The organism is Burkholderia sp. Bp9143, from assembly GCF_003853645.1.
Classification (GTDB): Bacteria; Pseudomonadota; Gammaproteobacteria; order Burkholderiales; family Burkholderiaceae; genus Burkholderia.
Genome location: NZ_QTPO01000007.1, coordinates 1 through 112,173, shown reverse-complemented (window position 1 = coordinate 112,173; position 112,173 = coordinate 1). Strand labels below are relative to the sequence as shown.

Annotated in this window: 104 protein-coding genes and 3 pseudogenes (1 of these 107 only partly in view); 50 read left to right on the top strand and 57 right to left on the bottom strand. The window is 68.2% G+C overall.

The features are described 5' to 3' along the window. The 7 genes from DIE23_RS07210 to DIE23_RS07180 all read left to right on the top strand — a co-directional run. Positions 1-926, top strand: the 3' portion of a protein-coding gene (locus DIE23_RS07210; protein ID WP_124611472.1) for an MFS transporter. It extends 277 nt beyond the left edge of the window; the window shows 926 of its 1,203 coding nt (coding positions 278-1,203); the start codon falls outside the window, past its left edge; its stop codon occupies positions 924-926. Between the two features lie 29 nt (positions 927-955). Further along, positions 956-1,279, top strand: a complete 324-nt coding sequence (locus DIE23_RS07205; RefSeq protein WP_124611471.1) for a MoaF-related domain-containing protein — start codon at positions 956-958, stop codon at positions 1,277-1,279. A gap of 16 nt (positions 1,280-1,295) precedes the next feature. Continuing rightward, entirely contained in the window at positions 1,296-2,240 is a 945-nt protein-coding gene (locus DIE23_RS07200) for an LLM class oxidoreductase (RefSeq protein ID WP_124611470.1), read from the top strand. A 146-nt stretch (positions 2,241-2,386) separates the two neighbouring features. After that, positions 2,387-3,193 (top strand): 2,5-didehydrogluconate reductase DkgB, encoded by an 807-nt coding sequence (dkgB, locus tag DIE23_RS07195; protein WP_124611469.1) that lies wholly within the window; start codon positions 2,387-2,389, stop codon positions 3,191-3,193. A gap of 69 nt (positions 3,194-3,262) precedes the next feature. Continuing rightward, entirely contained in the window at positions 3,263-4,378 is a 1,116-nt protein-coding gene (locus tag DIE23_RS07190) for an alkene reductase (RefSeq protein ID WP_124611468.1), read from the top strand. 29 nt (positions 4,379-4,407) lie between these two features. Then, positions 4,408-5,412, top strand: a complete 1,005-nt coding sequence (locus tag DIE23_RS07185; RefSeq protein WP_124611467.1) for an aldo/keto reductase — start codon at positions 4,408-4,410, stop codon at positions 5,410-5,412. 138 nt (positions 5,413-5,550) lie between these two features. Continuing rightward, positions 5,551-6,087, top strand: a complete 537-nt coding sequence (locus DIE23_RS07180; RefSeq protein WP_124611466.1) for a DUF3455 domain-containing protein — start codon at positions 5,551-5,553, stop codon at positions 6,085-6,087. 136 nt (positions 6,088-6,223) lie between these two features. On the opposite strand, the pseudogene DIE23_RS07175 reads toward DIE23_RS07180, so the two are convergent. Next, positions 6,224-6,469: pseudogene (locus DIE23_RS07175) on the bottom strand (O-methyltransferase); the annotation flags it as partial. 475 nt (positions 6,470-6,944) lie between these two features. Between DIE23_RS07175 and DIE23_RS07170 the strand changes: the two are divergent. The 5 genes from DIE23_RS07170 to DIE23_RS07150 all read left to right on the top strand — a co-directional run bounded on the left by DIE23_RS07170 (position 6,945) and on the right by DIE23_RS07150 (position 12,708). Then, positions 6,945-8,333, top strand: a complete 1,389-nt coding sequence (locus DIE23_RS07170; protein ID WP_124611465.1) for an NCS2 family permease — start codon at positions 6,945-6,947, stop codon at positions 8,331-8,333. Between the two features lie 239 nt (positions 8,334-8,572). Beyond that, the gene (locus DIE23_RS07165) at positions 8,573-9,166 is read left to right on the top strand and encodes a hypothetical protein (RefSeq protein ID WP_124611464.1); all 594 of its coding nucleotides are present in this window, start codon (positions 8,573-8,575) and stop codon (positions 9,164-9,166) included. A gap of 238 nt (positions 9,167-9,404) precedes the next feature. Further along, complete coding sequence (locus DIE23_RS07160) at positions 9,405-10,325, top strand: LysR substrate-binding domain-containing protein (RefSeq protein WP_185646399.1); 921 nt, start codon at positions 9,405-9,407, stop codon at positions 10,323-10,325. Positions 10,326-10,551: 226 nt separating this feature from the next. Then, the gene (locus tag DIE23_RS07155) at positions 10,552-11,334 is read left to right on the top strand and encodes an ABC transporter substrate-binding protein (protein WP_124611463.1); all 783 of its coding nucleotides are present in this window, start codon (positions 10,552-10,554) and stop codon (positions 11,332-11,334) included. A 258-nt stretch (positions 11,335-11,592) separates the two neighbouring features. Then, positions 11,593-12,708: a succinylglutamate desuccinylase/aspartoacylase family protein gene (locus DIE23_RS07150; protein ID WP_124611462.1), complete on the top strand. Its 1,116-nt coding sequence runs from the start codon at positions 11,593-11,595 to the stop codon at positions 12,706-12,708. 127 nt (positions 12,709-12,835) lie between these two features. Here DIE23_RS07150 and DIE23_RS07145 read toward each other — a convergent pair whose 3' ends face one another. Then, positions 12,836-13,642, bottom strand: a complete 807-nt coding sequence (locus DIE23_RS07145) for a MetQ/NlpA family ABC transporter substrate-binding protein (RefSeq protein ID WP_011659720.1) — start codon at positions 13,640-13,642, stop codon at positions 12,836-12,838. Between the two features lie 307 nt (positions 13,643-13,949). On the opposite strand from DIE23_RS07145, the gene DIE23_RS07140 reads away from it, so the two are divergent. The 9 genes from DIE23_RS07140 to DIE23_RS07100 all read left to right on the top strand — a co-directional run bounded on the left by DIE23_RS07140 (position 13,950) and on the right by DIE23_RS07100 (position 22,907). Next, positions 13,950-15,110: a porin gene (locus DIE23_RS07140; RefSeq protein ID WP_124611461.1), complete on the top strand. Its 1,161-nt coding sequence runs from the start codon at positions 13,950-13,952 to the stop codon at positions 15,108-15,110. A 220-nt stretch (positions 15,111-15,330) separates the two neighbouring features. After that, positions 15,331-15,591 (top strand): DUF2866 domain-containing protein, encoded by a 261-nt coding sequence (locus DIE23_RS07135; protein WP_011548992.1) that lies wholly within the window; start codon positions 15,331-15,333, stop codon positions 15,589-15,591. Between the two features lie 123 nt (positions 15,592-15,714). Continuing rightward, a complete protein-coding gene (locus DIE23_RS07130; protein ID WP_124611460.1) occupies positions 15,715-16,098 on the top strand; it encodes a DUF6232 family protein in 384 nt (127 codons plus the stop codon). 71 nt (positions 16,099-16,169) lie between these two features. Continuing rightward, a complete protein-coding gene (locus DIE23_RS07125; protein ID WP_124611459.1) occupies positions 16,170-16,397 on the top strand; it encodes a hypothetical protein in 228 nt (75 codons plus the stop codon). 238 nt (positions 16,398-16,635) lie between these two features. Beyond that, positions 16,636-18,909, top strand: a complete 2,274-nt coding sequence (locus DIE23_RS07120) for a TonB-dependent hemoglobin/transferrin/lactoferrin family receptor (RefSeq protein WP_124611458.1) — start codon at positions 16,636-16,638, stop codon at positions 18,907-18,909. A 49-nt stretch (positions 18,910-18,958) separates the two neighbouring features. Continuing rightward, positions 18,959-20,050: a hemin-degrading factor gene (locus DIE23_RS07115; protein ID WP_124611457.1), complete on the top strand. Its 1,092-nt coding sequence runs from the start codon at positions 18,959-18,961 to the stop codon at positions 20,048-20,050. Then, positions 20,047-20,955, top strand: a complete 909-nt coding sequence (locus DIE23_RS07110; RefSeq protein WP_124611456.1) for a hemin ABC transporter substrate-binding protein — start codon at positions 20,047-20,049, stop codon at positions 20,953-20,955. The genes DIE23_RS07115 and DIE23_RS07110 overlap by 4 nt, the downstream gene beginning before the upstream one ends. Before the next feature lie 15 nt (positions 20,956-20,970). Beyond that, positions 20,971-22,059, top strand: coding sequence for an iron ABC transporter permease (locus tag DIE23_RS07105; RefSeq protein WP_124611455.1), 1,089 nt, complete (start codon positions 20,971-20,973; stop codon positions 22,057-22,059). Positions 22,060-22,076: 17 nt separating this feature from the next. Further along, positions 22,077-22,907: a heme ABC transporter ATP-binding protein gene (locus DIE23_RS07100; RefSeq protein ID WP_124611454.1), complete on the top strand. Its 831-nt coding sequence runs from the start codon at positions 22,077-22,079 to the stop codon at positions 22,905-22,907. A gap of 62 nt (positions 22,908-22,969) precedes the next feature. Here the strand turns inward: DIE23_RS07100 and DIE23_RS07095 are convergent, their stop codons facing one another. From DIE23_RS07095 to DIE23_RS07075, 4 genes are all read right to left on the bottom strand, one after another. Then, the gene (locus DIE23_RS07095; RefSeq protein WP_124611453.1) at positions 22,970-23,581 is read right to left on the bottom strand and encodes a trimeric intracellular cation channel family protein; all 612 of its coding nucleotides are present in this window, start codon (positions 23,579-23,581) and stop codon (positions 22,970-22,972) included. 8 nt (positions 23,582-23,589) lie between these two features. Next, on the bottom strand, positions 23,590-25,704 hold the full coding sequence (locus DIE23_RS07090; protein ID WP_124611452.1) for a penicillin-binding protein 1A: 2,115 nt from the start codon (positions 25,702-25,704) through the stop codon (positions 23,590-23,592). Positions 25,705-26,020: 316 nt separating this feature from the next. After that, positions 26,021-26,506 carry a tautomerase family protein gene (locus DIE23_RS07080; protein ID WP_260435986.1) on the bottom strand — a complete coding sequence of 162 codons (486 nt, stop codon included), beginning with the start codon at positions 26,504-26,506 and terminating at the stop codon, positions 26,021-26,023. A 72-nt stretch (positions 26,507-26,578) separates the two neighbouring features. Next, positions 26,579-27,583 carry a catalase family peroxidase gene (locus DIE23_RS07075; protein ID WP_124611451.1) on the bottom strand — a complete coding sequence of 335 codons (1,005 nt, stop codon included), beginning with the start codon at positions 27,581-27,583 and terminating at the stop codon, positions 26,579-26,581. 102 nt (positions 27,584-27,685) lie between these two features. Here DIE23_RS07075 and DIE23_RS07070 point away from each other — a divergent pair, with 102 nt between their 5' ends. Then, a complete protein-coding gene (locus DIE23_RS07070; protein ID WP_260435985.1) occupies positions 27,686-28,339 on the top strand; it encodes a metalloregulator ArsR/SmtB family transcription factor in 654 nt (217 codons plus the stop codon). 116 nt (positions 28,340-28,455) lie between these two features. Here the strand turns inward: DIE23_RS07070 and DIE23_RS07065 are convergent, their stop codons facing one another. From DIE23_RS07065 to DIE23_RS07045, 5 genes are all read right to left on the bottom strand, one after another. Continuing rightward, the gene (locus DIE23_RS07065; protein ID WP_059608096.1) at positions 28,456-29,292 is read right to left on the bottom strand and encodes a bifunctional allantoicase/(S)-ureidoglycine aminohydrolase; all 837 of its coding nucleotides are present in this window, start codon (positions 29,290-29,292) and stop codon (positions 28,456-28,458) included. 729 nt (positions 29,293-30,021) lie between these two features. After that, positions 30,022-30,462, bottom strand: coding sequence for a hypothetical protein (locus DIE23_RS07055; RefSeq protein WP_124497245.1), 441 nt, complete (start codon positions 30,460-30,462; stop codon positions 30,022-30,024). 374 nt (positions 30,463-30,836) lie between these two features. Further along, positions 30,837-31,496, bottom strand: a complete 660-nt coding sequence (locus DIE23_RS07050) for an isoprenylcysteine carboxylmethyltransferase family protein (RefSeq protein WP_124611449.1) — start codon at positions 31,494-31,496, stop codon at positions 30,837-30,839. 166 nt (positions 31,497-31,662) lie between these two features. Continuing rightward, complete coding sequence (locus DIE23_RS39430; RefSeq protein WP_014900893.1) at positions 31,663-31,827, bottom strand: hypothetical protein; 165 nt, start codon at positions 31,825-31,827, stop codon at positions 31,663-31,665. 255 nt (positions 31,828-32,082) lie between these two features. Next, positions 32,083-32,502, bottom strand: coding sequence for an HIT family protein (locus tag DIE23_RS07045; protein ID WP_124611448.1), 420 nt, complete (start codon positions 32,500-32,502; stop codon positions 32,083-32,085). A gap of 288 nt (positions 32,503-32,790) precedes the next feature. Between DIE23_RS07045 and DIE23_RS07040 the strand changes: the two genes are divergently transcribed. Then, a complete protein-coding gene (locus DIE23_RS07040) occupies positions 32,791-33,969 on the top strand; it encodes a hypothetical protein (RefSeq protein ID WP_185646398.1) in 1,179 nt (392 codons plus the stop codon). Positions 33,970-34,165: 196 nt separating this feature from the next. Beyond that, positions 34,166-35,569 carry a serine hydrolase gene (locus DIE23_RS07035; RefSeq protein ID WP_124611447.1) on the top strand — a complete coding sequence of 468 codons (1,404 nt, stop codon included), beginning with the start codon at positions 34,166-34,168 and terminating at the stop codon, positions 35,567-35,569. Between the two features lie 63 nt (positions 35,570-35,632). Here DIE23_RS07035 and DIE23_RS07030 read toward each other — a convergent pair whose 3' ends face one another. From DIE23_RS07030 to DIE23_RS07015, 4 genes are all read right to left on the bottom strand, one after another. Then, positions 35,633-36,256 carry a glutathione S-transferase family protein gene (locus DIE23_RS07030; RefSeq protein WP_124611446.1) on the bottom strand — a complete coding sequence of 208 codons (624 nt, stop codon included), beginning with the start codon at positions 36,254-36,256 and terminating at the stop codon, positions 35,633-35,635. A gap of 141 nt (positions 36,257-36,397) precedes the next feature. Next, positions 36,398-36,868 (bottom strand): DUF2269 domain-containing protein, encoded by a 471-nt coding sequence (locus DIE23_RS07025; protein ID WP_124611445.1) that lies wholly within the window; start codon positions 36,866-36,868, stop codon positions 36,398-36,400. After that, on the bottom strand, positions 36,865-38,124 hold the full coding sequence (locus DIE23_RS07020) for an SDR family oxidoreductase (RefSeq protein WP_124611444.1): 1,260 nt from the start codon (positions 38,122-38,124) through the stop codon (positions 36,865-36,867). The genes DIE23_RS07025 and DIE23_RS07020 overlap by 4 nt, the downstream gene beginning before the upstream one ends. Positions 38,125-38,265: 141 nt before the next feature. Continuing rightward, a complete protein-coding gene (locus DIE23_RS07015) occupies positions 38,266-38,799 on the bottom strand; it encodes a GbsR/MarR family transcriptional regulator (protein ID WP_006760784.1) in 534 nt (177 codons plus the stop codon). A 204-nt stretch (positions 38,800-39,003) separates the two neighbouring features. Between DIE23_RS07015 and fabV the strand changes: the two genes are divergently transcribed. After that, on the top strand, positions 39,004-40,206 hold the full coding sequence (fabV, locus tag DIE23_RS07010) for an enoyl-ACP reductase FabV (protein ID WP_124611443.1): 1,203 nt from the start codon (positions 39,004-39,006) through the stop codon (positions 40,204-40,206). Between the two features lie 59 nt (positions 40,207-40,265). Here the strand turns inward: fabV and DIE23_RS07005 are convergent, their stop codons facing one another. After that, on the bottom strand, positions 40,266-40,970 hold the full coding sequence (locus DIE23_RS07005) for an SDR family oxidoreductase (RefSeq protein ID WP_124611442.1): 705 nt from the start codon (positions 40,968-40,970) through the stop codon (positions 40,266-40,268). A gap of 343 nt (positions 40,971-41,313) precedes the next feature. On the opposite strand from DIE23_RS07005, the gene DIE23_RS07000 reads away from it, so the two are divergent. Further along, positions 41,314-41,898, top strand: a complete 585-nt coding sequence (locus DIE23_RS07000; protein ID WP_124611441.1) for a TetR/AcrR family transcriptional regulator — start codon at positions 41,314-41,316, stop codon at positions 41,896-41,898. 31 nt (positions 41,899-41,929) lie between these two features. Here DIE23_RS07000 and DIE23_RS06995 read toward each other — a convergent pair whose 3' ends face one another. Together DIE23_RS06995 and DIE23_RS06990 are read right to left on the bottom strand one after the other, a co-directional pair. Then, on the bottom strand, positions 41,930-42,508 hold the full coding sequence (locus tag DIE23_RS06995; RefSeq protein ID WP_124611440.1) for a hypothetical protein: 579 nt from the start codon (positions 42,506-42,508) through the stop codon (positions 41,930-41,932). Between the two features lie 134 nt (positions 42,509-42,642). Further along, a complete protein-coding gene (locus DIE23_RS06990) occupies positions 42,643-43,173 on the bottom strand; it encodes a GNAT family N-acetyltransferase (RefSeq protein ID WP_124611439.1) in 531 nt (176 codons plus the stop codon). A 195-nt stretch (positions 43,174-43,368) separates the two neighbouring features. Here DIE23_RS06990 and DIE23_RS06985 point away from each other — a divergent pair, with 195 nt between their 5' ends. The 3 genes from DIE23_RS06985 (at position 43,369) to DIE23_RS06975 (ending at position 44,792) form a co-directional block, all read left to right on the top strand. Next, entirely contained in the window at positions 43,369-43,746 is a 378-nt protein-coding gene (locus DIE23_RS06985; RefSeq protein WP_124611552.1) for a helix-turn-helix transcriptional regulator, read from the top strand. After that, the gene (locus tag DIE23_RS06980) at positions 43,709-44,194 is read left to right on the top strand and encodes an SRPBCC family protein (protein WP_124611438.1); all 486 of its coding nucleotides are present in this window, start codon (positions 43,709-43,711) and stop codon (positions 44,192-44,194) included. The genes DIE23_RS06985 and DIE23_RS06980 overlap by 38 nt, the downstream gene beginning before the upstream one ends. 121 nt (positions 44,195-44,315) lie before the next feature. Continuing rightward, the gene (locus tag DIE23_RS06975) at positions 44,316-44,792 is read left to right on the top strand and encodes an SRPBCC family protein (RefSeq protein ID WP_124611437.1); all 477 of its coding nucleotides are present in this window, start codon (positions 44,316-44,318) and stop codon (positions 44,790-44,792) included. Between the two features lie 32 nt (positions 44,793-44,824). On the opposite strand, the gene DIE23_RS06970 is transcribed toward DIE23_RS06975, so the two are convergent. The 4 genes from DIE23_RS06970 to DIE23_RS06955 form a co-directional block, all read right to left on the bottom strand. Then, positions 44,825-45,949, bottom strand: coding sequence for an amidohydrolase (locus DIE23_RS06970; RefSeq protein ID WP_124611436.1), 1,125 nt, complete (start codon positions 45,947-45,949; stop codon positions 44,825-44,827). Between the two features lies 1 nt (position 45,950). Next, a complete protein-coding gene (locus DIE23_RS06965) occupies positions 45,951-47,258 on the bottom strand; it encodes an MFS transporter (protein ID WP_124611435.1) in 1,308 nt (435 codons plus the stop codon). Between the two features lie 83 nt (positions 47,259-47,341). After that, positions 47,342-48,637 carry a CaiB/BaiF CoA-transferase family protein gene (locus tag DIE23_RS06960; protein ID WP_124611434.1) on the bottom strand — a complete coding sequence of 432 codons (1,296 nt, stop codon included), beginning with the start codon at positions 48,635-48,637 and terminating at the stop codon, positions 47,342-47,344. Further along, on the bottom strand, positions 48,634-49,620 hold the full coding sequence (locus tag DIE23_RS06955) for a hydroxymethylglutaryl-CoA lyase (RefSeq protein WP_124611433.1): 987 nt from the start codon (positions 49,618-49,620) through the stop codon (positions 48,634-48,636). Before DIE23_RS06955 ends, DIE23_RS06960 begins: the two co-directional genes overlap by 4 nt. Before the next feature lie 174 nt (positions 49,621-49,794). Here DIE23_RS06955 and DIE23_RS06950 point away from each other — a divergent pair, with 174 nt between their 5' ends. Together DIE23_RS06950 and DIE23_RS06945 are read left to right on the top strand one after the other, a co-directional pair. Beyond that, positions 49,795-50,616: an IclR family transcriptional regulator gene (locus DIE23_RS06950; protein ID WP_124611432.1), complete on the top strand. Its 822-nt coding sequence runs from the start codon at positions 49,795-49,797 to the stop codon at positions 50,614-50,616. Between the two features lie 135 nt (positions 50,617-50,751). After that, entirely contained in the window at positions 50,752-51,390 is a 639-nt protein-coding gene (locus DIE23_RS06945; RefSeq protein ID WP_124611431.1) for a 2-hydroxychromene-2-carboxylate isomerase, read from the top strand. A gap of 18 nt (positions 51,391-51,408) precedes the next feature. Here DIE23_RS06945 and DIE23_RS06940 read toward each other — a convergent pair whose 3' ends face one another. Next, the gene (locus DIE23_RS06940; RefSeq protein ID WP_124611430.1) at positions 51,409-52,392 is read right to left on the bottom strand and encodes a LysR family transcriptional regulator; all 984 of its coding nucleotides are present in this window, start codon (positions 52,390-52,392) and stop codon (positions 51,409-51,411) included. A 100-nt stretch (positions 52,393-52,492) separates the two neighbouring features. Here DIE23_RS06940 and DIE23_RS06935 point away from each other — a divergent pair, with 100 nt between their 5' ends. Both DIE23_RS06935 and DIE23_RS06930 read left to right on the top strand, forming a co-directional pair. Beyond that, positions 52,493-53,725 (top strand): MFS transporter, encoded by a 1,233-nt coding sequence (locus DIE23_RS06935; protein WP_124611429.1) that lies wholly within the window; start codon positions 52,493-52,495, stop codon positions 53,723-53,725. 429 nt (positions 53,726-54,154) lie between these two features. Then, positions 54,155-54,850, top strand: a complete 696-nt coding sequence (locus DIE23_RS06930; RefSeq protein ID WP_124611428.1) for a phosphatase PAP2 family protein — start codon at positions 54,155-54,157, stop codon at positions 54,848-54,850. A 136-nt stretch (positions 54,851-54,986) separates the two neighbouring features. On the opposite strand, the gene DIE23_RS06925 is transcribed toward DIE23_RS06930, so the two are convergent. The 3 genes from DIE23_RS06925 to DIE23_RS06915 all read right to left on the bottom strand — a co-directional run bounded on the left by DIE23_RS06925 (position 54,987) and on the right by DIE23_RS06915 (position 57,605). After that, a complete protein-coding gene (locus DIE23_RS06925) occupies positions 54,987-55,646 on the bottom strand; it encodes a glutathione S-transferase family protein (RefSeq protein ID WP_124611427.1) in 660 nt (219 codons plus the stop codon). Positions 55,647-55,770: 124 nt separating this feature from the next. Further along, positions 55,771-56,841 (bottom strand): MBL fold metallo-hydrolase, encoded by a 1,071-nt coding sequence (locus DIE23_RS06920; protein ID WP_124611426.1) that lies wholly within the window; start codon positions 56,839-56,841, stop codon positions 55,771-55,773. Between the two features lie 110 nt (positions 56,842-56,951). Beyond that, positions 56,952-57,605 carry a peroxiredoxin gene (locus DIE23_RS06915; RefSeq protein ID WP_124611425.1) on the bottom strand — a complete coding sequence of 218 codons (654 nt, stop codon included), beginning with the start codon at positions 57,603-57,605 and terminating at the stop codon, positions 56,952-56,954. 239 nt (positions 57,606-57,844) lie between these two features. Between DIE23_RS06915 and DIE23_RS06910 the strand changes: the two genes are divergently transcribed. Together DIE23_RS06910 and DIE23_RS06905 are read left to right on the top strand one after the other, a co-directional pair. Beyond that, positions 57,845-58,750 (top strand): HTH-type transcriptional regulator ArgP, encoded by a 906-nt coding sequence (locus DIE23_RS06910; protein ID WP_124611424.1) that lies wholly within the window; start codon positions 57,845-57,847, stop codon positions 58,748-58,750. Between the two features lie 159 nt (positions 58,751-58,909). Then, the gene (locus DIE23_RS06905; protein WP_057925608.1) at positions 58,910-59,122 is read left to right on the top strand and encodes a DUF1059 domain-containing protein; all 213 of its coding nucleotides are present in this window, start codon (positions 58,910-58,912) and stop codon (positions 59,120-59,122) included. Between the two features lie 114 nt (positions 59,123-59,236). Here the strand turns inward: DIE23_RS06905 and ltaE are convergent, their stop codons facing one another. From ltaE to DIE23_RS06890, 3 genes are all read right to left on the bottom strand, one after another. Beyond that, positions 59,237-60,250 carry a low-specificity L-threonine aldolase gene (gene ltaE / locus DIE23_RS06900; protein WP_124611423.1) on the bottom strand — a complete coding sequence of 338 codons (1,014 nt, stop codon included), beginning with the start codon at positions 60,248-60,250 and terminating at the stop codon, positions 59,237-59,239. 212 nt (positions 60,251-60,462) lie between these two features. Further along, on the bottom strand, positions 60,463-60,990 hold the full coding sequence (locus DIE23_RS06895) for a YMGG-like glycine zipper-containing protein (protein ID WP_124611422.1): 528 nt from the start codon (positions 60,988-60,990) through the stop codon (positions 60,463-60,465). Between the two features lie 13 nt (positions 60,991-61,003). Beyond that, on the bottom strand, positions 61,004-61,330 hold the full coding sequence (locus tag DIE23_RS06890; RefSeq protein WP_124611421.1) for a hypothetical protein: 327 nt from the start codon (positions 61,328-61,330) through the stop codon (positions 61,004-61,006). Positions 61,331-61,821: 491 nt separating this feature from the next. Between DIE23_RS06890 and DIE23_RS06885 the strand changes: the two genes are divergently transcribed. The 3 genes from DIE23_RS06885 to DIE23_RS06875 are packed head-to-tail and all read left to right on the top strand — an operon-like array spanning position 61,822 to position 64,431. Then, positions 61,822-63,234: a cytochrome ubiquinol oxidase subunit I gene (locus DIE23_RS06885; RefSeq protein WP_124611420.1), complete on the top strand. Its 1,413-nt coding sequence runs from the start codon at positions 61,822-61,824 to the stop codon at positions 63,232-63,234. A gap of 29 nt (positions 63,235-63,263) precedes the next feature. After that, positions 63,264-64,271 (top strand): cytochrome d ubiquinol oxidase subunit II, encoded by a 1,008-nt coding sequence (gene cydB / locus DIE23_RS06880; protein WP_124611419.1) that lies wholly within the window; start codon positions 63,264-63,266, stop codon positions 64,269-64,271. Further along, the gene (locus DIE23_RS06875; RefSeq protein WP_124611418.1) at positions 64,243-64,431 is read left to right on the top strand and encodes a hypothetical protein; all 189 of its coding nucleotides are present in this window, start codon (positions 64,243-64,245) and stop codon (positions 64,429-64,431) included. The genes cydB and DIE23_RS06875 overlap by 29 nt, the downstream gene beginning before the upstream one ends. A 123-nt stretch (positions 64,432-64,554) precedes the next feature. Here the strand turns inward: DIE23_RS06875 and DIE23_RS06870 are convergent, their stop codons facing one another. From DIE23_RS06870 to DIE23_RS06845, 6 genes are all read right to left on the bottom strand, one after another. Further along, positions 64,555-64,749 (bottom strand): YqaE/Pmp3 family membrane protein, encoded by a 195-nt coding sequence (locus DIE23_RS06870; RefSeq protein ID WP_014900862.1) that lies wholly within the window; start codon positions 64,747-64,749, stop codon positions 64,555-64,557. 130 nt (positions 64,750-64,879) lie between these two features. Further along, positions 64,880-65,335: a TIGR00725 family protein gene (locus tag DIE23_RS06865; RefSeq protein WP_124611551.1), complete on the bottom strand. Its 456-nt coding sequence runs from the start codon at positions 65,333-65,335 to the stop codon at positions 64,880-64,882. Positions 65,336-65,405: 70 nt separating this feature from the next. Next, positions 65,406-66,236, bottom strand: a complete 831-nt coding sequence (locus DIE23_RS06860; protein ID WP_124611417.1) for an ABC transporter permease — start codon at positions 66,234-66,236, stop codon at positions 65,406-65,408. A gap of 10 nt (positions 66,237-66,246) precedes the next feature. After that, a complete protein-coding gene (locus DIE23_RS06855) occupies positions 66,247-67,335 on the bottom strand; it encodes an extracellular solute-binding protein (RefSeq protein ID WP_124611416.1) in 1,089 nt (362 codons plus the stop codon). Positions 67,336-67,361: 26 nt separating this feature from the next. Beyond that, complete coding sequence (locus DIE23_RS06850; RefSeq protein WP_124611415.1) at positions 67,362-68,405, bottom strand: ABC transporter ATP-binding protein; 1,044 nt, start codon at positions 68,403-68,405, stop codon at positions 67,362-67,364. Between the two features lie 7 nt (positions 68,406-68,412). Then, positions 68,413-69,264, bottom strand: coding sequence for an ABC transporter permease (locus DIE23_RS06845; protein WP_124611414.1), 852 nt, complete (start codon positions 69,262-69,264; stop codon positions 68,413-68,415). Positions 69,265-69,424: 160 nt separating this feature from the next. On the opposite strand from DIE23_RS06845, the gene DIE23_RS06840 reads away from it, so the two are divergent. After that, positions 69,425-70,321 carry a LysR substrate-binding domain-containing protein gene (locus DIE23_RS06840; RefSeq protein WP_124611413.1) on the top strand — a complete coding sequence of 299 codons (897 nt, stop codon included), beginning with the start codon at positions 69,425-69,427 and terminating at the stop codon, positions 70,319-70,321. A gap of 96 nt (positions 70,322-70,417) precedes the next feature. Here the strand turns inward: DIE23_RS06840 and DIE23_RS06835 are convergent, their stop codons facing one another. Beyond that, on the bottom strand, positions 70,418-72,094 hold the full coding sequence (locus DIE23_RS06835; RefSeq protein WP_124611412.1) for an alkaline phosphatase family protein: 1,677 nt from the start codon (positions 72,092-72,094) through the stop codon (positions 70,418-70,420). A gap of 251 nt (positions 72,095-72,345) precedes the next feature. Here DIE23_RS06835 and DIE23_RS06830 point away from each other — a divergent pair, with 251 nt between their 5' ends. Further along, the gene (locus DIE23_RS06830) at positions 72,346-72,567 is read left to right on the top strand and encodes a hypothetical protein (RefSeq protein WP_124611411.1); all 222 of its coding nucleotides are present in this window, start codon (positions 72,346-72,348) and stop codon (positions 72,565-72,567) included. A gap of 65 nt (positions 72,568-72,632) precedes the next feature. Here DIE23_RS06830 and DIE23_RS06825 read toward each other — a convergent pair whose 3' ends face one another. Further along, positions 72,633-76,439, bottom strand: coding sequence for a DUF748 domain-containing protein (locus DIE23_RS06825; RefSeq protein ID WP_124611410.1), 3,807 nt, complete (start codon positions 76,437-76,439; stop codon positions 72,633-72,635). Between the two features lie 152 nt (positions 76,440-76,591). Further along, the gene (locus DIE23_RS06820; protein ID WP_124611409.1) at positions 76,592-78,031 is read right to left on the bottom strand and encodes a DUF1254 domain-containing protein; all 1,440 of its coding nucleotides are present in this window, start codon (positions 78,029-78,031) and stop codon (positions 76,592-76,594) included. A gap of 379 nt (positions 78,032-78,410) precedes the next feature. On the opposite strand from DIE23_RS06820, the gene DIE23_RS06815 reads away from it, so the two are divergent. Further along, the gene (locus DIE23_RS06815) at positions 78,411-81,260 is read left to right on the top strand and encodes a heavy metal translocating P-type ATPase (protein WP_124611408.1); all 2,850 of its coding nucleotides are present in this window, start codon (positions 78,411-78,413) and stop codon (positions 81,258-81,260) included. A 60-nt stretch (positions 81,261-81,320) separates the two neighbouring features. Here DIE23_RS06815 and DIE23_RS40020 read toward each other — a convergent pair whose 3' ends face one another. Further along, positions 81,321-81,557 (bottom strand): hypothetical protein, encoded by a 237-nt coding sequence (locus DIE23_RS40020; protein WP_124611407.1) that lies wholly within the window; start codon positions 81,555-81,557, stop codon positions 81,321-81,323. Here DIE23_RS40020 and DIE23_RS39425 point away from each other — a divergent pair. Further along, on the top strand, positions 81,484-81,747 hold the full coding sequence (locus DIE23_RS39425; RefSeq protein ID WP_185646396.1) for a hypothetical protein: 264 nt from the start codon (positions 81,484-81,486) through the stop codon (positions 81,745-81,747). The genes DIE23_RS40020 and DIE23_RS39425 overlap by 74 nt on opposite strands. 430 nt (positions 81,748-82,177) lie before the next feature. On the opposite strand, the gene DIE23_RS06800 is transcribed toward DIE23_RS39425, so the two are convergent. The 4 genes and pseudogenes from DIE23_RS06800 to DIE23_RS06790 form a co-directional block, all read right to left on the bottom strand. Further along, positions 82,178-82,657 carry an N-acetyltransferase gene (locus DIE23_RS06800; protein WP_124611406.1) on the bottom strand — a complete coding sequence of 160 codons (480 nt, stop codon included), beginning with the start codon at positions 82,655-82,657 and terminating at the stop codon, positions 82,178-82,180. A 159-nt stretch (positions 82,658-82,816) separates the two neighbouring features. Continuing rightward, positions 82,817-82,972, bottom strand: a complete 156-nt coding sequence (locus tag DIE23_RS39420; protein WP_185646395.1) for a hypothetical protein — start codon at positions 82,970-82,972, stop codon at positions 82,817-82,819. A gap of 175 nt (positions 82,973-83,147) precedes the next feature. Further along, positions 83,148-84,575 (bottom strand): flagellar hook-length control protein FliK, encoded by a 1,428-nt coding sequence (locus DIE23_RS06795; RefSeq protein WP_124611405.1) that lies wholly within the window; start codon positions 84,573-84,575, stop codon positions 83,148-83,150. A gap of 218 nt (positions 84,576-84,793) precedes the next feature. Beyond that, positions 84,794-85,067: pseudogene (locus tag DIE23_RS06790) on the bottom strand (MgtC/SapB family protein); the annotation flags it as partial. Between the two features lie 113 nt (positions 85,068-85,180). Between DIE23_RS06790 and DIE23_RS06785 the strand changes: the two are divergent. Further along, on the top strand, positions 85,181-86,290 hold the full coding sequence (locus DIE23_RS06785) for an AGE family epimerase/isomerase (protein WP_124611404.1): 1,110 nt from the start codon (positions 85,181-85,183) through the stop codon (positions 86,288-86,290). Here DIE23_RS06785 and DIE23_RS06780 read toward each other — a convergent pair. Then, on the bottom strand, positions 86,263-87,891 hold the full coding sequence (locus DIE23_RS06780) for a methyl-accepting chemotaxis protein (RefSeq protein WP_124611403.1): 1,629 nt from the start codon (positions 87,889-87,891) through the stop codon (positions 86,263-86,265). The genes DIE23_RS06785 and DIE23_RS06780 overlap by 28 nt on opposite strands. 259 nt (positions 87,892-88,150) lie before the next feature. Between DIE23_RS06780 and DIE23_RS06775 the strand changes: the two genes are divergently transcribed. Then, positions 88,151-88,594 (top strand): PaaI family thioesterase, encoded by a 444-nt coding sequence (locus DIE23_RS06775; RefSeq protein ID WP_096507802.1) that lies wholly within the window; start codon positions 88,151-88,153, stop codon positions 88,592-88,594. 70 nt (positions 88,595-88,664) lie between these two features. Here DIE23_RS06775 and DIE23_RS06770 read toward each other — a convergent pair whose 3' ends face one another. From DIE23_RS06770 to prpB, 5 genes are all read right to left on the bottom strand, one after another. Continuing rightward, a complete protein-coding gene (locus DIE23_RS06770; RefSeq protein WP_124611402.1) occupies positions 88,665-89,717 on the bottom strand; it encodes a CaiB/BaiF CoA-transferase family protein in 1,053 nt (350 codons plus the stop codon). A gap of 262 nt (positions 89,718-89,979) precedes the next feature. After that, positions 89,980-91,170 carry a 2-methylaconitate cis-trans isomerase PrpF gene (prpF, locus tag DIE23_RS06765; RefSeq protein WP_124611401.1) on the bottom strand — a complete coding sequence of 397 codons (1,191 nt, stop codon included), beginning with the start codon at positions 91,168-91,170 and terminating at the stop codon, positions 89,980-89,982. Between the two features lie 26 nt (positions 91,171-91,196). After that, the gene (gene acnD / locus DIE23_RS06760) at positions 91,197-93,791 is read right to left on the bottom strand and encodes a Fe/S-dependent 2-methylisocitrate dehydratase AcnD (RefSeq protein WP_124611400.1); all 2,595 of its coding nucleotides are present in this window, start codon (positions 93,789-93,791) and stop codon (positions 91,197-91,199) included. A gap of 82 nt (positions 93,792-93,873) precedes the next feature. Then, complete coding sequence (gene prpC, locus DIE23_RS06755; RefSeq protein ID WP_124611399.1) at positions 93,874-95,046, bottom strand: 2-methylcitrate synthase; 1,173 nt, start codon at positions 95,044-95,046, stop codon at positions 93,874-93,876. 251 nt (positions 95,047-95,297) lie between these two features. Beyond that, complete coding sequence (prpB, locus tag DIE23_RS06750) at positions 95,298-96,191, bottom strand: methylisocitrate lyase (RefSeq protein ID WP_124611398.1); 894 nt, start codon at positions 96,189-96,191, stop codon at positions 95,298-95,300. Positions 96,192-96,361: 170 nt separating this feature from the next. Between prpB and prpR the strand changes: the two genes are divergently transcribed. Then, on the top strand, positions 96,362-98,344 hold the full coding sequence (gene prpR / locus DIE23_RS06745; RefSeq protein ID WP_124611397.1) for a propionate catabolism operon regulatory protein PrpR: 1,983 nt from the start codon (positions 96,362-96,364) through the stop codon (positions 98,342-98,344). A 51-nt stretch (positions 98,345-98,395) separates the two neighbouring features. Here prpR and DIE23_RS06740 read toward each other — a convergent pair whose 3' ends face one another. Further along, positions 98,396-99,043: an ABATE domain-containing protein gene (locus DIE23_RS06740; RefSeq protein WP_124611396.1), complete on the bottom strand. Its 648-nt coding sequence runs from the start codon at positions 99,041-99,043 to the stop codon at positions 98,396-98,398. Positions 99,044-99,299: 256 nt separating this feature from the next. On the opposite strand from DIE23_RS06740, the gene DIE23_RS06735 reads away from it, so the two are divergent. Then, a complete protein-coding gene (locus DIE23_RS06735; protein ID WP_124611395.1) occupies positions 99,300-99,683 on the top strand; it encodes a VOC family protein in 384 nt (127 codons plus the stop codon). A gap of 184 nt (positions 99,684-99,867) precedes the next feature. Here the strand turns inward: DIE23_RS06735 and DIE23_RS06730 are convergent, their stop codons facing one another. Then, entirely contained in the window at positions 99,868-100,716 is an 849-nt protein-coding gene (locus DIE23_RS06730; RefSeq protein ID WP_124611394.1) for an ureidoglycolate lyase, read from the bottom strand. 657 nt (positions 100,717-101,373) lie between these two features. Here DIE23_RS06730 and DIE23_RS06720 point away from each other — a divergent pair. Both DIE23_RS06720 and DIE23_RS06715 read left to right on the top strand, forming a co-directional pair. Continuing rightward, complete coding sequence (locus DIE23_RS06720) at positions 101,374-102,198, top strand: IclR family transcriptional regulator (protein WP_185646394.1); 825 nt, start codon at positions 101,374-101,376, stop codon at positions 102,196-102,198. A 248-nt stretch (positions 102,199-102,446) separates the two neighbouring features. Beyond that, a complete protein-coding gene (locus DIE23_RS06715; protein ID WP_124611393.1) occupies positions 102,447-102,998 on the top strand; it encodes a hypothetical protein in 552 nt (183 codons plus the stop codon). Positions 102,999-103,676: 678 nt separating this feature from the next. Here DIE23_RS06715 and DIE23_RS06710 read toward each other — a convergent pair. The 5 genes from DIE23_RS06710 to DIE23_RS06690 form a co-directional block, all read right to left on the bottom strand. Beyond that, positions 103,677-106,034: a GNAT family N-acetyltransferase gene (locus tag DIE23_RS06710; RefSeq protein ID WP_124611392.1), complete on the bottom strand. Its 2,358-nt coding sequence runs from the start codon at positions 106,032-106,034 to the stop codon at positions 103,677-103,679. 570 nt (positions 106,035-106,604) lie between these two features. Beyond that, entirely contained in the window at positions 106,605-106,901 is a 297-nt protein-coding gene (locus tag DIE23_RS06705; protein ID WP_124611391.1) for an H-NS family nucleoid-associated regulatory protein, read from the bottom strand. Between the two features lie 103 nt (positions 106,902-107,004). Then, positions 107,005-107,289 (bottom strand): hypothetical protein, encoded by a 285-nt coding sequence (locus DIE23_RS40700; RefSeq protein WP_311767808.1) that lies wholly within the window; start codon positions 107,287-107,289, stop codon positions 107,005-107,007. Positions 107,290-107,351: 62 nt separating this feature from the next. Continuing rightward, positions 107,352-107,891, bottom strand: a complete 540-nt coding sequence (locus DIE23_RS06695) for a BON domain-containing protein (RefSeq protein WP_124611390.1) — start codon at positions 107,889-107,891, stop codon at positions 107,352-107,354. 66 nt (positions 107,892-107,957) lie between these two features. After that, a complete protein-coding gene (locus tag DIE23_RS06690) occupies positions 107,958-109,454 on the bottom strand; it encodes a sigma-54-dependent Fis family transcriptional regulator (RefSeq protein WP_124611389.1) in 1,497 nt (498 codons plus the stop codon). A 326-nt stretch (positions 109,455-109,780) separates the two neighbouring features. On the opposite strand from DIE23_RS06690, the gene DIE23_RS06685 reads away from it, so the two are divergent. Continuing rightward, positions 109,781-111,184 carry a GntP family permease gene (locus DIE23_RS06685; RefSeq protein WP_059680258.1) on the top strand — a complete coding sequence of 468 codons (1,404 nt, stop codon included), beginning with the start codon at positions 109,781-109,783 and terminating at the stop codon, positions 111,182-111,184. A 178-nt stretch (positions 111,185-111,362) separates the two neighbouring features. Beyond that, on the top strand, positions 111,363-111,614 hold the full coding sequence (locus DIE23_RS06680) for a DUF4148 domain-containing protein (protein WP_124611388.1): 252 nt from the start codon (positions 111,363-111,365) through the stop codon (positions 111,612-111,614). A gap of 48 nt (positions 111,615-111,662) precedes the next feature. On the opposite strand, the pseudogene DIE23_RS06675 reads toward DIE23_RS06680, so the two are convergent. Continuing rightward, positions 111,663-112,067: pseudogene (locus DIE23_RS06675) on the bottom strand (thioredoxin family protein); the annotation flags it as partial. Positions 112,068-112,173: the final 106 nt, after the last annotated feature.

The window sequence follows — 112,173 nt, the reverse complement described above, 5'->3', positions numbered from 1 at the left end:
CGCTGATCGTCGCGCGCATCCTCACCGGCCTCGCGCACGGCGTGTTCTTCTCCGTCGGCTCGATCATCGCGACCACGCTCGTGCCGAAGGACAAGGCCGCCAGCGCGATCGCGACGATGTTCAGCGGAATGACCGTCGCATTCGTCGCCGGCATTCCGCTCGGCACCTTCATCGGCCAGCACTTCGGCTGGCGCGCGACGTTCCTGATCGTCGCGCTGTTCGGCCTCGTCGCCTTCCTCGGCGCGCTGGCGTTCGTGCCGCGCGGCCTCCCGCGGACGCCGCCGGCGCCGCTCGCCCGCCAGTTCCGCGTGCTCGCCCAGCCGCGCCTGCTGCTCGTCTATGCGATGACGGCGGTCGGCTACGGCGGCTCGCTGATCGCGTTCACCTACATGGCACCGCTGCTCGAACAGATCGCCGGCTTCACGCCGTCGCAGGTCAGTCTCGTGCTCGTCGGCTACGGCGTGTCGGTCGCGTTCGGCAACGTGTGGGGCGGCAAGCTCGCCGACAGCGTCGGCCCGGTCAAGGCGCTCAAGCGGATCTTCCTGCTGCTCGCGATCGTGCTGCTCGCGCTGACCTTCACGGTGCACGTGAAGTGGCTCGCGGTGCTGACGATGCTCGCATGGGGCGCCGTCGCATTCGGCAACGTGCCGGGCCTGCAGGTGTACGTCGTCAAGCAGGCACGCCACTTCGCGCCGGACGCCACCGACGTCGCGTCGGGCTTCAACATCGCCGCGTTCAACCTCGGCGTCGCCGGCGGCTCGTCGCTCGGCGGCCTGATCGTCGCGAACGCCGGCCTCGGCCATACGCCGTGGATCGCCGCCGTCGTCACGCTCGGCGCGTTCGCGCTGACCGCACTGAGCGGCCGCCTCGACCGCGGCCAGGGCCTGCCCGAACGTACGGCAGAACCCGTCGAACTCGCACATTGATCGTCACTTTCCTGCAGGAGCGCATCAGCATGAACGCATCGAACCGACGTCCGCCGTTCGCCGGCAAGACATTCGAAGTCCATTACGACGGCCTCACCGCCCTCAACGCGTATGACGAGGACGGCCTCCACATGCGCTACGAGATCACCGAAGGCGCGTACGCCGGCGCGAAGGGCGAAGTCGCATATACGTGGCAGCACGTCGCCGGCGAGACCTACGCGATCTCATGGCAGGAAGCCGATCGCGCAACCGTCGTGCACATCGACGATTTCGCCGCCGGCACGTCGCGCTCGTTCTTCACCGCGGCGTCGCTCGATTTCTATCGGCTCGAAGGCAGCCTGCGCGCACGCTGAACGGAGAGACCCGACCATGTCCACTTCACTCAACACGCTCGCCGACGGCGGCTTCAGCATCGGCATCGAACTGCCGCTCGACAACGACTGGTCGCCGGGCGGCGATGCGAAGCGCCAGCATGACGGCCGCCGCCCCGGCGTGCCCGACCTGGAATTCCACGCGGCGCTCGCGCAACTGGCCGACACGCTCGGCTTCCGCGCGCTCTGGGTACGCGACGTGCCGGTGTACGACCCGTCGTTCGGCGACGCCGCGCAGGTGTTCGAGACCTTCTCGTATCTCGGCTACCTCGCCGGCATCACGCGCGACATCCTTCTCGGCACGGCGGCCGTCGTACTGCCGCTGCGCGAACCGCTGCTGACGCTGAAATCGGCCGCGACGATCCAGGAACTGAGCCGTGGCCGCCTGCTGCTCGGCGTCGCGAGCGGCGACCGGCCGGTCGAATATCCGCTGTTCGGCCGCGACTTCGCGTCACGCGGCGCGAATTTCCGCGACCAGATCGCGCTGCTGCGCGACGGCGCGCGCGGGCACCTGCCGTCCGGCCTCGACGTCCTGCCCGCCGCGCGCTCGCCGGTGCCGCTGCTCGTCGCGGGCCTCGCTCAGCAGACGCCCGCGTGGATCGGCGAACACATGGACGGCTGCCTCGCATATCCGGGCACGCCGGCCGATCACCTGCAGCGCGCCGCGAACTGGCGCGCGGTGGCCGGCAACAAGCCGTACGTGAGCTTCATCCATCTCGACCTCGCGGAAGATCCGCACGAACCGCTGCAGCGACACCGCTTCGGCGCGCGCGCCGGGCGCGTCGCGCTGACGGAGGAACTCGCGGCGATGCGCGACGCCGGCGTGCAGCACATCGGCCTGCATTTCCGCCGCAACCGCCGTCCGCTCGACGAGACGATGGCCGAGATCGCAGCGGACGTGCTGCCGGTGTTCCGGGCGAACCCGCAAGCCCGCGTCGCATAGCCGGCAGTCTCCGTCGAACCGGCGAATCGCCGACCTATATTTGACTTCAAATCAAATATTTTTGACCTCTGGAGGCGTTTATCTCATCAGTCTCGCGCGCCAGAATGACTTCCATACCGCAATCGTTCCCCCTTCAGGAGCCCATGATGAGCAACATTCCCGCATTCGGCCTCGGCACCTTCCGCCTGAAGGACCAGGTCGTCATCGACTCGGTCCGTAACGGTCTCGAGGTCGGCTACCGCGCGATCGACACCGCGCAGATCTACGGCAACGAAGCCGAGGTCGGCGAAGCGATCGCCGCGTCGGGCGTGCGCCGCGAAGACCTGTTCCTCACGACGAAGATCTGGGTCGACAACTACGCACCGGAAAAGCTGGTCGCCAGCCTCGAGGAAAGCCTGCGCAAGCTGCGCACCGACTACGTCGACCTGACGCTGATCCACTGGCCGGCCCCGGACAACGGCGTGTCGGTACAGGCGTTCATGACCGCGCTGGCCGATGCGAAGGCGAAGGGCCTCACGCGCCAGATCGGGATCTCGAACTTCAACATCGAACTGACGAAGGAAGCGATCGCGGTGGTCGGCAAGGATGCGATCGCGACGAACCAGATCGAACTGAGCCCGTACCTGCAGAACCGCAAGCTGGTCGAGTTCCTCAACGCCGAAGGCATCCACGTGACGTCGTACATGACGCTCGCGTACGGCAAGGTGCTCGGCGACCCGGTGATCGGCGCGATCGCGAAACGTCACGACGCGACGCCGGCGCAAGTTGCACTCGCGTGGGCACTGCAGCTCGGCTACTCGGTGATTCCGTCGTCGACCAAGCGCGAGAACCTCGCCAGCAACCTGCTCGCGCAGACGCTGCACCTGACCGACGAAGACATGGCGCAGATCGCCGCGCTCGAGCGCAACGGCCGCGAAGTCGACCCGGCCGGCCTCGCGCCGAAGTGGGACTAAGCGCGCCGCCCGCCATTCTCCATTTGATCCGCCGTGGCCCGAAGGCCGCGGCACCGACAGGACACCACCATGACCCAGGACCCGCTGTTCCAACCGCTGCAATTCGGCGCGCTGACGCTGCCGAACCGCATCGTGATGCCACCGATGACGCGTTCGCGCGCGAGCCAGCCCGGCGACGAAGCCAACGAACTGATGGCCGCGTATTACGCGCAGCGCGCGAGCGCGGGCCTGATCGTCACCGAAGGCACCTACATCGCGCCGCTCGGCAAGGGCTACGCATGGACGCCCGGCATTCACACGCCGTCGCAGGTCGCCGGCTGGCGCAAGGTGACGGATGCCGTCCACGCCGCGCACGGCCGCATCTTCGCGCAGCTGTGGCACGTCGGCCGACTGAGCCACACGAGCCTGCTCGGCGGCCGGCAACCCGTGTCGTCGTCGCCGATCCAGGCGAAGGGCGTGAACGTGTTCATCGCCGGTGAAGACGGCAGCACGCCGGGCTTCGTGCAGGCGTCCGAGCCGCGCGCGCTGACGACCGACGAAATCCGCGAGGTCGTCGATCAATACCGCGCCGCCGCTCGCCACGCGATCGAGGCCGGCTTCGACGGCGTCGAGCTGCACGGCGCGAACGGGTATCTCGTGAACCAGTTCATCGACTCGAACGCGAACACGCGCACCGACGCCTACGGCGGCTCGCTCGAGAACCGGCTGCGCTTCCTGCGCGAAGTCACGCAGGCGCTGATCGAAGGCACCGGCGACGCGTCGCGCGTCGGCATCCGCCTCGCACCGCTGACCACGCTGAACGGCTGCGTCGACGCCGATCCGGAAGCGACCTACCTCGCCGCGGCGAAGTTGCTCGGCGAAATCGGCGTCGGCTACCTGCACATCGCGGAAGCCGACTGGGATGACGCGCCGCTGATGCCGGTCGAATTCAAGCAGCGACTGCGCGCCGCCTACTCCGGCGTGCTGATCTACGCCGGCGCGTACACCGCCGAGCGCGCACGCGCGGCGATCGCCGACGGCTGGGCCGACCTCATCGCCTTCGGCCGCCCGTTCGTCGCGAACCCCGACCTGCCCGAGCGCCTGCGCACCGGCGCCGCGCTCACGCCGCACGACCGCAACACGCTGTTCGGCGGCGGCGCGGCAGGCTTGACCGACTATCCGACGCTCGCTCAGGCCGCGGCCTGAGCGGGCAGTCCAGCCACCCGAGACTGCTCATGAGAATCACGCTCCCCTCCCGCCTGGGTTTCGGCACCGCGCCGCTGGGCAACATGTATCGGGACATCCCGAACGACGAAGCGCTGGCCACGGTCGACGCGGCGTGGGACGCCGGCATCCGCTACTTCGACGCCGCGCCGCTGTACGGCGCCGGCCTCGCCGAGCTGCGCCTCGGCGAAGCGCTCGCCGGCCGGCCGCGCGATGAATATTCGCTCGGCACCAAGGTCGGCCGGCTCGTGCTCGACGAACACGAGGATGCATCGCAACGCGATCTCGGCGAGAAGGGTGGGCTGTTCCGCCACGGGCTGCCGAACAAGATCGTCTACGACTATACGGAAGACGGCACGCTGCGCTCGATCGAGGCGAGCCTCGAGCGGCTGCGCACCGACCGCCTCGACACGGTGTGGATCCACGATCCGGCGATCGACTTCCACGGCGAGCGCTGGCTCGACGTGTTCGACGTCGCGATGTCGGGTGCGGCCAAGGCGCTCACGCGGCTGCGCGACGAGAAGGTCATCAAGGGCTGGGGCCTCGGCGTGAACCGGATCGAGCCGTGCCAGCTCGCGCTCGAGCGCTCGGACCCGGACGGCTTCCTGCTGGCCGGCCGCTACACGCTGCTCGACCATGCGGGCGCACTCGACCGGCTGATGCCGGAAAGCGCCGCGCGCGGGCTCGGCATCATCGTCGGCGGTCCGTACAACTCCGGCGTACTCGCCGGCGGCACCCACTTCGAATACCAGCCGGCCACGCAGGACATGCTCGATCGCGTCGCGCGCATCCGGCAGATGTGCGAACGGTTCGGTGTCGACGTGCGCGCGGTGGCGCTGCAGTTCCCGCTCGCGCACCCGGCCGTCGCGGCCGTGATCCCCGGTGCGAGCCGGCCCGATCGCATCGACGAGAACCTGCGTCTCGCGGCGGCGCCGATCCCCGCGGCATTGTGGGACGCGCTGAAGGCCGCACGCCTGATCGCGGAACACGCACCGACTCCGGCCGGCGCGATCTGAGCTTCAAGGATTGAATCGGACAGGCGCGGCGACTATCGCCGCGATTGCCATTTGCACATTGCGGCCAGCGCGATTGGCGTCTAGCGTTTACGGGTTCGTCGACGGTTGCCCGTCACCCGACCTGAAAGGATGCCCGCCATGCGAAGCCGCTCCCTGAAAAACACCACGTTGCCGGCCGCCGTGGCCTGCGTTGCGCTGGCCGTCTGCACCGTCTCGGCCCGCGCCGACGAAGCTGCCGGCCTGGCACCGCCCCAGCCGGCCGCGCCCGTGCTGTCGACGACCGCGGCCGGCGTGCAGGTCTACACGTGCGACTACGATGCCGGACACAAGCTCGCCTGGGTGTTCCAGCACCCGGAAGCGATGCTGTTCGATGCCGGCGGCACGCTCGTCGTCCGGCATGGCGCAGGGCCATCGTGGGAAGCGACCGACGGCAGCCGGATCACCGGCAAGAAGCTCGCGGAAGCACCAGGCGCGCACCCGGGCAGCATTCCGCAACTCCTGCTCGCCGCGACGCCGGCGGCAACGGACGCGAAGGCCACGACCGGCGCGCTCGCCGGCGTGCGCTTCGTGCAGCGGCTCGATACCGCGGGCGGCACGCCACCGGAGGCGACGTGTTCGACCGAGCATGCGGTCGGCCGCTTTCCGTATTTCGCACGCTACGTGTTCCTGAAGTAACGCACGACGACGGCTGCCCGGATCCAGGGCGTTGCCGCCGCATCCATTCGATCAGTGATCCTTCGTTTTTACGATATCGCTCCGGCTGCGATGCAATGACTCAACCTCGGCGAATCCGCATCGACAGTTCGACATCGCCGCCGAGCAGCAGCAAGTCGACCGTGTCCGGAAGATCGGCGGCCAGCGTGCGCAACGCATCGCCTTCGCGGATCTCCGCGAGATCGGCCAGCCCGGCGGCCGCCAGGTTCACGCGCGCCCGCGCGACCGTCGACGCTTCGAATTCGCTCGTGATCAACCGGCCGCCGCCGTGGTCGCGCAGCGCGGCCGCGAGGTGCCGTGTCGAAATGCCGAACGACGTACCGAACTCGACGATCGCGCGCGCGGCCCCGGCATCATCCGGATGCAGGTTTCGCGCGGCGGCCGTTTTCACGTACCTGCGCAGCCTCGATGAAAGACACTCGTAAGATTCAACGCATCACCCGCCCCCGCCCGGCCCGTCGATCCCGCATTCAAATAATCGCCTTAACGGATTCGAACTAGGCGTATACACGCGTTCCACGACGACGAAGCCCGGTTGCACGCCGATATAAGCGCTGCGACATGCGCTGCATGCTCTTCCCCCAATGGGACGTGATGGGCCGTTCGCCTAACCTTCGCTACGGCAAAGCACACGTGACAGGTCGACCGCACCACGCGTCGTACGACGCGACACCCTCGCGCCCGCCTCGAAGCGCGTACGACGACACGGATCACGTCAAGCGTCCCCACGACGTTGCCGATTATTTCAACCAGATACGAGACACCCTGATGACGGTCCGCTACAGGCCGTTTCAGCATGCTGATAAAGGAGCAAGCTCATGAGTGATACCCCGGTGCAGCCGACGGTCGGCGTCGGCGCGGAAGAAACGGACCTCGGCACCACGGGAGTCATCGACCGGTACTTCGGCATTTCGTCGCGCGGCAGCACGCAGCGCCGCGAAATCGTCGCGGGCGTGACCACGTTCCTCGCGATGGTCTATTCCGTGTTCGTCGTGCCCGGCATGTTCGGCAAGGCCGGCTTCGACACGAGCGCGGTATTCGTCGCGGTCTGCCTCACCACCGCCTTCGGTTCGCTGCTGATGGGCCTGTGGGCGAAGCTGCCGATCGCGATCGGCTGCGCGATTTCGCTGACGGCGTTCACCGCGTTCGGCCTCGTGCTCGGCAAGGGCCTGCATCCGAGCGTCGCGCTCGGCGCCGTGTTCCTGATGGGCCTCGTGTTCACGGGCATCTCGGTCACCGGCGTGCGTTCGTGGATCCTGCGCAACCTGCCCGCGGGCGTCGCGCACGGCACCGGGATCGGCATCGGCCTGTTCCTGCTGCTGATCGCGTCGAACGATGTCGGCCTCGTGATCAAGAACCCGGGTGCCGGCCTGCCGGTCTCGCTCGGCCAGATCACCGCGTTCCCCGTCATCATGTCGGTCGTCGGCCTCGCTGCGATCTTCGGGCTCGAGAAGCGTCGCGTGCCGGGCGGCATCCTGCTCGTCGTGGTCGCGATCTCGCTGATCGGTCTCGCGTTCGATCCGGCCGTGAAGTACCGCGGCGTCTTCGCGCTGCCGTCGCTGAGCGCGCCGGGCCACGCATCGCTGATCGGCGCGATGGACATCAAGGGCGCGCTGTCGATGGCCGTGCTGCCGAGCGTGCTGGCGCTCGTGATGACCGCCGTGTTCGACGCGACCGGCACGATCCGCGCGGTCGCGGGCCAGGCGGGCCAGCTCGACGAGAACGGCCGCATCATCAACGGCGGCCGCGCGCTGACCGCCGATTCCGTCAGCTCGATCTTCTCCGGCTTCCTCGGCGGCGCGCCGGCCGCGGCCTACATCGAATCGAGCGTCGGCGTGGCCGCCGGTGCGAAGACGGGCCTCGCGGCCGCGGTGGTCGGCCTGCTGTTCCTGGTCGTGATGTTCTTCTCGCCGCTCGCGGGCCTCGTGCCGTCGTACGCAACGGCGCCCGCGCTGATGTACGTCGGCCTGCTGATGCTCGGCAGCGTGAGCAAGCTGCACATGGACGACATGGTCGATGCGATGTCGGGCCTCGTGTGCGCGGTGTTCATCGTGCTGACCGCGAACATCGTGACGGGCATCATGCTCGGTTTCTCGACGCTCGTGATCGGCCGCGTCGCCAGCGGAGAATTCCGCAAGCTCAACGTCGGCACCGTGCTCATCGCGGCCGTGCTCGTCACGTTCTATCTCGGCGGCTGGGCGATCTGACCGCGGATCATGCGCGACGTCGCTTGCGAAAAGGGCGGCGCGCATCGGGACGACACCGTCTCCTCCACCATCGTCATTGATGGTCTCCAGGCCTGGAAACACATGTTTCCAGGCCTTTTTTGTCGGTGCGGCAGGGGTTCCGCCGTGTTGTCCGGCCGAGTCGGAAAGCCGCGGCCGCATGCGTCGCGTAACGAATCCACACGCGGTGCTACGATCTTGCTTTGTCCTCCGGAACCCTCATGAATCCGTTCGGCATCGCCTGCGAATCAGACACGCGGAACGCGGCGCGCAAGCCGCCGTTCATCCCGTCGTTCGGGTTCGTCGAAGTTCATGAATCACGGCCGATCGACGCGTCGCCGTCGCGCATCATCGACACCGTGGCCGCGCTCGACATGCGCGCCGACCCGGTCATCGACGCGCTGCTTGCCGTGCGCGAATCGCCGGCGGCCATCGCCCGCGCGCTGCGCAACCGCCCCGCTCAAGCCGGGCGCGCCCGCTTCGGCTTCGATACGTTCACGCTGCTGCATCGCGACGACACGTCGTTGTCGCTGGGGCTCGTCGGCCGCTTCTGGCGCCCGGCCCCCGACGTGCGGACGATCGACGACGCCGCGGCGTTCGTCCGGCACGACGATCCGAATGACGCGAAGCTGGTGCTGCGGTTCGAGGTCGTCGGACTGCCCGCCGGCACGCGACTGCTGCGCACCGAAACCTTCGTGCACTGTCCGAGCACGCGCACGCGGCTGCTGTTCCTGCCGTACTGGCTCGCGATCCGGCTTGCGAGCGGCTGGATCCGTCGCCGCACGCTCGCGGCCGTCGAACTGGCGCTCGCCTGATACGCGGGGTCGCCGTCCGACATCGGCGGGATACGCCGCATCGCGATGGACATCGGCAGCGCCACGAACACGCACGCGCCGTCATCTGCAATCCTGATCGGTCAGCCGTCGGTCGCGACGAAACGATTCCGTGCACTGCTCCGCGATTTTTGTTCCACCCCGCGCCCGCCGTCGCGTCGCGCTACCCTATCGATCTTCGCGCCGGCGCCCCGGCTCGCCGCCAGATCCGAACCGATCGATGACTCGCATCCGAAACCACCTGAACATCGCGCAGCTCCAGGCGTTCGTCTCCGCCGCGCATCACAAGAGCCTGCGCGCCGCCGCGCGCGAACTCGGCGTCACCCAGCCCGCGATCACGCATACGATCCGCGAACTCGAAACGGCACTGAACGCCGAACTGCTCGTGCGCAGCGTGCGCGGCGTCGAGCTGACCGCGTGCGGCCATGCGCTGCTGCCGCGCGCCGAGCAACTGCTCGGCGACATACGCCGCACCGTCGAGGCCGTCGAGCAGGTGAAAGGGGAAATGTCGGGGCGCGTCGCGGTCGGCACGATGCCGTCGATCGCGCTGACCGCGCTGCCGCACGCGGTCACGGCCTTCCGCCGGTCGATGCCGAACGTCAGCCTGCATCTGGAGGAAGTGACGGTGCCCGACGCGCTCGCGCAACTGCGCAACGGCACGCTCGACATCGCTGCGATGCACCATGTGCCCGCGCTCGACCGCGATTTCACGCAGGTGCCGCTGCTGTCGACCGAATTCACCGTCGTGATGCGCGAAGGCCACCCGCTCGCGCACGCGCGCCGGTTAGAGGAATTGCTCGACGCCGAGTGGATCGTCACGGTCGGCGCCGAGCAGTTCCCGCACAGCGTGATGATCGCGATGTTCGAGGCGCGCGGGCTGCCGCTGCCGAAACGCCTGCTGCGCTCGCCGATGTCGTTCGCGGTGACGCTCGGGCTCGTCGCCCGCTCCGACGTGATCGGCTGCTTCACGCGCCCGCTGGCCGCGATGGTGGCGCCGCTCGGGATCCGCACGGCCGAACTCGACGAAAGCATGCCGCGCTTCGACCTGTCGATCATCGCGCGCCGCGACCTGCTGCCGACGCCCGCCGTATCGCAATTCGTCACCTGCCTGCAGCGCGCGGTCAACGAAACGCTCGGTTGAATCGTTCCTTCCTCTGAAACGGTCGCGCGGCGCACGCGCGGCCGTCGGGTCCGGTATCGGGGCATGTCCTAGGCGCCCTGCCGGTATTTTGTCTTGATAATCTTGCGCACGTCGCGCGCCCGCATCGGGCAGCGAAACGGACAGTCCGACGCGAAGCCGCGCCGGACCGAAGGCTTACTGCGCGGCACAACCGCGCACCCATCGAACAAAACGAGGAGTCACCGAAGTGAAAAAGATTCTTGCGGCTGTGACCGTGGCCCTGCTCGCCGTATCGGCCGGCACGGCATACGCGAAGGACTGGACGACCGTGCGCTTCGGCGTCGACGCGAGCTACCCGCCTTTCGAATCGAAAGATGCGAGCGGCAAGGTGGTCGGCTTCGACGTCGATCTCGGCAACGAGATCTGCCGCCGCATGAAAGCGAAGTGCGTGTGGATCGAAAACGACTTCGACGGGATGATCCCCGCACTGAAGGCACGCAAGTTCGACGGCGTCCTGTCGTCGATGTCGATGACGCCGGCGCGCCAGGAACAGATCGCGTTCTCGGAGAAGCTGTTCAACACGCCGACGCGCCTCGTCGCGAAGAAGGGCGCGGGCCTCCTGCCGACGGCCGAATCGCTGAAGGGCAAGTCGGTCGGCGTCGAGCAGGGCACGATCCAGGAAACCTACGCGAAGACCTACTGGGCAGCCAAGGGTGTGAAGGTCGTGCCGTACCAGAACCAGGACCAGGTCTACGCCGACCTGATCGCGGGCCGTCTGGACGCCGCGCTGCAGGACGCGGTGCAGGCCGATATCGGCTTCCTGAAGACGCCGCGCGGCGCGGGCTTCGATTTCGCGGGCAAGGACATCGACGATCCGAAGACGCTCGGCAACGGCGCCGGCATCGGCCTGCGCAAGGAAGACGGCGACCTGAAGGCGAAGATCGACGGCGCGATCGCCGGCATGCGCAAGGACGGCACGTACGAAAAGATCGCGAAGAAGTACTTCGATTTCGACGTGTACGGCAAGTAACATCGCGCAACGCGCGCTTCGCATACGCGCAGACGGGCTCCGCAAGGAGCCCGTTTTTTTTGCTCGCAGGCGACCGAAAGCTGCGAAAAACGCATGAACGAAGGGCCGCGCCGAGGTTATTTTTTACGTTCCAACCCGATGATTCATAAAGAAAAATAACGCGCCGGGCGTGCGGTTTGATAGGTTCGCGGAAGGCAACGTACAATCGATCTTCCACGCATACCGGATCACTCGCGGCTGCGCCGCCCTCCCCTCATCATGCAAACGCAGACCCATCCGCTGATTTCCCCCGCCGTCGGCACCGAACGCCAGATCACGAGCTTCCACTACGGCCCGCGCGGCGGCAAGAAGGTCTACATCCAGTCGTCGCTGCACGCGGACGAACTGCCCGGCATGCTGGTCGCCGCGCTGCTGCGCCGCAAGATCGCCGCGCTCGAGACGGCCGGCAAGCTGCGCGGCGAAGTGGTCATCGTCCCCGTGCCGAACCCGATCGGCCTGTCGCAACACGTGTTCGGCGATCACCTCGGCCGCTTCGAGCTCGGCTCGATGCAGAACTTCAACCGCAATTTCTACGATCTCGCGGCGCTCGTGCTGCCGCGCATCGAAGGCCGCCTGACGAACGACGCGCAGCGCAACCTCGCCGCGGTACGCGCCGCGATGCGCGAAGCGCTCGACGAACAGAAGCCGCGCACCGAACTCGAATCGCAGCGCCTCGCGCTGCAGAAGCTGTCGTTCGACGCCGACATCGTGCTTGACCTGCATTGCGACAGCGACGCGGTGATGCACCTGTATACGAACCCCGATCTGTGGGAAGACGTCGAGCCGCTGTCGCGCTATCTGGATGCGCAGGCGTCGCTGCTCGCGCTGAATTCGGTCGGCAATCCGTTCGACGAGATCCACAGCTTCTGCTGGTCGGATCTGCGCGGCCGGTTCGGCGATCGCTTCCCGATCCCGAACGGCGCGATTTCCGTCACGGTCGAACTGCGCAGCGAGCGCGACGTGTCGTACGAACTCGCGGAGAAGGACTCGCAGGCGATCGTCGAATACCTGACCGAGCGCGGCGTCATCGACGGCACGCCCGCGCCGCTGCCGCCGCTCGCGCATCCGGCCACGCCGCTCGCGGGCACCGATCCGCTCGTCGCGCCGGTGTCGGGCGTGATCGTGTTCCGCACGCCGGTCGGCGCGTGGATCGAGGCCGGCCAGGACGTGGCCGACATCGTCGATCCGCTGACCGATCGCGTGATCACGCTGAAGAGCAGCGTGGCGGGCGTGCTGTACGCGCGCCAGATCGTGCGCTTCGCGACCGCCGGGATGGAAGTCGCGCGGATCGCCGGCGCGACGCCGATCCGCACCGGGTCGCTGCTGTCGGCCTGAGCCGCCTGAGCGGCCGGCCCGCGTGCCGCATCACGGCGCGCACCAACGAAATCGCCCGCTTGCGCGGGCGATTTGCTTTTCGGCCTGGCGGGATACCCGGCAACGCGGCCAGGCCAACGGCTGGCGTTCAGAACGCCGGCACGATCGCGCCGCCGAATTTCTGGTCGATGAACTTGCGCACGTCGTCCGATTCATAGGCCGCGACGAGTTTCTTCACCCACGGCTTGTCCTTGTCCTGCGCGCGCACCGCGATCAGGTTCGCGTACGGCCCGCGCAGGTCCTCGATCGCGATCGCATCCTTCGCCGGCGTGAGCCCGGCCTTCACCGCGTAGTCGGTGTTGATCGACGCGGCGTCGAGGTCGGGCAGCGCGCGCGGCAGTTGCGCGGCGTCGAGTTCGACAATCCTGATCTTCTTCGGATTTTCGGCGACGTCGAGCGGCGTCGCATTGACGCCGTTCGTGCCGGCGCCCGCCTTCAGCTTGATCACCCCGTATTTCTGCAGCAGCAGCAGCGCGCGGTTGCCGTTCGACGGATCGTTCTGGATTCCGACCTTCGCGCCGGCCGGCAGGTCCTTCAGCGACTTGAGCTTCTTCGAATAGAAGCCCATCGGCGCCGTGTAGGTCAGCCCGACGTTGACGATCCTGTAGCCGCGCTGCTTGATCTGGCTGTCGAGAAACGGCTGGTGCTGGAAACCGTTCGCATCGAGGTCGCCCGCATCGAGCGCCGCGTTCGGCTGCACGTAGTCGTTGAATTCGATGACCTTGATCGCGAGGCCCTCGCGAGCGGCGACTTTCGTCACCTCGGTCCAGATCTGCGCGTCGGGGCCGCTCATCGTGCCGATCTTCAGCGTCTGCGGGTCGGCGTGCGCGCCGGGCGCGGCAAAGGCCAGCGCCGCGGCAAGCGCGCCGAGGCCGGTCAGGATCGAACGTCGCATGGTGTCCTCTTGTCCCGTGTCGTTGTTGAAGCGCGCATCGTGGCACGGGGCCGGAACGGCACCAACCAAGCTTATTTCATCTGCATATTCCTGATCCCGATCGACTCTCAGGCGGAATCGGTATAACTCCCTGCTGTACAACCGGGCAGAATTCAGTGTCGCGTGGGCACCACAGATTCGTCATATGACAAAGGCTGTCACATTCATTACGTGGCCCGCCGATAAAGTTGCGACCGGTCCGTGAAAGCGCCCACAGAGAGCGCCGGAACCGCAACTGGACACGCCATTTATTCGCTCGGAGAATCCTTTGAACAAGAAACTGTTGACCATCGCCATCCTCGCAGCAACGGCCGGCACGGCGCACGCACAAAGCAGCGTGACCCTGTACGGTGTCATCGATGCCGGTATCAGCTACGTGAACCACAGCAAGACCGCGAACGGCGGCAGCGGCAAGCTGTTCAAGTACGACGACGGCGTGGCCCAGGGCAGCCGTTGGGGCCTGCGCGGCACCGAAGACCTCGGTGGCGGCCTGAAGGCGATCTTCGTGCTCGAAAACGGCTTCAACAGCGGCAACGGCACGATCGGCCAGGGTGGCGCGATCTTCGGCCGTCAAGCCTACGTCGGCCTGAGCCAGTCGCAATACGGCACGGTCACGTTCGGCCGCCAGTACTCGTTCTCGACCGACATCCTCGGCTCGAACTACTCGACGGGCGGCAACACGGTCGCGGGCAACTACGCGTACCACGTGAACGACATCGACCAGCTCACGTCGAGCCGCATCAACAACTCGGTGAAGTTCCAGAGCGCGAACTACGCCGGCTTCACGTTCGGCGCGTTGTACGGCTTCTCGAACTCGACCGACTTCGCCGGCGCACCGGCGACGACGACGGGCACCACGACGACGGCCGGTTCGTCGCGCGCATACAGCTTCGGCCTGAACTACGCGAACGGCCCGTTCGCACTCGGTGCCGCATACACGGACATCCGCTTCCCGAGCCAGTCGACGCCGGCATTCTCGACGTCGATCGCGAACATCGCGCTGACGAACATCCGCGACCTGCGCACGTACGGCGTCGGCGGCCGCTACATCTTCGGCCCGGCAACGGCATGGCTGCTCTGGACGCGCACGCAGTTCACCCCGATCGCCGCGGGTGCATCGGGCACGTTCTACAACGCCTATGAAGCAGGTGTGAAGTACGCGATCACGCCGGCCCTGTCGGCAGCAGCGGGCTACACGTACACGAACGCGACGCAAAGCGGCAGCTCCGCGCACTGGAACCAGGGCAACCTGGGCCTCGACTACGCGCTCAGCAAGCGTACGGACGTGTACGGCCTGGTCGTCTACCAGAAGGCGTCGGGCAACAACGTGCAGGCGCAGATCGGTTCGAGCACGAGCTACTTCAGCACGTCGGGCAACGGTTCGTCGAACCAGCTGGCCGCGCGCGTCGGTATCCGTCACAAGTTCTAAAGCATCCGCTTAACTATCCGCTCACTTCGCGGATGACGACGGCAAGAAGCGCCCCGCTCCCCGCGGGGCGCTTTTTTATGTGCTTTTAAGTTTCGCTTAATTCTGGGCTGAGAGGATGCTCTCACCCCCCCTGTTGGCCGCCTGAGCATCGGCGGCTTTTTTTTTGAGTCCCACTACGGCACCGCCATCAACTGCCCACAAGACAGGATCGGAGGCCAAGATGATCGAAGATACCGTTTTCAGCCATCTGCACGCGATTCTGACGTGCCAACATTCGCTACCGGTCCAGAGCTGCCGCGTGTCGGTGGAAATGCAGCGCCCATGGGGCCGTCCGTACCGGCTCGTCGAATGGACGATGCATCTCGACGCGCCCGCGCGGCGCCAGATCGTGCCGGCCGAATCGACCGACGAAGAGATCGCCGAGGTCGTCGCGTCGCACGTGCCCGGCCGCCTGTACGGCGACGGCCGGCTGCAGTTCTGATCCCCCTTTACGGGCCTCGCTGCCCGCGTCGCAACCGGCCCGCACGCATCGTGCGGCACTCGGTCTCGTTTGACGCGGCAACGAAGTCTGCTACGCTGCGCGTTTTCGTCCACGCAACACACGATGGAAAACGCATTCAACGAACGCGGCGTGATGGTCACGCGCAACGGCCTGTCGGCCGCCGGGCAGGTCTTCCCGCTGCGTGACATCCGCAACGTCGACGTCGTCAAGATCCCGAAGAATCGCCTCGTGCCGTCGCTGATCTCGCTGATCGGCGTGGTCAGCGCCATCGCCGGCGGCATCGGCGGATCGAGCGCCGCGCTGGTCGTCGGCGTGATGCTCGCCGTCGTCGGCTATCTCGCCTGGACCACGCAGGACGTCACGTACCGGCTGATGGTCGAGATGCCCGACGGCAAGCGCGAAGCGCTGTCGAGCGTCGACGCCGAATTCGTCGAGCGCGTCGCGCAGGTCGTGCGCGATGCACGGACGGCGACGGCCGCCGGCTGATTTCCGCTGCGCACGCCGACCACCTACTATGCAATGAGCGGCACGCTGCCGCGTCGTTCGAGGAGGTCGGCATGAACGCCCAATCGCTATCCGGCATGCTGCACGCGCAGGAACTGCTGCTCGTCTCGATGATCCGCGCGCTGCCGCCCGACACACGCTGCGCGCTCGTCGACATCTACGCCGAACAGCTCGCGTTCGCCGAGCAGGCCGGTTTCGAAGGTCACGGCGATCGCGCGACGCACGACGCGTTCATCGCGCATGCGCGCAACCTGCTGATTCGTATCGAATCGCTGGCCTAGGCCCGGCCCGCTTCTCCCGAATTTCCCCCCGCGCGGCTCGCCCGATCCGCGCGGTCAACGCGCGTCCCGATACGCCGCGTCTCGCCCTTGTATTGATAATAATTCTCATTTACACTGCAAGACTTATCAATTGCCTTTCAATTCGCCGTTCGCCGCCTGTCGCGCGCGAACGGGCCAGCCAGGTGAACGCGTCACCCAGCCAGCCTTCGGGCTCGTTATCGTCAATGGGAGACCACCTGTGCATTGCTATCCGCTGGCGCGGCGGCCGATCTGTGCCGCGCTGTTCGGCGCATTCGGCCTGTCCGCCGCCCCGGCTTACGCCGATTCGTCGCCGCAAGGCGCCAACCCGCCACCTGCTGTCCTGACCACCGCCGCCGCGTCCACGCGCGGCGATGCGGCGCTGCTCGACCCCGTCACCGTCACGGCCACCCGCACCGCCACCGCCGCGAGCCGCACGGCCGCGTCCGTGTCGGTGATCACCGACGACGATCTCGAGGAACAGCAGGCCACCAACATCAAGGACGCGCTGCGCTACGAGCCGGGCGTCACGGTGCGCCGCACCGCGTACCGCCCCGGCAGCGCCGCGCTCGGCGGCGGCCGCGACGGCGATTCGAGCATCAACATCCGCGGCCTCGAAGGCAATCGCGTGCTGCTGATGGAAGACGGCATCCGCCTGCCGAACGCGTTCTCGTTCGGGCCGCTCGAAGCCGGCCGCGGCGACTATGCGGATCTCGACATGCTCAAGCGCATCGAGATCCTGCGCGGGCCGGCGTCGGCGCTGTACGGCAGCGACGGGCTGACCGGCGCGGTGAACTTCATCACGAAGGATCCGCGCGACCTGCTGTCGATCTACGGCAAGCCCACCTACTTCTCGTTCCGGCCGAGCTACGACTCGGCCGACCGCAGCGTCGGCGCGACGGTGTCGGCCGCGGGCGGCAACGACCGCGTGCAGGGGATGATCATCGCCGACGGCCGGCGCGGCCACGAGGTCGACACGCGCGGCGGCAACAATTCGGCGAGCACGCTGCGCACGACGTCGAACCCGCAGGACGTCTATTCGGAATCGCTGCTCGGCAAGCTCGTGCTGACGCCCACCGCGCGCGACACGATCAAGTTCACCGCCGAAACCGTGCAGCGCCGCGTGAGCACCGACGTGCTGTCCGCGATCAACCGGCCGGCCACGCTCGGCCTCACGACGTATGACCGGCTCGAGCGCAACCGCTTCAGTGTCGACTACGACTTCCGCGACGATGCGTTCCGCTGGTTCCAGACCGCGCACGCGCAGTTCTACTACCAGGACGCGAGGCAGGACCAGTTCGCATTCGAGACGCGCGGCACGCAGCCCTCGCGCTCCCGCGACAACCAGTACCAGGAACGCACGGTCGGCGGCGCCGCGTTCGCCGAAAGCGGCTTCTCGACCGGCCCGCTCGCGCACAAGTTGCTGGTCGGCGTCGACGGCAGCCTGTCGCGCGTGACGAACATGCGCGACGGCACGGTGCCGGGCGTCGGCGAAGCGTTCCCGAACAAGGCGTTTCCCGATACCGACTACACGCTGTTCGGCGCGTTCGTGCAGGACCGGATCGGCTATGGTCGCCTGCTGGTCACGCCGGGGCTGCGCTTCGATACGTACCGGCTGAGCCCCACGCAGAACGATCCGCTGTTCACCGGCACCGCGGTGTCGACGAGCGCGAACGAAGTGTCGCCGCGCGTCGCGGTGCTCTACGAGATCACGCCCGCGCTGATTCCGTACGCGCAGTACGCGCACGGCTTCCGCGCGCCGACGCCCGACCAGGTCAACAGCAGCTTCTCGAACCCGGTGTACGGCTACACGTCGATCGGCAATCCGAACCTGAAGCCGGAGACCAGCGACACGTTCGAAGCGGGCCTGCGCGGCAAGGCCGGCACCGGCTACGGCGTCGTGCGCTACAGCGCGGCCGCGTTCACCGGCCGCTACCGCAACTTCATCTCGCGCACGACGATCGCGGGCAGCGGCCGCCCGGCCGACCCGTTCGTGTTCCAGTACGTGAACTTCGCCGACGCGCGCATCCACGGCCTCGAAGGCCGTGCCGAATGGATCATGCCGAACGGCATCACGCTGAAGACGGCGATGGCGTTCACCAGGGGCTCGACGCAAAACGACGGCGCGGCGAGCCAGCCGCTGAACACGGTCAATCCGTTCTCGGCGGTGTTCGGCGTGCGCTACGAACCCGGCGAACGCTGGTTCGTGCAGACCGACCTGCTGTTCCAGGCCGCGAAACGCGACAAGGACATCGACAAGTCCGACTGCTCGAACAAGGCGTGCTTCGCGCCGCCGTCGTCGTTGGTCGTCGACCTGCGCGGCGGGTACCGCTTCAACAAGCACGTGAGCGCGACGATCGGCGTCCGCAACCTGTTCGACCGCAAATACTGGAACTGGTCGGACGTGCGCGGCATCGCGGCCGATTCGCAGGTGCTCGATGCGTATACGTCGTCCGGACGCACCGTCGCCGTCAGCATGAAAGTGGATTTCTGATGCGCGCTGTCGCGCGTTCCTACCCAACCGTTACTTCAAGGAGTCCGACATGATGCATTCCGCCCTTCCCGGTCAGCCGGCCACGCCGGCCCGCGCGTCCGCCGCGTTGCGCGACGCATTCGTCAAGCTCAAGGCCGAGCGACAGCTGCGCAACCGCGACGTCGCGCAGGCACTCGGCGTCAGCGAAGGCGAGGCGCTCGCCGCGTTCGTCGGCGAACACGTGGTGCGGCTCGACGCGCGCTTTCCGGCGATGTTCGAGGAAATGCCGCGCCTCGGCCGCGTGATGGCGCTCACGCGCAACGACACGGCCGTTCACGAGACGGACGGCGAATATGCGCAGATGAGCCACGACGGCCCGGTCGGCCTCGCGCTCGGCGACATCGACCTGCGCATCTTCTACCGTCACTGGGCATCCGCGTTCGCGGTGCGCGACGAGACCGCGCACGGTCCGCTGCAGAGCCTGCAATTCTTCGACGCGCAAGGTCATGCGATCCACAAGGTCTACCTGCGCGCGCACAGCGATCACGCGGCCTACGACGCGTTCGTCGAACGCTGGCGCGCGGCGTCGCAGGAGCCGGGGCTCGACGTCGTGCCCGCCGCGGCAAAAACGCCCGAGCGCGCCGATACCGAGATCGACGTCGCGGGCTTTCGCGCCGCATGGGACACGATGACCGACACGCACCAGTTCTTCGGCATCACGCAGCGCTTCGGCGTGAGCCGCATGCAGGCGCTGCGCCTCGCCGATCCGCAGTACGCCTATCCGGTCGAAGCGGCGCGTGCGCTGCGTCACGTGCTCGAACAGGCCGCGCAGAGCGGCCAGCCGATCATGGTGTTCGTCGGCAATGCAGGGATGATCCAGATCCACACGGGCCCCGTCGCGAACGTGCGCGAGGTCGGCGCGTGGATCAACGTGCTCGATCCGGGCTTCAACCTGCACGTGCGCGAGGACCTGATCGCCGCCGCATGGGTCGTGAAGAAGCCGACGAGCGACGGCATCGTCACGTCGCTCGAGCTGTTCGACCGGCAGGGCGACCACGTCGCGCTGCTGTTCGGCGAACGCAAGCCGGGCCAGGCCGAACGCGACGACTGGCGCGCGCTCGTCGCGACGCTGCCGTCGGCGGCACGCGGAGACGTGCGGTGAGCGCGGGATCGTTCCTCCCGCGACGCCGCGTCGTGCTCGCGAGCGCGATCGCCGGTGCGCTCGCGGGCGCGCTGCCCGGCCGAGCGCTCCCGCAAGTCGTGCAGAAGCGCGTCGTCGTGATCGGCGGCGCGCTCGCGGAAACCGCGTTCGCGCTCGGCGGCGCCGACGCGCGCGGGTACCGGCTCGTCGGCACCGACACGACCTGCACGTACCCGGACGCCGCGAAGCGCCTGCCGAAGGTCGGCTACCAGCGCGCGCTGTCGGCCGAGGGGCTGCTGTCGCTGCGCCCCGATCTCGTGCTCGCGTCGGCGGAAGCCGGCCCGCCCGCCGCGATCGCACAGGTGAAAAGCGCGGGCGTCGCGGTGACGATGTTCGACGAGCGGCACGACGTCGATTCGGTGCGCGCCAAGATCACCGGCGTCGCACAGGTGCTCGACGTGCGCGACGCGGGCACCGCGCTGCTGCAACGCTTCGATCGCGACTGGCAGGCCGCCCGCGCCGCGGTCGCCGCGCACGCACCCGGCGGCGCGCAGCCGCCGTGCGTGCTGTTCGTGCTGAACCATACCGGCAATCAGGCGCTCGTCGCCGGCCAGCACACGGCCGCCGACGCGATGATCCGCTATGCGGGCGCGCGCAATGCGATGCAGGGCTTCGATCACTACAAGCCGCTGACGACCGAGGCGCTCGCCGCCGCCGCACCCGACATCGTGCTGATTTCCGACGAAGGGCTCACGGCGGTCGGCGGCCGCGCCGCGCTGCTCGCCGCGCCCGGCTTCGGCGCGACGCCGGCCGGCCGCGCGCAGCGGGTCGTGTCGCTCGATGCGCTGTTCCTGCTCGGCTTCGGCCCGCGCCTGCCGCTCGCCGTCACGACCCTGCACCGGCGCCTGTCGGATGCGCTCGCCTGATTCCGGATCGTCCCGATGCCTGCTCATGCCTCACCCTTCCCCGCGCCGTCGCACGCCTCGCGTGCCGGCGCCGCGCGCGTCGGCGCGTCGCGCCGTGTCGCACCGTTCGCGCTGGCCGCGCTCGCCATCCTCGTGTGTGCCCTATCCGTCGTCGCGCTGTGCGTGGGCGCGTACCGCATTCCGTTCGCGGAGGCCTGGGCTGCGCTGAGCGGCGACCCGGCCGCGCAACAGGCGCGTGCGGTGCTGGTCGACATCCGTGCACCGCGCGTCGTGCTCGCGCTGCTGGTCGGCGGCGGCTTCGGCGCGGCTGGCGCCGCGATGCAGGCGCTGTTCCGCAATCCGCTCGCCGATCCGGGCCTCGTCGGCGTGTCGAGCGGCGCGGCGCTCGGCGCGACGACGACGATCGTCCTGGGGCCCGCGCTGTTCGCCGCGCATGCGAGCGCGGCCGTGCTGCCCGTCGCCGCGTTCGCGGGCGCGCTCGCGGTCGCGGCGCTCGTCTACCGGCTCGCCGCGTCGCGCGGCCGGCTCGCGCTGCCGCTGCTGCTGCTCGCCGGCATCGCGATCAACGCACTGGTCGGCGCGGCGATCGGGCTGCTCACGTTCGTCGCCGACGACGCGCAGTTGCGTTCCCTGACTTTCTGGAGCCTCGGCAGCCTCGGCGGCGCGCAATGGTCGACGCTGGCGGCCGTCGCGCCGTGCGTCGCGATCGGCTGCGTGCTGCTCGCGCGCGACCGTGACGCGCTCAACGCCTTGCAGCTCGGCGAGATCGAAGCGTCGCATCTCGGCGTGCCCGTGCAGCGGCTCAAGCGGCGCGTGCTCGTCGCGGTCGCGCTCGCGGTCGGCGCGCTCGTGTCGTGCGCGGGCATCATCGGTTTCATCGGCCTCGTCGCGCCGCACTGCGTGCGCCTCGCATGCGGCCCCGACCAGCGCGTCGTGCTGCCCGGCGCCGCGTTGCTCGGCGCACTGCTGACGCTCGCCGCCGATCTTGCCGCGCGCACCGTCGCCGCACCCGCCGAGATTCCGCTCGGCGTGTTGACCGCACTGCTCGGCGCGCCGTTCTTTCTCGCGTTGCTGTGGAAAAGCCGCGGCGCGCTCGGCGGCTGACCCTTCACTCTCTCATCATGCTGACCGCCCATCATCTCGACGTCGCCCGCCGGCACCACGCCGTTCTGCGCAACCTGTCGCTGTCGATCGAGCCCGGCCGCGTGACCGCGCTGCTCGGCCGCAACGGCGCGGGCAAGAGCACGCTGCTGAAGACCTTCGCGGGTGAGCTGACCGGCAGCGTCGCGCCGCACGGCGTGCGCGTGACCGGCGACATCACGCTGAATGGCGAGCCGCTCGCGCGCATCGACGCGCCGCGGCTCGCGTGCCTGCGCGCCGTGCTGCCGCAGGCCGCGCAGCCGGCGTTTCCGTTCAGCGTCGACGAAATCGTGCTGCTCGGCCGTTATCCGCATGCGCGACGCGGCGGCGCGCGGCACGTGATCGCGCACCGCGATCGCGACATCGCGTGGCAGGCGCTCGAACGTGCGGGTGCCGACGCGCTCGTCGGCCGCGCCGTAACGACGCTGTCGGGCGGTGAGCTCGCACGCGTGCAGTTCGCGCGCGTGCTCGCGCAGCTGTGGCCGGACGACGACGCGCCTGAAACGAGCCCGCGCTACCTGCTGCTCGACGAACCGACCGCCGCGCTCGATCTCGCGCATCAGCACCGGCTGCTCGAGACCGTGCGCACGGTCGCGCGCGAATGGCGGCTCGGCGTGCTCGCGATCGTCCACGATCCCAACCTCGCCGCGCGGCACGCGGATACGATCGCGATGCTCGCGGACGGCACGATCGTCGCGCACGGTGCGCCGCGCGACGTGATGACGCCCGCACGTATCGCGCAGTGCTATGGGTTCGCGGTGAAAATGGTGGAAACGGGCGATGGGTTGCCGCCGGTCATGGTGCCGGCATGAGGTCGCTGCGTGCGACGCGGCGTCCGTCCGCACGCCGCGTCGCGCCAGGCCGCCTCTGTCGCTCAATGCTCGACGTCTGCGACGCCGAACGTCCGCATCTTCCACCCGAGCCGCACGGCAAGCATCCGCATCGTGAAGCCCGCCGCCAGCGCGATCATCGTCGCGAACCCGGCATCGATACCGAGATGCTGGGTCCCGACGTACAGCGTGCCCGTGAAGAACGCGACGCTCGCGTACAGCTCCTCGCGCAGGATCAGCGGCATCTCGTTGCACAGCAGGTCGCGCAGCATCCCGCCGCACACCCCGGTAATCGCGCCGGCCAGCACGACGATGATCGGCGCGGTGCCGGTCGACGCGCCGATGTTGCAGCCGATGATCGTGAACGCCGCGAGGCCGATCGCGTCGACGGTGACGAACAGCGTCTTCATCCGCGCGACGTGACGCGCGGCCCACGACGCGACGGTCGCCGCGGCGAGCGTAATCACGAGGTACTCGGGATGCGCGATCCAGCCGAGCGGATAGTGACCGAGCAGCACGTCGCGCACGGTGCCGCCGCCGAGCGCGGTCACCGCACCGACGAGCGCGAGCCCGAAGCGGTCCATCCCGCGCCGCATGCCCATCAGCGCGCCCGACATCGCTTCCGCGACGATCGCAACCAGATAAAGCGTATGCATCGCGCGCCTCAGTCTTCGGTACGGAACAGGTCGAGCACGCGTTCGCGCTCGGCCGCATCGACGGCGGCGGGCATCGGCTCGTCGGGCTTGTCGTGCCCGTCCGGCGCGTCGGACGCCGGTGCGCCGCCGCACGCGAAGCGGCTGCGGATGAACGGCGGCACGTCGGCGGTGCACGTGCCGCGCGTGTATTCGGCGTACACGAAATCGCCGTCGACGAGCGCGACGTCCTGTGGCGGCGTCGCATCGACCGGCGTGCGTCCGTCGACGGCCGTCTTCATGTAGTCGAGCCAGACCGGCAGCGCGAGCGTCGCGCCGGTCGCGCGTCCCATCGGGCGCGGCGTGTCGTAGCCGAGCCACGCGACCGCGACGATGCCCGATGAATAGCCGGCGAACCACACGTCCTTCGAGCCGTTCGACGTGCCGGTCTTGCCGGCCGCGTCGTCACGGCGCAGCGCGAGCGCGCCGCGCGCGGTGCCGGCCCGCACGACGTCGCGCAGCATGCTGTCCATCACGAACGCGTTGCGCGCCGACACGACGCGCGTGCCGTCCGGCGCCGACGCATCGTACAGCGCACCGCCATGACGCTGCTTCACCGACAGGATCAGCCGCGGCACCATCCGCACCCCGCCGTTCGCGAACACACCGTACGCGCTCGCGAGTTCGAGCGGCGTCACGGCGCCCGCGCCGAGCGCGAGCGGCAGCGATGCCGGATTGCGCTGCGCGTCGAAACCGAAGCCCACCACGTGCTGCTGCACGTAGCGCGCGTCAGCCGCCTGCATCAGGCTGACCGCCACGAGATTCTTCGAGCGCATGAGCCCGCGCCGCACCGGGATGAAGCCCTCGTAGTTGTTGGCGAAATTGCGCGGACGCCACGGCCGCGCGCCCGTTTCCGCAGGCGTGAGCGTGCGCTGCGTGTCGTCGACGAGCACGCCGGGGAAATAGCCCTTCTCCAGCGCCGCCGAATAGACGAACGGCTTGAAGCTCGAACCCGGCTGGCGATACGCCTGCAATGCGTGGTCGAACACGTTGCGGTTGAAGTCCGCGCCGCCGACGAGCGCGAGCATATCGCCCGTCGCCGCATCCAGCGACACGAGCGCGCCTTCGAGCCCGTTGCGCGCATCGCGCTTCCCGGGCTGGCGGCGCAGCATGCGCCCGAGTGCGGCTCCGGCCGCGCGCTGGTCGCGCATCGAGATCGCCGTGGTCACGTCGAGGCCGAGCGTATAGGCGTCGTCGTGAAAGCGCTCGATCATCATCCGGCGCGCGCGCTCCGCGACGTACGGCGCCGCGACGATGCCGGGCGGCGGCGTGGTCGCCAGCGCGATCGGTGCATCGACTGCCGCGCGATAGGTCGCGTCGTCGAGCTCGCCGAGCGCATGCATGCGGCCGAGCACGTAGTTGCGCCGCGCGGTCGCGCGTGCCGGATTGACGACCGGGTTGAACGCGGACGGCGCCTTCGGCAATCCGGCGAGCACGGCCGCTTCGCCCGCGCTCAGCGCATCGAGCGGCTTGCCGAAATACACGTTCGCGGCGGCCGCGAAACCGTACGCGCGCTCGCCGAGATAGATCTGGTTCATGTACAGCTCGAGCAGCTTGTCCTTGCTGTATTCGCGCTCGAGCTTGATGGCCATCAGGATCTCGGCGAGCTTGCGGCTCAGCACCTTGTCGCGCGTCAGGTAGAAGTTGCGCGCGACCTGCATCGTGATCGTGCTGCCGCCCTGCCCCGGCTGCCCCGTCACGACGTTCGCGAACATCGCGCGCGCGAGGCCGCCGACGTCGATCGCACCGTGCTGGTAGAACTTCGCGTCCTCGGCCGCGAGCAGCGCGTGGCGCATCAGCGGCGGAATGCGTTCGAGCGGCACGAACTCGCGGCGCTCGACGCCGTACTCGGCCAGCAAGTCGCCGTCGCGCGAGAAAATCCGCAGCGGCAACGCGGGACGGTATGCGGCCAGGTGTTCGACCGACGGCAGTTGTGTCCAGATACGGTGGACCGTCCATGCGCCGATGCCCGCGCACGCGAGCGTCAGGCCGAGCAGCGCGCCCGCGAGCACGCGCCGTGCGCGGCGGCGCGGCGAGGCGGGAGGCGGGGCCGATGGCGGCGGAGGGTTGGCGGTGTGGTCGGTCATGCGGGCTCCTTCTTCGATGCAGCGACCGCGGGCGCGCATCAGGCGCCCGTCGGTCATGGAAGGCGCGCATTGTCGAAGGGATGCCGGAATACCGGAACACTCTTTAGCCCAAGTTTGGCTGGCTAAATTTTATTTAGGAAAGAGTGCGCGGGCGGCGGCGTGCTGCCCGTCGTCTCGCGCGGGGCTGCGATGCCGAAGGTCGCGACCTGCAACGAAGCGCGTCGCGGTAATGCGCTGATGACCTGGTGGAACGGGAATGGCGCCGCGCGCGGGGCTGCGCGACCGCGGCGCGGTGCTGCTCGAACGCGCGCCGGCCTTAGGTCAGCTCTCCGGTGATGAACTGCGCGCGACCGCGGCCGAAGGACCAGTCGGCATCGCCGTTCTCGACGATCGACACGATGACGTCGTCCGGCGAAATGCCGCATTGGGTTTGCAGCTTCTCGACGAGCAGGCGATAGAAATCGATCTTCTGCGGCTCGGTACGCTTCCGGCTGATCGCGGTCAGCATGACCACGTCCCGGGATCGCGTGTAACCGAGCCCCGTGTCTTCCACCACGAGTTTGCCCGGGCGATGCTGCGTGATGCTCTGGTAACGGTCGGTGACGGGTACGTCGAAGGCCTGCACCATCGCCTGATGGGCGGCGTCCAGAAGTGCGCGCACCTGTTCGTCGGTACGGCCCTGGATGATGTCGAATTTGAGCATGGGCATGAGAATTTCTCCTTGAGTGGATACGGCATCAGGAGCGGCACGCCGGTGGATTCCCACGCGCGAAGTGCCGCGATTCGGTTCGGGTTCTGCCATGCGTGCCGGTGGCGATCGGGCGCGGCGAGAACGCAGCGCGTCGAGATCGTCAGGCCGCCTTGGCGGTCACGCTTATTGCTGACGCCGGGAAAACGACACGGGATAGGCAGTCGAACGCGCATTGATCATCGGGTCCTCCACTTCGATGCCCGGCGGCAATGCGTTCGGCAGGAACAGCAGTCGGCGCTCCGCCGCCGCGCTGTCGGCCGACACCTTCGTGACGGTGATCACGCCGAGCTCCACGGTTCGATGGGTGTTCGACCACGCCACCGACGGATCGTCGAGCTTGTCCCCGGGCTCGGCGATCTGGAGCACCAGACGGAAGCGGACGGGCGCACGGGATACACGCTCGCTGATCTCCGACTGGAGGTAGTCGTGCGCCGTCCCGGCCGCGGCGGCGTCCGTCAGATAGTGCTCGCCGCCGACCGGCAGCATCTGGTAGCGCCCGTACGTCACGGTGCCCCTGGCATCGATGAACCGGAAGGTGTTGACGCCGAAGTACGGCAACGATGCATAGCTCGCCGGCATGGGCTTCGGTGCCGTGAGAAACGCCTTCGCCACCGGATGGCTCCCGAGATAGGTGTCCAGCGGCGTCGGTGCAGGCGTATTCGGGCCGCTCGTTCCGAGCGCAATCAACAGATCGCGAAAGTCGCCCGCGGTCGGCGACGGGAATCCGTTGAACGAGTGCGCGACGATATCGGTGTCGCTGCCGTCCGGCAGCTTGAACTTGATGGCCATGCCGCGCGGCGACGCGAGCGGATGGTTGTCGGCGATATCCGGGATGCCCGCGAAGTCGGAGAACCGCACCACGACGGGAACCGCAGTCTGAAAATGCGGCGCCTTGCTGATGGTTCGCGCGGCGGCACCAGGCACAAAGCTGCCCTCGAGCACGATGCCCTTGGCGTGTACGGCGCGTGCGCCGGGGTGCTTGCCGAATACACCGTTCAGTGCGTCGACGAGTTGGACAGGAGTCGATGTTTGGGCGGGCAGCGATTGCGGTGTCTGGGCCATGGCGGCTTGTCCGGTCGACAGGGCAAGCAGGACCGCTAACGAAAGATGAGGCAGTGGCTGGTTCATGACGGGGCTCTTCGGGTTGCGTTTGGGGGGAGGCGCGGCACAAGTCTAGCGCTTTCCGACAATAATGACAATTATATATGTCATTATGGTTAATACGTCCCCGTGCCGGGCGACGCTATAATCGGCCGCTACCTGGCCCACCCCTTCATCGTGACTACGAAGAACGAAGTCTTGCGCGCACTGCAACGCGAACCGTTGACTGTCGTCCAGCTCTGCGAGCACCTCGCGGTGACGCGCACCGCGATCAACATGCAGTTGAAACAGCTGGAAGCGGAGGGGCTCGTTCGGCGGCGCAGGCCCGTGCAAACCGGGACCCCGGGCAAGCCGGCCGTACTGTATGAGGCCGCACCGGGCAGTGAAGACGTCTCGTCGAGTGCGTATCCCGCGTTCCTGCTTGGCCTGCTCGCCACGCTTCGCGATCGATTCGACGACCGCCAGCTCGATGAAATCCTCACCGAAACGGGTCGCCGTCTTGCGCGCGAGAACGGCCTGCCCGCGTCACGTGACTTCAAGGCCAATCTGGCCGACGCGATGGCGATCGTCGACGCACTCGGCGCACATACGGAAGCCGTCCCCGACGGGGACGCGATCATGGTGCGCAATTACAGTTGCCCGGTCGCCAGCGCGGTCCGCGAAACTCCGTGCGTATGCCGGGCGGTCGCCGCGTATTTTTCCGAAGCGACGGGCCGGCCGGTCACCGAGCACTGCCTGCGCGAAGGTCGATTGATCTGCCAATATCGCATCGCGAAGAAATAGCGGTACGGTGCGGGTAGCACAGCGTCGCGCCGGGCTCGGTGTCCGGCGTTCCGCGAAGCACAAAAAAAGCCCGCCGGCTTGCACCGGCGGGCTTTTTGATCCGACGCGCGCGACGCTCAGCGCGCGGGGTTCAGCGTCAGGTTCATATGACGGTTCACATCCTTGTACAGCAGGTAGCGGAAGCGGCCAGGGCCACCCGAATAGCATGCCTGCGGGCAGAACGCGCGCAGCCACATGAAGTCGCCCGCTTCCACCTCGACCCAGTCCTGGTTCAGGCGATAGACGGCCTTGCCTTCGAGCACGTACAGGCCGTGCTCCATCACGTGCGTCTCGGCGAACGGAATCACGCCGCCCGGCTCGAACGTGACGATGTTCACGTGCATGTCGTGACGCATGTCGCTCATGTCGACGAAGCGCGTCGTCACCCATGCGCCGTTGGTGCCCGGCATCGGGATCGGCTCGACGTCCTGCTCGTTGGTCACGAATGCTTCCGGCAGTGCAATGCCGTCGACGACCTGGTAGTGCTTGCGGATCCAGTGGAAACGCACGGCGGCATCGCTGACGTTGTGCAGCGTCCAGTCGGCGCCCGGCGGAATGAATGCATAGCCGCCCGGCTTCAGCGTGTGCTGCTTGCCCTGCAGCGTCAGCTCGGCCTCGCCCTCGACGACGAACAGCACGGCTTCGGCGTTCTTGTCCTGCTCGGGCTTGTCGCTGCCCCCGCCCGGGTTCACTTCGACGATGTACTGCGAGAAGGTTTCGGCGAAACCCGACAGCGGACGCGCGATCACCCACAGGCGCGTGTTGGTCCAGAACGGCAGCCAGCTCGTGACGATGTCGCGCATCACTCCCTTCGGAATGACCGCGTACGCCTCGGTGAACATCGCGCGATCGGTCAGCAGATCGGTCTGCGGCGGGTGGCCGCCATGCGGCGCGTAATACGTTGTCTTAGACATAAAACATCCAGGCAATGGGTTGGTCCGGCCCCGGGTCGCAACGGCAGGCGCGGCAGGCGCGTGGGGCACGCATGCGGCGACGGGACATCGTTGCCGGGGTGGCTTGAAAGCGCGGGCGCCTTCGTTCGGTCGGCCAGGCTTCGCGACGGGTCCGCCCGGTTCAGCGGGCGGGGCGACCCATGCTTGCGGGTCCGGCGGCCGGGCCGCGGACACTCGGGGTCATGCGGCGGGGCACGGGGGACGGCACGGTTCGATTCCGTACGCGGGCAGCGCTGACGATAGCGAAGTCGCTCCCGATCGACCAATTAAATGTTGCGATGACATCCATTCGATTTCCCACTACCCACCGCCGCCCGCGAGGGCCGGTGAGCGTGCGTCGCGGACGGTCGGCGCATCAGGGAAATCCTGATGGCCGGAGGGCATTCAGGGTCGCGCGGGAACGGTCGCGCGCGCGTCGATCGCCGATATCGAATGGCGTCGGCCAAACCTGCCCGGTTGCATGTCTTCCGTGCAACTGGCGATGCGGTCTACAAGCGGGAAAGGTAAAGCGGGAGGGAGCGTGCCAACCCGTCGAGCGGGGCTGGGCATGAACTGCCGAAGGGGATGAAAGCTGCCGGCCTTGCCGGTGATGTCGGCCCGGCTGAGGCCGCCGGGCCGGCTGTCGGATCGGGTGCCGACGCGTCGGGCGCGCCGGTGCGCATGCCGCGCACCGTGCCGCGCCCGCGGCGATCAGTCCCAGTCGCGGTGATGGCGATGCTTGCGGTGACGATAGCCGCGATCGCCACGATAGCCGCCGTCGTACGAGTTGCGCGACAGGTTGCCGCCGAGCGCCGCGCCGGCGCCACCGCCGACTGCCGCGCCCAGCAGGCCGCCCGTGCGGCCGCCCATCGCGTTGCCGGCCGCGGTACCCGCGCCGCCGCCGAGTGCGCCGCCGATGATCGCGCCGGTGCGCTCGTGACGGTTCGCCGTCACCGCGCCACCCGCGCCGCCACCGATCGCGCCGCCGATCACGGAGCCGGTGCTGCCGCCGACCGCGCCGCCGACCGCCGCGCCGGCAACCCCGCCGAGCGCGCCGCCAAGCGCGTTGTTCATGTCACCGGCCATCGCCGGCAGTGCGGTCGCGCCGGTCAGCACGGCGACGACGAGAGTGGGGGCAATTTTCTTCCACATTCCCGTATTCTTCCTTGTTCGCAATCTGGTTATTGAAGGTCCGCTCGATACGACGATCTGAACCGATCGACGTCGATACCGGCATTGCGCCGAATCCCGGACCAATTCATTTCAATGAGCTTGCGGCGAAGAATAGCACCGGTCGCGCCCCCTTGCCGTCGACATTCTGGTAACAAGTTGTTTACCGAAAGAGGACTCGGAAAGGCTTGCCGAATCGCCCGGCAACGCCCGCCGGCAAAGGCTCCGACGAGAGTCGGCCGGTCGGGATGGCGGCGCGGGAAGGGTCGGCGTCGCGGGTTCGGACACAGGTGGCAACACATCGGCTCGCGTCGCGGGAGCGCGGACCGGCCCGCCCGTCCGAACGGAAACGAGGGTCAATACACACCCGGAACGAGCCGCCAGGTATGCGCGCAGTACGCGTCATATTCGGCGCCGAACTGCGCGCGCAGCAGCGCTTCCTCGGAGCGGATGCGCGCGACGAGCGGAATCATCGTCAGTGCGACGAGCAGCAGCCCGACGCCCGAGCGGAACGCGAACGCCCAGCCGATCGCGTTGACGAGCAGGCCGAGATAGCTCGGGTTGCGGATCCTGCGATAGATGCCGTCCGTCACCAGCGTATGGCCCGGCTGGATCGCGACGAGCCCGCTGAAGCGCTTGCCGAGCACGAACACGGGCCAGATCCGCAGCACGCCCCCCGCGATATACAGCACGACGCCGATCCAGCGCACCGCGCCGCCGCCGAAGGTCCACACGTCGAGCCGGTCGGTCAGCGCGGGCAGATAGGCGAGCAGGAACCCGCTGGCCGCGAAGGCCGCGAGCACCCAGCGGTTGTCGCGGTTCTCGCGCTCGCCGGCGCTCAAGTTGCCTTCGGTGAACAACGCCACGGCAGCCAGCGCGAGCGTCGCTACGGCAATGGCGGTCAGTTGCGGATGCGAGAAGAAGGCGGCGAACCCGCCGATGCCGAGCACGGCGAGTCCGAGATAGACGAGCGTGGAGACGCTCGTAACGATTGCGACCTTGCGCGTCACGGCCATGGCTGCCTCGCCGGAGTGGGCTTTCCTGTGAAGTATAGGAAGCCGGGCGAGCAATGCGCACGCGCGCCGTCATGCGGCGCGCGAGTCGTCCCTGCGAGAAACGGCGGCGGCGCGTCGAACGACGTGGTCGATCGACGTGCGGGGCAAGCCCGCGCCCGCCGCCCGGTCAGCGGATGCGGAAGTTGCCGCCGATCCCGACACTGACGGGCGGTGCGTAATACGCGGGCGCATAGCCGTAGTAGGCCGGTGCGGGCGCGTAGCCGTAAGGCGGCGCGACGTAGCAGCCGGACAGGCCGGCGATCAGCGCGAACGTGATGAGAACTTTGTACATGGCTCGATTCCCGGCGAAGAGGACGCACGACACCTTGCGAACGCCGCGCCGCCGCAAGCTGCGGCGGCCGGCACGAAGGGGCGATCCGCCCTTCCTGTCGCTCGATGAAGCAATGCGCGGAGTCTAGCGCCGGGGCCGCCGGGACGAGTTTCGCGAGCAGTTACACGTGTTACGTGGTGTGACCGCTGAAACAGATGCGAGCGGCGTCGCGGCCCGTGCCCGCTGGCGCCGCCCGAACCACGCGCCGTGCGCGCGTTACACGAAACGTGCGCGGATGCGTTGCGCAACCGACTCGAGCGTCGCCGAATCGGCGATGTCGCGCGCGTGCATCCGCAGCTCGACGCCCTCCCAGCGCGGGATCACGTGGAAATGCACGTGCGGGACCGTCTGGCCCGCCGCCGCGCCGTTGAACTGGCCGATGAACACGCCGTCCGGCCCGAGCGCGTCGCGCACGGCCGCCGCGACGCGCTGCGTCATGCGGATGCCGGCCGCGGCTGCGTCGCCGGACAGCTCGAAGATCTGCGCGGCCGGCTCCTTCGTGATCACGAGCACGTGACCGTCGGCTTGCGGCATGAGATCCATGATCGCGAGGGTCGCGTCGTCTTCGGCGACCTTCACGCACGGCAGTTCGCCGCGCAGGATCCGGGCGAACGGGTTGTTGTTGTCGTAGGACATGGCGTTTTCCGATTTTTCCGGTTGCGGTTTGACTGGGAACGATGCCGGACGATTATGGGCCGACGGCGGGCCGGATTTCAACTTGTCAGGACGTGTCGCGATTGAAGTGAACAATGCACGCCGGCTCGCATGCGATGTCCGTCGACGAAAGGAATATCCGGCCGTCGCCATCCGTTTATTCCGAGTGTGGATTCGCGCGGCACGATCGCGAACCCGCGCCGGACACCCGTCGGCTGCGCAGGCCGGCAGCCGGGATGACTGATTGCGATCATCAACCGGAGTCATGCCATGGACCCTCTCCCTTCCTGTCGTTCACCTGCCCCGCCCGTCCTTGCCATTCACCCGCCGCTCCTTGCCCACGCCCGTCGCACGTTGGCGCGCACGCTATGCCGCGCGGCCTGCGGCGCCGGGGTGGTCGCATTGTCGTCGGCTTTCGCGTGGGCCGGCGGCAGCGACATCATCCTGCCGATCGTCTCGTCGGTCACCGCGTCGACCGTGCCGGCCAACGGCGACGTCAATCCGTACGGCATCGCGTTCGTGCCGCGCGGCGTGCCGAACTGGAGCACGCTGAAATCGGGCGACGTCGTCGTGTCCAACTTCAACTCGGCATCGAACACGCAAGGCACCGGCACGACGATCGTGAAGCTGACGCCCGGCAAAACGCCGGCGACGTTCTTCCAGGGCAGCAATCTCGGCCTGACGACCGCGCTTACGGTGCTGCGAAGCGGCTTCGTGCTGGTCGGCAACGTCCCCGCGCCGGACGGCAAGACCGTGGTCCCCCCGGGCTCGCTGCTCGTCATCGGTCCGCAAGGCAATCTCGTCACGCAACTGGTCAGCGCCACGCTGCTCGACGGGCCGTGGGACATGACCGTGATCGATCACGGCCCGCACGTGACCGCGTTCGTGTCCAACGTGCTGAACGGGACGGTCGCACGGATCGAACTGACGATCGGCAACGACGGCGTCACGATGCTGCCGAGCTCGCGGATCATCGCGTCGGGCTACGTGAACCGGACCGATCCCAACGCGCTCGTCGTCGGCCCGACCGGTCTCGCGTACGACCCGAAAGTCGACGTCCTGTACGTCGCCTCCACCGGCGACAACGCGGTGTTCGCGATCCAGAACGCCGCGACGACGAATCGCAACGGCGGCGTCGGACGGATGATCTACTTCGATGCGGCGCACCTGCACGGCCCGCTCGCCCTGGCGCTCGCGCCGAACGGCCATCTCGTGACCGCGAACGGCGACGCGGTCAACCCCGACCCGCTGCAACCGAGCGAGATCGTCGAATTCACGGTGGACGGGCGCTTCGTCGCGCAGATGCAGGTCGATACCGTGCCGGGCGCGGCATTCGGGATCGCGTTCGGGCACGGCAGCAAGGGCCAGCTGGAATTCGCGGCCGTCGACGACAACACGAATACCGCAACGGTCTGGACACTGCGTTCGGACAACAACAACGCACAATGACGCACCACGCGAACGGGCCGCATGCGGCCCGTTCGAACCTGCGCGATCGACACATGCGCTTCGCATACGCCGGGCACCATGCCGCCTGATCGACGCCGCCCGGCGTCACCCGCCCCCCCGCGATTGCCACCGCTCGCCCGAACCTGCGACACTGCCGGATCGTTGCCGGCCGGCACGCCACCGAGGACGCTCGCGCATGACGATCCCCTTCAAATCGCTGATCCTGCGCGGTGCCGCCGTCGCGCTCGTCGCCGCGCTCGGCTACACCGGCTACATGCTGTCGCGGCTCGCTCCGATCGCGACGGGCTATGCCGCGAAGGCGCTGTGTTCCGGCGTGTTCGTGTCGGGCCGTCCGGCCGCGTCGGTCATCGACGTCGACATCATGGCCGGTGTGCATCCGCTGCTGAAACTGGTGCGCCCGTCGATCGATCCCGAGCATCATCGCGCCGTCGCGACCTTCGCCGGTTTCGCGCAACGCGAGGCGGACTTCCGGCCCGGGCTCGGCTGCACACTCGCGCTCGGGCCGTCGCGCGGCGTGCTGCCGGCCGCGCTGCCGCCCGTGCCCGATCCGCCTCCCGCGCAAGCAGCGGCCCCGGCCGCACCGCCCGCCGGCATCGACGCACGCAAGCTGCGGACCGCGCTCGACCGCGCATTCGACGAACCCGATCCGGCGCGGCCGCGGCGCACCCGTGCGGTCGTCGTGATGTGGCGCGGCCAGGTGATCGCCGAACGTTATGCGCCCGACTTCACGGCCGACACGCCGCTGCCCGGCTGGTCGATGACGAAGACGGTGACGGCCGCGCTGGCCGGCATGCTCGTCGCGCAGCACAAGCTGTCGCCGGAAACGTCGGCGCTGCTGCCCGAATGGCGCGACAGCGGCGATCCGCGCGCGGCGATCACGCTCGACGAACTGCTGCGGATGACGAGCGGCCTGCAATTCAACGAGGACTACGACGACCCGCTGTCCGACGTCGCCGTGATGCTGTTCACGCAACCCGACACCGCGCGCTTCGCGTCGGCCAAGCCGCTGGCCGCGCAGCCCGGCACGCAGTGGTACTACTCGAGCGGCACGAGCGCGATCGTCGCGCGCGTGATGCGCGAAGCGATGGGCGGCACCGAGGGCGACTACCTCGCGTTTCCGCGCCGTGCGCTGTTCGCGCCGCTCGGGATGCGCAGCGCGGTGTTCGAGCCCGATGCGGCCGGCACGCTCGGCAGCGCGTCGTTCATGTATGCAAGCGCGCGCGACTGGGCGCGCTTCGGGGAGTTTCTGCGGCAGGACGGGGTATGGGACGGGCAGCGGCTGCTGCCGGAAGGCTGGGTGCGCTACCTGACGCGCGCGACGCCGCTGTCGACGCACGAGGAATTCGGTGCGCATCTGTGGGTGAAGGTGCCGGAGCCGTTCAACGATCGCGATGCACACGCGAGCCCGCTGCCCGCCGACGCGTTTCATGCGGTCGGCCATGAAGGCCAGTTCGTGAGCGTGGTGCCGAGCCGCGAGCTGGTGGTCGTGCGGCTCGGGCTGTCGCGGCCGGAATCCGCGTGGAATCACGAGGCGTTTCTCGCGCGAGTGCTCGAGGCCGTACCGGCATCCGGCTCGTGACGGCAGCGGCGCGGCGGCGGCAATCAGGCCGCCACGCCGCCGCACCGCGCGACATGCGATGCGTTACGGGTTCGCGCTGCCCGCGTACTGCTTGAAGCCTTCGCGCGTCGCCAGACGCTCGATGTAGCGCTTCACCGCCGGGAAATCCGGATGGTCGAACGGCGTGCCGAACCAGCGGTTCACCGACAGGCCGATCGGAATGTCGGCGAGCGTGAAGTGGTCGCCGGCCACGAACGCGCCGGTCGCCTCGAGTTGCGCGTTCAGCACCTGCATGTGCTTCGTCCAGCCCGCGATCGACTGTGCGATCGCCTCCGGGTCCTGGTGATCGGGCGACTTGCGCACGAGGCCGAGGAACGCGCCGACCCACGAACGGTTCAGGTCCGTGCCCTGCCAGTCGATCCACTGATCGACCCGTGCGCGCGCCTGCGGCTCGGCCGGATAGAGCGCGTCGCCGCCATAGCGGTTCGCGAGATAGCGGATGATCGTGTTCGACTCCCACAGCACGAAGTCGTCGTCCTTGATGACCGGCACGAGGCCGTTCGGATTCAGCGCGAGATAGGTCGGGTCGTTGGTCGTGCGAAAGCCCGCGCCCCAGTCTTCCTGTTCGAACGGCAGGTTGAGTTCGGTGCACAGCCACAGCACCTTGCGGACATTGATGGACGGGATCTTGCCGAGGATGTGCAGCATGCAGGCTCCTTGTGAAGTCGAATGCGAAGCGTTCGGGATGCTCGAAGCGAACCGAACGCGCTCCCGTCGAAGTTATACACGAGCCCGCGGGAAACGACAGGGCTTCAGGCGAAACCGGCGTTTCCGGCCCCGCTGCTTCGCTTACATCGGCTTGAGCACCATCAGGAAATAGACGCTCAGCATCGCGAAGAACGCCGGATAGCCGAGCAGTTCCCAGCGCTTCGCATAGCACCAGTAGCGCGTCGGCAGCGCGGCATCGCCGTTCGCATGCGCGAGCTTCGCGATCGCGGCCAATTCGATCTGCAGCCACACGACCGGCAGCCAGCACGCGCCCGCAACCGCATACAGCACGATCGACGCGACGAGCCACGGCGTCGTCCACGGCCAGCCGGCCGTGTGCGCGAGCCACAGCCCCGACGCGGGCTGGAACAGCACGGCCGGCGTCGTGAACCACCAGTCCGCGCGCACCACGAGGCGCGACACGGCAGCGATCGCCGGCACCGAGCGCGTGCGGTTCGCGAAGTACAGGTAGAACGCGGTGCCGAAGCCGGTGCCGACCATCAGCACCGAGGACAGGATATGCAGCGTCTTGATCACGAGATAGGTGTTCATGCGCGTTCTTCTTCTGAAAACAGGATCAACAGGATCGCGAGAATCGGCACGTTCTTGAGCACGGGTCCGAACGGCTCGGCGAGCAGGCCGGGCATCGTGACCGCGATGACGGCCGAATACGCGACGATCAGCACGCCTTGCGCGACCCACAGCCGGCGGGACGGCGCGGCGACGGTCGCCACGCCGAACGCGAAGTCCAGCGCGCAGGCCGCGTAGAGCGCGATCAGCGCGGGCAGCCCGGTCAGGTGCGCGCGGGCGAGCATCGCGAGGCTGTCGTGCCGCGGATGGATGAACGCGCTCACGATGGCCGTCCAGATCCAGACGATCGCGAGCGCGCCCAGCAGCAGCGGCCGCCGCCACATCGCGAGCGCGTCGCGGCGCAGCGCGACCGCGTCCGTGTCCGCGCCGATGAAACGCCGCAGCCCGCGCGGCGGCCGGCCGAGCACGGCCGCGAGCGCCGCGGGGTCGCCGGTGTTGCCGCCGCGCAGCATCGTCCACGTGTCGCGGGTCAGCATCGCGCCCGGCATCGTGCCGAGCAGCGCGGCCGCCGCGCCGACCAGCGGGCCCGGCAGCGCAATGCGCGCCGCCGGCGGGAAGCCCAGCGCGGCGCGATAGACGCTCAGCATCTCGCGGTACTCGACTTCGTCGCCGCCAACCGCGTCGATGACCGGGTTGCCGGCCGCCGGCGCATCGACGAGCCGCGCGACGAGGTCGGCGAGATCGTCGACGTGCACGGGGCGCAGCCGCTGATGGCCGCCCGCCGGCAACGCGTGCACGGGCAGGCTCGCGAGCATCCGGAAGAACCGTGCGGACGTGCCGGAGGTCCCGTAGACGAGCGCCGGACGCACGATCCGGTAATCGAGCGGCAGCGTCTGCAGGAAGGTGTCGGCTGCGTACTTGCTGGCGAAATATGGCGTATCGCCACGCTCGACGCCCAACGCCGAGATCTGGATCACACGTCGCACGCCGGCACGGCAGCACGCGGTGAAGAGCGCGCAGGGCGCCGCGCGATGCACGGTGTCGAACGTCGCATCACGCCGGTCGGCGAGGATCCCGACCGCATTGATCACCACGTCGACGCCGTCCAGCCTGGCAAGCCACGCGTCGGGATCGGTATCCGTCGCGAAATCGATCGCGACGTCGTGCGGACCGACCGCATGCCGCACACCGCGCAGCACGCGATGGCCGCCGGCTTCGAGCCGTGCGCCCAGCGCCCGCCCGATGAAGCCGTTCGCGCCGCAGACGAGGATGTTCATGTCGCACTCCGCGGTGCGGCATGCCGGTGGATCGACAGCATGGCCTCGTTCATTTCCATCCTCTATTTACAGTTATTTCTGTAAAGACAGAAATTTATATTTCAAAAAAAGCGGGCTGCGTGCCCGCATGTCCGGTGCCGCTTACTTCGACGACTTGCGCCTGACCGTCTGGCTGATCTTCGCGCCGATCCCGAGCGCCTTCATCAGCGTGTCGGGCTTGAGCCGCAGCATCTCGTCCGACCAGGTCGTGAGCGTCTCGACGAACTGCAGCGTGTCGCGGATGCGCTGTTCGGTCTCGCGGCTCTCGTCGGCGATCTCGGGGCTCGTCAGGCAATCGCGCAGCACCGTGAGCGTCGGTTCGATCTCGCGTTGCCGCCGCCCTTCGACGATCAGCTTGAACAGTTCCCAGATGTCGGTCGACGTCTCGAAGTGGTCGCGGCGATCGCCCAGCACGTGCACGACCTTCGCGAGCCGCCACGCCTGCAGTTCCTTCAGGCTCGTGCTGACGTTGGAGCGCGCGACGTTGAGCGTCTCGGCGATCTCGTCGGCCGCGACCGGCCGCCCGGCCAGGTACAGCAGCGCGTGAATCTGCGAGACGGTGCGGTTGACGCCCCACCGCGAGCCCATTTCGCCCCAGTGGAGAATGAATCGTTCGGCAATCGGTGTGAGTTCCATGTCGGGAAATTTAGTTTTTTCAGTTATTTCTGTCAATAGAGAAATAACCGGCGGCGACGCGAATCGCTGCCTTGACGGTCCGCCCCTGGGCGACCGCGACCGCCGCGACCGTCCGCCTTTCCCGCCCTGCCCGCCCGCTTCCATTACAATGCGCGGGATTTTTCCGATTTCAGGCCGTCCCCGCCTTTCTGACTAGAGGTTCCCATGATCATCAAACCGCGCGTGCGTGGCTTCATCTGCGTGACGACTCATCCGGTCGGCTGCGAAGCCAACGTCAAGGAACAGATCGACTACGTGACTTCGCACGGCCCGATCGCCAACGGCCCGAAGAAGGTGCTCGTGATCGGCGCGTCGACCGGCTACGGCCTCGCCGCCCGGATCTCGGCCGCGTTCGGCTCGGGCGCGGACACGCTGGGCGTGTTCTTCGAGCGCGCCGGCAGCGAAACGAAGCCGGGCACCGCCGGCTGGTACAACAGCGCCGCGTTCGAGAAGTTCGCCGCGGAAAAGGGGCGCTATGCGCGCAGCATCAACGGCGACGCATTCTCCGACAAGGTCAAGCAGATCACGATCGACACCATCAAGCAGGATCTCGGCAAGGTCGACCTGGTCGTCTACAGCCTCGCGGCACCGCGCCGCACGCACCCGAAGACGGGCGAAACGATCAGCTCGACGCTGAAGCCGGTCGGCAAGTCGGTTACGTTCCGCGGCCTTGACACCGACAAGGAAGTGATCCGCGACGTCTCGCTCGAGCCGGCGACGCAGGAAGAGATCGACGGCACCGTCGCCGTGATGGGCGGCGAGGACTGGCAGATGTGGATCGAGGCGCTCGATGAAGCCGGCGTGCTGGCCGACGGCGCGAAGACGACCGCGTTCACGTATCTCGGCGAGCAGATCACGCACGACATCTACTGGAACGGCTCGATCGGCGAGGCGAAGAAGGATCTCGACAAGAAGGTGCTGTCGATCCGCGACAAGCTGGCCGCGCACGGCGGCGACGCCCGCGTGTCGGTGCTGAAGGCCGTCGTCACGCAGGCGAGCTCGGCGATCCCGATGATGCCGCTCTACCTGTCGCTGCTGTTCAAGGTGATGAAGGAAAAGGGCACGCACGAAGGCTGCATCGAGCAGGTGTACGGGCTCCTGAAGGACAGCCTGTACGGCGCGACGCCGCATATCGACGAAGAAGGCCGCCTGCGCGCGGACTACAAGGAACTCGATCCGCAGGTGCAGGACAAGGTCGTCGCGATGTGGGACAAGGTCACGAACGAGAACCTGTACGAGATGACCGACTTCACGGGTTACAAGACCGAGTTCCTGCGCCTGTTCGGCTTCGAGATCGCCGGCGTCGACTACGACGCGGACGTGAACCCGGACGTGAAGATCCCGGGCATCATCGACACCACGGTCTGACGATGGCCGGGCCCGCCGCGCGCATGCGCGGGCGGCGGGCAAGTCTTCCACAGGCGACGTCAGAGCGGCGTCGCCTCGTCCAGATACACACCGGCCGACAGCGTGGCCTTCACCTGCCGCGTGAAATCGTCGGTGGACACCTCCTCCGCCCCGGATTCGATCGCGTCGTACGCCTGGCGCACGACGTCGGCCGGCGTCGCCTTCGGCACGTCGAGGCCGCGCGTCAGGTCCGTATCGATGAAGCCGGCGTGCAGCCCGACCACCTGCGTGCGCTGCTCGCGCAGCGAATGCCGCAGCCCGTTGGTCAGCGCCCACGCGGCCGACTTCGACACGCCGTAACCCGACAGGATCGGCCGGTTCACCCAGCTCGCCACCGACAACACGTTCAGGATCGCGCCGCCGCCGTGGCCGGCGAGCGTTCCCGCGAACGCACGCGACATCGCCAGCATTCCGAACACATTGGTTTCGAGGTGATCGCGCAATGCGTCGACCGCGCCGTCGTCGGTCAGGCTGCCGAGCCGCGCGATGCCCGCGTTGTTGATCAGCAGCGTGACGTCGCGCGCGGCGTCGGCGGCCGCGGCGACCGCCGCCGGATCGGTCACGTCGAGCTTCACGGGCACCACGCCCGGCAGCGTCACGCTGGCCGGATCGCGCGCACCCGCATAGACCTTCCGCGCCCCGCGTTCGAGCGCCTGCTTCGCGAACTCGAGGCCAAGCCCGCGGTTCGCGCCCGTGACGAAAACGACTGCACCTTCGATATTCATGATCGTTCCTTTCCAATAGGAGATTCCGTTCGCGCCGGTTCGCCGCGCGCTCGGGATCCGGTGAAAAACCACGCTGCCATTGCGTACCGAACCGTTGCACCACCGGTGCCGGAAGACCGGCAGGCCCGCCGCCTCGCCCTCCGCACCCAAGACCCGGGCCGACGACCATCCGTGCCGTGCCGCGCCGGGCGCTTCGCTTCGCTCCCGAAGTCGGCTACACTTGATGTCAATGTCGATCACCATTGTCTTTGCGATGCATTGTGTCAGCGCGACTCTGGCACGTCAATGGCGATCACCATTGTGTTTTTCAATCGACGCAATTGCAGGAATGAGGGAGGGATCGATGGGCGTCTCGAGACAACAGGCCGCCGAAAACCGCAACGCGATCGTCGCGGCCGCCGAGCGGCTGTTCCGGGTGCGCGGCGTCGACGCGGTGGGGTTGACGGAGCTGATGAAGGAAGCCGGCTTCACGCAGGGCGGCTTTTACAACCACTTCAAATCGAAGGATGCGCTGGTCGCCGCGGTGATGGAAAAGGCCATGCAGGACCGCGCGGATTCGCCGAACGCCGGCAGCGTCGCGCAACAGGTGACGTCGTACCTGTCGACCGTGCATCGCGACAACGTCGAAGCCGGCTGCCCGCTGTCCGGCTTCGCGGGCGACGCGCCTCGGCTGACCGACGCGGCGCGCGCCTGCTACGCGCATGGCGTCGCCGCGTATCTCGACCGGCTGGAACGCATGGTGGCCGCGGAAGGCTCGGCCGCGGCCGACACGCGCCGCGACGCGATCGCGGCCTTGAGCCAGATGGTCGGCGCGCTCGTGCTGTCGCGCGCGATCGCCGGCACCGATCCGGCGCTGGCCGACGAGATTCTCGACGCGGGGCGGCGCACGCTCGCCGGGCAGCCCGACGATCCGGCCATGCCGGCATAGCGGCACGGCGGGCGCCCGTCGCGCGCGATCGCTATTCCACAGCCCTTGCGGCGTCCCACAGCGGCTGCTGGCCGAGCGCGGCATGCCACGCTGCGAATTGCGTGCGCCACGACTCGAACGGCTCCGTCAGCGGATGACGCGGATCGTCGCTGAGCGCATACGCCATTCCCTCGATCAGCCAGCGCGGCTTGGTCGCGACCGCGAGGTTGCCGAGCACTTCGGCCTGACGGTGGTGGATCAGCTCGTGTGCGAGAAAGTACGTCTGCCAGCCGCGCGGCGCGATGACCACGCCGAAATCCCCGAGCGTCAGTGCCGCGCGTTCGCCTAGACCGAACTTGTCGGCACACTCGCGCGTCGAGCAGAACACGACGCGCGGTGCGTCGCGAAACGGGCCCACGGCCGCCGCCGCGCGCGCATAGCCGTCGCGATAGAGCTGCTGCGCGGCGCCGAACTTCGCGGCATCGTCCGTGCAGATGTCCGCGCTCGGGCAGGACACGCCGGGGAGCAGCGCGGGCGCGACGACGCGCAGCGGCTTGACGAGCGCATAGGCGGCTATCGGAAGCGCGACGAGCAGGCCCGTGAGGGCAAAGGCGACATGGGAGCGTTTCATCGAGGCGGCAATTCCGGTGGCGGTGTGGTGGCGTGTTCCAGCACGAATATATCGGAGCGGCACTGCCGCCGGCCGGCTTTTCTTTCCCACACGCATGTCGAACGCAAACCGGATCGGGATCGCATCCCGCCCCATTACGCGAGCTGCTTGTGAAAATACGTCGTCGCGCACAGCGCGCCGTCGGGCATCAGCGCGTAGTTCGGCACGACGCCCACGCGCTGCCAGCCGGCCCGCTCGTACAGGCGCTCGGCATCGCCGCCCGTCACGGTGTCGAGCACGAGCACCGTCTTGCCTGCGTCGCGCGCGGCTTGATCGGCGGCCGCCATCAGCCGCGCGGCGATCCCCTGCCGACGCGCATGACGGGACACGAGCATCTTCGCGATGTCCGCGCGATGCGGTTGATTCTCCGGCTGCGCGGTTACGACCTGCACGGTGCCGACGATCCGGCCGGCCGCATCCTCGGCGACCAGCAGGATGCGCTCGCCGCTCGCGACGCCGTCGGCGACACGCGTCCAGAACGCGACGGCGGTTGAGCGTTCGATCGGCAACATGAAGCTGACGGACGCGCCGCCTTCGACGCAATCGATCAGCACGTCGGCCAGCGCGTCGACGCAGGCATGCGCTTCGCTCGCGTCGACGCGGCGGACGGTAACAGGTTCTGTCATACCCTCTCCGGTATATCAGGCGGGGCACGCGTTCGGTCGGCGTGCGCCCGGATCGAATGGAACGCCGGCATGCGATCGATACATGCGCAACGGCGGCGGGGCCCGGCAACACGGCGCCCAGCCCGGCCGGCGCGTGTTACCGCCCCATCATCCTAAGCGATGAAAATTCCCGCTGCATCGCCTATACTTAGCCGCATGGCTAACTTTAAACCCGGTATCAGCGACGTATTCCACGCCCTCGCCGATCCGACGCGCTGCGCGATCGTCGGCGCGCTCGGCAATGGCGGGCGGACCGTCTCGGAACTGGCCGCGCCGTTCGACATGGCGCTGCCGTCGTTCATGAAGCACGTGGCGGTGCTCGAGCGCAGCGGCCTCGTCACGACCCGGAAAACCGGCCGCTCGCGCACCTGCGAGCTGGTCGGCGGCCGGCTGGCGGAAGCCGAGCAGTGGCTCGCCTCGCAGCGCGTGCTGTGGGAAGCGCGCGCCGATCGTCTCGTGGAATTCGTCGAACGCCGTCACCAGGAGGAGCAAACACATGTCAGCCAGCCACGTCGCCCCCGCCGAAGCCCATGACCTCGTCATCACGCGCACGCTGCGCGCGCCGCGTCAGGTGCTCTGGCGCGCCTGGACCGATCCCGAACTGCTGAAGGAATGGTGGTGCCCGAAACCGTGGACCACCGAAGTCCGTGCGTTCGACCTGCGCCCGGGCGGCGCCTTCCACACGTTCATGCGCGGCCCCGACGGCGGCACGAGCAACAACCCCGGCTGCTTCCTCGACATCGTGCCGGAAGCGCGGATCGTATTCACGTCGATGCTCGCGGGCGGCTGGCGGCCGCAGGTGCCGTGGCTGGGCTTCACGGCCATCATCACGATGGCGGATGACGCCGCCGGCTGCCGCTACGAGGCGCGCGTGATGCATCCCGACGCGGCGACGCGCGAGCGCCACGAGGCGCTCGGGTTCTTCGAGGGCTGGAACATCTGCATCACGCAGCTCGACGAATTCGCGGCCGCATTGCGCTGAATGCGAGCGCGTGCACGGTCCGATTGCATGACGCCGCGCACGCGCCTAGGATTCCTGAAGGAAGCATGACGACACGCCGGCATCCGGCGTGCACCGTCGCGCGCGCTCCGCGGGAGGCCACATGCTGCACATGCACACGCATTCGACCCGGGTCAGCCGGCACCTGAACGCGCCGCGCGGGCGCGTCTACCGCGCGCTGCTCGATCCGCACGCCGTCGAACAATGGAAAGTGCCGGACGGCATGACGTGCCGCGTGTACGCATACGACGCGCGCGAAGGCGGTGCGCTGCGCGTGTCGCTGAGCTATGACGAACCGTCCGACGGCACCGGCAAGACCACCGCGCACACCGACACCTATCACGGCCGCTTCGTGACGCTCGTGCCCGACGAGCGGATCGTCGAGATCGACGTGTTCGAAACCGACGATCCGATGCTGCGCGGCGCAATGACGATCACGATCACACTATCCGACGAAGCCGGCGGCACGCGCGTCGATGCGGTGCACGACGGTGTGCCGCCGGGTGTGCCGGCCGCCGACAACGAGACCGGCTGGCGGATGGCGCTGGCCCGGCTCGCGGCGCTGGTCGAGACGGGCTAGGGCCTGGCGCGATGCGACGTGCGCGGTACGCGTCAGCCCAGCCGGTACACGCGCGAGACGGTCCCGCGGAACAGCGCAGCACGCTCGTTCGGGCTTGCATGCGCGGTCAGCCGCTTGAACGCGTTCCAGCCATTCACGTACGAATACGAGCCCTTGTCGACCGGGAAATTGCTCTCGAACATGCAGCGCTCGGCGCCGAATGCCTCGATGCACGTATGCATCCATGGCTTCCACGCGTCGGCGAGCTGTTCGGACGACGGCGGCCGCTCGCCCTTCTCGAAATCGAACCCGTTGATCCGCATGCCGAGGCCGCCGACCTTCACGAATACGTTCGGCAGCCGCGCGAGTTCGCGCATCGACGCCGACCAGCGCTGGAAGACTTCCGGCCGCTTGTCCGCATAGCTCGCGATCCGCACGACGCCGCCGCAGTGATTGACGACGATCCGCGTGTCGGGGTTCGCCTTCGCCAGATCGAACAGCTCGGGCAATTGCGGAAAGAACAGCCACGCGTCGTATGACAGTCCGAGCGGCGCGAGCTGCGCGACGCCGGCCCGGTACGCGGGATCGAGCAGCAGCCCGCGCGGCACCGCCGACAACGGGTTGGCGAGCGACGGATCGGCATCCCACGTACTCAGGTGCCGAACGCCGCGAAAGCGTCCGCGCCCCGCGTCGACATGCGCTTCGAGCACGTCGCGCACGCGGGCGCCGAGCCTCAGGTCCGCATGCCCGACGATGCCTTTCGCGACGGCCGGGCCGCTGCGTTGCAGCGGCTCCGTCACGCCGGCGACGTAGGCCGTCTCGCCGACAGGCTTCAGTTCGGTCGGGCCCGCATCGCGATAGCGCGTCAGCGCCTGCATGTAGACGGATGCCTGGATGTTGTGGCCGGACCGCGCATCCTGCAGATAGTCGTCGAGCATATAGATCCAGCCCGGCCGCTCGTAGAAGTGGTGATGCGCATCGACGATCGGCAGATCCGGATCGAGTGCGGGTTCGAGCGCGGATGCGAGCCAGTCGCTTCGTACCGCGAGATAGTTGCTTTGCGTCGTCATGCGGGAAGCTCCGTTTTCAGCCGGCGTGCGCGTATCGGCCAATGCAGGGAGCGCGAGCGATGCCGCGGCCGCGCCGAGCAGCCGGCGTCGTTTGATCGAAAAGGTCATGTCATTCGCTCCGGTCGAATGCGTACAGCGACAGCGTGAGCAGCGTCGTGATCGCCAGGACGATCGCGAGGCCGAGCATCCCGGCCGTGAAGGTGCCGAAGCTGTCCTTCAGGTAGCCGACGAGATAAGGGCCCGCGAATCCGCCGAGCGCGCCGATCGAGTTGATCAGCGCCAGCCCGCCGGCCGCTGCCTGGCCGGACAGGAAGCGCGAAGGCAGCGTATAGAAGATCGTGCGTCCCGCAATCGTGCCGATCAGCGCGAGCGTGATGCCGACGAGCGCCGGCCCGAGCGTCAGGAAGTGGGTCGACACGCCGAGCGCCACCGCGCCGATGGCCAGCCCGATCGCCAGGTTCGCGACCGGGCCGCCGCGACGGTCCACCCGCTTCGCCCACCACAGCAGCGCGATCGTCGCGAAGAAGTAAGGCACCGCGGACAACCAGCCGGTCTGCATCGTGGACATCCCGTGCGCCTTCAGCATCTGCGGCAGCCAGATGCCGATGCCGTACGAGCCCATCGTGAAGCCGAACGAGATCAGCGCGAGCAGGTACACGCGCACGTCTCGCAGCGCGACGCCGAAGCGCTTCTTGCGGCCGGCGGCGGCGCCTTCGCGCTCGAACGCGCGCTGCAGCGCGGTACGCTCGTCGTCCGACAGCCAGGCAGCCGTGGCCGGGGAGTCGGACAGGAGCTTCAGCACGAGAAAGCCGAGCGCGCACGCGGGCAGCCCTTCGACGATGAACATCCACTTCCAGCCTGCAAGGCCGAGCGCGCCGTCGAGTTGCAGCAGCCACGTCGACAGCGGGCCGCCGATCAGCGACGACAGCGGTGTCGACACGGTGAACCAGGCAAGCACGCGCGTGCGGTAACTCGCCGGGAACCACACCGCGAGGAAGAAGATCACGCCGGGGAAAAAACCGGCCTCGCCGATGCCGAGCAGCAGCCGGATCGCATAGAAACTGGTCGGCCCCGTCGCGAGCGCGGTCGCCGCCGCCATCAGCCCCCACGTGACCATGATGCGCGCGAGCCAGCGCCGCGCACCGAAGCGGTACAGCGCGAGGTTGCTCGGCACTTCGAACACGCAATAGCCCGCGAACATGATCCCGGCGCCCCAGCCGAACTGCGTCGCGGTCAAGCCGAGATCGCGGTTCATCGTCAGCGCCGCGAACCCGACGCTCGTGCGGTCGAGGTAGTTGAAGAAGTACGCGAGCGCGAGCAGCGGAATGAAGCGCCATGCGGCCTTGCGCACGGCCCGTTGCTCGATCGACGCGTCGGTCTCGCGATCGGCGGCCAGCGCCGGGGAAGCGGATGTCATGGTTGTCTCCGTGGATGCGGCACTCCGCGACCGCGCGATCACGCGGCCGGGATGCCTTGTTCGTTCGATGGATCGCGGCGGCGCTACGCGCTCGCCACTTCGTTCGGCGAAGGCGTGTCGGCCGGTACGCCCGGCGGCAGGCCATCCGCACCGTGTCCGTGCCGACCCGCGACAACGCCGGCGTCGATCAGCGCGCGGGCCTCGTCCGGCGTATAACCCAGCTCGCCGAGCAGCGCGCAGGTGTCCTGACCAAGCGCGGGCGGCGCCGAACGCAACCGCAGGCGCTCGCCCGCGAGCGTCAGCGGCAGCAGCGCGGTGCGCGTGTCGACCGGCCGGCCGGCGCTGCTCGCGTCGGCCGGCAGCGTCACGGCTTCGAGGCCGCCGGTCGCGAGCAGATGCGGATCGTCGAACAGGTCCTGGGGCTTCGTGATCGGCGCATACGGCAGGCCGATCGATTCGAACGTCGCGCCGATCTCCGCCGCCGAATGCGCGGCGAGCCGCGCACGCAGTTCGGGCAGCAGCCACTCGCGGGCCTGCACGCGCAAGTTGTTGGTCGCAAGGCGCGCATCGTCCTTCAGCGCGTCCAGGCCGAAGGCGTCGCAAAACAGCGCCCATTGCGTGTCCGACACGACCGCGAGAAAGATCTGCTCGCCGTCCTTCACCGAAAACACGTCGTAGACGGCCCATGCGGAAATGCGGCTCGGCATCGGCGACGCGGCCTGCCCCGTCACCGCGAACTGCATCATGTGCTGCGCGACGAGGAACACGTTGTTCTCGAACAGCGAGCTCTGCACCTGCTGGCCGCGCCCGGTGCGTTCGCGCTGCGCGAGCGCGGCCATCGCGCCGATCGCGCCGAACATCCCGCCCATGATGTCGTTCACGCTCGAGCCCGCACGCAACGGCCGGCCCTCGGGGCCCGTCATGTACGCGAGGCCGCCCATCATCTGCACCACTTCGTCGAGCGCGGTGCGATGTTCGTACGGCCCCGGCAGGAAGCCCTTGTGCGACACGTACACCAGGCGCGGATTCAGCGAGGACAGCGCCGGATAACCGAGGCCGAGCCGGTCCATCGTGCCGCTCTTGAAGTTCTCGCTGAAGACGTCCGCCGTCGCGACGAGCCGCCGCACGATCTCGAGTCCGCGCGGATCCTTCACGTCGACCGCGAGGCTCTTCTTGTTGCGGTTGAACATCCCGAAGAAGCCCGCGCCGGAACCGCGCAGCGCACGCGTGCTGTCGCCCGCGATCGGTTCTATCTTGATGACTTCCGCACCGAGATCCGCGAGCAGCATCCCGCAGGTCGGGCCCATCACCATGTGCGTCATCTCGATCACGCGCACGCCGTCGTACGGCAGCGCCGAAGCCGGTTGGCGATCGTTCATTGCGCGACTCCCGTCAGGCATCCTTCCGGTTGGGGCGCGGTCGGCACCCGGCCGTCCGCATACCGGAACCCCTTCGGCAGCCCCGCGTCCGGCACGTGGCCGTACAACGCCTCGGCCGGCAACGCCGCGTGCAGGATCGCGCGCGCGGCGAGCAGCGCGTCGGCGTCGACGCCCGTGTCGTACCCCATCGACTCCAGCAGGAACACGAGATCCTCGGTGACGATGTTGCCGGTCGCGCCCGGTGCATACGGGCAGCCGCCAAGACCGCCCTGGCTCGCGTCGATCGTCGTCACGCCGGCGTCGAGCGCCGCGACGACGTTGGCGAGCCCCTGCCCGCGCGTGTTGTGGAAGTGCGCGCCGCCGGCCTTGTCGCCGACTTCGCGCCGCAGGCGCATGAACAGCCGGCGCACCTGCGCCGGGTTCGCGTAGCCGCTCGTGTCGGAGAGCCCGATCTCGTCGACACCGCATTCGGCCATCGCGACCGCCATCGCGATCGTCTCGTCGTCGGAGACCGCGCCGGCGATCGTGCAACCGAACGCGACCGACACGCCCGCCTCGATCTGCACCGCCGGAAACCGCGCATCGCGCAGCGCGACGACCGCGCGCACCTCGTCGATCATCTGCGCCGGCGTCTTGCGGATGTTCGCCAGCGAGTGCGCTTCTGTCACCGATACCGGCAACGTCAGCTTGTGGACGCCCGCCTCGAACGCGCTTTCGGCACCACGCAGGTTCGGCGCGAGCGCGGCGACGTGCAGCCCGGGAATCGCCAGCGCATGCGCGACGACTGCCTGCACGTCGGCCATCTGCGGCAACAGCCGTGCGGGCACGAACGACCCGACCTCGATCTCGCGCAGGCCGGCCGCGGCAAGCGCGGTGATCCAGCGCAACTTGTCGGCCGTCCGCATAACGGCCTTGATGCTCTGCAGCCCGTCGCGCGGCCCGACCTCGCTGACCAGCACCTTCGGATATTCGGAAACGCTCATTCGATACCTCAAAAGTTCTATCTGAAAGAACATCGTTCTGTTTGACGGAACTTTAGAGGTGTGCCGAATCGGCTGTAAGCGGGGTATACCCGTGAAATTGCGATTTTTTGGAACTTGAGTTCTATCAGACAGAACGCTATAGTCGATCGACCGTCAGCCAAGGAACCGCAAGCCGTGCCCCCGACCCCGACTCCCGCAGATCACACCGACGAAGCGCCCGATTCGTCGGCCGAAACCTCCAGCGGCGTCGCCGTCCTCGATCGCGCGTTCGCGATCCTCCACGCTTTCGGGCAAACCGACGACCGGCTGTCGCTCGCGGAGCTGTCGCGCCGCACCGGCCTGTACAAGAGCACGATCCTGCGCCTACTCGCCGCGCTCGAGCACGGCGGCTTCATGCGCAAGCTCGACGATGGCCAGTACGCGGTCGGACACGAGCCGTTGCGGCTCGCCGCGCTGTATCAGCGCTCGTTCCGGGTCGGCCCGGTCGTCGAACCGTTGCTCGAGACGCTGAGCCGCGAACTCGGCGAAACGGCATCGTTCTACGTGCGCCATGGCGACATGCGCTCGGTGCTCTACCGCGTCGAACCCGCGCGCACGGTGCGTGTGTCGATCCGGGTCGGCGAGGAGTTTCCGGTTCGCCAGGGGGCGTCCGGGAAAGTGCTGCTCGCGTTCACCGATCCGCACGATGCACGGTGGGACGACGTGCGCGAACAGTTGTGGGCCGCGTCGTACGGCGAGCGCGACCCGGAGACGGCGTCGGCATCCGTGCCGGTGTTCGGCGCGGCCGGCGACTGCGTCGGCGCGCTGACGGTGTCGGGCCCGATATCGCGGCTTGCCGCCGCGCCGGCCATGGCCGCGGCGCTCGCGATGCTGTTGCCGCTCGCGCAGAAGGCGACCGTCGCGCTCGGTGGCGCAGGCGCGCGCTACGACGCGCAGGCCGTGCGCGACAGCCTCGCGCGGTTCGCGGCGGCGCCGGACGACACCGCGCAGCCTTAGCCGGCCACGCGCGTCCGGCGCTGCGACAGCGCAAAAGGCGGCCGCATGCGACACTGGCCGTCGACGCATGCAGCGCGCCGCCCGCCGGCGCGGCACATGCCACTGCCGTCCGGACACGCACAAGGGAACCCCACGATGAACGCCCCGCGCACCGCCACCTGGTATTTCGATTTCGTTTCGCCGTTCGCGTACCTGCAGCAGGAACGGTTCGACCAATTGCCGCCCGCCGCCGCCTACGAGCCGAAACCGATCGTGCTCGGTGCGCTGCTCACCCACTGGGGCCAGAAAGCGCCGGCCGAGATCGCGGCAAAGCGCATCTTTACCTATCGCCACGCGCAATACCGGGCCGACAAGCTCGGCATTCCATTCCGGATGCCGCCCGCGCATCCGTTCAACCCGATCCGGCCGCTGCGTCTCGCGATCGCGATGGGCAACACGCCCGATGCGATCCGGCGGATCTTCCGGCACATCTGGCGCGACGGCCAGGACGTATCGACGCCAGAGGGCTTCGCCGCGCTGTGCGAGGCGGTCGGCTTTCCCGAAGGCGTGACGGCCGTCGACGCGCAACCGGTGAAGGATGCCTTGCGCGCGAACACCGACGACGCGATCGCGCACGGCGTGTTCGGCGTGCCGACCTTCGAACTCGACGGCGACCTGTTCTGGGGCGAGGATGCGACCGACATGTTCGTCGACTGCGCGACGTCCCGCGCGTGGCTCGACTCGCCCGAAGTGCGCCGCATCAGCGCGCTGCCCGAAGGCATCCGGCGCGGCTGACGGCGCGCGCGACGGCGCCTACGTGTCGCGCCCCTCGACGAGCGGCGGCACGGCCTCGCGCATCATCGCGACGAAGCGCACGAGCCGCGACGGATAGAACTGCGCGTGCGGGTAGGTCAGGTAGACCGGCAACGGCGCGGCTTGCCAGTCGGGCGCGAGATGCACGAGTTCGCCACGCGCGAGATGATCCGCCAGCATCCACGACGAACCAACGCACGCGCCGACGCCGAGCAGCGCCGCGCTGCGCAGCGCGTAGAGATTCGCGGTCGTGATGCGCGGACGAATCGCGATGCGCCGCGTGTCGCCCGTGACGACGTGCGTCAGCGTCAGCTCGGTCCGGTAGTACGTGCGCAGCGCAAGCCACGGCAACGCGGCGAGCGCGTCGGGATCGGCGGGCACGTCGGCGCCGTTCAGCACGGACGGCGCAGCCACCACGAAGCGCGGCACCTTGGTCAACCGGATCGCGACGACGGACGGATCGGTCGGCTCGCCGACCTGGATCGCGCAGTCGATTCCGCTGCCGACGAAATCGCGCACTTCGTCCTGCAGCAACCATTCCACCGATACGCGCGGATAGTCGCGCAGGAACTGCGCAAGCGGCGCGACGAAGCGCTCCTGCCCGAACGCATGCGGGACCGCGACGCGCAACAGGCCGTCGGGCTCCTCCTGCGCGCCGCGCAGGTCGGCCTCGAACGCCGCCCAGTTCGCCAGCAACTCCTTCGCGCGCGTGAAGCAGCGCTCGCCGTCGACGGTCAGCCGCATCGCATGCGTCGTCCGCTGCAGCAGCCGCATCCCGAGCGAGCGTTCGAGCGTCTGCAGCCGCCGGCTGATGGTCGGCTGCGTCGTATGCAGTTGCGCGGCGGCGGCCGACAGGCTGCCGGCCTCGACTATGCGTACGAAGGTTTCCATCAACTCGAAACGGTAGCCGGCACCATCGACAGGCACCGTCTGAACGCGTGGAGAGCCGCCAGCAGCGGGCGAAGTGGAGATTTCATCGGTCATTCGCCAAGCGTATAACAAATCTGCACCGGGCGGCACTACCACGGCCGGCCGCCGGTCGGCACACTCGCGTCCATCCAATACCCGAACAAGGATGCACGCGATGTCCACCCCGACCCGTCTCGACGCCGCGCCCCGCGCGGCCCATGCACCGGCCCACGCGGCTGCCTCCTCGATGCCCGATCGCCGGCTCGTGCTGCTGCTCGCCGCGGCGGCCGGTCTCGGCGTCGCGCCGCTCTACTATGCGCAGCCGATGCTCGCCGCGCTCGGCCCCGATCTCGGCGCGTCGGCGCGCGCGATCGGCTTCGTGCCGACGCTCACGCAGCTCGGCTATGCGCTCGGCATCCTGCTGCTCGCGCCGCTCGGCGACCGCTTCGACCGGCGCCGCGTGATCGTGACGAAAGCCGCCGCACTGGTGGCCGCGCTGCTGCTCGCGGCGGTCGCGCCGTCGCTCGGGCTGCTGCTGGCCGCGAGCTTCGCGATCGGCCTGACCGCGACCATGGCGCAGGACGTCGTGCCCGCCGCCGCAACACTCGCGCACGACACGCATCGCGGCCGCATTGTCGGCACGGTGATGACGGGGCTGCTGCTCGGCATCCTGCTGTCGCGCGTCGTCGCCGGCTTCGTGGCGGAAACGGCCGGCTGGCGCGCGATGTTCGCGCTCGCGGCCGCCAGCGTCGCCGCGATCGGCGTCGTGGCCGCACGCGGGCTGCCGCGCTTCGAGCCGACCACGCAGCTGTCGTATCGCGCGCTGATCGGGTCGCTCGGCGAACTGTGGCGCCGTCATCCCGCGCTGCGCCGCGCCGCACTCGCGCAAGGGCTGCTCGCCGTCGGGTTCAGCGCATTCTGGTCGACGCTCGCGGTGATGCTGCACGGCGCGCCGTTCCACCTCGGCAGCGCGGCCGCCGGCGCATTCGGCCTCGCAGGCGCTGCCGGCGCACTGGCCGCGCCCATCGCCGGACGCATGGCCGATCACCACGGTCCCGAGCGTGTCACGCGCATCGGCATCGGGATCGCGACGGTGTCGTTCGCCGCGATGGCCGCCGCACCGCTGCTGACGCCGCATGCGCAGCTCGCGCTGCTCGCCGCCGCGACGATCGGCTTCGATCTCGGCGTGCAGGCCACGCTGATCGCGCACCAGGCGATCGTCTACCGGATCGATCCCGCGTCACGTAGCCGGCTCAACGCGGTGCTGTTCGTCGGCATGTTCATCGGGATGGCGGCCGGTGCCGCGCTCGGCAGTGCGTTGCTCGCGCAACTGGGCTGGAATGCGGTGATCGTGCTGGCGGTGACGACGTCGCTGGCGGCGCTGGCCGTGCGCATGTGGCGTCGGTAATTTTCGACATCGCGCATACGAGGCGTGCAGGCTCACAGGGCTTGCACGCCTTTTCTTTTTGTTTTCGTTCGGTGCTGCGCGGCCCGGCGCGGCGCGGCAGATCCGTGCGAGACGCGGCGCGCATTCGGTCATCCGATGCAAGGTCCGCGATGGCTCACCGAATTGCCCGGTTCAACCGATTATTTTTCGCCGGCGCGGAAGGGTCCGCATGCAACCGTCAGAGGATTCGACTCGACCGCACCGCGCGGCCCTCTCCAATCCGGCCCCATCGGAACATCGCGTTTTCTCAGGGGATTCCCGGTATTTTTTCCCATTTTCTTCGAAATTACCGGTGACATACTTGCCCCCCATTGCGCTCCGGTGCGAGCGCGCTTCCTGATCCTTGCCGGCCGCATGTCATGTGCTGCGTGTCCGCCGGGGTCCCAGAACATGAACAATTTCGACACCACGATCCAGATCTTCCTCACCCACATCACGTTCGGACCGCTAATGAACCACGCGATCCGCGTGATCGCCGGCCTCTATACGTTCAAGGGCTTCATCCTCATCCCCGTGCTGTGCTGGCTGTGGTTCCAGCCGGGACCGGAACGCGAACGGCAACGCGAGCTGATCATCGCGACGGTCACGAGCGGGCTCGTCGCGCTCGCGTTCGGCCGGTTGCTCGCGAAAGTCCTGCCGTTCCGCGTGCGGCCGATCTACAACCCCGACCTGCACCTGCACTTCCCGTCCGAGGAACTGCGGGCGGCCACGCTGCAGGCCTGGAGTTCGTTTCCGAGCGATCACGCGATGCTGTGGATGGCGATCGCGACGGGCATCTTCATCATCGCGCGCCGTGCCGGCGTGCTCGCGCTGCTGTATGCGGTCGTGTTCATCTGCGTGCCGCGCGCGTATCTCGGCTATCACTACCCGACCGATCTGATCGCCGGTGCCGCTATCGGCATCGCGATCGCGTGGCTGCTGACGCGCGATGCGATTCGATCGCGCTTCGCGCCGCAGGTGCTGGAGGCGATTCGGCGCTTCCCCGCGCCAGCCTATACGCTCGCGTTCCTGCTGTGCTTCGAGCTGATCACGCAGTTCGACGAACTGCTGACGCTCGCGCGGTCGGTCAAGCATACGACGATGTAACGGGACGGCGCCGTGATGCATCCGCTGCTGTCACCACGACGTCCAGGCACGCGCTGCCGGCCCTGCGCGGCGGCCTCGCGCCCTGCGCGCGCCGCCGTCCAGGTCGTCGCCGTTGCGGCAACCGCGGCCGCGCACGTCAGTCGCGATCGGGCGCGCCGAGCGGGAAGAACGAACGATACGGCCGCGCTTCATCGACCGCACGCGCAAACGACGGCCGCGCAAGCAGCCGCTTGCGATACGCGATCACGTTCGCGAACGACGGATCGATCCGGTGCGTCCAGTCCGCGTAGAACAGGAACGGCGCCGCGCCGCAGTCGGCGAGGCTGAAGCGGTCGCCGGCCGCCCACTCGCGATCGGCCATCTTCTGGTCCAGCCACGCGTATGACGTTTCGAGCATCGCGCGCGCATCGGCGACGCCGCGCGCATCGCGCTCGTGCGCCGGCCGCAGCGCATCGAACACGACCTTCTGCTGCGGCGTCGATACATAGTTGTCGAAGAAACGATCCATCATCCGCACCTCCAGCGCCGCGCGCGGGTCGTCGGGCACCAGCCGCACGGGGCCCGGGTGATAGAGGCCGAGGTACTCGACGATGATCGTCGCCTCGATCACGGTGCGGCCCGCGTCGACGAGCACCGGGAAGCGCTTCATCGGCCACAGCGCGGCCAATTCCTGCATCGGCTTCGGATCGTCGTGCGCGAGCACGCGATAGTCGAACGGCGTGCCGTTCTCGTACAGCGCGGTCAGCACCTTCTGGCAGTAGGACGAAAAGGGATGGGCGTATAGCGTCGGCGTCATCGCGGGGTCTCTCGGGGTTTCGGCGCCGCATCATGCAGCGCCACGTGATCGGATGCCTTGACGACGAACGGCATCGGGCCGATTCGACATCCGTCCGATAAATTTTTTGCGCGCGAACGCGCCGCTACGATCGGCCGTCCATCACGACGCGGCCTTCGCCCCGCCAGCGCAGCATCCCGCCCCCGAGGTTCGCGACTGCGTCGAAACCGGCCTTCTTCAGGATCACGGTCGCCTGCGCGGAGCGGCCGCCCGCGCGGCACACGGTCACGATCGGCCGGTCGCGCGCGAGCTCGCCGGTGCGCGCGGCCAGTTCGCCGAGCGGAATCGGCGTCGCGCCGGGCAGGTGGCCGAGGGGGCCAGTGAATTCGTCCGGCTCGCGCACGTCGACCACCTGCACCGCCGGCAGGTGATCCTCGAGCCACTGCGGATCGATTTCCCAGAATCCGGCGAACGTATAGACGAGCGGCGCCCAGTCGGGCACCGCCTGCACGTCGGGCGCGTTCGCGGCGACGCCGCACTGCAGGTTCGCGGGCACCGCGACGTCGATCTGGCGCGGATGCGCGAGCCCGAGGTTGCGCATGTAGCCCGCGAAATCGTCTTCGCTGAGATCGCCGCCGAGGCGCGGATTGAAACGCCGTTCCTCGCCGACGCTCGTCACCGTCAGCCCGCGATAGTCGTGCGCGGGATACAGCAGGCACGCGGCCGGCAGCGTGAAGAGCCGGCCGTGGACCGCGCGATACAGCGCCCGCGGGTCGCCCTGCTGGAAATCGGTGCGGCCGGTGCCGCGAATCAGCAGGCAGTCGCCGGTGAACGCCATCGATTCGTCGTCGAGCACGAGGCTGATGCAGCCGTTCGTATGCCCCGGCGTCGCGCGCACGGTCAGGTAACGGCTGCCGAATGCGCAGCGATCGCCGTCGTTCAGGTAGCGGTCGGCGCCCTGCGCGCCGCTCGCGGCCGAAATCGCGATCGTGCTGCCGGTGCGCTGCTTCAGCAGCCACGCGCCCGTCACGTGATCGGCGTGCACGTGCGTATCGATCGTCGCGACGAGGCGCAGCCCGAGTTCGTCGAGCAGCGCCGCGTCACGGCGCACCTGCTCGAACACCGGGTCGATCAGCAGCGCTTCGCGCGATCCGCGGTCGCCGAGCAGATACGTGTAGGTCGACGATTGCGGGTCGAAAAGTTGCCGGAAGATCATGGCGAAGTCGCTCCGTCGCGTATTCATGCCTACTGTTGTTCGGATTGTTCGGCCCGCACGTCGCCGGCGCACCGGCGTGCGGGCCACCCCGTTGCGTACGGGCCGAGCCGTCAGTGCGGCTGCGGCACGAACCGCAGGTACGGCTTCAGCGTCCGGAAGCCCTGCGGATATTTTTGCTTCGCAGCATCGTCCGACACCGAGGTCGGAATAATGACATCGTCGCCGGGCCTCCAGTTGACCGGCGTCGCCACCGTATGCCGCGCGTTGAGTTGCAGCGCGTCGAGCAGGCGCAGCACCTCGTCGAAGTTGCGGCCGGCGCTCATCGGATAGACGAGCATCGCCTTGACCTTCTTGTCCGGCCCTATGACGAACACCGAGCGCACGGTCGCGTTGTCGACCGCGGTGCGCGGGCCGCCGCTCGCGCTCGGATGGATCATGTCGTAGAGCTTCGCGACCTTCAGGTCGTCGTCGCCGATCAGCGGATAGTTGACCGCATGGCCCTGCGTTTCCGCGATGTCCGCCACCCACTTCCGGTGGTCGCTGACAGGATCGATCGACAGCCCGATGATCTTCGTGTCGCGCTTGTCGAATTCCGGCTTGAGCCCGGCCATGTAGCCGAGTTCGGTCGTGCATACCGGCGTGAAATCCTTCGGATGGGAAAACAGGATCGCCCAGTGATCGCCGATCCATTCATGAAAACGGATCGTGCCCTCGGTGGTCTCCGCGGTGAAATCGGGCGCGTCCTCGCCTATTCGAATCGACATGTTCGTCCTCCGTCAAATGGGAATCGTCATGACGCCCGCGCCGCGGCATCCGCGCGGCACACGATCGTCCGCGCGCGGCAAGCCGGCCTGGCACCGGTCGGGCGCCGCGCGTTTCTATAGGGTAGGTCAAAATGCGCGCGCCGCCGGTGGACGGCGGGACGATTGGCCGCGTCGGGCCGGCGGCGCGTGCTGCCTTACACTACGGCCTCTCGTCTTACGTTCACAGGAATTGCGTCGACATGTCGATGACGATCGATCCGAAGCAGGCCGCCGCGCTGCTGGCCGTCGCCGACACCGGCAGCTTCGAGCAGGCCGCCGTGCGCCTGCACGTGACCGCGTCCGCCGTCACGCAGCGGGTCCGCGCGCTGGAGGCGAGCCTCGGCACACCGCTCGTGCTGCGCACGCGGCCGTGCCGGCCGACGGTGGCCGGACAGCGCGTGCTGCAGCACCTGCGCCGCGTCGCGCTGCTGCAGGCCGACCTGCAAAGCACGCTCGCAACCGAGCGCGAATCGCCGATCTCGGTCACGATCGCGCTGAACTCCGACAGCCTCGGCACCTGGTTCCTGCCCGCGCTGACGTCGGTGCTCGCGGGCGAGCGCATCCTGTTCGAACTGATCGTCGAGGACCAGGACCACACGTTCGCGCTGCTCGAAAGCGGGATGGCCGTCGGTTGCGTGACGACCGAGCCGAAACCGATGCGCGGCTGCGTCGCGACGCCGCTCGGCACGATGCGCTACCGGCTGCTCGCCGCCGCCGCGTTCGCGGTGCGCTGGTTTCCGCGCGGCCTGAACCGCACGAGCGCGCGCCATGCGCCCGTCGTCGCGTATTCGCGGCGCGACACGCTGCAGTCCACGTTCCTGAAGGAGAAGTTCGGATTGCCCGAAGGTGCGTATCCGTGCCACTACGTGCCGGGCACGCACGCGCATTTCGCGGCGGTGCGGCACGGGCTCGGCTACGCGATGGTGCCGGAGCCGCTGATCGGCGGCGCGCCGCTCGACGCGCAGGGGCTCGTCGATCTCGCGCCCATGCATCCGACCGACATCGCGCTGTACTGGCACGCGTGGACCGTGCAGTCGCCGACGATGGCGTCGCTGTCCGCACGGGTGGTCGAAGCGGCGCGCCGGTTGCTCGCGCCGCTGCCGTGACGGGCGGGCGGTCGACATCGCCGGCGCGGCACGTGGTGCGGTGCGCATGGCGGCGAGAAACCCCGCCGCGCCGCCTATACTTTTTTCATCGGCCTCGCGAACGCGCCGCGCGGCCGATCATGCAAATCCCGCCGTTTCCTTTCCCGTGAGGAGAACATCATGTCCCGCCGCTATATCGATTGCCGCGAGTTCCCCAGCGCGATGAATTGCTCGGTCGCGATTTCCGCCGACTCCGACAACGAACTGCTGGAAGCCGCCGTACAACATGCGGTCTCGGTACACCAGCACACCGACAGCGCCGAACTGCGCACGCAACTGAAATCCCTATTCCGCGACGGCACGCCGCCGGTCGACACGCCCCGGCAGGCGTAATCCGCCGGCACGCCGGATATCGACCGACGGGTTGCAGCGTCGCCCCAATCGCCTTCCCGCTTCCGGCTTCGCGCCACGACGCGCCGGCGCCCCCGCCGGCCGGCGCATTCCGCCTTACGCGCGCCGTTGCGCGAAATACGCGCCGACCGCGTCGATGAAGGTATCGATGTCCGCACGCGACACGTCGCAGTGCGTGACGAAACGCGACGCATACAGCATCTGCGTGAGGATCCCGCGCTCCTTGAGCCACGCCTCGAGCGGCGCGCAATCGGCTTCGGGGAATTGCGCGAACACCATGTTCGTCGCGTGCGACAGCACCTTCACCGGCTCGATGCGTGCGAGGCCTGCCGCGAGATGCGCGGCGTTCGCGTGATCGTCGGCCAGCCGTTCGACGTTGTGATCGAGCGCATACAGGCAGGCCGCCGCGAGGATGCCCGACTGCCGCATCCCGCCGCCCAGCACCTTGCGCCAGCGCTGCGCGCGCTCGACCAGCGCGCGATGGCCGACCAGCACCGAGCCGACCGGCGCGCCGAGCCCTTTCGAGAAACAGATCGACGCGGTATCGAACGGCGCGCACAGTTCCGCGATCGGACGGCCCGACGCGACGGCCGCATTGCATACGCGCGCGCCGTCGAGGTGCGCGGCGAGCCCGCGGCTGCGCGCGAGCGCGACGGCTTCCTGCACATAGCCGTCCGGCAATACCTGGCCGCCGATCGTGTTTTCGAGCGCGAGCAGCCGCGTGCGGGCGAAGTGGTTGTCGATCGGCTTGATCGCCGCGGCGATCTTCGCGAGCGGCAGCGTGCCGTCGGGCGCGTTCTCGATCGGCTGCGGCTGGATGCTGCCGAGCACGGCCGCGCCGCCGCCTTCGTACTTGTAGGTGTGCGCGAGCTGGCCGACGATGTATTCGTCGCCGCGTTCGCAATGGGCCATCAGCGCGGCCAGGTTGCTCTGCGTGCCGCTCGGGAAGAACAGACCGGCTTCCTTGCCGGCCCGCTCGGCCGCGACCGCCTGCAAGCGCAGTACGGTCGGGTCGTCGCCCCATACGTCGTCGCCGACTTCGGCGGCAGTCATCGCGGCCAGCATCGCCTGGCTCGGACGTGTCACGGTATCGCTGCGTAAATCGATCATCTTCGTGCCCTGAGTGAACGCGGACCGGAACCGATGCGCCCGGCCCTGCCGAAACGAGACTCAGAGTGTACGCAATTCGCGCAGCGATTGCCGATGCATCGCGCCGCACAAGGGAGCGGCGATCGATCGTGCTCGACGGACGCACGGTCCCGCCGCGACCGGCACGCAGCGACGCGCCCCGCGCCGGCACGGCCGGCTTCGGGGCGGCATCGTCAATAACGCGGCGGCGGCGGCTGGACGCCGGGCGGCGGCATCGGCGGTGCCGCACGCTGCGCGCCTCCGCCATATCCGCCGCTCATCCCGCCCGGCACCGGCACGCGGTTGCCGGTTGCGTACATGCACTGCAGGTACGCGTAGTCGTAGCGGCGCTGGACGTCGTAGGCCGAGCCCTGCGCGGCTCCCGCGCCCACGACGCTGCCCGCGAGCAGCCCGGCACCCGCGCCGACGGCCGCGCCGGAGCCGCCGTTGAACGCGGCACCCGCGGCCGCGCCGAGCGCGGTGCCGACGGCCGCGCTGCCGACCGCGCTCGCGGTCGACGCCTGCCCGGCGCTCACACCGCCCGATTGCTGGAATGCGTACTGGCGGCAGTTCGCGTCGTCGACGCGGAACTGGTCGAACGATTTGCCGGTACCCGGCAGCGCCATCACGCTGGGCCCGGTCGGCACGTACGCGCACGCGCCGAGCAGGCCGGCCAGCGCCAGCACGGCCGGCACGCGCAGCGGTCGAATCATGGGGTTCATCGTCGGGCCTCCCTCATTGCGGCCGCGCCGGCACCGATCGCCAGCCCGACTTGCAGGTCTTCACATACGGGTAGTAATGCTTCGACGCGTCGCAGTAGTACCAGACGTCCGCACCGCCACCTTGCTGCGGCTGTTCCTTCTCGACGTATTCCGGCAGCGGGCCGGGCTCGACGGGCACCACGACGACGGGCGGCGGGTAGTAGTACGGCGCCGGAACGACGGGGTAGTAATACGGGTAACCGGCGCCGACATACACGCCGACCCGAGCGGCATGCGCCACGCCGCCCGTCGCGACGGCCACCGCGGCGGCCGCGCCCAGCGCGAGCTTCAATCCGTTCACGTCACGTTCTCCGGCAGGACGGTTCGTCGATACGAACCCGACATATCGAACGCTACGCCGTGCGCGATTCGCCAGCCATAACAGGCGCGGGCGCCAATGTTGCGCGACGTTACCAATGTGACAGACCCCGTCAGCCAGGGCCCGCCAGCGGGACCGCACGCGTTACGCGCCAACGCGCCGAAACGGATCGGTTGCGTGCGGCGGCGCCACGCGGCACGCGGGTTTGCAACGAGCCGTTCCGATGACGCGACGCGCCATATTGACGCACGTGCGGCAGACCGCCACGTCACGATCGCGCACGTGACGATCGGTGTTGTTGATTCGAATCAACGATTTATCCCGAAATCGCGCGCGCCGGGCTGGACATCTGCGACGAGTTGGCGCATTTCGCGGCGCAACATCGCGGCACATACTCCAGCCAACCCCGATGCCCCGTCGGCCGGGGGCCGCCGGCACCCGCCGGCGGGTATCGTCAGCCTCGGTCATCTGGTATGGACACCGCACTTTCGGCCCTCGATCTGGCCCGCCTGCAATTCGCGTTCACCGTCTCCTTTCACATCGTCTTCCCGGCGCTGAGCATCGGCCTCGCCAGCTTCATCGCCGTGCTCGAATATCGCTGGCTGAAGACCGGCAAGCAGTACTACAAAACGCTGTGCCTGTTCTGGTCGAAGATCTTCGCGGTCGCATTCGGCATGGGCGTGGTCTCCGGCGTCGTCATGAGCTATCAGTTCGGCACCAACTGGTCGGGCTTCTCGAGCTTCGCCGGCGCCGTCACCGGCCCGCTGCTGATGTACGAGGTGATGACCGCGTTCTTCCTCGAAGCCGGCTTCCTCGGGATCATGCTGTTCGGCTGGAATCGCGTGAGCCCGCGCGCGCACTTCGGCGCGACGCTGATGGTCGCGATCGGCACGCTGATCTCGACGTTCTGGATCCTCGCGTCGAACAGCTGGATGCAGACGCCGCAGGGCTTCGAGATCGTCGACGGCCGCGTCGTGCCGACCGACTGGTTCGCGATCATCTTCAACCCGTCGTTCCCGTACCGCCTGTTCCACATGGCGATCGCCGCGTTCATCGTCGCCGCGCTGGTCGTCGCCGCGACGGGCGCCTGGCACCTGCTGAAGGGCCGCCGCGACAAGGGTGTGAAGAAGATGTTCTCGATGGCGCTGTGGCTGCTGCTGGTGCTCGCGCCGCTGCAGGCCGTGATCGGCGACCAGCACGGCATCAACACGCTGAAGCACCAGCCCGCGAAGATCGCCGCGATCGAAGGGCTGTGGGAAACCGAGAAGGGCGGCACGCCACTCAACCTGTTCGGCATTCCGGACATGAAGGCCGAGACGACCCGCTACGCGGTGAAGGTGCCGCACCTCGGCAGCCTGATCCTCACGCACAGCTGGGACGGCGAGATCCGCGGGCTGAAGGACTTCCCGCCTGAAGACCGCCCGAATTCGACGGTCGTGTTCTGGAGCTTCCGGATCATGGTCGGCCTGGGCTTCGCGATGATTGGTCTCGCCGCGCTCGCCTGGCTGCTGCGCCGCCGCGGCAGCCTGTATGAATCGAAGTGGTTCCAGCGCTTCGCGCTCGTGATGGGCCCGACCGGTTTCGTTTCGCTGCTCGCGGGCTGGGTGACGACCGAGGCAGGCCGCCAGCCGTGGGTCGTGTATGGCGTGATGCGCACCGCGCAGGGCGTGTCGCCGCTGTCGGTGCAGCAGGTCAGCCTGTCGATGATGACGTTCGTGATCGTGTACTTCCTCGTGTTCGGCACCGGCGTGTACTACATGCTGAAGCTGATGAAGGCCGGCCCCGCGCTGCCCGACGTCAAGCACGACGACACCCCCGACACGCGCCCCGATCACACCGCGCGCCGCCCGATGTCGGCCGTCGACGAGCTGATCGAGACCGTCTGAGCCCACCCATTTCGCAAACGAGAAAACCTATGGACGTCACCGTAATCTGGGCCGCGATCATCGCGTTGGGGCTCTTCATGTACGTCGTGCTCGACGGCTTCGACCTCGGCATCGGCATCGTCTTCCCGTTCTTCCCGGACGAGAAGGAACGCGACCTGATGATGAACACCGTCGCGCCCGTGTGGGACGGCAACGAGACGTGGCTCGTGCTCGGCGGCGCCGGGCTGTTCGCGGTGTTCCCGATCGTCTATTCCACGGTGCTGTCGGCGCTGTACCTGCCGCTGATCTTCATGCTCGTGTGCTTGATCTTCCGCGGCGTGTCGTTCGAGATTCGCGCGAAGGCGCGGCGCACAAAGCAGCTGTGGGATCTCGCGTTCATCGGCGGCTCGGCCGGCGCGACGCTGTTCCAGGGGATCGCGCTCGGCGCGTTCCTGCAGGGCATCAACGTGAAGGACGGCGTGTTCGCCGGCGACGCATTCGACTGGCTCACGCCGTTCAGCCTGCTGACGGGCCTCGGCCTGATCGTCACGTACGCGCTGCTCGGCTGCTGCTGGCTCGTCGCGAAGACGGAAGGCGACCTGCAGCGGCGCCTCCATCGCGTCGTGTGGCCGCTGACCGTCGTGCTGCTCAGCTTCATCGCGGTCGTCAGCCTGTGGACGCCGCTGCAGGATCCGGCTATCGCACAGCGCTGGTTCGATTCGGGGTTGTTCTGGCGCCTGCTGCCGGTGCCGTTCCTGGTCGCCGGGTGCGCGGTGTGGATGCGTCGCGCGGTGCGCGACCGGCACGACATGACGCCGTTCGTGCTCGCGCTGGCACTCGTGCTGCTCGGCTACGTCGGCCTGCTCGTCACGATGTTCCCGTATGCGATTCCTCAGACGATGACGATCTGGGAAGCGGCGGCGCCGCGGTCGAGCCAGACCTTCACGCTGGTCGGCGCAGCGGTTATCCTGCCGATCATCATCGCCTACACGACGATGGGTTACTGGGTATTCCGAGGCAAGGTGCGCCATGAAGACCAGCATTACTACCACCACTGAAACCCCTGATTCCGCCGCTCGCCGACCCGGCGCGCCGCGGCCGCGGATGCGCGGCTGGATGTGGTTCGTCGTCCTGTGGGCGGGCGGCGTGCTCGGCGCCGTCACGCTCGGCTATGCGTTCAAGATCTTCATGAACCTGACGCTGTTTGCGGTGAAGTAAGGCGAGCGGCCGCTTCGATCGAACGATGATCGCAGCGGCCGTCTTCATATCGTCGGCCGCGCTTGCCGACTCGTCCGATTTCGCCGGTTCCGCTCGTGACGCGGCGCCGCGCCCCTCCCCCGCCTACCGCCGCTCGCGCAGCGCCGCCTCGATCTTGCGATCGGTCTTGTACTGGCTCAGCGCATACACCGACCAGATCGCGGCCGGCAGCCAGCCGATGATCGTGAGTTGCAGGATCAGGCAGATGATCCCGGCGATCGGGCGGCCGATCGTGAAGAACTGGAACCACGGCAACAGCAGGGCAAGCAAAAGGCGCATCGTGAATCCTCTGGAGGCGTCGTTGAACGTTCATGCGCAGCCAATATGGCGGGTCGTGCGCCCCATTTCAAGCCCGGACCCGCCACTCGCGTGCCGACGCAGCCGGCGATCGGCGCGCGCGGGACGCCACCTACGCCGCATCGGCCAGCCACTGCGCGACACGCGCGACCAGCCGATCCGTTGCGTCGAAGCACTCGACCCCCGCCACCTGCGGCGCGTCGCAAATCGTGAACACCGGCTTGCCCCACTGCAGCCCGAGCGCGATCTCGGACAGCGTGCCGAGCCCGCCGCCCACCGCGACCAGGCACAGCGACGCGCGCGCGATCAGCGCGTTGCGTGTAATGCCGAGCCCGGTCGGCAGCGCGACCGTCAGATACGGGTTCGCCTCCCGCGCATCCTCCTCGGGCAGCAGCCCGATCGCGCACCCGCCGGCCGCCTGCGCGCCGCGCGCGGCCGCCTCCATCACGCCCTGCTTGCCGCCGCCGACGATTGCGATGCCCGCCGCCGCCAGCGCATGCGCGATCCGCCCGGCGATCCGCATTTGCTCGTCGGTCGCATCGCGCGGACCGATCACGCCGGCCGGCATGCAATGCCGCCGCGTGCCGCGCTGCCGCTGCGCGAGATGCGTGAGCGCGGTGCGCGCCGCTTCCGACCACTCAATGACGTCGTTGCCGAACAAGGCCTTCCCCCAATGCAAGAACGCAGGTACAGATCGCCGTCAGCACGATCGACAGCACGGCCGCCTGCGAGAAATCGGTTTGCCCGTCCGACAGCTTCAGGTACATCAGCAGCGGCAGGATGTTGATCTGCGTGCCGGCCAGCGCGAGCGCCGTGCCGTACGTGCCGAGCGCGATCGCGGTCACGAGACACCATGCGGACGCGACCGACGGCCACAGCTCGCGCCACGCGACGTCGAGCCACGCGCGCCACGGCCGCGCGCCGAGCGTCAGCGCCGCCTCGAGCGGACGCCGGTCGAGATTCGCGAACGCCGGGTAGATCATCAGCGCGACGCGCGGGATCAGGTAATACGCATACGCGACCGCGAGCCCCGGCATCGTGTAGATCGCGCCGCCGATCACGTTCGGATCGGCGCCCAACGCCGCCAGCAGCGTGGTGACGAAACCCGCGCGGCCGAACGCGAGGATGAAGCCGTACGCGATCACGAGCCCGGAAAACGCGAGCGGCACGCCGAGCAGCGCGAGCGACCAGTGGCGACGGGCCGGCGACTGCGCCGCCAGCGCAAAGGCGACCGGCACGCCGACGCCCACCGACAGCGTGCCGGCACCGATCGCCAGCGCGAGCGAGCGCACGATGGCGTCGGCCACGAGCGGATCGCGCAGCACCGCGACGAACGCGCGGCTGCCGTCCGTGAACGCCGAGCCGACGAGCGCGGCGAGCGGCAGCACGAAGCACACCGCCAGCAAGATCGCCGCCGGAACCGCGCCGAAGCGGCGCAGCGCGCCGCGTTCGGCCAGGGAGGTTTGCATCGCGCGCTCCTTACTGGCCGAGCGTCGCCTGCGACCAGAGCTGGTCGATCTCGGCCTTGCGCGCCGCCGCCTTCGCGACGTCGAGCGGGCGCACCTGCGGCGCGTTCGGCAGCTTCGCCGCGACCTCCGGCGCAACCGGCGTGCCGGGCACTGCCGGGCGCACATAGCCTTGTGCGAACAGCGCCTGGCCGACGTCGCTCATCACGAGGTTGAGCCAGAGCTGCGCGGCGGACGGGTTCGGGCCGTTCTTCACGAGGCTCATCGCATACGGCGCCGACACGCTGCCGTCCTGCGGAATCACGACGTCGGCCGCATCGCCCATGCCGTCCGCGTACTTCGCCTTGAGGCCGTCGTTCTCGTAGCCGATCAGGATCGGGATCTCGCCCTTCACGAACTTCGCATACGGTGTCGTGCCCTCGACGCGCAGCACGTTGCCCGCGCGCTTCAGCTTGCCGAAGAATTCGGCGCCCGGCTTCGGATTCTCGACACTGCCGCCGTTCGCATACGCCGCCGCGAACACCGCGACCTGACCCTGCCCGGTCGAACGCGGATCGAGATAGACCACCGCGTTGCGATACTCGGGCTTCAGCAGATCGGACCAGCGCTGCGGCACGTTCTTGACGAGCTTCTTGTTGACGAGGAACGCGATGTTCAGCGAATGCACGGCGAACCAGCGACCGTCGGTCGCGCGGAACACACTCGGCAACTTGTCGAAGTTGACTGGCTTGAACGGCGCGACGACGTCCTTGCTCTCGGCATCCAGCGCCGACGCGGCGAAGTAGTACGCGGTATCGGCCTGCGGACGACGGCGCGACTTGTCGAGCGCGACGACGGTCGCCGCCGAGCCGATGTCGTTGTACGTGATCTCGACCTTCGGGTAGCGCTTGCGGAATTCGGCGAACAGCGCCTTCCAGTTCGCCCATTCGGGGCCGGTATCGAACGACACGACGAGACCTTCGTCGGCGGCCTTCGCATACAGCGCGTCTTCACCCGGATACAGCGGCGCGGCATGCGCCGCCGCGCAGGAGAGCGCCGCGAGCGCGCACAGCGCCAGCACGCGTGCACGCACGGCCTTCACTAGAGAGGAGCCTGCAATCATCGGAAATCTCCGTTGTACGAAAAAAGTCATTGCGCGTCCGGCGACGCCGGCAGCACGATCAGATGTCGCGGCTCGATCGCGATGCTGCGCGCGGCGGGCTCGCGCCCTTCGCACAACAGCGCGTCGGTCGAACCGGCGGGAATGAAGTCGTAGCGCTGCGTCGCGCCGAAATAACGCACGTCGCCGAGACGGCCGTCGATCCGGTTCGGGCTGTGATCCGGCGGATCGGCCTGCACGTGTTCGGGCCGCACCAGCACCTCGACCGGCGTACCAGGCCGGTGCTCGCCCGTCTGCGCATGCAGCGTCGCGAAGCGCACGTCGACCGTGCCGTGCGCGAGCACGCGCCCGCGCAGCAGTGTCGAGTGCCCGACGAAGCGTGCGACCTGCGCGCTTGCCGGACGCTCGTACAGGTCGCGCGGCGTGCCGGCCTGGAGCACGCGGCCGCCGTCGACGATCGCGACGCGGTCGGCCATGCTCAGCGCCTCGTCCTGGTCGTGCGTGACGAACAGCGTCGTCGCGCCGCACGCGCGCTGCAGCGCGCGAATCTCGTCCCGCAGTTGATGACGGATGCCGGCATCGAGCGCCGCCAGCGGCTCGTCGAGCAACAGCAGCTTCGGCTCGATCACGAGCGCGCGCGCCAGCGCGACGCGCTGCTGCTGTCCGCCCGACAGCATCGCGACGCCGCGCGCCGCATGCGTCGCCAGGCCGACGCGCTCGAGCATCTCGAGCGCGCGCCGGCGCCGCACATCGGCCGCGACGCCGCGCATGCGCAGCCCGTACGCGACGTTGTCGACGACCGACAGGTTCGGGAACAGCGCATAGTGCTGGAACACCATCCCCACTTCGCGCCGCCACACGGGCACGCCGGCGACGTCGTCGCCGCCGATCGCGATGCGGCCGCGCCAGCCGTCGAGCAGCCCGGCCGCGAGCCGCAGCAGCGTGGATTTGCCGGAACCGCTGCGCCCCATCACCGCGAGCAGTTCGCCTTGCGCGGCAGACAGCGTGACGTCGTCGACACCATGACGCGCGCCGGGATACTGGAAGCTGACGTGTTCGAATTCGAGACTCATGACGGACTCACTTCAGGCGTTGTACGGTGCCGACCGACACGAGCGTCGCGAGCACGGCGAGCACGAGCAGCACGACGGTGGCCGCGCATGCCATCCCCGACGCGCCGTAGAACGCCTGCAGCAGCACGATCGGATAATTTCGGTAGCGAAAGCCGGCGATCAGGTTCGAGATCTGGAATTCGCCGATCGACAGCGCGGCCACCATGACAAGGCCGGAAAACAGGCTGTGCCGCAAGTTCGGCAGCACGATGGTGAGGAACTGGCGCAGCGGTGTCGCGCCGAGCGTCGCCGCACAGGCCTCGAGACGCGCCAGGCCGAGATGGCGCAGGTCGCCGAGCAGGGTCTGCAGCAGATACGGCAGCGTCAGCACCGCATGCGCCGCGATCATCAGCGGCAACGTGCCGAGCCACGGCAGCGTGTCGCCGCTGAAGATCGCGATGTAGCCGAAGCCGAGCGTCAGCGCCGGCACGGCGACCGGCATCAGCATCACGACGCGCGTGGCGAGCCCGCCGCCGGCCTGCGCGCGGTGATGTAGCGCGTAAGCGAGCGGCAGGCCGATCACGGCATTGAGCGCACAGCACGCCAGCGCGACCATGAAGCTCACGCCGAACGCACGGGTGAAGCTCCGGTTCGCGGCCAGATCGGCAAACCAGTGCCACGTGAAGCCCGAGGGCAGCAGCGTGTTGGTCCACGACTCGCCGACGGAGCCGATCAGCAGCAGCGCGATCGGCAGCAGCAGGTAGAGCCCGAACACCGCGACGAGCGCCTGCAGCAACAACCGGCCGATGCGCGGGCCCGCCGGTTTGTTACGACGAATCGGAACACCGTCGGCCAGGGCCGGGGTGATGGACGGATGCATGAACACTCTCGCTGGCAATGAGGAAGGACAGCGCGCGACGCCCGCCGGACGGGGCACGCACGTGGTGTCGAGACCGGCGCAGTGTGCGGTTTCGACATGGCATCGTCATGAAAAAAACGTACAAAGCCGGCATCGATCTGTGCCGGGAAGGAATAGCGGGATGAAGCACCTGTATCCGAACGTGGCGGAGCTGCACGCGTTCGCCAGTTCCGCGAAGTACCTGAATTTTTCCTATGCGGCCCGCGAACTGGGCCTGACGCCCAGCGCGGTCAGCCGGCAGATCGCGAATCTCGAAACGCTGTTCGGTGTGAAGCTGTTCGTGCGCGAGGGGCGCGGGCTCGCGCTCACCCGTGCGGGCCAGGTGTACCACGCCCGCGTCGTCGGGCCGCTGCGCGAAATCGGCAACGCGTCGATCGAGCTGCTGAGCGCACGCGAGAACAGCGACCTGCTGACGATCGCGAGCGTGCCGACGTTTACGACCAAGTGGCTCGTGCCGCGGCTTGCGCGCTTTCTCGCCGCCGCGCCGAGCGTCACGCTGAGCTTTCGCCGTCATCTCGCCCCCGGCGACGCGTTCCCGTTCGGGCTCGATGCGGCGATCCGCTATGGCGACGGTACCTGGGAGGGCGTGCGAAGCGATTACCTGGACGGCCGGACTTTCGTGCCGGTCTGCACGCGCGAATTCGCCGAACGGCATGCGCTGCGCGAACCTGCCGACACCGTGGCGGCGCCGCGCCTCGTGCACGAGCAGGCCGGGATCGCGTGGTCCGCGTGGGCGGAGCGGCATCGCGCGACGCAGATGAACGCGCTGGCCGGACCGCGCTTCGAACAGTATTCGGTGCTGATCCAGGCGGCGCAGGCCGGGCTCGGTCTCGCCCTGGTGCCACGCTTCCTGATTCTCGACAATCTCGCGTCCGGCTCGCTGATCGAACCGTTCAACGCGCCGGTCGACGTGGACGAGCAGGGGCACTACCTGTGCTACGCGCCGGAGCGCCTGGCAACGAGCGACGCGCTGAGGCGCTTCAGGGAATGGATGCTGGACGAATCCGCGCGTGCGTGAGCCGGGCCACGCACGCGCGGTGATGCAGAACGACGCGCGGCGCCGCGCGTCATGTGCCGGCCGCCACCCGACAACGGCGGCGGCCGGCGCACTGCGTCAGTTGCCGAGACCCAGCCCCGGCAGCACGTGCGTGTTCTCGGCCACGACCGCGTGCAGCAGCTTCGGATCGGCGCCGAGCAGCCCGAGGATCGTCGGCGCGACCTGCTTCGTGCCGACGAGATCGCTCACGGTACGCGCGCGATGGGCGCCCGGGTACGACACGAGCAGGCCGAGGTGGCTGTCGTCCGGCGCGTTGCCGCCGTGCTCCTCGTCCTTCTTCGTGCTCGACGTGTAGATCACGCCCGGATTCGGCTGGACGACGATGTCCGGCGTACGGCCGTTGGCCGGATCGCCGAAGCGCTCGGCCAGCGCCGCGCCGTACAGGACGTAGGCCTGCGGGCCGTCCGCGCAGATCCCCGGTGCATTGCAGCCCAGGTTCGCCTTCAGCGTCTGCACCACGGCCGTGCGCTGGCTGCGGTCGCGCAGCCAGATCAGGCCGACGTCGTCGGTCTGCACGAAGCCCGTGCCGACCAGGCCCGAACCGTCGTTCAGGTTGCCCGTCGTCGTGCTGTTCTGGCCGAAGTTGCCGTTCGGGTCGAGATAGTTGTTCGCTTCGAGCAGCTTCGTCAGCGTGTCGCCGTTCTTCACGAGCTTCGTGTGATTGGTCGGCGACTGGCCGTGCTTCGCCGTGACGATCACGGCCGTCGACGAATACAGGTTGGCCTGCTTCAGCGCCGCGACGATATGGCCGATCGAGTTGTCGACGTACGTGATCGCGTTCGCGACCTGGCCGTTCGGCGTGAAGTTCGCATCGAGATAGCCGCCGCCCTTCGCGACCGACGCCTTCTGCGCGACGCTGAGCGTCTGGAAGTTGCCGCCGAACAGCGTCGGCACCGGTGCGCTCTTCGTGCCCGTCGAATCGCGGCCGTTGATCTGGTTGATCAGCGCCTGCACGTGCAGGTTGTCGAATTGCGCGGTATGCGAATAGACGTCCGTGTAGTCCGTTTGCGTCGCCGGGTCGATCGAGTTGATCTCGGTGCGCGCGAGATCGTCGACGCCGGTGCCCGACGGGCCGTTCAGCCAGTCGTAGCCCCATGCGTGCTTGTCGGCCCACGCGGTGGTCGCGTTCGGGATGCCGGCCTTCACGGCCTCGAACACCGTATTGGTCTTCACGTAGTTGTGCGGATAGACCGGCACGCACTTGCCGTTGACCTTCGCGTTCGGGATCGCCTGCGGGTTGAACGCGCCGCCGCCGTTCAGGTGGACGAGCGCGCCGCCGTTCTGGGCGTCGATGCCGGTCGTCTCGTCGAACACGACGTTCCAGCCCTGCTTGCCCGAGCAGCTCGTGTCGCCCGGCGCGTACAGGTTGCGGTCGTACGACACGTCGTAGAACAGGCCGGCCGTCTTCGGCGAGCCGCCCGTCACGAGCGCCGCGAGGCCCGGGAACGAGTCCGACAGGCCCGGCGTATATGCGTTCGTGTACGTGACGCCGCTTTGCGCGAGCACCGCGATGTTCGGACACGTGTTCGCGCCGACGCAGCGCGCGAGATCCTGCTCGTGCAGGCCGTCGACGCTGATCAGCAGCACGTGCTTCACGACGCGGCGGCCGTGGCCGGCGTCGTTGCCCTGGCCGTTGCCGTCCTGCTGCGCCGCGTAGGCGCCCGCGCTTGCGAGCGCCAGCGCGCCCGCCACCATCACCGCCATTTTTCGTTGCTTAGCGAACCTGGAAATCATCACCCCACCTCATCGATAGACGTTGAACCGCGTGACTTGCCAACAAGCGCGCAAAATATCGCCGGATCGTGCGGCGGTCCGATGAAGCGGGGCTTTCTGTTTTCTGTCAAACGTAACGAATCGCAAACGACATCACGCGGTCGCAATAGGCTGCGTTCCCGGCCGCGACCGCATGCGGCCGGTTTTTTTTCGGGGTTGGCGTGCGACTATTGGCGTGTGATAAAGGGTTTTCCCTGACCCGGAGCACGAGTATGTCGACCCTGGAAGCTCTCCGGTTCGTGCTGGACGATGCACGCACCCCCGAAATCATTCGCCACCACGTCGTCGACGCGCTGCAGTATGCGTTGCGCAACTACGGCCAGGTATTCACGGCGAAGGAAGTCGAATGGCTCACGCAGTGGGACGATGCCCGCCTGCCGCTGGCCGCGAGGAAGGAACTGGACAAGCGCGAACCGGCGATCGAGGTGCGCTGACGGGAAGCGCGCCGCCGCGCCCGATTGCCGATCGGACGCGGCGGCGGCGGATGATGAAGTAAGGCTTACTGCAGGCCGAAGTCGACGCGCGTCGTCGCGCCCTTGTCCTCGATGCCTTTCGCATCGAGCTTCGGCGCCACGACGAACATGCGGCTCGAATCGATCTTGCCGTCGAGGTACTGGCGCACGACCTGCGCGCGCTGCTGCGCGAGCGCGCGCAGCGCGTTGTCGTCGGCCGGCGCGTGATCGGCGAGCGCCTGCTTCATGTCGGCGTCGGGCAGCGTCTTCTGCAGGCCGATCAGGTTGCGCGGCTTCTTGAAGTCGGCGTCCTTGTACGCACGCGTCAGGTACTTGGTGTACTCGGCTGGTTCGACCTTCACCGACATCGGATCGATGCTCTCGCCCTGGCCGACCACGTCCTTCAGCTTCTGCTGGCGGACCAGCCGTTCGACGTACGCGTCGCGCAGCCCCGGCGTGTCCTTCGCCGGATCGACGCGGCCGATCAGGTCCAGCCGGATCGACGGCTTCTCGGTCAGCATCTTCACGACGGTGTCGAGCTTCTTCTGCTGCGCGTCGTCGAGCTGGTACGAACCCGGCGCGAACTCGACGTAGCCGAGTTCCTCGCCGCCGCGGCCGCCGAACGCGTTCGCGAGCAGTGTGAACGGCGACGTGACCGCCTTCGCGACCAGGTTCAGCACCGCGCGCCAGATCAGCCCGCCAATGCTGAACTCCGGATTCGACAGCGAGCCCGACACCGGCAGGTTCACGTCGATCTGGCCGCGCGTGTTCTTCAGGAGCGAGATCGCGAGCTTCACCGGCAGCTTCGTCGCCGTGTCGTTTTCGACGTGATCGCCGAAGGTGAGCTGGTCGATGAAGATGTGGTTGTTCGCCTGCAGCTGGTCGTTCGCGAGCTGGTAGTGCAGGTCGACGTTGAGCTTGCCCTTCGTGATCGGGTAGCCGGCGTACTTCGCCGAATACGGCGTCAGGTTGGTCAGTTCGATGTCGTGCGCGGTCGCCGTGAGGTCCAGCGCCGGCTTGTCGATCAGCGGGTTCACCGAGCCCTTGATCGAGATCGGACCGTTGCCCGCGAGGTTCGCGGCGACGTCGACCGGCGCGGACGTCGTCGAGTCCGTGCCGAACGCACCGACCGTCCCGTTGATCGCGACCAGGTTCGCCGTGTAGTTCGGCTTGATGAAGTTGTCGGTGTAGGTCACGCGGCCGTTCTGCAGCACGAGCTGGCCGAAATGCATGCGCACCGGATTCTGCGGCGGCGGCGCGGCCTTCACGACGGCCGTCGCCGATGCGGCGGCCGGCGCGGACGCCTGCTGCGCCGCCGCGGCCGATGCGGCCTGTGCGGAGGCCGGCGGCGTCGCGCCCGGCGACAGCGGCACCGGTTCGGTCTTGCTCGCATCGCGCGTCAGCGACTGCGCAGGGCCCGTCTCCTTCGCGACGACGTCCTTCAGGTTCAGCCGCCCCTGCGCATCGAGCAGCACGCGACCGTAGAAGTTCGAGAACGTCACCCGCGCGGCGTCGACGTCGGTGCCCTTCTCGTCGTAGTTCACCTTCAGGTTCGACAGCGCGAGCGAGCGCCAGCCGGCGAACGGGTCGGACGTCGCCTTGTCGAGCATCCGCACGTCGACCAGCGCGGCATCGCCGCGATAGGTCGCGCGCGGCGTGTCCTTCACCTGCGCGAACGTCAGGTTGCCCTGCGCGTTGAGCAGCGCGCTCGCGATGGTCGCGTTCAGCGCGCTGCCGAAGTACGGCTCGAACGCGGCCGCGTCGAGGCGGTTGCCGTCGATCTTCAGGCCGACCTTCAGCGGCTGCGCGGTCACGTCGCCCGACACGTTCAGCGAGCCCTTGCGGTTCAGCGTCGCCTTCAGCTGCACCGGCAGCGGCTTCGTCATGTCGTCGCTGATCTTCTGCACCGACAGGTCGAGCGGCTTGATCGCGAGCTTCACCGGGCGCGGTGTCGACAGGTCCGTGAAGTTCGCGGACGATTCCTTCACGTTCAGCGCGTCGATCCGGTAATGCCACGACGGCGCGGCCGCCTCGGCCTTGCGCGCGACCGTGCGCTTGGGCACCGCCGCCTGCGCGGGTTCGGCCAGCGCCGCAAGGTCGATCTTGCCGTCCTTCAGGCGCTTCACGTCGAGCGCGAGCCCGGTCGCGTCGACGCTCGCGATTTCCGCGGTGCGCGTGGCGACGTCGACCTTCGAAATCTTCGCGCTCGCGTCGGGCAGCACGATCGCGGCTGCCTTCGCGTCCGGCGTCGCGAGCTTCAGCGACTTCAGGCTCACCGTGCTGTCGGCGACCTGTGCGTCGAGCGGCGCCTTGCCCCAGTCGGCCTTCGCGTTGACGGTCGCGCCGAGCGTGCCGTCGAGCACGCGCGCGCGGGTCGCTTCGCCAAGATACGGCTGCAGCGCCGGCAGCGCGAGCGCGTCGACCGTCAGCTTCGTGTCGGCCTGCTTCGCCGCCAGGCTGAACGCGCCTTCTGCCTTCACGTCGCCGCCGCGCGACAGCGACGTCGACAGCGTGTACTTCGCCGGCGTCTTGCCCTGCAGCGTGAAGCCGTCGAGCGTCGCGGCGAGCTTCGTCAGCGACATCGCGGTCGGCGTCGCCGGCACGCGGTCGTCGACGTTGATCGTGCCGCCGTCGATCGCGAAATGACGGATCGTCAGGTCGAGCGGCGGCGCTTCCTTCGCGGCGGCGGCTTCGGCCTTCGCGCCGCTCGCGGCGGCAGCGGTGGCGGCGCTCGAGGCGGCGGCGCCCGAGGCAGCCTGCTGGCCCGCGCCAGCCTTCGGCGCGGCGGCCGGCTGGGCGGCGAGCTTCTCGACGTTCAGCACGCCCTGCTTGTCGCGCGCCAGGTCGACGACCGGCTGGTCGAGCCGGATCTCGTCGAAATGCAGCACGTTGCGCAGCGGCTCGAGGCCGGCGGCCGCGACGTGCACGCCATGCGCGGCAAACAGCGGCTCGGATGCCAGGCCGGTCACCTTCGCGTCGTTCAGGTCGACAGTGCCCGACACGCGCAGCGCGGGTGTGTCGCCGCTCATCACGAAGTTCAGCTTGAGGTCGCTGCTCAGGAGGCCGCTCGTGACGATCACCGGCAGCTTCGCCGGCGCGTACGAAATCAGCTTCGGCACGTCGAGCCGGTCGAATGTCAGCGCGACTTCCGACTCGCGCGACTGCGCGAACGGCTTCGTCCTGCCGTCGATCGCGATCGGGCTACCGTCGAACCGCGCGCGCAGCTTCGGCTGCACGAAGATGTCGGTCTTCGACGGCAGCGTCGCGATGAACGGGATGCCGAGCGTCCAGTTGTCGACCACGTGCTTTTCGTTCAGCAGGCGGTCGTCGAAGTCGATCCGGCCGTCGTTGACCTGGATGTTCGACACCGAGAAAGGTGTCGGCTTGCTTTCAGGCTTGGACGGCGTCGAGAACTTCTCGATCAGGTCGGTGAAGTTGAAGCGCTGCGCGTCGTAGCGGACGATGTGGAAGCGCGGCGAGTCGACGCGCACTTCGTTGACGATCGGCGCGCCGCGGAACAGCGACGACCACGACGGCCGCACGACGAGCTTGCCGATGTCGATGAAGTCGCCCTGGCCGCCGCGCTCGCCGACGTGCACGCCGTCGGCCTCGAGGTTCAGCGTGTACGGGTTCAGCGCGATGCGCCGGACCGTGGACGGCCGGCCGAGCTGCTGGCTCAGTTGCTGTTCGGCGATGTGGCGGATCAGCGGCGGCGCCGCGAAGAACCCGAGCAGTCCGAATAAAACGAGGAAGATCAGCACGCCGAGGCCGATACGCCGGGTCCGGCGCGAGCGTGCAACGCCGCCGAGGGCATGGAGGGTCGAGGATACGGTTTCTTTGTCTGCGCTTGCCATGCTTGAATGCCTCGGGAATGGATGCCGGGCCGCACCGGAAAACCGGCACGGCCGCACACGCTATCCCGAAAGTATAGGCTCAGGTGGTGACGGAACGGCGCTCTGGCGCGAGCGCCGCGCCCGCGGATCGGACAGCGGCGGCGCCTATCCGTTCATTTCCGGACGACGACGGGCGGCATCCACGAGCCGTCGCTCGCTTGCGGCTTCGGTGCGTAGAGGCGCAGCGCGAGCGCGAAATCGGTGCGCGGCGCCGGCAGCCAGTTGGCCGCATGCGTGCCGCCCGGCGACGCCGACACGACCACGTCGATCGAGCCGTCGTGGTTGCGGCGCAGCCGGTCGCGGTCGCCGAGCGAGCGGCGCGCCGAGCCGACGTCGGGCAGCGCGTCGTTCGTCGCGTACGGCGTGAGCGACCAGAACCCGCGCACCGGCGGCAGCGCGCCCGGCGCGAAGTGCAGTACGTAGCGGTTCGCGCCGTTCAGCGGATGGCCGTCGCTGTCGACGCGCACGAGCGCGAGCGTCTCGTCGTCACGCGTCGCGGTACCGAACTGCGTGTAGGCCGCGTAGGCCCGCAGCGCATAGTCCTGGCCGTACTTGCCGGCCGTGTCGCCGATCCAGCTCCAGCCGTTCGCGTTCAGCAGGTTCGACGGCGGCGTCGCGAGCCGCACGCGCGCCTCGGCGACGCCGGCCGTCGCGGCGCTCAGGCGATCGCCCGTCCACAGCACCGGGTAGCCGGCCGTCACGCCGATGTCGTTCAGCTGTTCCTGCGCGTGCGCATCGTCGGCAGGTGCCGGGTTGTCCTGCAGCGCCTGCGCGAAGCGCGTGAAGAACGCCTTCGGGTCGAGCGCGGCCACCTGCTCGGCCGGCGTGCCGCCGCCCACCGCTTCCGACGGCGCGCTGCCCGCATGGACCGCGACCGACGCGCCGCGCGCGCTGCCCGTGTAGACGGACAGCGGCACCACGCGGATCGCCCGCTGCAGCTTCTTCACGTTCGTGAGGTCGCGGCCGCCGCTCGTCTGCAGCCGCACTTCGAGCCACGCGTTGGCCGACGGCACGTCGATACGCACCGCGCCCTTCGGCAGCGTGCCCTGCCAGTCCTTCGCGGCGAAGGCAATCGTTTGCGATCGCACGGCGCCGCGAGCGCCACGCGCCGCCACGCTCGACGACGACCACAGCACGTTCGTCCACATGTCGAGCGCGCGGGCATCCCAGTAGCGGCCGCGGGTGTCCGGCAGCGTCACGATCGCCGGCTCGGCGCCGACGTCGAGCCAGCCGGTCGAGTCGAGCGTGTCGACGCCCGGCAGCGGCGGGTTGAGCGCGCCGACGGGCGGCAGCGCCTGCGCGTGACGCAGCGTGTTGAGCGGCGCCTGGCCCGGCTGCGCGCCGTCGCCGCCCGTCGCGGCTTCCTTCGCGACGTCCATCAGCACGAGCGGATACGCGTATACATAAGAGTCGGCCACTTCGGCGCGCGTCCAGCCGGTTTTCCGCTGGATCGCGTCCGGTTGCGACGCGCATCCCGCCAGCAGCGCCGCCAGGGCCAGCGACGCGCATGCCGCACGCCGCGGAGAAATTGATTCTCGTAGGTTTTCAATCATTGAGTACTGGCCGAATATCGTTCTTGTCAGTCAACGCCTTGTTCGACTCACGATCGGCGAAAGCAAGGCACCCCAGCCTGCCCGGTCGCCGCTTCGCAAGGCGGGCGCTGATGTCAGGCCGGTATCATAGCGCCTAAGGGCATCCCCCAATATGCCGAATAGCGGGCGGAGCGCTAGCCGGACCGCCGTCGGCCCGAACCTTCGTTGATCCAGCCCCCTATCGAGAGCAGCCCGCCGCCTGCGGGCCGGCATGACGGGCGAGAATACGTCGGCCGTCGGCACGATCCTGTATTGCATCGCCACCCCTTGACCTTCCCATCATGGGAATGTTGATACTGGGGTCATTCGCGGCACGAACCGCGCTTTTGGGGAATCCGACATGACTGAACCACTCGCCTCCGCCGAAGTGCATACGATCGAACTGTCCGTCGACGGCATGCATTGCGGCGGCTGCACGGGCCGCGTGCAGCGTGCGCTGGCCGCCGTGCCGGGCGTCGTCGAGGCCGCGGTCGATCTCGACGCGCATGCGGCGACGGTGACCGTGCAGGACACGGTCGAGCCCGCGCGGCTCGTCGACGCGGTCGGCGCGGCCGGCTATCGCTCGGCCGTGCGCGGAGCGCCGGTCGAAGCCGTTGCGGCCGCGCATGCGCAGCACGCCGGGCACGCGACGCACGCGAAAGCCCGGCCCGCAACGGCGGCGGCGGCATTGCCCGCGACCGCCGCCACGATCGAACTCGATATCGACGGCATGACCTGCGCGTCGTGCGTGTCGCGCGTCGAGAAAGCGCTCGCGAAGGTGCCGGGTGTCACGCGCGCGTCCGTCAACCTCGCGACCGAACGCGCGACGGTCGATGCCACGGCGGGCGTTTCCGCGTCGCAACTGGCGGATGCCGTCAAGCAGGCCGGCTACGGCGCGACGCCGACGGCACCGAATGCCGCGGGCGCAGCTACCAGCACCGCGATGCCTGCCGCCCCCGCCAGTATCGAACTCGACATCGACGGCATGACCTGCGCCTCCTGCGCCGGCCGCGTCGAGAAAGCGCTGGCCGCGGTGCCGGGCGTCGCGCGCGCATCGGTCAATCTCGCGACCGAGCGCGCGTCGGTGCACGGCGCCGGCACGCTCGACGCCGCCGCACTGATCGCGGCAGTCACGACGGCCGGCTACCGCGCGTCGCTCGCCGCCGCGCCGGACGCCGGTGCCGCCAGTGCCGCCGAAGCCCGCGACGGCGTCCCCGCGCGAGCCCCCGACGCCCGCAAGCGCCGCGAAGCCATCCGCGAGCGCAATCTGGTGATCGGCTCGGCCGTGCTGAGCGCGCCGCTCGTCGTGCCGATGCTCGTCGCGCCGTTCGGCATCGACGCGATGCTGCACGGCTGGCTGCAGTTCGTGCTCGCGTCGATCGTCCAGTTCGGCTTCGGCGCGCGCTTCTACCGCGCTGCCTGGCATGCGGTGAAGGCACGCACCGGCAACATGGACCTGCTCGTCGCGCTCGGCACCTCGGCCGCGTTCGGCCTGAGCCTGTGGATGCTGCTGCGCGACCCCGCGCACCCCGGCCACCTGTATTTCGAGGCATCGGCCGTCATCATCACGCTGGTCCGCTTCGGCAAATGGCTCGAAGCACGCGCGAAACGCCAGACGACCGAGGCGATCCGCGCGCTGAACGCGCTGCGCCCCGACCGTGCGCGCGTCGTCGAGCACGGCGTCGAACGCGACGTGCCGCTGGCGCAGGTACGCGTCGGCACGACCGTCAGCATCCGTCCCGGCGAGCGCGTGCCCGTCGACGGCCGGATCGTGTCGGGCCGCTCGCACGTCGACGAATCGCTGATCACCGGCGAAAGCCTGCCGGTGCCGAAGGACGACGGCGATCCGGTCACGGCCGGGTCGATCAACGGCGAAGGCGCGCTCGTCGTCGAAACCACCGCCATCGGCGCGGAAACGACGCTCGCGCGCATCATTCGCCTCGTCGAATCCGCGCAGGCGGAAAAGGCGCCGATCCAGCGGCTCGTCGATCGCGTGAGCGAAGTGTTCGTGCCGGCGATCCTCGGCATCGCCGCGCTGACGCTGATCGGTTGGCTGATCGCCGGCGCGGGCATCGAAACGGCGATCCTCAACGCGGTCGCGGTGCTCGTCATCGCGTGCCCGTGCGCGCTCGGCCTCGCGACGCCCGCCGCGATCATGGCCGGCACCGGCGTCGCGGCCCGCCACGGCGTGCTGATCAAGGACGCGCAGGCGCTCGAACTCGCGCAGCGCACCACCGTGATCGCGTTCGACAAGACCGGCACGCTGACCGAAGGCAAGCCGTCCGTGACGGCGTTCGACGCGGTCGGCATCCCGCGTGAGCAAGCGCTCACGCTCGCGGCCGCGGTTCAGCGGCAAAGCGATCACCCGCTCGCGCGCGCCGTGGTCGCCGCGCACGATGCGGACGTCGTGGCCCGCGGCGGCGCCACGGGTTCGACCGAGGTCATCGCGGCCGACGCGCGCGCGGTGGCCGGACGTGGCGTCGAAGCGCGCGTCGACGGGCAGCTGCTCGCGCTCGGCAGCACCCGCTGGCGCGATGAACTCGGCATCGTCGTGCCGCCCGAACTCGACGCGCGTGCCGCGGAACTCGAGCGCGCGGGCAACACGATTTCGTGGCTGATGCGCGCCGATGCGCCGCGTGCGCTGCTCGCGCTAATCGCATTCGGCGACACCGTGAAGCCCGGCGCGCGCGACGCGGTCGCGGCCCTGTCGGCACGCGGCGTCGCGAGCGTGCTTGTAACAGGCGACAACCGCGGCAGCGCGGCGGCCGTCGCGGCGGCACTCGGGATCGGCGAAGTGCATGCGCAGGTGCTGCCCGACGACAAGGCGCGCGTGGTGGCCGAGCTGAAGCGCACGCACGGCGGGATCGTCGCGATGGTCGGCGACGGGATCAACGACGCGCCCGCGCTCGCCGCGGCCGACGTCGGCATCGCGATGGCGACCGGCACCGACGTCGCGATGCATACGGCCGGCATCACGCTGATGCGCGGCGACCCGGCGCTCGTCGCCGATGCGATCGACATCTCGAAGCGGACGTACCGGAAGATCCAGCAGAACCTGTTCTGGGCGTTCATCTACAACCTGATCGGCGTGCCGCTCGCGGCGCTCGGCTGGCTGAATCCGGTGATCGCGGGAGCGGCGATGGCGTTTTCCAGCGTCAGCGTCGTGACGAACGCGTTGCTGCTGAGGAGATGGAAAGGGCGGGCACGGTGAGGCGGCGACGTGCGAAAACGGGCGGGACAGCAGCCCGCCTGCTTGCCGCCGCTTGCAGATTCATCGACCTCGGCGAACCCAGAAACAATACGCGCCAATTGCGACCAACATCGCTCCGTCGACGATACTCAGCAACGGAAGCGGACTCGCCCATTTATCCATATTGGTCGTGCGCGAGTAGTAAGGCGGACCGTCGCCGTACGCCTCGTTCAGATTGATCGCGTTGAATGCAAAAACGAACAAGATTGAAATCAGCAGTGCTGCACCGATCAATATGCGCAATGGGCGTTTTCGCATGTCAGTATTGAACCGTCAGTGGAACGTAGCACTCGGGCGCGCCCTTCGTTGCCGCATCGATCTCGCGAACGAAATTTTCCATTCCCGAATGGAGATTGATGCATCCGGCGGAACCGGAGTGCGTGCCGCCGTGGATAAAGAACCCACCGCGACCGAACGTCCGGGTCCCGGGCATGACGTGAAGGTATAGGGCCAACATTTTCCATCTGTTGGCGAGCGCCCGAATAATCGAAATTACCGCGATTGTCCGGACGGCCGGAAACTGCAGGATATACCCCGGTTGCATTCCCCGTCATGACCAAAAAACGCCCATCGAATCGGAGCGAAATGGACGCACGCGCGCAAGCGGGGACGGTCGGAATACCGCGTTCGGCAGCGTACCTGTTCTCCATCGTTCGTTATCCTCGTTTGTTGACGATTGAGTACACCAAGATTTTGGCGTCCCATCATAGAGGGGCTACGCTGGATTTCAGTCGCTATGCAAATTGGAGCGCACCGGGTTCAAGACGTTAAATCGGGTTCACGAGCCCACTCCAGAGTGCGCCGCCACTCATGCGCGCTCTCACGCGAAAACGTGTCGAACCGCAAACGCTGAGCCTGCGGAGTTCGGATCTTCGCCGCTAGCCCGGGACAACCGGCTTGATCAGCGTCGTCGTGATCGGCGCGAAGCCGCACGCCCGATACAGCGCCCGGGCAGCCGTGTTGTGATTGAACACCGACAGTCCGATCTCGGTGACGCCATGACGGCGCGCCTCGGCCTCGAGTGCATCGAGCGTGCGTGTGGCCCAGCCCTGGCGGCGCCGGGTCGGGACGATGTCGAGGTCGTAGATGAACAGCGTACGGTTCGGCCCTTCGGGCACGATTGCGTACCAGAGGTCACCGACCGTGTCGCCGCTGGTGGTATCGATCAGTTGGACGAGCGTCTGCCCGGAGGTGAGCAGGCCGTCGGGAAGCAGCGTATCGAAGCAGGCGCGGGCGCGGCCCGCCGCGTCGTCGGTCGCGTTCTGCCCGGATGACACGAGATCGCGCGCGTAGCCGTCGATGGCGCGCGTGCGATATGCGTGGAATTCGCCGGCCGTCATCGGCCGCATCTGCAGCATGGCCCGGGGGTCGCGAGGGAAGTCGAACTTCCAGTGTAGCGGGACGATCGCACCGGCGCGCGATGCGGCGGTGGAAAACCGGCAGGCAGTTGCGGCGGGCGCCGCGCCGAATCAGCGAATCAGCGAATCAGCGAATCAGCGAATCAGCGAATCAGCGAATCAGCGACGGTACAGGACGATCGGCACGAGGTTCGCACGACGCATGCGTTCAGCTTCGGCGTGACGCGCAGCGTATGAATATTCCGCGTCGAGCGGCAGGTGCGGGGAGACGAACAGGTCGTCGATCTTTTGCAGCAGGGCAAGAATGAAGCTCATGTGAGACTCCTGACAGATGGCGCTAGGGTTTTCCCTTAGATGAGCTCCATTCTAAGGGTTTTCCCTGAACTCTGCCAGCGCACCGCATCAGTTTGCCGCACCCGCACCACCGGCGACGGACAGCCCGCCACGACGTGCCTTGTCAGGCAGGCGTTTGCAGGTAGGGTCGGAAGATCTAGTGCGTTCGACGCGCGCGCTTCGCGGCCGCCGCCTCGCGATTCGCATTGCGCTGAAGCCGGTCGACCTGCGACAGCATTGCTTCGTGGTGTTCCGCGAGCGTCATCAGCGTTGCCTGCTGCGTCGACAAATCGGCAGCCAGCCGATCGATCCGCTGTTGCCGGGCGTCCAGTTCCTGCTTCAGGTTCGCGATCTGCCGCGTTTGCAGCACCAGTGTGACGAGCCCCGCGAACAGGACGATCGCGAGCGCCAGCAGCAGCCGGTTGACGCGACGCATCTCGCGATCGGCCGCCTGCTTCATGCCGGCCGTCTCGGTCTGCAGCGTCGCGAGCCGATCCGACAGCGGGCGCAGATGCGTGTCGGGATCGAAGGCCGGCGCGCTCGGCGCGGCGGATTGCTCACGATCCGCCGACGGCTTCGTCACGAACGACGCCGCGGACGCCATCGGCTGCACGACCGGCGAGGCCGGCGCCGCGGCTGCTCGCGCAGCGTCACGGGTTCTCGCGGCAATCGTGGCAGCGACGGGCTCGGCCGGTTCGACGGTTGCCTGCGGTTCGGCGGATGGCGCAGTGTGCTGCGTCGGAGTCGCTTCCGACTCGGCGCCGACGGCCGCTGCTTCCGGCTCACCACGCATCGCTGGCGCTGCCGCTTCGCGCGCGCCGGCGGTCGCGCGTCGCTTGCCGCCGGACGATGCGCGACGCCCCTTCGTGGTCTCGCCGGGCGCCCGCGCTGCGTCATCGTGCGTGACCGGCGCGGCGGCGCCTTCGGCCTCGCCGCCCGCTTTCACGGGACGGTCGCCGATAACCGCATCGACCGTACCACGCACCGCCTCGGCATTCGCCGTCGAACGATCGGCGTTCGTCCCGGCCGCGTCGCCCGCTTCCGACACGCCGCCGGCCTTCACCTGGCCGCCGTCGGTTGCCGGCTCACCGGCTGGAATCACGTCGCCGCCAGCGGACAGCCGCGCCTCGCCGGGCTTCGTCGCGTTGGCAGCGGACGCGTGCACGACATCGGCATCGACCCCATCGCCGTTTCGACGCATCGAGGCAGGCTCCATCGTCGTCGCGACGTCGAGAGCCGGCTCGACCGTGCCGGCGGCGACGCCCGGCGTGCCGAATCCATCCAGCGTCGCCTGCCGACCGGCGTCCTCGCCGTCCGCGACGGCGGCCACCGTCTCGGCGTCCGCCACCGCGTCATCACGCGAGACGGCCGGCGCACGCGCAGCCGGCTCGAGCACCGGATCGCCGAACAGGTCGAGCGTGCGTTCGTCCCGCGGCGCATCGCCGCCCGCCGCATTGCCGGACCGCGCGGTTGCCCTGGCGGCGGTGTCAGCCGCAGCCGCGACGGAGCGCGGACGCGAACGGGCCGACGAACGGCCGGAGCGGGAGCGGGAACGGGAGCGAGGCAGGGATACGGATTCGGTCATGGAGTCGGATTACAGGCCCGCGAACGCGGAACCGGATGTCGAACGGAATCAGTGACCGGCCATTGTCGCATGACCAATCGCCGATCCGGCCGATCGGATGCCGTCGATTCGTCGCCCGACAGCCCGCCGCCTTCCTCGAATCGCGTCACGCAAGACAGCCCGCGCAGCTTGTCGCGGATCGCGCGATATGCGAGATCCGACACGCGCCCGAGCGCGATGCGCAGCAGGATCGAGCCCGCGCCGAGGAAACCGATGCCCGATACCACCTGCGCGGGCGATCCGCGACGGATCGAGCACGATGTGTTCGCTGCTGCCCAGCACATCGGCGAAACCGAACGCCGACACGATCATGATGAGCGTCGAGCCGACACAGACCAGCATGTGCGTGCGCAGGCCGGCCGCCCAGGAAAGGCGCTCGCGCTCGATGCCGATGACGCTGCCGAGCGCCGCCGCGAGAACCGGCCGCCTCACGCGTTCCGGGTTGCCGAGCATCCGATTTATCTCTTTTTTAGCGTCGGCCGCGCGGAATGTTTTATCCTTGGCCCCGGCCGCGCCGATCCTCCGGGCCGCGCCGACACGTTTCGATCCAAGCGCATAACCCCGTCATGTCCGTTTCCGACTCCGCTTCCGCCCAGGCCGCCCTGTTGCGCCATCATTTCGCGCACGTCGTCTTGCCGATCTGGCAGGGTTCAGGGTTCGAACACACGCTGCGGCTGCCGTTCGAGGCCGTCGATCCGGCCACCCATGCCCCGCTGCCCGTCACCCGTTATCGCGCCATGGCCTGCGCGCGGCAGCTGTTCGTGTTCGCGCAGGCCGGCAACACCGCGCACGCGGCCACGCTGTTCGACTCGCTGTGCAGCCGCTTCCGCGACCCGCGCCACGGCGGCTGGTTCTACAGCGTCGACGCGCAAGGCGCGCCGCTCGACACGACCAAGGACCTTTATACGCATGCGTTCATCGTGTTCGCGTGCGCCGCATGGCATGCGGCGTCGGGCGACGCCGCGGCGCGCACGGTCGCCGAGGACACCGCCGCGCTGATCCAGGACCGCTTCGCGCCGCAGCGGGGCGACGCGCTGCTCGACGCCGCGCGTCACGCCGATTTCTCGTCATCGGGCAGCGGCGCACTGCAGAACCCGCTGATGCACCTGACCGAAGCATGGCTTGCGGCCGCCGATGCGTTCGGCGACGCGGCGTTCGACGATGCGCTCGCGCGCACCGCGCAGGCCGTCGAGCGCACGTTCGTCGATACGGCGACCGGCTGCGTCGCCGAGCTGCCGCTCGGGGCGGCTGACAACCGCTTCGAGCCCGGCCACCAGTTCGAATGGTTCTATCTGGTCGACGCGGCCGGCGCGCGCCTCGCGCAAACCGGGCTCCCCGACGCACTCGCGCGCGCGTTCGCGTTCGCCGAGCAGCACGGCGTCGATCCGCGGACGGGCGCCGTGTGCGCGGCGGTCGACGCACGAGGCGCATGCATCGACGGCACGCAGCGGATCTGGGCGCAGACCGAATACCTGCGCGCGCTGGCCACGCACGGCGGCACGCCGGCGTCCGCGCCGCTCGCGCAGCAGATCGAGCGCTTCGCCGCGCGCTTCCTGCATCCGCGCGGCTGGTTCGAGTGCAAGACGGCCGACGGGCAGGTGTCGCGCGCCGACATGCCGTCGACCACGCCCTACCACCTCGCGACCGCTTACGCGGCGCTGCCCGCCGTTTCGTAACCGGCGTCGGCAAACGACGGCGACCCGCGCTCATCGCGGGCACCGCGAGCCGCGCGCGCGTCGCCCAGTTCGAACACCGACACCGCCTGCATCAGGTGCGCGGTCTGGTCGTTCAGCGACGCGGCCGCCGCCGCGACTTCCTCCACCAGTGCCGCGTTCTGCTGCGTCAGCTGGTCCATCTGCGTGACGGCCTGGTTCACCTGCTCGATACCGACGCTCTGCTCGACCGACGCGGCCGTGATCTCCGACATCGTCTGCACGACCCGCGTGATCGACGCCGACACCGTCCGCATCGCGTCGCCGGCACGCTCGACGAGTTCCGAGCCGCCGTCGATCTGCGCGACCGACTCCTCGATCAGCGCCTTGATCTCCTTCGCCGATTGCGCGCTGCGCTGCGCGAGCGAGCGCACTTCGCCCGCGACCACCGCGAAGCCGCGGCCCTGCTCGCCGGCCCGCGCGGCCTCGACCGCCGCGTTCAGCGCGAGGATATTGGTCTGGAAGGCAATGCCGTCGATCACCGAAATGATCTCCGCGATCCGCCCGGAGCTCTGCGCGATGCCGCGCATCCGGTCGATCACGCTGTCGACCACGCCGCCGCCGTGGCGCGTCGCGTCGAGCGCCGCGTCGGCCAGCGCGCTGGCCGCACGCGCGCTGTCGGTGTTCTGGCGGACGGTCGCGGTCAGTTCCTCCATGCTCGCGGCGGTTTCCTCCAGCGACGCGGCCTGCGTGCCCGTGCGCGCGGACAGGTCCGCGTTGCCGCCGGCGATCTCGCCCGCGCCGAGGTGAATCGCGTCGGACGCGTGACGCACGGTGCGCACGGTGTCCGCGATGCTCGCCTGCATCGCGGCGAGGCCGCGCAGCATCCGGTCGATCTCGAACACGCCGCCCGCCCGCACGGCTTCGTCCAGCCGGCCCTGCGCGATCCGCTCGAAATGGCGGCCTGCTTCGTCCAGCGGCGCGACGACCGCACGCCGCGCGGCCGCGTAGATGGCCGCGCTCGCCGCGAGCATCGCCACCAGCAGCACGATGCCGACCCACTTGAACCACTGCATCCCGCTGTCGATCGTGGCGAGCGCATCGCGGCTCGACGCACCGCCGTAGTCCGCGAAGCGGTGCAGTTCGGCGAGGTACGCGTCCTGGAAGCCTTGGGTCGGCTGGTCGAGGAACGCCTGGATGTTGTCGGCATCGAGGAACTGCACGAGTTCGCCCAGCGCGCCGCGCAGCGCGCGATAGCGCTCGGCGAGCGCCGCGACGCGCGCGCGGTTCGTGGCGTCGACGGCCTGTGCGGCCGTCAGCGCGGCAAACGCCTTGTCCGCTTCGACGAGCGAAGCGCTGGCATGGCGGATGATCTCGTCGGGCTTCGGGCCGCCGCGCACCATCCGCGTGCCGGCACGCGACAGGTTCACACGGGCGTCGAGCAGGCGCTCGGTCGCCTGGCTGGCCGCGTCGACCTGCGCGATTGCGACGCTCGACAGGTCGTCGACGCCGCTGCGCGTCGACGCGAGCGCCCAGAAGCCGAGCGCCTCGATCGCGAACAGAAAGAGGCAAAACACGGTCAACACGCCGAGCAGACCCGACGCGAGCTTGATTTTTCCGAACATGGGGGAGATTCCTGGAGAGCCGACGATGGAGCAATGCCCCGGCATTAGCGGCATTTCTTCGTCGGACTTTAGGCTCCCGGCCCGGGCATTTCCGTCATTCCCGACGAATCGCCCGCAAACGCGCACAACTCGCGCATTCGACGCAATAATCGCGTCGCATCGCGCCGGCAATTGCACGCAATGCGGACGAATTTCCTTGCTTATCCGCAGCCCCCTTCCTAGAGTTCAGCGCAAGCGGACACGCATTGCGAGGAAGTCGATGACGGACATCACGGACCATGCGCGCGGCGCATTGCGCGCGCAACCGTTCAGCATGCTGCTGGGCACGCAGCTGATGCATATCGGCGACAACGAGGTGTCGCTGTGCCTGCCGGTGCGGGAAGAACTGCGGCAGCAGCACGGCTTCGTGCACGGCGGCGTGATCGGCTATCTCGCCGACAACGCGCTGACCTTCGCCGGCGCGCTCGTGCTCGGCCCGCGCGTCATCACCGCCGAATACAAGATCAACTACCTGCGGCCGGCCGTGAACGGCACGCTCGTCGCGCGCGCGAAGGTCGTCTACGCGGGCCGGCACCAGGCGACCTGCCAGTGTCACGTGTTCGTCATCGACGGCGATCACGAGCGGCTCGTCGCGATCGCGCAAGGCACGATCAACCGCGTCGGCGACGGCAAGATGCCGGATGCGCCGGAGGAAACGGCGTAAGCGTCCGGCAGCCGATATCGGGAAACACGGCGGAGTGCACGCGGCGGCAAGCTACGCGCTCCCGGCTCAGTCAGCCCGCGTCATCTTCCTTCAACGGCAGGTACCGCGGCGCCACGCGCGCGCGAATGTTGCCGTTCCCGTCGATGCGATAAATCCCGCGCGCCGCATTGTGCGGATGCTCCACCGCTTCAGCCACGCTCAGCACCGGAGCAAAGCACGCGTCGCTGCCTTCGAGCAGCGCGCGCCAGTGTGCGGACGACTGCCGCGCGAACACCTCGGCGAAACGCGCCTTCAGCGCCGGCCAGCGCGCACGATCGTACTGCGACGCCGGATCGACGTCGGTCAGCCCGAGCCGCTCGACCAGCAGCGCATAGAACGGCGGCTCGAGCGCGCCGATCGTCACGCATTCGCCGTCCGCGCAGCGATACACGTCGTAGAACGGCGCGTCGTGGAAGAGGCTCGGCTGCGCGCCGTCGAGCTGCCCGTTCGCACGCGCCCACAGCGCGAGCGAGCCGAGCATCGACACGATGTCGACGATCGCGCCGTCGACCACGCGCCCGGGGCCGCCGCCGCGCACGGCGAACAGCGCGCAGACGATCCCGAACGCGAGCCCGAGCGCGCCGCCCGCATCGCCGACGACCGTCGGCGGCACGCCGGGCCGGCCGTCGCGCGGTGCGGACAGCGACAGCAGCCCCGTCAGCGCGACGTAGTTCAGGTCGTGCCCGGCGGCCGTCGCAAGCGGGCCGTCCTGGCCCCAGCCCGTCATCCGTCCGTAGACGAGCTTCGGATTGCGGCGTGCGCAATCGTCGGGACCGAGGCCGAGGCGCTCCATCACGCCCGGCCGCAGCCCCTCGATCAGCGCGTCGGCCTGCGCGATCAGCGCGAGCGCCGCGTCGCGGCCGGCCGGGGTTTTCAGATCGAGTTCGACGATCGTCTTGCCTTCGCGCAGCAGGTCGCCGTCGCGGCCCTGCAATGCGTCCGGCGCACTCGTGCGGCCGGCCGGACGCGCGATCAGCGTGATGCGCGCGCCCATTCCGGCAAGCATCCAGCCCGCGAGCGGGCCGGGGCCGAGGCCTTCGAATTCGACGATATGGACGCCGGAAAGCGGGGCACCAAGCGACATACGATTCTCCTGTCGACCCACGTTAGCGCTTTAGCGCTTACGTGGGTCCCATGCTTCGCGGTCGACCCGCGTTAGCGCTTTACCGCTTACGCATGGTCCCAAGCCTTGCGGTCAGTCAGCGTAAGCGGCCCGCACGCACGCGCGATGCCTTGCCCGCCGGATTGCGTGCGTCAAATAAAAAAATCCCTGCGCAGCGGTTCCGCTTCGCAGGGATCGGGACGAGGTTCGCTCGTGCAGGCTTGCACGCGAAAGCCGTCGTGCGTCAGAACGCATCCCCCGGCACCCGCACCCAGCCTTCCATCAGCACGCGCGCGCTGCGGCTCATGATCGCCTTCGTGACGGTCCACTCGCCGTTTTCGAGCTGCGCTTCCGCGCCGACACGCAGCGTGCCCGACGGGTGACCGAAGCGCACCGCGTTGCGTTCACCGCCGCCCGCCGCAAGGTTGACGAGCGTGCCGGGGATCGCCGCGGCCGTGCCGATCGCGACCGCCGCCGTGCCCATCATCGCGTGGTGCAGCTTGCCCATCGACATCGCGCGCACCAGCAGGTCGATCTCGCCCGCATTCACGCGCTTGCCGCTAGACGCGACATAGTCGGCCGGCTTCGCGACGAATGCGACCTTCGGCGTGTGCTGCCGCGTCGCGATTTCATCGAGCGTGTCGATCAGGCCCATGCGCAGCGCGCCGTGCGCGCGGATCGTCTCGAACTTCTCGAGCGCCTTCGCGTCGCCGTTGATCGCGTCCTGCAGCTCCGTGCCCGTATAGCCGATCGCCTCGGCCTCGACGAAGATGGTCGGGATCCCCGCGTTGATCATCGTCGCCTTCAGCGTGCCGATGCCCGGCACGGCCAGGTCGTCGACGAGGTTGCCGGTCGGGAACATCGACCCGCCCGAGCCTTCTTCGTCGGCGGCCGGGTCCATGAACTCGAGCTGCACCTCGGCGGCCGGGAACGTGACGCCGTCCAGCTCGAAGTCGCCCGTCTCCTGCACCGCGCCGTTCGTGATCGGCACGTGCGCAACGATCGTCTTGCCGATGTTCGCCTGCCAGATCCGCACGGTCGCGACGCCGTCGCGCGGCACGCGCGACGCATCCACGAGGCCGCCGCTGATCGCGAACGGGCCGACGGCCGCCGACAGGTTGCCGCAGTTGCCGGTCCAGTCGACGAACGCCTTGTCGATCGCGACCTGCCCGAACAGGTAGTCTACGTCGTGGCCGGGCCGCGTGCTCTTCGACACGATCACCGTCTTGCTGGTGGACGACGTCGCGCCGCCCATCCCGTCGATCTGCTTGCCGTACGGATCGGGGCTGCCGATCACGCGCAGCAGCAGCGCGTCGCGCGCGGCGCCCGGCGTCTGCGCGGCATCCGGCAGGTCCTGCAGCCGGAAGAACACGCCCTTGCTGGTGCCGCCGCGGATGTAGGTCGCCGGAATCCTGATTTGAGGAATGTGAGCCATGTTTGCGTTATCCCTGTGTGACCCGGTCAAGCCGCCTGCGACGATTCGAGGAAGTCCTGCGCGAAACGCTGCAGCACGCCGCCCGCGTCGTAGATCGACACTTCCTCGGCCGTATCGAGCCGGCACGTCACCGACACCGCGACACGCTCGCCGTTCTTGCGGTGAATCACGAGCGTGAGATCGGCGCGCGGCATACGCTCGCCGATCACGTCGAAGGTCTCGGTGCCGTCGATGCCGAGCGTGGTGCGGTTCGTGCCCGGCTTGAACTCGAGCGGCAGCACGCCCATCCCGATCAGGTTCGTGCGGTGGATCCGCTCGAACCCTTCGGCGACGATCGCCTCGACGCCCGCGAGCCGCACGCCCTTCGCGGCCCAGTCGCGCGACGAGCCCTGGCCGTAGTCGGCGCCGGCGATCACGATCAGCGGCTGCTTGCGATTCATGTACGTCTCGATCGCTTCCCACATCCGCATGACCTGGCCTTCCGGCTCGACGCGGGCGAGCGAGCCCTTCTTCACCGCGCCGTCGACGACCGCCATCTCGTTGATCAGCGTCGGGTTCGCGAAGGTCGCGCGCTGCGCGGTCAGGTGGTCTCCCCGGTGCGTCGCGTACGAGTTGAAGTCTTCTTCCGGCAGGCCCATCTTTGCCAGGTATTCACCGGCCGCGCTGTTCGCGAGGATCGCGTTCGACGGCGACAGGTGGTCGGTCGTGATGTTGTCGCCGAGCACCGCGAGCGGACGCATGCCCTTCAGCGTGCGCTCGCCGGCCAGCGCGCCTTCCCAGTACGGCGGACGGCGGATGTAGGTGCTCTGCGCGCGCCAGTCGTACAGCGGCGCCGCACGCTCGCCCGCATCGGCCGTGCGCGCGAACATCGGTTCGTAGACCTTGCGGAACTGCTCGGGCTTCACGCTCGACGCGACGATCGCGTCGATCTCCTCATCGGTCGGCCAGATGTCCTTCAGCGTGACGGGCTTGCCGTCCTGGTCGTGGCCGAGCACGTCCTTCTCGATGTCGAAGCGGATCGTGCCGGCGATCGCATACGCGACGACGAGCGGCGGCGAGGCGAGGAACGCCTGCTTCGCATACGGGTGGATACGACCGTCGAAGTTGCGGTTGCCGGACAGCACGGCGGTCGCGTACAGGTCGCGATCGACGATCTCCTGCTGGATCTTCGGATCGAGCGCGCCCGACATCCCGTTGCAGGTCGTGCACGCGAACGCGACGATGCCGAAGCCGAGCTTCTCGAGTTCCGGCAGCAGGTTCGCTTCTTCCAGATACAGCTCGACCGCCTTCGAACCCGGCGCGAGCGAGCTCTTCACCCACGGCTTGCGCGTGAGGCCCTTCGCATTCGCGTTGCGCGCGAGCAAGGCGGCCGCGATCACGTTGCGCGGGTTGCTGGTGTTCGTGCAGCTCGTGATCGCGGCGATGATCACCGCGCCGTCGGGCATCTCGCCCGCCTTCTCTTCCCACTGGCCGGCGATCCCGCGTGCGGCGAGATCGGACGTCGGCAGCCGCTTGTGCGGGTTCGACGGGCCGGCCATGTTGCGCACCACGCTCGACAGGTCGAACGTCAGCGTGCGCTCGTACTGCGCATTGTTCAGCGTATCGGCCCACAGGCCCGCCGCCTTCGCGTAGGTCTCGACCAGCTTCACCTGCTCGTCGCTGCGGCCGGTGAGGCGCAGGTAGTCGGTCGTCTGGCCGTCGATGAAGAACATCGCGGCCGTCGCGCCGTATTCGGGCGCCATGTTCGAGATCGTCGCGCGGTCGCCGAGCGTGAGGCTCGCGGCGCCCGCACCGCGGAATTCCAGGTATGCGCCCACCACCTTTTCCTTGCGCAGGAACTCGGTCAGCGCGAGCACGACGTCGGTCGCGGTGATGCCGGGCTGGCGCTTGCCGGTCAGCTCGACGCCGACGATGTCGGGCAGGCGCATCCACGATGCGCGGCCGAGCATCACGTTCTCCGCCTCCAGCCCGCCAACGCCGATCGCGATCACGCCGAGCGCGTCGACGTGCGGCGTGTGGCTGTCGGTGCCGACGCAGGTGTCCGGATACGCGACGCCGTCCTGCGCCTGGATCACCGGCGACATCTTCTCCAGGTTGATCTGGTGCATGATGCCGTTGCCCGGCGGGATCACGTCGACGTTCTCGAACGACTGCTTGGTCCATTCGATGAAGTGGAAGCGATCCTCGTTGCGGCGATCCTCGATCGCGCGGTTCTTCGCGAACGCGTCCGGATCGAAGCCACCGCATTCGACGGCGAGCGAGTGGTCGACGATCAGCTGCACGGGCACGACCGGGTTCACCTTGGCCGGGTCACCGCCGCGCTCGGCGATCGCGTCACGCAGGCCCGCGAGGTCGACGAGCGCCGTCTGGCCGAGGATGTCGTGGCACACCACGCGCGCCGGGAACCACGGGAAGTCGCGTTCGCGCTTGCGCTCGACGATCTGCTTCAGCGAATCGGCGAGGATTGCCGGGTCGCAGCGGCGCACGAGGTTTTCGGCGAGCACGCGCGACGTGTACGGCAGCGTGTCATACGCGCCGGGGGCGATCGCTTCGACCGCGGCACGCGCGTCGAAGTAGTCCAGCGACGTGCCGGGCAGGGGTTTGCGGTTGGCGGTATTCATGATGTGGGGCGGAATTCGGGGTAAGACGTTCCGCGTGCGCCGGCGGCCCGCATCACGGGCGCCGGCGCGCGCGGCGGGGCGATCAGCGCTTCTCGATCGGCACGAACTGCAGGTCTTCCGGACCGGTGTAGTTCGCGCTCGGGCGGATGATCTTGTTGTCGACGCGCTGTTCGATGATGTGCGCGCTCCAGCCGGACGTGCGCGAGATCACGAACAGCGGCGTGAACATCGCGGTCGGCACGCCCATCATGTGATACGACACGGCGCTGAACCAGTCGAGGTTCGGGAACATCTTCTTCGCGTCCCACATCACCGATTCGAGGCGCTCGGCGATGCTGTACAGCTTCAGGTCGCCCGCTTCCTTCGACAGCTTGTGCGCGACGCCCTTGATCACCTTGTTGCGCGGATCGGAGATCGTGTACACCGGGTGACCGAAGCCGATCACGACTTCCTTGTTCTCGACGCGGCGGCGGATGTCGGCTTCGGCGTCGTCCGGCGAGCTGTAGCGGCTCTGGATTTCATACGCGACTTCGTTCGCGCCGCCGTGCTTCGGCCCGCGCAGCGCGCCGATCGCGCCGGTGATCGCCGAGTAGATGTCCGAGCCCGTGCCCGCGATCACGCGGCCGGTGAACGTCGATGCGTTGAACTCGTGCTCCGCGTACAGGATCAGCGACGTGTGCATCGCGTCGACCCACGACTTCGACGGCGTCTTGCCGTGCAGCAGGTGCAGGAAGTGGCCGCCGATCGAGTCGTCGTCGGTTTCCGTCTCGATGCGCTTGCCGTTGTGCGAGAAGTGATACCAGTACAGCAGCATCGAGCCGAGCGACGCCATCAGGCGGTCGGCGATGTCGCGCGCGCCCGGCAGGTTGTGATCGTCCTTCTCCGGCAGCACGGTGCCGAGCACCGACACGCCGGTGCGCATCACGTCCATTGGGTGCGCGGAGGCCGGGATCTGCTCGAGCGCGGCCTTCAGCGCGCTCGGCAGGCCGCGCAGCGCGCGCAGCCTGGTCTTGTACGCGGCCAGCTCGGTCAGGTTCGGCAGCGTGCCGTGCACGAGCAGGTGCGCGATTTCCTCGAACTCGCACGATTCGGCGACGTCGAGAATGTCGTAGCCACGGTAGTGCAGGTCGTTGCCGGTCTTGCCGACCGTGCACAGCGCCGTGTTGCCGGCCGTCACGCCCGACAGCGCCACCGACTTCTTCGGCTTGAATGCGCCTGCGGCGGCCGGTGCTGCTGCGTCTTTCGTCTCGCTCATGTTTCCGTTCTCCAATGGGTATCTATGTCGACCGCACTTAGCGCTTCAGCGCTTAGTGCGGTCCCATGCAAGGCGGTCGACCGCACTTGGCGCTTCAGCACTTAGTGCGGTCCCATGCAAGGCGGTCGACCGCACTTGGCGCTTCAGCGCTTGGTGCGGTCCCATGCAAGGCTGTCGACCGGACCGGGCGCGTCAGCGCTTCGGCCGGTCATGCAAAGCGTCCGGGACACGCGTCCCGGCGGGCGGGCACGTTACTTCTTGCCCTGCGCGAACAGCTCGTCGAGCTTCTGCTCGTACGCGTGATAACCGAGGAAGTCGTACAGCTCGGCGCGGGTCTGCATGGTCGGCACGGCAGCCTTCTGCGTGCCGTCGCGGCGCAGCGTCTCGTAGAAATTCAGCGCGGCCTTGTTCATCGCGCGATACGCGCCGCAGCAGTACAACGCGATGTCGACATTCGCCTCGCGCAGTTCATCGAGCGTGAACAGCGGGGTCGAACCGAACTCGGTCAGGTTCGCGAGGATCGGCACCTTCACGGCGGCCTTGAAGCGACGATAGTCGTCGAGCGTCTTCATCGCTTCCGGGAAGATCATGTCGGCGCCGGCTTCCACGTACGCGATCGCCCGCTCGATCGCCGCGTCGATCCCTTCGGCGGCGGCCGCGTCGGTGCGGGCCATGATCACGAACTGGTCGTCGGTGCGCGCGTCGACCGCGGCCTTCACGCGATCGACCATTTCGTCGGTCGGCACGACTTCCTTGCCCGGACGGTGGCCGCAGCGCTTCTGGCCGACCTGGTCCTCGAGGTGGACGGCCGCGACACCGGCCTTGATGAACGAGCGAACCGTGCGCGCGATGTTGAACGCGCCGCCCCAGCCCGTATCGATGTCGACGAGCAGCGGCAGGTCGGTCGCGTTGGTGATCCGGCTCGCGTCGATCAGCACGTCTTCCATCGTGCTGATGCCGAGATCGGGGATGCCGAGCGAATTCGCGGCGACGCCGCCGCCCGACAGGTAGACGGCCTTGAAGCCGACGGCCTGCGCCATCTTGGCCGCGTACGCGGTGATCGCGCCGACCACCTGCAGCGGCTGCTCGGCCGCGACTGCCGCGCGGAATTTCGCGCCGGCGCTCTGAAGATGCGTATTGCTCATGAACGGCCTCCTGAAGGAATGCCCATCAGCAGCAAGGACCGGGCCAGCTCGCGAAACGCCGCTAACCCACTGATTCTTAAGCAACCGGCACGCGCGATGAATTGTCCGGCGATTTCAATTCAGCAATTTCATGTTTCAAAAATGAAATCCCGCGCGCATAATCGGTCGCCATGGACCTCTCCTCGACCAAACCCGTCGGCCCGGCCGACCGCACGGTGCGCCCACGCATCTGGGCGATGGGCATCAGCCGCCTGCGCGACCTGTTTCGCGAGATCGCCGGCGAATTCGACGAACGCGCCGACGTGCGCATCGTCACGCGGGCCTACGAAGACGCGCTAAGCGCGATCGCGGAGGCCGGCACCGCGCGGCCCGACGTGATCGTCGCGGCCGGCTCGAACGGCGGCTTCCTCAAAACGCGTGCGCAGGTGCCGGTCGTGGTCGTGTCACCGACCGGCTTCGACGTGATGCAGGCGCTCGCTCGCGCGCGGCGCGACGCATCGCGGATCGCGCTCGTCAGCGCCGGCGAAACGCCGCCCGAGGTGCGCCGCTTCGTCGCCGCCTACGGCCTCGACGTGCAGTTTGCGTCATATCAGTCCGCGCAGGAAGCGGAAGCCTGCGTGCACGACCTGCACGACCGCGGCATCGAGACGATCGTCGGCCCCGGCCTCGTCACCGATCTCGCGGCGAGCGCCGGCATGGGCGCGGTGTTCCTGTATTCGCACGCGTCGGTGCGCAAGGCGGTCGAGACGGCCCTCGAAGTCGCATACGCGACGCACGCCGAGGCGTTCCGCCGCCAGCGGCTCGACAACCTGTTGCAGCACCTGCGCGACGGCGTGGTCGCGCTCGATGCGCGCGGCCGCGTCGAAGCCATCAACGAGCGGCTCGCGTCGGCGCTCGGGGTCGAACCCGCGGCGGCCGTCGGCCGCGCGCTCGTCGACCTGCGCCCGGAACTGCGCACGCTGCGCGGCGAGGACGGCGACGCGCTCGCGACCGTGCGCGGCGTGCGCTACGTCGTGCATCGCGGGCCGCTCGTCGATCGCGGCGTCACGTCGGGCAGCGTGCTGACGTTCCAGGAATCGCGCGCGGTCGAACGGCTCGACCGCGCGCTGCGCTCGCAGCCGAACACGCAGCAGTTCGCGGCGCGCTATGCACTCGACGACGTGGTCGGCAGCTCCGCGCCGATGACCCGCGTGCGCGATCTCGTGCGCCGCTACGCGAAATCCGACGCGACCGTGCTCGTGCTCGGCGAAAGCGGCACCGGCAAGGAGATGATCGCGCAGAGCCTGCACGCGCTGTCCGTGCGGCGCAGCTATCCGTTCGTCGCGATCAACTGCGGTGCGTTTCCGGAGGCGCTGCTCGAGAGCGAGCTGTTCGGTTACGAGGAAGGCGCGTTCACCGGCGCGCGGCGCGGCGGCAAGACCGGGCTGTTCGAGGCCGCGCACCGCGGCACGCTGTTTCTCGACGAGATCGGCGAAATGCCGCCGTCGCTGCAAAGCCGGCTGCTGCGCGTGCTGCAGGAGCGCGAGGTGATCCGCCTCGGCTCGACCGAGCCGATCCGCATCGACGTGCGCGTGATCGCCGCGACACACCGGCCGCTGCTCGCGGCCGTCGAAGCCGGCACGTTCCGCGCGGACCTGTATTACCGGCTCAACATCCTGAACGTCGGACTGCCGCCGCTGCGCGAGCGCGCCGCCGACATTCCGGCGCTCGCGGCCACGCTGCTCGTGCAGGCCGCGCGGCGCGAGCAGCGGCTGGCCGATCGCGTGCGCGAGGTCGACGATGCGATGCGCGTGCTCGACGCGACCCAGGCGACGCTCGCGCGCTACCGCTGGCCCGGCAACGTGCGGGAACTGCAGAACGTGGTCGAGCGGATCGCGGTGGAGCTGGCCGAGGACGTCGACGAGCACGATCCGGGTGCCGCATGCGCGGCGCTCGCGCCCGATGCGCTGCAGGCGATCGCACCCGAGTTGTTCACGGCGCCGCCCGATCCGGCCGACGCCGACGACGCGCAGACGCTCCACGCGCGCCGCCGCCGAGCGGAAGCCGACGAGATCCGCGCGGTGCTCGACGCGTGCGGCGGCGATCGCGATCGCGCGTGCGCGATGCTTGGCATCAGCAAAACGACGCTGTGGCGGAAGCTGTCGGCGAAATAGGTTCGGGCGGGATGGACGCGGCAGGAATGACGCGCCGGACGCGCGCCGCCGTCAATCGGCCTTGTGATAGTGGCGGTACGCCTTCGCGCGATTCCCGCACGACGACATCGAGCACCAGCGGCGGCTGCCGTTCTTGCTGTCGTCGATGAACAGCCACTGGCATGCGTCGTTCGCGCAGCGCTTGACCTTCGCGAGCCGCGCGCCGCCCAGCAGGTCGGTCGCCGACCACAGCACCGGGCTCAGCAGCCCCGCGAGCGTCGCGCCCGCGTCCCCGATCCGCCACGCATAGCCGCCATCGATCCGTGCGAGCGCGACGCGCGGCGCCGCTTCCGCCAGAAAGCCGCCCAGCAGCGCGAGATCGTCGGCTTGCGGCTCGCGCAGCTCGGCCTGCGCATGAAAGAGCCGATACAACGCCTCGCGCAACGCGAGCGCACGCGCCAGCATCGCCGGCTCGCCCCCCTTCTCCTTCTCTTGTACGCGACACGCGTCGGCCAGGCCGGCCGGCACGCGTGCCTGCTCACGGCACCACACGAACAGGTCGTCCAGCGTGCCGAAGGTTTCGGTCGGCGTGTCGGCGCCGCGCCAGTACAGCGTGTTCGCGAAATCGATGCTCAACGTTTCGGACGGCGCGGGAACCAGGCAGTCCGTCGTGACGGAAGGTTGCGTTTTGCTCATGACACGATCGTATCTAACCACCATGCCGGTTGACAAGCGTCCGGACGCTTTCTAACATAACCGGCATGGTGGTTAAAAACGGGTTTGCTGTTCTGATGTCCCCTCTTCAGTTCAAGGAGCCACAGATGATCGATCGTTTTTCGTACGACGTTGTCCACACCGGCCGCAGCCGCGCGTTCTATGACAGCACGCTTGGCACGCTTCGCTACAAGCGGCTGGCCTGGTGGTTGTAAACAGGTTTGCTGCACTGACGTCCACCCTTCAGTTCAAGGAGCCACAGATGATCGATCACCTTTCGTTCGGCGTTGCCCACATCGACCGCAGCCGCGCGTTCTACGACAGCACGCTCGGCGCGCTTGGCTACAAGCGGCTGCACAGCGACGACGGATCCCTCGGCTACGGCACCACCGAACCAGTGCTGTGGTTGCAGCACGCGGCGCGTCCGGTCCCCGCGGATCCCGATTCAGGGTTGCACGTGTCGTTCCGCGCAGCATCGCCGGTGGAAGTCGATGCGTTCTATCGCGCCGCGCTGCAGCACGGCGGGCAGGACAACGGCGGGCCGGGCAAGCGCGAGCACTACGGCCCCGGCTATTACGCGGCGTTCGTCGTCGACCCCGACGGGTATCGGCTCGAAGCCCATTGCGAGCTGGATAACGTCGTCTGATCCGGTTCGTACGGACCGGGTGAACGACAAGGGCCCGATTCCGCATCACGCGGAATCGGGCCCTTGTCATTGCTGGATCGGTATTCGGTTCGCGGCGGTCGCCGCGGGCAATCACGCTCGTGATCGGGCGGCGGGCCGTGCGACGCAGCCGGGTTGATTGATTGCGCCCGCGCCCCGCAACCGCTTACTGCGCGTCGCGCGTGCTCTGCAGCTGCTCGCCGAGCCCCTCGATCCCGAGGCGCACCGTCTGGCCGGCCTTCAGGAACACCGGCGACGGCTTGATGCCCATCCCGACGCCCGGCGGCGTGCCGGTCGTGATCACGTCGCCCGGTTGCAGCGTCATGCAGGTCGACAGATAAGCGATCAGTTGCGCGACGGTGAACACCATCGTGTGCGTGTTGCCGTTCTGATAGCGATGGCCGTCGATCTCGAGCCACAGGTCGAGGCGCTGCGGATCGGGCACCTCGTCGCGCGTGACGAGCCACGGGCCGATCGGGCCGAACGTGTCGAAGCCCTTGCCCTTGTCCCACTGGCCGCCGCGCTCGATCTGCCACTCGCGTTCGGACACGTCGTTGACGACGCAGTAGCCGGCGACGTAATCCAGCGCACGTGCTTCGTCGACGTCCTTGCACGCCGCGCCGATCACGACACCCAGCTCGACCTCCCAGTCCGTCTTCACGGAACCCTTCGGGATGTCGATGCCGTCGTTCGGGCCGCAGATCGAACTCGTCCACTTGCCGAACACCACGGGCTCCTTCGGCACTGGCATGCCGGCTTCGGCTGCGTGATCGGCATAGTTCAGACCGATGCCGATGAACTTGCCGACACGCCCGACGCACGCGCCGATGCGCGGCTCGCCGGGGACGAGCGGCAGCGTGGCCGGGTCGATCGCGCGCAGGCGCGCGAGACCGGCGTCGGACAGCGCGTCGCCGGCAAGATCCGGCACGTGCGCGGACAGGTCGCGAATCCGGCCGTCCGCGTCGAGAATACCGGGCTTTTCCTGGCCGGTCGGGCCATAGCGAAGCAGTTTCATCGTGCTTAACCTCTGTTGTCGAATGTGACAGGATACCGGCCGACGCGGCCGCTGACGGCCACGCGCCGGACTGAATGCCGATCGTCGATGACGCGCGTCGGCGCCGTGTCCGGCAGGCCAATCGACACGCGAGGCTCGCGCAGGCGCAGCGATCGCGGCGCCGCACCGACGTGCGACACGCATCGAACGGGCGGCCGCCGGTCTGCGCATCGGCGACGACGGCCCGGCATCCGCGACATGTGCCGGCCTGTGCCGGCCGACTTCACGCGCGGCCGCGCCGTCGCTGGCCCGCCGCTCTTTGTACCATCGGCGGCCCGCCGTGAAATGGCGCGCGACGGATACCGACTATTGGTGCGCCTGCGGAGGTTGCACCGCAGCATTCGACCTGCGGACGTAGCCGGCTTTACGCCAAATGCCGGCGTCCTTCGATACCGAAAGATGAGTTTCGAATATTTCTTATGACCCTGTCATCGGGAACGGCACGTAATCCGTTCTTGCTGGGTAACGATCGGCAAAAAGACGCTGCATTGCACACTGAACGTTTGTTGTTAAGCTCGCCCGGATGGCAGTCACATCCGCGTGCGGCTTCACGAATCCGCGTGCAAAACCGGCCAGCGTGCGTCGCCCACCGATTGGCAATTCCCGGACTTCCTACCCATGATGCAAACGAACAACAACCCGCTCCCCGGCAGCGACGCACGGGAGTCGATGGGCGCAGCCGACCGCTATCGCGCACCCGCGCTCGACAAGGGTCTCGACATTCTCGAACTCCTGTCGGAACAAAAGGAAGGACTCACCCGCACCGAAATCACGAAGGAGCTCGGCCGCAACGCGAGCGAGATCTACCGGATGCTCGAACGTCTCGTCGCACGCCGCTACGTGATGCGCTCGAGCGGCGGCGACCGTTACACGCTCAGCCTGAAACTGTTCGCGCTCGCGCATCGGCATCCGCCGATGAACCGGCTGATCGCCGAGGCCTTGCCGCTGATGCAGCGCTTCGCCGATGCGGCCGAACAGTCGTGCCATCTGACCGTCTACGATCGCGGCAACCTGCTCGTGATCGCGCAGGTGGACGGCCCCGGCCCGTGGGGCGTGTCGGTGCGGCTCGGCTCGCGCGTCGGGCTCGCCGATACGGCGTCGGGGCGCGTGATGCTGTCGTTCCAGGGTCCCGAGCAGCGCGCGCACATGCTGGCCGAGCATCGCAAGGTCAAGGGCGAAACACCGATCAACGAGCAGGAACTCGTGTACGCGTGCCAGTCCATCCGCCAGTCCGGCTACGTGCGCCAGGACAGCCGCCAGGCATACGGCGTCACCGACCTGAGCGCGCCGATCCTCGGCCCGGCCGGCCATGCGATCGCGGTGCTGACCTGCCCGTACATGCGCCGGATCGACGCGCACATGGCGCCGTCCGTCGAGGTGGTCGTCACGGGGCTGCGCGATACGGCAGGCCAGTTGTCGATGTGCCGCGCGGACACTTGCTGAACGTTGCCGAACGGGCGACCGCGCTGAAGGCGGTCGATCGTTCGAGCGCGGCAGTCGTTCGGTCACTCGGCCGGCGGGTCGGGCAGGCGGGCGCGACGATGCCCACGCGATATGCGATGCGCGCCGGTCGCGCGGGCACGCGTACCGGCATTCGGCAGACCGTATCCGGATGCGCGGACGCCGCGCTACGCTAGAATAGCGGCCCTCTCAAAAACTACGGCGGCCGGCTGTCGCGGCCGTCGTATCCGATGGATGTCATGGCCAAACTTCTGAACGATCAAGAATTCCAGCGTTTCTCCGAACTTCAGCAGAAGCAGGCGAGCTTCACGATCACGCCCGAGGAAGCGGACGAGCTGCGCGACATCGTCGCGCGCGCGCAGCAGAAGCGCGACGACCGTGCCGCGGCGATGCTGGCGATCGAGAACTACATCGAGCAGTTCGACATCACGCCCGACGAACTCTTCTCGCCCGAGCAGATCGGCGACGCCGCGCGCACCTACGGCCTCATCACGGCCACCAAGAAGGAACGCACGCTGCCGCCATCGATCACGTTCAACGGCAAGCCGTACCAATGGACCAAGACGCTTCCGGACGACGTGCGCGGCGCGCTGTTCGACGCATTCACGTCCGGCGAATCGGTCAAGCGCTTCATCGCGATGCCGAAGGACACCGCGCGTTGCGCGCTGACGATCGCCCGCCTCGAGCGCGAAACCGGCGGTGTCTATGCAGACGCGCACCTCGAAGAACTCGCGATTTCGCGCGACCAGGTGAACGAAGCAGCGTCGAAACTCGCTGCGTAAGCGCTGTCACGGGCACGGTTCATGCGTGCCCGCATCGGCGCGGACGCCGGCAGTGGCCGGCGCCGCGCCAGCCGGAGCACTGCGTCATCAGGCTCCCGAAAAGTCTCACCGAAGCGTCCCGTAAGCGCTCACCCGAGCATCCCGTAAAAGCTCACCTGAGGCGCCCGGAGACGCTCATCGACCCCTCCCGAACATCCTCACCGACGCCTCCCGCAGACGCTCACCGCCCTTTCCCGAAAAGGCTCACCGGGGCTTCCCGCAAGGGCTCACCGGCAGTTCCCGCGAAGGCTCACCGAGTGCTCCCGTATCGGCTCACCCGACCGCTCCCGGAAAAGCTCACTCACGGCCCCTGAAAAGTCTCACCTTTGTTCCGTTTCAGATGCCGCGGATGCGAAATGTGTGGGGCAGTGCGCTCGACCCTGGCACCGGAATCCGCGGTACGCGGCGGTCATCGGTCCATGCCATACGCCCGCCGCGGATGCCGTGACTCGACGCGTTCGCCGTTCCCCGCCGGTCACGGAGCGAGCGTCGTACCGATCCGCGTATTCGAGCGAACAAGCCGAACGATCTGCATTCCGAACTACGGCGATTTCGCTCGGTCGTTACTGTACATCACCGACATCGTGTTCCGTATCGACCGTGCACGATACCTGCGCCTGCGCACGCCCGCCTACGCGATTACGATTGCAGCTTCATCCTGAACCCCACCACGCCGGGTTCCTCCGTCGTCGACACCTCGAAACCGCACGATTTCGCCAGCGCGATCATCGCGGTGTTCTCGCGCAGCGCCTCGCCGATCATCCATGCGGTGCCGCGCGATCGCGCGTAGTCGATGAGGCGGGTCATCATCAGCCGCCCGAGCCCCTTGCCCTTCTGATCGGGCCGCACGGCGATCGCGAACTCCGCCGTCTCGTTGTCGGGATCCGCAACCGCGCGCGCCACCGCGAGTGTGTGCGACCGGCCCGACATGTCGGTGAACGACACGATGAAGGCCATCTCGCGGTCGTAGTCGATCTGCGTCATGCGTGCGACTTGCGAATGATCGAAGCTGCGCACCGCGCCGAAAAAACGCATCCGCAGATCGTCCGGCGTCATCGCGCCAAGCAACTCGTTATGCGCCTCCTCGTCCTCCGGACGGATCGGACGGATCGTCACGGTCTCGCCGCGCCATTCGAGCGTCTGCTCGAGATGGCGCGGATACGGCATGATCGCGAGCCGGCTGCGCCCGGCCGCCAGCGTGATGCGCGGCGCGACCACGTATGCCCGGTCGGACACCACGCGCAGCGTGACCGACATCGCGACGACTTCGCGCACGTCACAAACGACTTGCGACAGTGCAGTCAACGCATCGAGCGTGGGTTCGACGGGCGTGCGGCGCGCATACGGCGAGCGCTCCATCACCGCGCGGGCGAGCACGGTATTCAGCGGCGGCAGCCCGTACACGACGAACGGCGCCGATACGCCGTCCGCCGGCGGCACCGCATAACGGAATACCGGGCCGAAGTTCGAATCGTCGTACATGTCGACCGTGACGTCGACGACTCTGGCGCCGGTCGACGCATCGGCCGGCTCGCCATGCAGGCTGAAGTGAGACAGCCACTGCAACGCCGCTTCGCCGGCCAGTTCATGCTCGCCGGCCTCGACCATCCGTCGGGCCTCGGCCTGCGCGGACGCAACGCACTCTGCCGGCTGCGGCGGCGTGCCCTCGGGCGTCTGCATCAGCAACTGCCGCCCGAGGTTGTAGTCGACGAGCCGTGCGTATGCGCGCGCAAGCCGCTGCGGCGTGGTGTGCACCGGGATGCCGTTCGCATGCAGTGCGTCGCGCGTCGCCGCGTCGACCGCACCGAAAAAACACGCGAGGATGCCGCGGTATGCATACTGCCGCGATTCGATCAGCGTGCGCGCGACCGCGTCGGCCGGCGCACTGTGGGACGTCGAATGCACGACGAACAGCGTGCCCGTTGGCGGAAACGGCGCGAGCGCCTTGATGGCGGTGCCGAAATGCTCGGGACGCGCATCGTCGCCGAGCGTCAACGGATTGCCGGGCGCGGCGAGATGCGGCAGCGCGGCAGCGACCGCCGACGTTGCCGCCGCCGGCCAGTCGGCCAGCACGTCGCGCACCTCCGCGACCGCATCGACCGCGAGTTTCGCGACGCCCGCGTCGCTCGTCACGAGCGTCGCCGCGCCACGCGCGGTGACGCGCCCGACGCCGAGCGTCTCGATCTCGTCGAGCAGATCGTCGAGTGCATCGACACGCACCATCCCCGCGCGCTGGAACGCCGCCGTGTAAAGCGCATCGCCGGGATCGGCGCGCCCGGTGCGCAGCGCGAGCACCGGCTTGTTGCGCGCCGCCGCACGCGCCGCCGACATGAACTTGCGCGCGGCGCACACGGTGTCGAGCTCGAGCAGGATCGCGCGCGTGCCGGGATCGCTGGCGAGGTAGTCGAGCACGTCGCCCGCGTCGACGTCGGCCTCGCTGCCCAGCGCGACGACATGCGAAAAGCCGAGGCCTCGCGCATCGGCCCAGCCGAGTACCGCGTTCGTCAGCGCGTTCGATTGCGACACCCACGCGACGCCGCCCGATCGTGCCGTATAGGCCGGCGCGCCGAAATGCGCATGCCGCGCGGGCGACAGCACGCCGAGACTGCCGGGCCCGACGATACGGAGCACGAACGGCTTCGCGGCCTTGAGCGTGCGATCGAGCGCGGCGCGATCGGCGTCGGTACGCGCCTCACCGACGATCACCGCGACGCGCGTGCCGATCTCGCCGAGCTTGCGCACGATGCCGGCCCACGTGGCAGGCGGCGTGCAGATCACGGCGACCGATGGCGGCGCGGGCAGCCGGTCGACATCGGCCACGACCGCGTGCCCGTCCAGTTCGCGATACTTCGGATTGACCGGCCATACAGGCCCCTCGAACGCGCCGTCGAGCACACGCGCCCACACCATCGCACCGATACTGCCCGCGCGCGACGATGCACCGACGACTGCAACGGACCTGGGCTGGAACAACGCATCGAGATGGCGGACTGTCACAGCGGCTCCCTACGGTAACGAAAGACGATCCGACCGGCACACGGGCCAGATGGCCATGTGCCGGTCGACGCGAACTCCAAGCATAGGCGAAGCCGATGCGGCTGCCTATATGCCGAATGGCCGACTGTGCGACGCGCATCAATCGCCGCAACATGGGCCGGTAACCGACGCCTTTGCACGACGCAACGGGCGAAGGCGACACGATGCGGCCATCGGGTCGCCACTTCAAAGGTGAGGATTTACGGGAACCATGGTGAGCAAGTTCGGGAATTGCACGGCGCAGTGCATCCATGCGCGAGAGGTGATGGCAATCGGCGGTACGTCAGCACCGCGACGATCGAAAGTGCCAATGCACGCATGCCGCGCAATTGCGGGGTTGTTTACCGGAATTCGCGGCGATATCCGGTCGAATCGCGGCGAATTCGCAAAACGGGTTCCGTTAATCGCGCGGCATTGGCGTTCGATTCGCGGTTTCGAGTCACGCTGCCGCCGCCCAAAAACAAAACGGTGCGACGGCCGCATGGCCGTTCGCACCGTCAGCAGCGCACGAAAGGTGAGGATTTTCGGGATTCAGTCCTTGATCAGGAAACGCGCGCGGTTCTTGCCGAGCCATGCCGGCGCACGCCCGCGGCCACTCCACGTTTCGCCCGTCTTCGGGTTCAGGTACTTCGGCGGCAACGGACGCTTCGGTTTCGCCGCGGCAGCGGTGCCGATCTGCCGGAAACCGAGCTCTTCCGCCGTAATGTCGAATTCCTCGATTTTCGCCCGAATGGCGGCAATCGCGTCGGCAATCGCCTTTTCGCGTTCCTTGTCGATCTTTTGCTGAAGTCTTTCGAGCTGCGCTGTCAGTTGCCTGTAGGTCGCCATATGGATGGGACTCCGTGAGTGTTATTCATGAAAAATAGCCGACTCCAAGCGAATAGAAAAGCGCTACATCCGATTATGGTCTCCTCATCGAGTCATGTCGGGATCAATAACCGCTTTTCTTCTTGCATGCGAAAAGAAGATTTCGCACGGCGTCATCGGTCGATTGCTGGAGGACGTCGAATTCCCCATTGCAGATGGCTCGGGCATTGTCCGTGCAATTGCTCCAGCCGCTGCCGGTGCACTGCACCTGCGTAGTCGGGCGCCCGTCCGAAGTGAATAGAGGCGCCCCGCCGCCGCACCCGCCGAGCCCAGCAACCAGGGCCAACAATCCGGCCCGACGCCAATGCATTCGAGGCCACCGACAGACCGACGCAAGCATGTGATTCATTGTTCTTTCCGTCAACCGATTTTTTGAATTTCGCGAGTATGCCACGCACTGTTGTCACACGTTCAGTCCCGCGCTCGGTCCGGCGTCCGGTCGGGCCGTCCGCGCGTCTTGTACGGCACGGCCCGGTGCGGATCGTCGGTGATGCGAACGAACACCTGCTCGACGTCGGGAAGCGCGCCGAGTTCGCGCGCCAGCGCCTGGCGATCGAATCCCGGATCGGTACACCCTTCGACATAGATGAAGCGCCGCTGCACGGTGATCCACAGGCTCGTGCCCTGCAGACGATCGGTGCCCGCGAAATGCGCTTTTGCCGCGTCGGCGATCGGCGCGTCATACATATAGGAATTCGGTTTCGTGCAGCGATGGGCGAGCCAGCAGGTGGTCCCGCGCTCGACGCGGTAATGCGCATCGTCTTCCATCTCGGCGCGCGTCATCCAAGGGCCGAGCGGCAGCGGGCATCCGGCGAAGCCCTGCGACAGCGCGACGAACGGATCGTTGTACCAGTTGCGCCGGACCGCAGGCGCGTCCGCGTCACCCGTCTGCGCGAACGAGGACGTCGCCACCAGTACGGCCAGCCATCCGGCAATGCCGATTCGCTTCATCGTTGTCTCCTGTCGGGCACTTCACCGGTGCCGTTCCTCATGTCCGGGCGCATCCGCGGCCGCTTGCTACCGGTCGATCCCGAGCGCCGTCAGTTTCTTGTAGAGCGTCGCCCGACCGATGCCGATGCGTGCGGCCGCTTCCACCACCTTCCCGTCGCAAACCGCAAGCGCATCGATCAGGAACTGGCGCTCCCACGCAGCCAATGCATCGGCATACGAAACGACCGCCGCACCAGATGCACCCGATGTATCCGATGCGTCGCCCGCGTCCCGGCCGACCGGCGACGGAGCAGGCCGCGTGCCCGCCGGCACGCTGTCCGGCGCCATGCGCACCGGCCCGAGGAACGGCGCGAGCGCCCCCGCATCGATCACCGAGCGATCCGACAGCATCAGCGCACGCTCGAGCGTGTTGCGCAGTTCGCGCACATTGCCTGGCCACGGGTACGCGCACAGCATCCGCAGCGCGTCGTCGGTCAGTTCGCAGTGCGCGGCACGGCCGTGCTGCGCGGCCAGCTCCTCGAGCGTCGCGTAGACGAGCGTCGCGATGTCGGACGCGCGCTCGCGCAAGGGCGGCGCGTGAATCGTCAGCACATTGAGCCGGTAATAGAGATCCGCGCGAAAGCGGCCGGCCTCGACCAGCGCGGGCAGGTCGGCCGACGTCGCGGCGATGATCCGCACGTCGGCGCGCACGATCCGGTTCGAGCCGACCGGTTCGAACTCCTTGTCCTGCAGCACGCGCAGCAGCTTGCCCTGCAGTGGCAGCGGCATGTCACCGATCTCGTCGAGAAACAGCGTGCCGCGGTCGGCCAGCTCGAACTTGCCGACGCGTCCCTTGCGATCGGCACCGGTATACGCACCCGGCGCCGCGCCAAAGAATTCGGTTTCGAGCAGCGTGTCGGGAATTGCGGCGACGTTGACGGTCACGAGCGGCTGGAGCGCGCGCGCCGACGCTGCGTGGATCGCATGTGCGAGCAGCTCCTTGCCGGTGCCCGTCTCGCCGAGCAGCAGCACCGGCGAATCGACCTGTGCGGCGCGCCGCGCCTGCCGCTTGGTTTCGAGGCTTGCGGCACTCGTGCCGACGAAACTCGCGAACGTGTATTTCGCACGGCGCGCCTGCGCGAGCGAACGCTGTGTCGCGATCAGCTGCTGCTGAAGCTGCGCGTAACGGGAAAAGATCGGTGTGAGCGTCTTCAACTGGTCGAACAGCGCGAAGCCGATCGCGCCGACCGTCTCGCCCGCCTCGTTCTTCAACGGCAGGCGCGTGACCACGAGCGGCTCGCGGCCCGTCTCCATGATGTCGAGCAGGATCGGCTGTCCGGTCGACACGACCTCGCGCATCAGGCTGTTCGGAATCACCGCCTCGCAGTCAAGGCCAACCGCCTGCTGCGGATCGGCAAACCCAAAGCGCGCCGCATAACGCTCGTTCATCCACACGACGCGCGCGTCGCGATCGACGACCACCGTGCCCGCACTCGAATCCTCGAAGGTCCGAAACAGCGACTCGGCGGCGCGCCGCAGCACGTCGCCGTAATTGACGGGCAGGCGGACCCAGTCGTTCATCATCGTGTCGTCGTCTCCGCGTATGCTTGGCCGGATGTCTCCGGAACGAGACGCAGTATCTCACTTTGGAGACATGCCGGAATGCCTTGTCCGGGAAAGCCCTGCCCGATTCAATGGGCTGTCCTGACGGCCGAATCGTCTCCGATTGGAGACGATTTATGTAGAATCTTCAGACATTGGCCGGCGCGGGCCCGCCGGCCTGCGCCGGAACCATGTCCGGCGGCGCAATCCGGCCGATGGCACGAAACCTGCACGAACCTGAGCCGGTCCGCGGCGCGTTCCGCGATCGAACAACAACCAAAGCCATTCCAAGCCATTAGGAGACTCCCTTGTCTTTCGTGATCGTCCTCGCCGCGCTGGCGTTCCTGATGTTCGCCGCGTATCGCGGCTACAGCGTGATCCTGTTCGCGCCGATCGCCGCGCTCGGCGCGGTCCTGCTGATCGAACCCGCCGCCGTCGCACCGGTCTTCTCCGGCATCTTCATGGAGAAGATGGTCGGCTTCGTCAAACTGTATTTCCCGGTATTCATGCTCGGCGCCGTGTTCGGCAAGGTGATCGAACTGTCCGGGTTCTCCGAGTCGATCGTCCATGCCGCGATCCGCTACATCGGCCGCTCGCGTGCGAATGCGGTGATCGTCGCGGTGTGCGCGCTGCTCACCTATGGCGGGGTGTCGCTGTTCGTCGTGGTGTTCGCGGTGTATCCGTTCGCGGCCGAACTCTATCGCCAGAGCAACATTCCGAAGCGGCTGATGCCCGGCGCGATCGCGCTCGGCGCGTTCTCGTTCACGATGGATTCGCTGCCCGGCACGCCGCAGATCCAGAACATCATCCCGACCACGTTCTTCAAGACGACCGCCTGGGCCGCACCCGCGCTTGGCACGATCGGTTCGCTGTTCATCATCGTCGTCGGCCTCTCGTACCTGGAATGGCGCCGCCGTTCGGCGATGGCGAAGGGCGAAGGCTACGGCACGTCGCTCGTCAACGAACCGGAACGCGTCGAAGCGACGGCACTGCCGCATCCGGCGCTGGCGATCCTGCCGCTGATCCTCGTCGGCGCATCGAACTTCACGTTCACGAAGCTGATCCCGCAGTGGTACGGCGCCGCGTCGTACACGGTCGCGCCGGACGTGCTGCCCGGCGTGCACACGCCGGTCACGACGTCGATCAAGACCGTCGTCGCGATCTGGTCGGTCGAGGCCGCGCTGCTGCTCGGCATCGTGCTGGTCGTCCTGACCGCGTTCAAGCGCGTCAGCGACCGCTTCGCGGCCGGTTCGAAGGCCGCCGTCGGCGGTGCGCTGCTCGCCGCGATGAATACCGCTTCGGAATACGGTTTCGGCGGCGTGATCGCCGCGCTGCCGGGCTTCCTCGTCGTCAGCGACGCGCTGAAGAGCATTCCGAACCCGCTGGTGAACGCGGCCGTGTCGGTCAGCTCGCTCGCCGGCATCACCGGTTCGGCGTCAGGCGGCATGAGCATCGCGCTCGCCGCGATGTCGGACCTGTTCATCAAGGGCGCGCAGGCAGCCAACATTCCGATGGACGTGCTGCACCGGGTCGTCGCGATGGCCAGCGGCGGCATGGACACGCTGCCGCACAACGGCGCGGTCATCACGCTGCTCGCGGTCACGGGCCTCACGCACCGCGAGTCGTATCGCGACATCTTCGCCGTCACCGTGATCAAGACGCTCGCGGTGTTCTTCGTGATCGCCGTGTACTATACGACCGGCCTCGTGTAAGCCTCCGGATCGGGCGGCATTCCACATGCCGCCCCGATCCATTGTTTCCGGCAGCAGAACACTGCGTTGGGAGCGATCGCGTTTTTCCCGCGTGCGGCCGGGCCTACACTGTTTTCAACCGCTGCCGCTTCGTCGAGCGAAGGCCGGTCGCCCAGTCGGAAACATGGAGGTCACGATCATGAAGCGCCTGATTCACGCAGTTGCCATTACCCTGGCCGTATCCGCCCCGCTCGCCGCGCTAGCGCAGTCGAACCCGCCGCTCACGCGCGCGCAGGTCCACGCCGAAGTGAAGGCGCTCAAGCAGGCCGGCTTCCAGTCGAGCGACTGGTTCTACCCGGCCAGCATCGTTTCCGCAGAAGCGAAGATCGCCCGCCAGCAGAGCACCGGGGCTGGCAGTACGCGCGGCGCGGCGCCGGAATCGGGCCAGTAATCGCAGTCACGATGCGGCCGCCCCGCCCGACCGCACCCTCGCCTGCCGTCACGCCTTCACCGGCTCGATCAGTTTCGCGCATGCCGCTGCCTGCGGATCGCCCGCAGGCAGCTTCGCGCACACTCCGTCGAACTGCTTCACGACCGACCTGACCGACGCATCGTGCGCGCCGCCGCCGCGCCAGCGATTCAATTGCGTGACGACCTTGGTCAGCGCGCGCAGGTTCGCCCCATAAAACGCATCCTTGGTCTTGCCGGCCTGCGCGAGCACGCTCGCGGCGATCGCTTCGATCCGCGCCGAATCGTCCGGCGCCAGCGCGACCGCATTCGCGAAATAGGTCGCCCCCCAGCGCAACTTCGTGGCCGGTCCGCTCGCCGCGTCGTACGCCTTCCGGTACCAGTCGAGCGCCGCGGCCTTGTCGCCGCGCGCCTTCGCATTCGCGGCCGGTCCGGACTTGACGTCCTCCACCGCCTAAAGACGGTGGATTCCCACACCTGGCGATGCACGTCCGCATCGGAGAATGTTCACAGCAGCGTTGGTATCTCGATCATGCTCGACA

Excerpts from the sequence above, each read along its gene's own strand:
- DIE23_RS07205 (WP_124611471.1), top strand. The coding sequence starts at position 956 with ATGAACGCATCGAACCGACGTCCGCCGTTCGCCGGCAAGACATTCGAA.
- DIE23_RS06815 (WP_124611408.1), top strand. The coding sequence starts at position 78,411 with ATGACTGAACCACTCGCCTCCGCCGAAGTGCATACGATCGAACTGTCC.
- DIE23_RS07190 (WP_124611468.1), top strand. The coding sequence starts at position 3,263 with ATGACCCAGGACCCGCTGTTCCAACCGCTGCAATTCGGCGCGCTGACG.
- DIE23_RS06730 (WP_124611394.1), bottom strand. The coding sequence starts at position 100,716 with ATGAAACTGCTTCGCTATGGCCCGACCGGCCAGGAAAAGCCCGGTATT.
- DIE23_RS07135 (WP_011548992.1), top strand. The coding sequence starts at position 15,331 with ATGATCGAAGATACCGTTTTCAGCCATCTGCACGCGATTCTGACGTGC.
- cydB (WP_124611419.1), top strand. The coding sequence starts at position 63,264 with ATGGACGTCACCGTAATCTGGGCCGCGATCATCGCGTTGGGGCTCTTC.
- prpF (WP_124611401.1), bottom strand. The coding sequence starts at position 91,170 with ATGGCTCACATTCCTCAAATCAGGATTCCGGCGACCTACATCCGCGGC.
- DIE23_RS06845 (WP_124611414.1), bottom strand. The coding sequence starts at position 69,264 with ATGCATCCGTCCATCACCCCGGCCCTGGCCGACGGTGTTCCGATTCGT.
- DIE23_RS07065 (WP_059608096.1), bottom strand. The coding sequence starts at position 29,292 with ATGTCTAAGACAACGTATTACGCGCCGCATGGCGGCCACCCGCCGCAG.
- prpC (WP_124611399.1), bottom strand. The coding sequence starts at position 95,046 with ATGAGCGAGACGAAAGACGCAGCAGCACCGGCCGCCGCAGGCGCATTC.
- DIE23_RS06855 (WP_124611416.1), bottom strand. The coding sequence starts at position 67,335 with ATGATTGCAGGCTCCTCTCTAGTGAAGGCCGTGCGTGCACGCGTGCTG.
- DIE23_RS07180 (WP_124611466.1), top strand. The coding sequence starts at position 5,551 with ATGCGAAGCCGCTCCCTGAAAAACACCACGTTGCCGGCCGCCGTGGCC.
- DIE23_RS06785 (WP_124611404.1), top strand. The coding sequence starts at position 85,181 with ATGTCCGTTTCCGACTCCGCTTCCGCCCAGGCCGCCCTGTTGCGCCAT.
- DIE23_RS40020 (WP_124611407.1), bottom strand. The coding sequence starts at position 81,557 with ATGCGAAAACGCCCATTGCGCATATTGATCGGTGCAGCACTGCTGATT.
- acnD (WP_124611400.1), bottom strand. The coding sequence starts at position 93,791 with ATGAATACCGCCAACCGCAAACCCCTGCCCGGCACGTCGCTGGACTAC.
- DIE23_RS06770 (WP_124611402.1), bottom strand. The coding sequence starts at position 89,717 with ATGTCGCTTGGTGCCCCGCTTTCCGGCGTCCATATCGTCGAATTCGAA.
- DIE23_RS06935 (WP_124611429.1), top strand. The coding sequence starts at position 52,493 with ATGTCCACCCCGACCCGTCTCGACGCCGCGCCCCGCGCGGCCCATGCA.
- DIE23_RS07170 (WP_124611465.1), top strand. The coding sequence starts at position 6,945 with ATGAGTGATACCCCGGTGCAGCCGACGGTCGGCGTCGGCGCGGAAGAA.
- DIE23_RS07130 (WP_124611460.1), top strand. The coding sequence starts at position 15,715 with ATGGAAAACGCATTCAACGAACGCGGCGTGATGGTCACGCGCAACGGC.
- DIE23_RS06885 (WP_124611420.1), top strand. The coding sequence starts at position 61,822 with ATGGACACCGCACTTTCGGCCCTCGATCTGGCCCGCCTGCAATTCGCG.
- DIE23_RS06820 (WP_124611409.1), bottom strand. The coding sequence starts at position 78,031 with ATGATTGAAAACCTACGAGAATCAATTTCTCCGCGGCGTGCGGCATGC.
- DIE23_RS06840 (WP_124611413.1), top strand. The coding sequence starts at position 69,425 with ATGAAGCACCTGTATCCGAACGTGGCGGAGCTGCACGCGTTCGCCAGT.
- DIE23_RS07115 (WP_124611457.1), top strand. The coding sequence starts at position 18,959 with ATGATGCATTCCGCCCTTCCCGGTCAGCCGGCCACGCCGGCCCGCGCG.
- DIE23_RS07165 (WP_124611464.1), top strand. The coding sequence starts at position 8,573 with ATGAATCCGTTCGGCATCGCCTGCGAATCAGACACGCGGAACGCGGCG.
- prpR (WP_124611397.1), top strand. The coding sequence starts at position 96,362 with ATGGACCTCTCCTCGACCAAACCCGTCGGCCCGGCCGACCGCACGGTG.
- DIE23_RS06870 (WP_014900862.1), bottom strand. The coding sequence starts at position 64,749 with ATGCGCCTTTTGCTTGCCCTGCTGTTGCCGTGGTTCCAGTTCTTCACG.
- DIE23_RS07005 (WP_124611442.1), bottom strand. The coding sequence starts at position 40,970 with ATGAATATCGAAGGTGCAGTCGTTTTCGTCACGGGCGCGAACCGCGGG.
- DIE23_RS06955 (WP_124611433.1), bottom strand. The coding sequence starts at position 49,620 with ATGAGCGTTTCCGAATATCCGAAGGTGCTGGTCAGCGAGGTCGGGCCG.
- DIE23_RS06875 (WP_124611418.1), top strand. The coding sequence starts at position 64,243 with ATGAAGACCAGCATTACTACCACCACTGAAACCCCTGATTCCGCCGCT.
- DIE23_RS07000 (WP_124611441.1), top strand. The coding sequence starts at position 41,314 with ATGGGCGTCTCGAGACAACAGGCCGCCGAAAACCGCAACGCGATCGTC.
- DIE23_RS06775 (WP_096507802.1), top strand. The coding sequence starts at position 88,151 with ATGACGGACATCACGGACCATGCGCGCGGCGCATTGCGCGCGCAACCG.
- DIE23_RS06705 (WP_124611391.1), bottom strand. The coding sequence starts at position 106,901 with ATGGCGACCTACAGGCAACTGACAGCGCAGCTCGAAAGACTTCAGCAA.
- DIE23_RS06930 (WP_124611428.1), top strand. The coding sequence starts at position 54,155 with ATGAACAATTTCGACACCACGATCCAGATCTTCCTCACCCACATCACG.
- DIE23_RS07015 (WP_006760784.1), bottom strand. The coding sequence starts at position 38,799 with ATGGAACTCACACCGATTGCCGAACGATTCATTCTCCACTGGGGCGAA.
- dkgB (WP_124611469.1), top strand. The coding sequence starts at position 2,387 with ATGAGCAACATTCCCGCATTCGGCCTCGGCACCTTCCGCCTGAAGGAC.
- DIE23_RS07055 (WP_124497245.1), bottom strand. The coding sequence starts at position 30,462 with ATGTGGAAGAAAATTGCCCCCACTCTCGTCGTCGCCGTGCTGACCGGC.
- DIE23_RS07025 (WP_124611445.1), bottom strand. The coding sequence starts at position 36,868 with ATGAACACCTATCTCGTGATCAAGACGCTGCATATCCTGTCCTCGGTG.
- DIE23_RS06695 (WP_124611390.1), bottom strand. The coding sequence starts at position 107,891 with ATGAAGCGAATCGGCATTGCCGGATGGCTGGCCGTACTGGTGGCGACG.
- DIE23_RS07045 (WP_124611448.1), bottom strand. The coding sequence starts at position 32,502 with ATGTCCTACGACAACAACAACCCGTTCGCCCGGATCCTGCGCGGCGAA.
- DIE23_RS06975 (WP_124611437.1), top strand. The coding sequence starts at position 44,316 with ATGCTGCACATGCACACGCATTCGACCCGGGTCAGCCGGCACCTGAAC.
- DIE23_RS07145 (WP_011659720.1), bottom strand. The coding sequence starts at position 13,642 with ATGCGACGTTCGATCCTGACCGGCCTCGGCGCGCTTGCCGCGGCGCTG.
- DIE23_RS06780 (WP_124611403.1), bottom strand. The coding sequence starts at position 87,891 with ATGTTCGGAAAAATCAAGCTCGCGTCGGGTCTGCTCGGCGTGTTGACC.
- DIE23_RS06980 (WP_124611438.1), top strand. The coding sequence starts at position 43,709 with ATGTCAGCCAGCCACGTCGCCCCCGCCGAAGCCCATGACCTCGTCATC.
- DIE23_RS06795 (WP_124611405.1), bottom strand. The coding sequence starts at position 84,575 with ATGACCGAATCCGTATCCCTGCCTCGCTCCCGTTCCCGCTCCCGCTCC.
- DIE23_RS06895 (WP_124611422.1), bottom strand. The coding sequence starts at position 60,990 with ATGAACCCCATGATTCGACCGCTGCGCGTGCCGGCCGTGCTGGCGCTG.
- ltaE (WP_124611423.1), bottom strand. The coding sequence starts at position 60,250 with ATGATCGATTTACGCAGCGATACCGTGACACGTCCGAGCCAGGCGATG.
- DIE23_RS06910 (WP_124611424.1), top strand. The coding sequence starts at position 57,845 with ATGTCGATGACGATCGATCCGAAGCAGGCCGCCGCGCTGCTGGCCGTC.
- DIE23_RS06905 (WP_057925608.1), top strand. The coding sequence starts at position 58,910 with ATGTCCCGCCGCTATATCGATTGCCGCGAGTTCCCCAGCGCGATGAAT.
- DIE23_RS07105 (WP_124611455.1), top strand. The coding sequence starts at position 20,971 with ATGCCTGCTCATGCCTCACCCTTCCCCGCGCCGTCGCACGCCTCGCGT.
- DIE23_RS06680 (WP_124611388.1), top strand. The coding sequence starts at position 111,363 with ATGAAGCGCCTGATTCACGCAGTTGCCATTACCCTGGCCGTATCCGCC.
- DIE23_RS06720 (WP_185646394.1), top strand. The coding sequence starts at position 101,374 with ATGATGCAAACGAACAACAACCCGCTCCCCGGCAGCGACGCACGGGAG.
- DIE23_RS06940 (WP_124611430.1), bottom strand. The coding sequence starts at position 52,392 with ATGACCGATGAAATCTCCACTTCGCCCGCTGCTGGCGGCTCTCCACGC.
- DIE23_RS06995 (WP_124611440.1), bottom strand. The coding sequence starts at position 42,508 with ATGAAACGCTCCCATGTCGCCTTTGCCCTCACGGGCCTGCTCGTCGCG.
- DIE23_RS06800 (WP_124611406.1), bottom strand. The coding sequence starts at position 82,657 with ATGCTGCAGATGCGGCCGATGACGGCCGGCGAATTCCACGCATATCGC.
- DIE23_RS06860 (WP_124611417.1), bottom strand. The coding sequence starts at position 66,236 with ATGCAAACCTCCCTGGCCGAACGCGGCGCGCTGCGCCGCTTCGGCGCG.
- DIE23_RS06690 (WP_124611389.1), bottom strand. The coding sequence starts at position 109,454 with ATGATGAACGACTGGGTCCGCCTGCCCGTCAATTACGGCGACGTGCTG.
- DIE23_RS07035 (WP_124611447.1), top strand. The coding sequence starts at position 34,166 with ATGACGATCCCCTTCAAATCGCTGATCCTGCGCGGTGCCGCCGTCGCG.
- prpB (WP_124611398.1), bottom strand. The coding sequence starts at position 96,191 with ATGAGCAATACGCATCTTCAGAGCGCCGGCGCGAAATTCCGCGCGGCA.
- DIE23_RS39420 (WP_185646395.1), bottom strand. The coding sequence starts at position 82,972 with ATGAGCTTCATTCTTGCCCTGCTGCAAAAGATCGACGACCTGTTCGTC.
- DIE23_RS07050 (WP_124611449.1), bottom strand. The coding sequence starts at position 31,496 with ATGGCCGTGACGCGCAAGGTCGCAATCGTTACGAGCGTCTCCACGCTC.
- DIE23_RS06990 (WP_124611439.1), bottom strand. The coding sequence starts at position 43,173 with ATGACAGAACCTGTTACCGTCCGCCGCGTCGACGCGAGCGAAGCGCAT.
- DIE23_RS06945 (WP_124611431.1), top strand. The coding sequence starts at position 50,752 with ATGAACGCCCCGCGCACCGCCACCTGGTATTTCGATTTCGTTTCGCCG.
- DIE23_RS06715 (WP_124611393.1), top strand. The coding sequence starts at position 102,447 with ATGGATGTCATGGCCAAACTTCTGAACGATCAAGAATTCCAGCGTTTC.
- DIE23_RS07090 (WP_124611452.1), bottom strand. The coding sequence starts at position 25,704 with ATGACCGACCACACCGCCAACCCTCCGCCGCCATCGGCCCCGCCTCCC.
- DIE23_RS07150 (WP_124611462.1), top strand. The coding sequence starts at position 11,593 with ATGCAAACGCAGACCCATCCGCTGATTTCCCCCGCCGTCGGCACCGAA.
- DIE23_RS07185 (WP_124611467.1), top strand. The coding sequence starts at position 4,408 with ATGAGAATCACGCTCCCCTCCCGCCTGGGTTTCGGCACCGCGCCGCTG.
- DIE23_RS06830 (WP_124611411.1), top strand. The coding sequence starts at position 72,346 with ATGTCGACCCTGGAAGCTCTCCGGTTCGTGCTGGACGATGCACGCACC.
- DIE23_RS07100 (WP_124611454.1), top strand. The coding sequence starts at position 22,077 with ATGCTGACCGCCCATCATCTCGACGTCGCCCGCCGGCACCACGCCGTT.
- DIE23_RS07075 (WP_124611451.1), bottom strand. The coding sequence starts at position 27,583 with ATGAACCAGCCACTGCCTCATCTTTCGTTAGCGGTCCTGCTTGCCCTG.
- DIE23_RS06835 (WP_124611412.1), bottom strand. The coding sequence starts at position 72,094 with ATGATTTCCAGGTTCGCTAAGCAACGAAAAATGGCGGTGATGGTGGCG.
- DIE23_RS06925 (WP_124611427.1), bottom strand. The coding sequence starts at position 55,646 with ATGACGCCGACGCTATACGCCCATCCCTTTTCGTCCTACTGCCAGAAG.
- DIE23_RS06920 (WP_124611426.1), bottom strand. The coding sequence starts at position 56,841 with ATGATCTTCCGGCAACTTTTCGACCCGCAATCGTCGACCTACACGTAT.
- DIE23_RS06985 (WP_124611552.1), top strand. The coding sequence starts at position 43,369 with ATGGCTAACTTTAAACCCGGTATCAGCGACGTATTCCACGCCCTCGCC.
- fabV (WP_124611443.1), top strand. The coding sequence starts at position 39,004 with ATGATCATCAAACCGCGCGTGCGTGGCTTCATCTGCGTGACGACTCAT.
- DIE23_RS07040 (WP_185646398.1), top strand. The coding sequence starts at position 32,791 with ATGGACCCTCTCCCTTCCTGTCGTTCACCTGCCCCGCCCGTCCTTGCC.
- DIE23_RS07080 (WP_260435986.1), bottom strand. The coding sequence starts at position 26,506 with ATGGCAGAACCCGAACCGAATCGCGGCACTTCGCGCGTGGGAATCCAC.
- DIE23_RS07200 (WP_124611470.1), top strand. The coding sequence starts at position 1,296 with ATGTCCACTTCACTCAACACGCTCGCCGACGGCGGCTTCAGCATCGGC.
- DIE23_RS07020 (WP_124611444.1), bottom strand. The coding sequence starts at position 38,124 with ATGAACATCCTCGTCTGCGGCGCGAACGGCTTCATCGGGCGGGCGCTG.
- DIE23_RS07160 (WP_185646399.1), top strand. The coding sequence starts at position 9,405 with ATGACTCGCATCCGAAACCACCTGAACATCGCGCAGCTCCAGGCGTTC.
- DIE23_RS06850 (WP_124611415.1), bottom strand. The coding sequence starts at position 68,405 with ATGAGTCTCGAATTCGAACACGTCAGCTTCCAGTATCCCGGCGCGCGT.
- DIE23_RS06740 (WP_124611396.1), bottom strand. The coding sequence starts at position 99,043 with ATGGTGGTTAGATACGATCGTGTCATGAGCAAAACGCAACCTTCCGTC.
- DIE23_RS06825 (WP_124611410.1), bottom strand. The coding sequence starts at position 76,439 with ATGGCAAGCGCAGACAAAGAAACCGTATCCTCGACCCTCCATGCCCTC.
- DIE23_RS07030 (WP_124611446.1), bottom strand. The coding sequence starts at position 36,256 with ATGCTGCACATCCTCGGCAAGATCCCGTCCATCAATGTCCGCAAGGTG.
- DIE23_RS07125 (WP_124611459.1), top strand. The coding sequence starts at position 16,170 with ATGAACGCCCAATCGCTATCCGGCATGCTGCACGCGCAGGAACTGCTG.
- DIE23_RS06965 (WP_124611435.1), bottom strand. The coding sequence starts at position 47,258 with ATGACATCCGCTTCCCCGGCGCTGGCCGCCGATCGCGAGACCGACGCG.
- DIE23_RS06960 (WP_124611434.1), bottom strand. The coding sequence starts at position 48,637 with ATGAACGATCGCCAACCGGCTTCGGCGCTGCCGTACGACGGCGTGCGC.
- DIE23_RS06735 (WP_124611395.1), top strand. The coding sequence starts at position 99,300 with ATGATCGATCACCTTTCGTTCGGCGTTGCCCACATCGACCGCAGCCGC.
- DIE23_RS06865 (WP_124611551.1), bottom strand. The coding sequence starts at position 65,335 with ATGCCGGCCGGCGTGATCGGTCCGCGCGATGCGACCGACGAGCAAATG.
- DIE23_RS40700 (WP_311767808.1), bottom strand. The coding sequence starts at position 107,289 with ATGAATCACATGCTTGCGTCGGTCTGTCGGTGGCCTCGAATGCATTGG.
- DIE23_RS06970 (WP_124611436.1), bottom strand. The coding sequence starts at position 45,949 with ATGACCTTTTCGATCAAACGACGCCGGCTGCTCGGCGCGGCCGCGGCA.
- DIE23_RS06915 (WP_124611425.1), bottom strand. The coding sequence starts at position 57,605 with ATGTCGATTCGAATAGGCGAGGACGCGCCCGATTTCACCGCGGAGACC.
- DIE23_RS39430 (WP_014900893.1), bottom strand. The coding sequence starts at position 31,827 with ATGTACAAAGTTCTCATCACGTTCGCGCTGATCGCCGGCCTGTCCGGC.
- DIE23_RS07095 (WP_124611453.1), bottom strand. The coding sequence starts at position 23,581 with ATGCATACGCTTTATCTGGTTGCGATCGTCGCGGAAGCGATGTCGGGC.